Raw genomic sequence first — 114,596 nt, forward strand, 5'->3', positions numbered from 1 at the left:
ACCGAGAGATCACCCGGGTCGGAAACTCCAGCGTGAAGTCGCGCACCAGATCGGCCTTCCCTGTGTCGACGAACTCGTCGATCAACGAGTTGACCACCGGACGTACGATCTGGGGTTCCCACCGCAGCAGCGACTTCGACTTGAACGCCGACGACACGAGATTGCGGTGATCCCAATGTTTCTTGCCCTCCATTGCCAGGATGGTGGGGCCGATGAACAGCCCGACCGTGGAGTCGTAGATGTGTGAGTTGAAAGCCTTGCCGTCGCGGAACACGCGGTTCACCGCTTCGAAGGACACTGCGGCGTACAGATGCTCGGGTCGCAATTCGTCGGGCGCCTTCGTCCAGTCCATGACGCTGCCCCGGAAGACGCCGGTGGTCTCTCGCCGCCTGCGTTCGAAGATGGGGTAGGGGTTGCGGAGAAGGTCGGCCGCTTCGTCGGCCGTGACATCGAGCACCGGCGTATCCACGTAGCGAGCTCCCGCATCTTCCGACGGACTGCGATAGGTACTGTAAAGATTACAGTATCGGTCTCTGAGAAGATATGCCCGCGGTACGCGGTTCAGGTGGCGTCGCTCATCGCCTGCTCACGGGCCCACCGGTAGTCGGCCTTGCCTGCCGGGCTGCGCTCGATCGCCGGCCGGAACACCACAGCTTTGGGCAGTTTGTAGCGGGCGATGACACCGGCGGCGTGGTCGATGAGGTCCTGCGCAGAGGCGGTGGCCCCGTCCGCGAGGGCGACGATCGCGACGACCTCCTGACCCCACCGCTCGCTGGGCCGTCCGGACACCACCACGTCGGCCACCGCCGGATGCGACAGCACCGCGCTCTCGACCTCTTCGGCGAAAATCTTCTCGCCACCGGAATTGATCGTCACCGAGTCACGTCCGAGCAGCTCGATGCCGCCGTCAGCGAGGTGGCGGGCCCGGTCCCCGGGTATCGAGTACCGCACACCATCGATCACGGGAAAAGTCTTGGCGGTCTTGGCCGCATCGCCCTTGTAGCCGAGCGGGACGAATCCCCGCTGCGCCAGCCACCCCATACCGTCATGACCCGGCGGCAAGATTGAGCCGAGGTCCTCGGCGGCGACGCTGGTGTCGGGCCCGGCGTTGAATTTGCCGGTCGACACCGCGCCCGGCGTCGACATGTGGCTCATCTGGATGCCGGTCTCCGACGAGCCGACCCCGTCCATGACGATCAAGCCCGGCTTGACATCGATGAGGCGCTGCTTGGCCGTCGGCGTCAACAAGGCTCCGCCGTTGGCGACGACCGCCAGCGACGACACATCAGCCGTACCCCGCTCGATGGCGTCGGCGATGGGACGGGCCATCGCATCACCAACGACCTGGACCGTGAGAATCTTCTCCTGCTCGATCGTCCGCACCACCTCATCGGCATCGAAATGCCCTTGGGTTGCCGGGAATACGACCGTCTGCCCGGTAGTGAGCGCCGTCATGACGGCCCATTGCGCGGCACCGTGCATGAGCGGCGGAAGCGTGAAGATCTTCGTGCCGGGATTCTCGGCGACCCGCTTGGCGATCTCGTCGTAGGAGCCTGCGACCTCGCCGGTGTACATGTTTCTGCCGCCGAACGACGTCATGAAGATGTCGTGCTGACGCCACAGCACGCCCTTCGGCATCCCGGTGGTCCCGCCGGTGTACAGCACGTAGAGATCGTCGGGTGACGGGTTGACGGGCGGTGGTTCCAAGGCTCCCGAGCCGACGACCGACTCGTAATCGACGGCGCCGTGGATGAGGTCGTTGCCCGAGTCGTCGGCGATCTGAATCAGCACCCGCAGCTTCGGCAGGTCGGGGAGCACCTCGGCGACGCGGCGCGCGAACCTGGCGTGATAGAGCAGCGCGGTGGCGCCGGAATCCGCCAGCAAGTAGGCCAACTCGTTCTTGACGTAGCGGTAGTTGACGTTGAATGGCGCCACCCGGGCCCGCCAGGCACCGAGCATGCCCTCGACATATTCCGGCCCGTTGTACGCGTACAGCCCGAGCAGGTCCTGGCCGACCTCGTGACCGGCCAGCTCCGAGCGCTCGGTGTGGCAACCCAGCCCCCGGGAGTGCAGGTAGGCCGCCAGACGGTTGGACCGCTCGACGATCTGGGCGAAGGTGTAGCGGCGGTCGCCCTGGATGATGTACTCCCGGTCGCCGATGGCTCCCGCGACGGCGTCCGCAGCGGCGGGAACAGTGAATTGCATTGTGGCGGTAGTCTCCGCGGACGTGAGGAGCGGGTCGGACATGAATCCTCTCAGGGCTGGTGCGGCAACAGCGTAACGATCAGGCCGTTCGCTTCGGATAGTACGGTGCTCTGGTCTCGTGGCCGGTTGTCGGTCACCTCCACGCTGCGATCAGATCCTCAGTGGTGGTCACCGTGGCGAGCAACGCCAGGGTGTTGTCGATGATGGCGTTGGCGTAGTCGGCGGGAATGCCTGCGACGGCGTCGCGCGGCAGCACCACACGGTAGCCGGCGTTGACGGCGTCCATCACCAAGTTGGTGATGGCGATGTTGACCGATACGCCGACGGCGACGATCGTCGTCACGCCGAGGTTACGCAGCACCGCGTCGAGGTCGGTTCCGCCCATCGGGCCCACACCGTGCCACCTGTGCAGCACGACATCGGCTGGGGCGGGCCCGAATTCGGGCAGCAGCGTGGCTCCTTCGCTGCCAGGGCTGATGTCGACCTGCTTGCTGCCCAACGCGAATATCGGCGCATTGTGGTTGGCGCCGAGCCCGTCCGGCCTGCGCTGCACGAGGCAGTGCACGATACGCACGCCCGCGCCCCGCGCTACCGGCAGCAGTTGTTCGATGCTGGGCAGCGCCTGCTTGCGGGCGGCTTTGGCGAGCGCGGCCAGGCCGGCGTTGGGGCCGACGACCGCGCCCTGCAGTTCCTGTGTGACGATCGCCGTCCGCCCGGGTGCCGCGATGTCGGCGAGGTCGACGGTCATACCGATGCGGGGACTTCGTAAAACTGCGTCGCCCACTTCCGCATGGCCATATAGGGTTTCGCGTCCACCTTCGACAGCGCAGGATGTTCGACATACTCCTGGTAGCGCCAGATGTTGAGGTCGTCCCACACGGTGCCCATGAATTGGCGCTCGACCTTCTCGCGCACCGAATCGGGCGGCACGTCGGAGGTGTCGCCGGGAAGCCGCGGCCACCAGATCGAATAGAACATGTCCGAATAGCCGTCCTCGACGGGCGTGCACGCGAAGATCAGCCGGTGGTTCGACGACCCCTCGAAAGCGCTGATCGCGAAGCCCAGTCCGGAGAAGTGGCTGTGGATGTAGAGCGCCATCTCGTTCGGGTCGTCGCTGCGGGTGTCGGGCCAGCCGGTGAGGAAACGCCATTCCTCGTCGACGGCCTCCCAGTTGAGGCACACCGGTGTCACGGTGGCGCCGTGCACATAGTGGAAGTGCGCGCTGTCGGGCCCGTTTTCCGCGACGATCTGGGGATGCACCGGCTCATGCTCGGCGCGGCGCGAAAACTCCGGGTAGGGGCGGTAATACGCGTCCGGGTCGGTCGGGAACTGTGGGAACTTGTGAAACAAGTCCGGCATCTCCCACTGCGGGTCCTTGCCGTCGGGTTGGTGCCAGACGAACACGCAGCCGTACTGCTCGCGCACCGGATACACGCGCAGGCGCAGCGCCTTGTTCGGGCGGTCGGGCTGATAGGGGATGTAGCGGTTGGTGCCGTCCGGTCCCCATCGCCAGCCGTGGAACGGGCATTCGACACAGTCGCCGACAACCTTGCCGCCGTGGCCGATGTGCGCGCCGAGATGCCGGCAGTGCCCGGACAGCACGTGCAGTTCACCCGCCTCGTCGCGGTAGGCGACGAGGTCTTCACCGAAGTGCCGCAGCGGGCGCACCTCACCGGTGGCGTATTCGGCCGACCAGCCGATCATGAACCAACCGGTGACCTTCCAGGTGAAGGGCACTTTCACGCGCAGCCTCCTGTGACGCCGAGCCTAGTCAACGGAAGATATTACAGTATAGTTTTCGGCAGTCGCGGGGTGGAGAGGCAGCGCAAGGAGGCGTGGCGATGTCAGGTGATCGCTTCGACGCGATCGTCATCGGTGCCGGATTCTCCGGTCTCTATGCCCTGCACCGGCTGCGCGAACTCGGCCTGCGCACCGTCGCGCTCGAGCGGGCCGACCAGGTCGGCGGCACGTGGCTGTTCAACCGGTATCCCGGTGCCCGCTGCGACATCGAGAGCATCGAGTACTCCTACAGCTTCTCCGAGGAGATCCAGCAGGAGTGGGTGTGGACGGAGACGATGCCGGGCCAGCCGGAGATCGAGGCATACCTGAACTTCGTAGCCGACAAGCTGGAGCTTCGCCGCGACATCCGGTTCGACACCAACGTCGTGTCGATGATCTTTGATGAGCAGGCCGCCGAGTGGACCGTGAAAACCGAAGCCGGACAGGAAATCACGGCGCCGTTCGTAGTCGCCGCCGCCGGCATCCTCTCCGCACCGCTGGATCCCGACATTCCCGGCATGGACACGTTCACCGGCACGTCGCTGTTCACCAGCCGGTGGCCTCGCGAGGACGTCGACCTCTCCGGTAAGCGGGTCGGCGTCATCGGCACCGGATCAACTGGGGTGCAGCTGATCCCGGTGGTGGCCCAGCAGGCCGAACACCTCACCGTATTTCAGCGTTCACCCGCCTACACGCTGCCCTGGCAGGTGCGGGAGTTCGAGCCGGGCGAGCTCGACGAGATGAAAGCCCGCTATGGCGAGATCCGCGCGGCCCAGCGCGAGCATCCGATCGGCGCGGCGCGGTTGTCGGCGTTCTCGGTGATGTTCCAGATGATGGCCAACCCGCCGCTGAAGACGGCCTCGCGGGCCGACCAACTGCGCGCCATCGAAGAGAATGGCGTCATGGGCGCGCTCAGCTGGGGTGACGTGTTCTTCGACATCGAAGCCAGCCGCCTGGCGGCCAAGCTCTACGGCGAGGCGGTGGGAAGGATCGTCCGTGACCCCGAAACCGCCGTGTCGTTGACGCCGACCCATCCCTTCGGCTGTAAGCGGCCGATCATCGATCAGGGCTATTACCGGGCCTTCAACCGCGACAACGTCACCCTTGTCGATTTGCGCAGGGGTCCAATCCGGGCCGTGACACCGTCGGGCATCGACACCGATCAGGGCTCCTATGACCTTGACGTGATCATCTATGCCACCGGGTTCGATGCCATGACTGGTGCGCTCAGCCGCATTGACATCCGCGGTCGTAATGGGTTGTCGCTGAGGGATTTCTGGGCCAGCGAGGGTCCGCTGTGCTATCTCGGTTTGGCGGTCGCCGGGTTTCCCAACCTCTTCGTCGTGCAGGCACCAGGAAGCCCGGCTCCGGCCAGCAATTTCGTCGCCGCACTGGAGCAGCATGTGGAGTGGATCGGGGACTGCATCACGTACCTGCATGCTCACGGTTACCGGACGATCGAGGCCCAGCCCGAGGCGCAGCACGACTGGGTCGAACACACCACGTCGCTGGTGGCGCCGACGGTGCTTGTAGACCCGAGCTGCAACTCCTGGTACAACGGCGGCAACGTGCCAGGAAAGAAACGGATGTACATGGGATACACCGCCGGACTTCCGGAGTACCGAAAGCGGTGCGACGAGGTCGCCATGAATGGCTACGCCGGATTCAAGCTCGCGTAGTCGATGAAGACCTCAGAGCGGGCCTACCGGATCGGCCGAGACTTCGCCGGTGTGTTGCCGCGTGCTCACGCCGCCCTGAAAAGCTCCGGCGACTGGAAGCCGTTGTCGCCCATCGGTGCACGGCAGCTGGGCGAGGTGATGCTCGACGAGCTTGCGCTGTCGGGGATGACGTTGACCGCACCGCCGCCCAAGCTGGAGCGCACCGTGGATTCGTGCCAGGCCGCCGCCGAGGAGCTTTCGGCGCTAGGGGTTGAGCAGGCGCACAGCCCGCCGAATCCGTTGCAGGTGCGCTCACTTCGCCGGCGCCGCTTGGGCCGCCTGACGTATGAGAAGCTGACCTTCGACCACGAACCCGTGCTCCCGCCGTCTCTGACCAGCGTGGGTCTCGGCGGTGCTGCCACCGCGCTCGTCCACCTGTGCCGAACCGGTGACGACGGCAGACCATGGCTGGTGTGGGTGCATGGCGCCGGTCAAGGTCAGCCGATCGACCTGTTGTTCTCACACGCCCGCCGGATTCGGGACGACCTCGGCTTCAACATCGCGCTGCCCGTTCAACCGGGCCACGGCGCGCGTCGCACCGCGTGGCCGCCGTATCCGAACATGGACCCGCTCAACAACATTGCGGGCATGATGCGCGTGGTGTCCGAGGTGCGCGCGCTGGTGCAGTGGCTGCGCCCGCAGTCGGCAGTCATGGCGGTGTCCGGGGTATCGATGGGCAGCCCGATTGCAGCGTTGGTCTCCCATTTCGAGGAGGTCGACGGCGTCGCGGTGTACACGCCCATCACGGGGCTCAACGCCATGATCTCCCAGCATCTGCATCGATGGGGGCCGTCGGTGCACGAGACGATCCGGCTGCTCGGGTCCGACACCGTAGCCGCGCTGGCATCCGTGGTCGACCACACCAAGGTCGATCCGACGCCGCCGCCGCGGGGCCGTCTGATCGTGGGCGCCTGGCACGACCAGATGGCCAGACGCGAGGCCGCCCTGCAACTCCATCAACGGTGGGGCGGAGAACTCGTCTGGCACAAGGGAAGCCATGTCGGACACTTGTTCGCCAAAGGTGTCCAGCGGGCATCGGAGCGGTTCTTGCGTACGCTGACGGCGACGTCCGGAATTGCCGATACAAACTAGGAGTGTGGGCGTGACGGAGCGATTGCTCGACGAGCTCGGCTACTACCTGCTCGCTGGGGCAGGTGGAGACGGCCCTTCGTCGCTTATGGAGGAGGCCCGCCGCGGCGAGGCGGTGGGCTTCGGTACGGCGTTCATCTCCGAACGGTGGAACGTCAAGGAGGCGTCCTCACTCGTCGGCGCCGCGTGCGCCGTCACCAACCGCATGCAGATCGCCACGGCCGCAACGAATCACAATACACGCCATCCATTGATCACCGGTTCGTGGGCCACGACGATGCACCGGTTGTCCGGCGGCCGCTTCACACTGGGAATCGGCCGAGGCATCGGCGCGATTTATGGCGCATTCGGCATCCCGTCGGTCACCACTGCGCAGATGGAGGACTTCGCCCACGTGATGCGGCGGCTGTGGCGCGGCGAGCTGATCTTCAACCACGACGGTCCCATCGGCAAGTATCCGGTGCTGTTTCTCGATCCCGACTTCAATGAGGACATCCGACTGGCGTTGGTGGCATTCGGCCCCAACACGCTCGCGTTGGGCGGCCGTGTCTTCGACGACGTCATTCTCCACACTTACTTCACTCCGGAGACGCTTCAGCGGTGTGTGAAGACCGTGAAGGACGCCGCCGAGCAGGCCGGCCGCGACCCGGCCAGCGTGCGGGTGTGGTCCTGCTTCGCGACCGTCGGCGATCATCTCCCCGAAGAGTTGCGACTGAAGAAGACCGTCGCGCGGCTGGCCACCTATCTGCAGGGTTACGGTGACCTACTGGTCACCACCAATGGCTGGGATCCTGCTGTGCTGCAGCGCTTTCGCGACGACACGGTCGTGCAGTCGATACCCGGTGGCATCGACCACAAGGCCACCGCTGACCAGATCGAACACATCGCGGCGCTGATACCCGACGAATGGCTCGAGCCCGCGGCCACCGGCTCGGCTCAACAGTGTGTCGAGCGGATTCGCAAGGAGTTCGACTACGGCGCTGACGCGTTGATCATGCACGGCGCAACCCCCGACGAACTCGCGCCGATCGTCGACGCCTACCGGGCTTTCGAAATCGCACGAAAGGCTAGGGGGTGATGAGGGTTCGGCTGACGGGTTCTGCCGCCGCCTGCCTGCTGTAGATCGCGCGTCGCAGCGCCGCCAGCAGAGCGTCGCGGGTCTCCTCGGGATGGATCAGGTCGTCGAAACCCAGGTGGCCCGCCGACCGGAACGACGCCTCCACCTCTGCCCTGCGGAGCTTGGCCTCGACGTCCTCGGCGGCATGCGACGCGCGGCTCAGCGCGGCGGCACTCATCGCGCCCATTGTCGCGCCCGGGTAGGCGAACGTCGCGCTTTGATTGTCGAATCCCAACAGCGACATCACCATCGACCCGAACCCGTACGCCTTTCGTAGCGTCACGTGCAGCTTGATCGTCGTTGCGACCGTCTGCGCCGCAAACATGCGCGCGCCGCTGCGCAGCACGCCGCTCTTCTCCGATCGGCTGCCGGGCAGCATGCCGGGATTGTCGGCCAGGAAGACGATCGGTAGGTGGAACGAGTCGGCGACCGTGATGAAATGGCCTGCCTTATCGGCGGCATCGGCGTCGATCGAGCCGGCCAGAACCTTCGGCTGGTTGGCGACCACGGCGACGGGATGGCCGCCGAGATGGGCCAACGCAGTGATGATCGCGGGCCCGAACTTCGGCTGCACCTCGAACCAGTCGGGGCTGTCGAAGACGACGTCGAGCACAGCGCGAATGTCGTACACGCGCCGGTTGCCGCGGGGCACGATGTCGAGCAGCTCCGGTGTGGCCCGCGGCTCGGCGGACTCGTCAGCGGGCAGCTGCGGTGGGTATGACCACGCGCTCGCAGGAAAGTACGACAGGTAGCGCCGAATGTCGTCGAGCACCGCTTCGTCGTCGTCGGCGAGATTGTGGATCACTCCGCTAGCGAGTGCGACCCCGGGACCGCCGAGGTCCTCCTTCGAAATCTCTTCGCCCGTCGACTCTTTCACCACCGGCGGTCCGGCCGTGAAGATCGCGCCCTGACGGCTCATGATCGTGAAGTCGCACACCGGCGCCACCAGCGCACCATGTCCAGCGGACGGCCCGAGCACCCCGGCCACGGTGGGTACCTTGCCCGAGCACTGGGCCTGTGCGAGCAGGTCGGTGGGGGTGCGGCCGTAATGCTCTCCGCTGGGCCGGAACCCAGCGCCCTCGAGGAGCATGACCATGGGAACCCTGTCACGCAGAGCCAACTCGGCCAGCCGATACCGCTTGGCGTTGCCGCCGGGACCGATGCTGCCCGCCAGCGTCGTGAAGTCCTCCGCGCCGACCATCACCGGTGTGCCGCCGATCATTCCAGTTCCGGCCACGATTCCGTCGGCGGCGATTTCACCGCCGACCAACGTGCCAAACTCGCGGAACGTGCCCTTGTCCAGCAGATGATCGAGTCGTGCACGAGCATCGAGCTTCCCCTTGCTCCGGTGCTTTGCCAGCCGATCATCTCCGCCCATGGCGCGCGAGCGCTGACGCCGGAGCTCGAGGTCTTCGAGCGTCTCCTGCCAGCCCTGCTCGTGTGTCATGTGCAATTCCCGTCGTCCCCAGCCGATCGTCGCACCAGCGTGCTCACGTTGACCATACTGAATTGCTTACTGTAGCGTCCCCGCTTATGGGTGACCGCGACGGTCTCAAGGTGGACGGGGCCGTCTCCAGCCAACTGGGCGACGCCGCCGAGGCCGCCACCCGGATGGAACGTCGCGGCTACGACTGCTGCTGGACCGCCGAGATCAACCACGATCCGTTCCTGCCGCTCGTCCTGGCCGCCGAGCACACCTCGACCATCGAACTGGGCACCAGCATTGCGGTCGCCTTCGCGCGGAACCCGATGACCGTCGCCAACATCGGTTGGGATCTGCAGGCGTACTCGCAAGGCCGCTTCATTCTCGGTTTGGGCTCGCAGATCCGGCGCCACATCGAGAACCGATTCAGCATGCCGTGGAGCAGACCCGTGGCACGCATGCGGGAATTCGTCGTTGCGATGCGCGAGATCTGGTCGTGCTGGCAGACCGGCACCACGCTGGCGTTCGAGGGCGACTTCTACACGCACAAATTGATGACGCCCATGTTCACTCCGGAACCGTTGGCCCACAACGCTCCCAAGGTGTTCATCGCCGCGGTCGGTGAAGCCATGACGGAGATGTGCGGCGAGGTCGCCGACGGTCTGCTCGCGCACGCCTTCACGACCAAGCAATACTTCGATGAGGTGACGACGCCCGCCCTGATGCGTGGCATGAAGCGATCCGGCCGCGACCGCAGTGACTTCCAGGTGTCGTGCCCGCTTTTCGTGGTGACGGGCAATGACGACGCCGAGGTCGCCGCGAACGCCGCAGGCACGCGCAAGCAGATCGCCTTCTATGCGTCGACGCCCGCCTACCGCAAAGTGCTCGAGCTGCATGGCTGGGGAGGATTACAGCCGGAGTTGCATCGGCTGTCCCACGCCGGCGAATGGGATGCGATGGGCTCGCTGATCGACGACGCCATCCTCAACGAGTTCGCCGTGGTCGCGCCCGTCGACGAGGTCGCCAAAGCGATCCGCCACCGGTGTGACGGGGTGATCGATCGCGTGCTGGTGGGTTTCCCGCCCTCGATTGACGAGGCCACCGTCACCACCGTGCTGCAGGAGATGAGGAGCCAAACGTGAGTACGCCCATCATGGACGATGCCGCACGGGTATTCGCGACACCGCAGGCGTATACCGACGAGACGGCACTTCATTCGGCGCTGACGCATCTGCGTGCCAATGCGCCGGTGTCCTGGGTCGATGTCCCGTCCTACCAACCGTTTTGGGCGATCACCAAGCATGCCGACGTCATGGACATTGAGCGCGCCAACGAGCTGTTCACCAATTACCCGCGGCCGGTGCTGGTGCGCGCCGAGGACGACGAGCGCCAGGCCGCCATCGGCGTCCGCACGCTTATCCACATGGACGATCCGCAGCACCGTGCCGTGCGGGCAATCGGCGCTGACTGGTTTCGGCCGAAAGCGATGCGGACGTTGAAGAATCGGGCCGACGAGCTCGCGAAGGTCTACGTCGACAAGATGGCCGATATCGGGCCCGAATGTGACTTCGTTCAACAGGTCGCTGTGAACTATCCGCTGTACATGATCATGTCGCTGCTCGGTGTGCCGGAATCGGACTTCCCTCTGATGCTCAAGCTGACCCAGGAACTGTTTGGTAGCGACGACGACGAGTTCAAGCGGGGCACCGACGGCGCTGAACAGATATCCGCGCTGGTGGAAATGTTCGAATATTTCACCGCGTTGACCGCTGAGCGGCGCCAAAACCCAACCGATGACCTGGCTTCGGCGATCGCCAACGCCACGGTCGACGGCGAGCCGCTGTCCGACATCGACACCATCTCCTATTACGCCATCATTGCCGCCGCAGGCCACGACACGACGAGTGCAACCATCTCCGGTGGCATGCTCGCGCTTATCGAGAACCCCGCAGAATTGGCGCGTCTCCACAACGATCTCGGGCTGATGCCGCTGGCGACCGAAGAGATGATTCGGTGGGTCACGCCCGTCAAGGCGTTCATGCGGACGGCGGTCGCGGACACCGCCGTTCGCGGCGTGCCGATCACAGCGGGGGAGTCGGTGCTGTTGTCCTACGCGTCAGGCAACCGTGACGAGGACGTGTTCGACGATCCGTTCCGCTTCGACGTGACGCGGGAACCCAACAAGCACATCGCGTTTGGCTACGGCGTCCACTTCTGCCTCGGCGCTGCACTTGCCCGCATGGAGGTGAACAGCTTCTTCACCGAGCTGTTGCCGCGACTCGAATCCGTGGAATTGGCCGGCGAACCGCAGCACGTGGCGACGACGTTCGTCGGTGGGCTCAAGCACCTCCCCATCCGGTACTCCCTTCGCTGAAGCGTCGACGACCGCCTCGGGGATGAACCGAGGCGGCCGTCGGCAGGAGATTCGTTATATAGGCAGCGGAATCCAGATTCCGAAGAACCAGAAGCCCCACTGGTTATAGCCGGGATCCCAAATCGGCTGCTCTTGGAAACCGAAGTAGTTGATGGGCGGTGGCGGCGGACCCCACGCCGGCGGCAGCGGTCCGTTCCATGCCGGTGGTGGCGGCGGCCCCAAGCCCCACGGCGGTGGCCCGTCGCCCCACGGCGCTCCGCGGAACCGCCCGCGCCAGTCGTTGTCCTGCGGGTTCCACGGCGGTCGCCAATCATGGTCACCCGGGCGGTTGAAATCTCCGGGTGGTGGCCCACCCGGGCCGCCGGGCCCGCGGAAGTCGCCGGGTCCGCCGGGTCCGCGGAAGTCGCCGGGACCACCAGGACCACCGGGGCCACCCGAGCCCCCGCCGGGACCGCGGACATTGCCCGGTGGCGGCCCGCCCGGCCCGCCATGGTCACCTCCGCCAGGGGGGCCACCGGAGCCCCCGCCGGGACCGCATTGCGCGCCAGGCGGACATGGCGGCGCAGCATTGGCAATGCCTGCGCTCAGGCCGATGCCTGCGGCACCGATCGCGCACGTAATCGCCGCTCCCGCGACGACTTGACCGAGTTTCATTCGAGGCCTTTCACGTCGATTGACGTCCCCAACCCGCGGTCGAGGTTAGGAAGGCAAAGTAAGAATCGGCTATGTCGTCGCTTTGAATGTGTTAGAGCGCTTGTTCAGCAGCATCGCGGGTTGGGGTTGCTATCCGTCGCGTCGTGACGCATGCGCCAATATTCGCGTTCGGACAAGACGGGTTCGCCGGGGTGAGTGATCCTGCGGTGTTCCAGGTAGCGGCGGTAATGGTTGTCGCCCATCAATGAACCCCAGTACCAACGGATTTGGCGTGCGACTTCCTTTGTGGCGCTGGCAGCGCGTCCCATTGCTTCTGCACCTCCCGTTCCGGCTTTGTCGGGATGAGTCCGGATGAAGCAAACAGCTGGGAGGGCACCGGTTCGTCTTCGGTGAGCGGGCTGCCGGTACCGCGAACTGCGCGCAGCGCGACGATCACTCCCGCGGCGAAAACAATGAGCACCAGCACAGCGAACAGAATCGACAGCGATCCCTGGATGACCGTGTTGCGCACGATCTTGTCCACGTCGGCCGGGTTCTTGGCTGTCAGACAGGCCTTGCCCGCCTCCTTCGCAGCCTGACAGATGCTGTGCTGCTTCCAATAACCGAGCTTCGGGTCGGCCGAGAAAATCTTCTGCCACGATGCCGTCATCGTGACCGTGAGATCCCAGAACAGCGGAAGTGCCGGTACCCAAGCCCATTTCAGCAGTCCACGTTTGATGACGACGACGGTCACCACCGTCAGCGCGATAGCGGCCAGCAACTGGTTGGCGATGCCGAACAGCGGGAACAACGTGTTGATGCCGCCCATCGGGTCGGTGACGCCCATCAGCAGGATGCTGCCCCATGCCGCGACGACGATGATGCTGCATATCCAGGCGCCCACACGCCAACTCGGATCTTTCAGCTTGCGAAGCGGACCGCCCAGATTGCTCAGCCCGTCAGACAGCATGAAACGCGCCACCCGCGTCCCCGCGTCGACCGTAGTGAGGATGAACAGCGCCTCGAACATGATCGCGAAGTGATACCAGAACGCCTTCAACGCCGTTCCGCCGAACACCTGGTGCAGCACCTCGGAGATGCCGATCGCCAGCGTCGGCGCCCCACCGGTGCGCGAGATGATCGACTTTTCGCCGACGTCGCCGGCGGCCTGAGAGAGTTGTTCGGCTGTTGCCGGGGCACCGGAAAGCCCTAAGCCATTGACATATTCGGCCGCGCTGGCGGCGGTGGTCCCAGTCTGAGCCGTCGGTGCGTTGATCGCGAAATACAGGTGCTGGTTGAGGATAGCCGCCGTGATCAACGCCATGATGCCGACGAACGACTCGGTCAGCATGCCGCCATAGCCGATCAGCCGCATCTGACTTTCCTTCTCGAGCAGTTTGGGGGTGGTGCCCGAGGCGACCAACGCGTGGAAGCCCGACAGGGCCCCGCACGCGATCGTGATGAACAGGAAGGGGAACAGGGAACCCGCGAACACCGGTCCGGTGCCCCTGCCGGCGAACTGGGAGATGGCCGGGGCCTCCATCACGGGGCGGGCCAACAAGATTCCGATCGCCAGCAGGACGATGGTTCCGACTTTCATGAACGTGGACAGATAGTCGCGCGGCGCCAACAGCAACCACACTGGAAGGACCGACGCCGCGAAACCGTAGATCATGATGGCCCACGACAGGGTGACCTTCGACAAGGTGAACCACTCAGTGCCCCAATCGGTGTCAGCCACCCAACCGCCCGCGATCACGGCCAGCAGAAGGAGTGCGACGCCGATCAGCGAGACCTCCGACACCCGGCCGGGCCGCAGGAACCTCAGGTACAACCCCATGAAGATGGCGATGGGAATCGTCATCGCGATCGAGAAGACACCCCACGGACTTTCGGCCAGCGCGCCGACCACCACGAGCGCCAGCACCGCGAGCAGTATCACCATGATGACGAGCACACCCACGATGGCGGCGGCGCCGCCGATGGCTCCGAGCTCGTCGCGCGCCATCTGGCCGAGCGACCGCCCGCGCCTGCGGGTGGAGATCGCCAACACCAGATAGTCCTGAACGCACCCGGCCAGCACCGCGCCGATGATGATCCAGATGGTGCCCGGCAGATACCCCATCTGCATGGCCAGCACCGGGCCGACGAGCGGGCCCGCGCCGGCGATTGCCGCGAAGTGGTGGCCGAACAGCACCCGCCGGTCGGTCGGCATGTAATCGGTGGCATTCTCGAAAAGCTCTGCGGGCGTGGCATCGTCGTCGCGCGGGCGAACGATCTTCATCTCGATCAGCCGGGCGTAGAACCGGAAACCGATGATGTAGGTGCAGATTGCGGCAATGACAAACCACACGGCGTTGACGGTTTCCCCGCGAAAGAACGCGATCACCGCCCAGGCAACCGCGCCGACAATCGCGATGATCCCGAAGATGATCCTGTGTCGCAGCGTGATCGGCGACCGGTCGATGATGGCCACCGGCGGCAGATCCCTGTCGGTACGGATATAGGTGACGTCGCCGTCGGTCTCTTCGAAGCGCTCGGCCGACGCGGTGGTGGGTGTAGCCACAGTGCCCTCCCTCGATCACGGCGGAGTCTGGGTGCCTAGTGATCCTGTCAAAGCCGGTGCCGGGCCTGAAGGGGAATGGGTGAACATGCCCGAAATGGCGGCTATCCGCGCTCGTAGAGCGCTCGGACAGTGTCGATCGTGTCGGCTTCGGCGGGGGTCTTGTCGTCCCGGTAGCGCAGCACGCGGGCGAATCGAAGCGCCATACCGCCGGGGTAGCGTGACGATGTTTGCACGCCATCGAACGCGATCTCCACCACCTGCTCGGGGCGGACTTTGACCACCCAGCCGTCGGTCGGACCGTCGGCCAACTCGGTGAACCGGGCCGTCTGCCAGTCGAGCATGGCGTCGGTCATGCCTTTGAATGTCTTGCCCAGCATGACGAACCCGCCAGTTGCGGGATCGCGGGCGCCGAGGTGGATGTTGGACAGCTTGCCGGTGCGGCGGCCCGAGCCCCACTCGACAGCCAGCACCACCAGGTCGAGAGTGTGGACCGGTTTGACCTTCAGCCAGCCCGCGCCGCGTCGGCCCGCCTCGTAGGGCGCCGACAGAGACTTGGCCATCACCCCTTCGTGCCCCGCGGCCAGCGTGGCATCCAAGAAGCGCTGAGCTGCAACGGAATCGGTGGTGAAGAGCCGATCGACGCGTTGAACCGGAGGCACGATGGCGTCGAGCATCGACAAGCGCTCGCGGGTCGGTTCATCGATCACGTCTGTGCCGTCGACGTGTAGGACGTCGAAGAAGAACACCGACAGCGGCTGCGCCGCACGGGCGGCCGCGATGTCCACACTGCGATCCTTTGCGCCGCGGCCACCGCCACGGCCGAACCGCGACGCGGTGATTTGAAACCGGTGCGGGCGGCCGTCGGGGCGCAAGGCGATTGCCTCGCCGTCGGCGATCAGATTCGTCACTGGAAGCGCGAGCGTCGCCTCGACGACCTCGGGCAGGCGCGCGGTGACGTCGTCGAGGCTTCGGGTGTAGATCGACACGTCGCTGCCCGAGCGGTGGATCTGCACGCGGGCCCCGTCGAGCTTGGCCTCGAATACGGCCTCCCCGCGGAGGCGTTCGAGAGCGTCGTCGACTCCGGTCGCCGTCTGCGCCAGCATCGGGCCGACGGGCTGACCGACGCGAAGCGTGAATCCTGACAGTGCCAGCTCCCCGCCGGTCAATGCGGCCGCCGCGACCCCGGGCAGGTCGCCGCCCAGCATCGCCGCGCGCCGAACGGCGGCAGCGGGCATGCGGGCCGCTTTCGCGACGGCGTCGGCCATGACCCCGGCAAGCGCGCCCTGGCGCAACTCGCCGCTGAGCAGCCGGCGCAGGAATGTCTGCTCGTCGTCGGTCGCAGCCGCGAACAGCTCGGTGACGAGCCCGGCGCGGCGGGCCTGGGAACCCTTGCCTGCGACGGCCCCGATCTCTGTGAACGCCGCGTCGACGACGCCGACCGTCAACGTCGGCTCTCGAGCGGGCTGCGGCAGTGACCGGAGTGCGGCCCAGCCGACGCCAATCTGGCGCTGCGGCAGCTCACCCGACAGCCATGAGACGACGACCGCCACCAGCCTGGCATCGCCGCTTTCGGCGACGGCCGACAGCAGCTCGGCGATCCGGGCAATCTTCGCCAGCCGTGCCGAAGATGCGCCGACTTCCGCCGATGCGGTAGCGACGTCGACCAACAACACGTCTCCACCTTGTCACGAAGGACGGGATCACATGACGGCGAATGTCACCGAGTGCCAGCCGGAGGCGCCGTCGGGCACCGGATCGGCCCGCTGCTCGGTCTGTACCGCGCCGGTGTTGTCGGTGGCTCGCACCGTAATCGTGTGTGAGCCAGGGGCATCGGCATGCCACGGGAATCCCCACAGCCGCCACGTGTCGTTCGAATAAGCGGCTCCGAGTTGGGCCGGCCGCCACGGGCCGTCATCGATGCGCACCTCGACGGCCTTGACACCGCGGTTCTGCGCCCAGGCCACTCCGCCGAAGGTGACCGGGCCGCGGGCGACCTCCTGCCCGTTCTGCGGCACGTCAATGCGCGATGCCGTCTTGATCGGACCGCGCGGTGACCAGCCGAGCTTCGTCCAGTACGCCTGGGCCTTGTCGAACCGGGTGAGTTCGAGGTCGACGACCCACTTCGTCGCCGACACGTACCCGTACAGGCCCGGCACGACAAGCCGTGCGGGATAACCGTGTTCGGTGGGCAGCGGTTGACCGTTCATGGCGATCGCAAGCAGGGCGTCGCGTCCGTCGGTCAGCGCCTCGACCGGCGTACCCGCTGTGAACCCGTCGCTCGAGGTCGACAGCACCATGTCGGCATCGGGCCGAACACCGGCCTCGGCCAACAGGTCTCGCAGCCGGTAGCCCGTCCAGCTCGCGTTCGAGATGAGGTCGCCGCCGACCGGGTTGGACACACAGGTCAGCGTCACGACCTTCTCGACCACCTCGAAGCGCCGCAGATCCTCGAAGGCATAAGTGACTTCGCGATCGACCATGCCATGGATTCTCAGATGCCAGTTGGCGCGGCTGAGCTGCGGCACGGACAGCGCCGTGTCAATCCGGTAGAAGTCGTTGTTGTTGGTGACAAATGATGGCAGCGCAACACCTTTCGGCTGTACCGTCGGTGGGATGGGCGGTGCCGCGACATCGGCGGCGGGCAGTGAGAACGCCTCGCGGTCACCGGCAACCGATGTCCTGGCCCTGGACACCACGACACCGATGACGCCGGTCAGCGCGCCCCCGGCGAGCAGCCCCAGTGTCACCAGCGACAGTCGGCGACCGTGATCGGGAACGTCGGGGTCCTCGGAAGCAGGTTCATCGGTGATCCTGCCCGAGGCCAACAGGCGCAGCACCGCGACGCCGCACAGGGTGCCGATCACGGTGGGCACGATGTGGACAATCGACGCGCCCGTGCGGGACAACACCGCGGCGCAGCCAGCGAGCCCGGCGAGCACGATCGCCGCGCTGCCGATCGGGATGCGGCGCCGCTCCAGTGAGCCGGCGACCGCGGCGATGAGTGCGATCACGGCCAGCACCAGAAGCGATAACGCGAGCTTGTCGGCGGTGCCGAACGTCGTGATCGCCCATTCCTTCACCGGTCCGGGCGTCAGATCGATGACCGTCGACCCGATGGCGGTGCGCGAGTCCGATTGCGGGCCGACGAACGCGGCCATGAGCTGGGTCACCCCGAGCGCGACCGCAGCCGCCGCAATCCCTGCCATCGCACGAACGCCGCTTGACGCCATGCTGGCCAAGGTACCGATCAAGCGACCCGAAAGCCTTACCCGAAAACGGCGTCGGTAGGTTCCTTTACGAATTGAGCACTTTTTGGAAAGGGAGCCAGATGGAGATCGCGGGTAAGAAGGCCGTCATCGTGGGCGGCGCATCCGGGTTCGGCAAGGCGACAGCCGAGGCGTTGGCCCAGCGTGGTGCCAGCGTCGCGATCCTGGACCGGCCGCAGTCGAAGGGTAAAGAGGTCGCCGATGCGATTGGCGGCACCTTCCACGAGGTGGACGTCACCGACTTCGAGGGCACCGAGACGGTCCTGAACGACGCCATCGAGGCGCTCGGGGGCCTGCACATCGCCGTCACGACAGCGGGTGGCGGCAAGGGTGAGCGCACCATCAGCAAGGAGGGTCCGCACAGCCTGGACTCTTTCCGCCAGGGCATCGACCTCAACCTCATCGGCACCTTCAACGTGAGCCGGTTGGCCGCCTGGGCGATGAGCAAGAACGACCCGGTTGATGACGAGGCCGAAGAACGCGGCGTCATCATCAACACCGCATCGATCGCGGCGTTCGAGGGCCAGATCGGACAGGTCGCCTATACCGCTTCCAAGGCCGCCATCGCCGGGATGTGCCTGACGATGGCGCGCGATCTCGGCAGCCTCGGCATCCGGGTGCTGGCCATCGCGCCGAGCCTGTTCGCCACCGGATTGACCGAAGGCATTCCCGACGAGTTCGCCAAGGTGCTGACCAAGGACGCCGCGTTCCCGAAGCGGCTGGGCAAGCCGGAGGAGTACGCGAAGCTGGCGGTCGCCATCGTCGAGAACGCGATGCTCAACGGCCAGTGCCTCCGGTTGGACGGCGGTCAGCGCTTCGCACCCAAGTAGCGGCGGCTTCGGCGTGGCTGGTTGCGGTGACCGCGATCATCCACGCCGAAATCGCAATACTGTGTCGGTCCGGACTAATGTTTGCGCATGCAAATTCACGCGTGGTCCGTGGACTGTCAGGCCGACGCCTACACCAGCACGTACCACATCTCGCCGGGCGACCTCGACGAAGGCATCAAGGCGCTGTTGGTCTTTCGCGGCGAGGGCGACACAGAGCAGCAGGGCGCGGGATTTGTGCGGGTCCGCGCATTCCGCGAAGGCGTCATGAACGGAGCCCAGTCCTGCGTGACCTACCAGGGGTGAATGCGTATGGGTCCGCGGCCTGACACCATGTCACCCATGCCCGCTGACGCGCAGCCCCTGCCGACCCTGAGCGAAACCGACCAGTCCGCGCTGCAGGACTGGCTGCGACGGCACGGGATCGGCGAGATCGTCACCGATGTCGAGCCGCTGACCGGCGGCACCCAGAACATCGTCGTGCGGGTGCACGTCGACGGGCGCCCGATGGTGCTGCGGCGACCGCCCCTGCATCCACGGCCGACCAGCGACAAGACGATGCTGCGTGAAATCGCCGCACTGCGCACGCTGGCGGGCACCGACGTCCCGCACCCCGGTTTCATCGCCGCGTGTGAAGACCTCGACGTGCTCGGTGTCGTGTTCTACCTGATGGAGGAAATCGACGGTTTCAACCCCGGCAGCGACATGGCCGAGGCCTATGTCCGCGACAAGAGCATGCGGCACGACGTGGGGCTGTCCTATGCGGCCAGCCTCGCACAACTGGGCAACGCCCCGTGGGAGGGTAAGCCGCTCGCCGAGCTGAGGCGGCCGGGATCCTTTCTGGCGCGCCAGGTTCCGCAGTTTCTGCGGTTGCTCGAGAGCTACCGGCACGACCGGTACGACCCAGCATCGCTTGCCGTCGGTGATCTCGCGGACTGGTTGCAGACCAACCTTCCGCCCGACAGCGAGCCGGGAATCATGCATGGTGACCCGCACCTGAGCAATGTTCTGCTGCGGCGCGACAGGCCGGAGCTGGCGGCATTCGTCGACTGGGAGATGTGCACGGTCGGCGATCCGCTCCTGGACCTCGGCTGGATGCTGATCTGCTGGCCGCTGGACACAAACGCCATCACCGCCGGCGCAATGCTGGCGGCGCTTGGCGGTCTGGCGACCCGACGGGAGCTGCTGGAGGCGTACTGGGCCGCCGGGGGACGTGAGACGCCGCGGCTGGATTGGTACGTCGCGATGGCCTGTTTCAAGCTGGGCGTGGTCATCGAGGGCACGTGGTCGCGGTACCTGATGGGCAAGGCCAGTCGAGAGGCGGGCGAAGCGCTGCATGCCAACGCGCAGAATCTGATCCACTTGGGGACCCGGGTAGCCAAGGGCGACAGCCCCTTTCAGCTGGACTAGCCGTAGGCGTCGAGCCCCAGCTTGAGGGCCAACGCCAGACCCGCAGCCCCGATCAACACCCGGAGCGGACCTGCGGGCGCATGTCGTACCACCACGGGACCCAGTCGCGAACCCACCAGACAACCCGCTCCGAGCGCGATGACCGCGAGCCAGTGCACGGGTGCACACACCGAGAAGATCAGCGCAGCAACAGAATTGGAGACACCGAGCGCCACATTTTTGCCTGCGTTGGCGACGGCGAGCGTGGTCCGCTCCGCATGCAGAAATAATGCGATCAGCAGAACCCCGGCGGCGGCCCCGAAGTAGCCGCCGTAGATACATATCAGGAAGACGACGACAAACGCCAACCGGTATCGCCGCTGGCTTGATGCACTGTTGGTGGTCCGCGGCAGCAGAATCACCACTGAGGCGAGGCCGAGCAGGATCGGTACCACCCGCTCGAAACCCTCGCTGGGCGTCGACAACAGCAGTACTGCGCCGAGGATTCCCCCGGCGACGGCGGCGGGCACGATGCGCTTGACCCAATCCGACCGGCCGAGGAGTTCGGGATGTGAACCCCACACCGAGCCGATGCCGTTGAACACCACCGCGACAGTGTTCGTGACGTTCGCGGTGACGGGCGGCAGACCAACCATCAGCAGAGCGGGATACGTGGCCACCGACGCCAGTCCAGCGATGCTGCCGGTCAACCCTCCAGCGATGCCGGCGGCAGCGAGGAAGGCAGCTTCCCACCAATTCATTTGAGCGATATCGTGCCTGGCCGCCCGATCCGGCGTCGCAAGCGCCCCGAGCGATCCGCTATCCGGCCACCCGCTGGTGCGCGGTGAGCAGCAACTGGTCGGCTCGCGCTCGGACGTCTGCCGGGATGTTGAGCCGGCCGGTGTAGTCCTCGACGATCTGCCCAACCAGCTTGCGTAGCTTGGTGTTTGTCTCCTGCGAACGCCACACCATGATGTCGAACGCATGCTCGGCCGAGATGCCGTACACGGCCATCAAAATGCCTTTCGCCTGTTCGATCTGTGACCGATGCTTGGTGAAGTCAGCGATAGCGGCATTCATGGTCTCCTCAGTGGCGATATCGCTGAGGTCGACGTAGAAGCCTTGACTGCCCACCACCGCACCATCGTCGCCGCGGAGCTGCTCGGCCACGACCAGCACGCTATGGGTTCGGCCCGCCGTGTCAACGATGCGATGCCGGCTGCTGAACGCGTCGCCCTGCTTTGCCATTGCGTCGATCAGCTGCGCGACCTTGGCGGCGTCGTCAGGATGCTTATGCGACAACACCAGCGCCGTGGTCGGTTCGACCGTCGACGGCGCGTAGCCATGCATGCGCGCGACTGCGTCGGACCACTCCCACCGGTCGTCGTCGCGAAAATAACGGAAAGCGCCGACCCGGTTGGTCGGCCTGATCGCTGTGTTGTCTGCATCAGCGCTGCAACTTCTCAACGCACCCACCCCACCCGTGCCTACCTGCGGTTAAGTGAAGCGAGGATCCCATCTAAAGGACCGGGCAAACAGTGCGCCGAGCGAAGAATCGGCCCTCGCTCCGTCCGAAAAACGAAGTTGGCGGGTTCGCCGGACAGCGGCTAGCATTCGTGACGTGCCGAGACGACTCGTAGTAACAATCCCCAGCGGGGTCTGATTCTGACCGACCCCTCGCTGCGGGTCGTTGCTACACCGTCGGTCGCTTGCTACACCGAGAAAAGACCGGCACATGACATCTCCACCACAATCCGCGACGAGCGCGCCCTCGGCACCGGCCACGGTCGCGGACAATTTGGCCGCACCTCTGCCGCGTGGCCTGCGCAGTGAGGCAGATGCGATGGACTGGACCATGTTCATGACCACGTACGCCCCGACCTCGGGTCCGCTGCGACTCGGGCAATGGGTCTGCACCGACAAAGACTGCCCGCCGACGCGGCTGGGTCCCCAGCCGCGCAATTACCAAGCCACGCTCGCCATCGGGGACCGGATCGCCACGGCGACGGCCTCGGCGTCAGGTCCGGTGGCCGCACTCACCGCCATGCTTCATGAGCAGGGCATCGCCATCGAGATGGTGTCGTTTCACCAGCTCCCTGCCCTCGGCGAAACCGCGACCTTCATACGGGGCGGCAACGGCTACCACACCGAGTGGGCGCTGGGTCTCGACGAAGACCCCACGCTGTCAGCGCTGCGCGCGGTCATCGCCTGCGCCAACAGGCTGTTGTCGACGGGCACCTGACCCGCGAAACGATATTCCTGCACGCGTCCTCTCGCACTTTTGGTGCTGGAATGCCGTTTCGCGGAACTGGAGGCTAACGCAAGGGGCGAAGCACTATGTGCATTCCGTCTTTCGGCACCGGCATGCCCCCGTAGTCCCATTCGGTGGTGTAGTCGGGCCGGGGCAACTCGAGGTGGTACTTGCGCAACAACCGGTGCAGGATTGTCTTGACCTCGAACTGGCCGAACGTCATGCCGATGCACTTGTGGGCCCCTCCGCCGAATGGGCTGAACGCGTAGCGGTGCTTCTTGTGCTCGTTGCGGGGCTCGGTGAAGCGCTCCGGATCGAACTTCATCGGTTCCGGATAGAACTCCTCGAGACGGTGGTTCATGCCGGGGTAGGCGATGACATTCGTGCCCTTCGGCAGGTAGTACCCGAGCAGTTCCGTATCGCGGACGGTCTGCCGCATCGCCCACTGGACCGGTGTGACCAGTCGGATCGACTCATTGAGCACCAGATCGAGCGATTCCAGCTTTTCCAGGGCCTCGATGTCGACAGGACCGTCCCCGAGTCGGTCGGACTCGTCACGGCAGCGCTCCTGCCACTCGGGGTTCCTGGCCAAGTGGTAGATCATCGTGGTCGCCGTCGACGTCGAGGTGTCGTGGGCGGCCATCATCAGGAAGATCATGTGGTTGACGATGTCGGAGTCGGAGAACTTGTTTCCGTCCTCGTCCTCGGTGTGGCACAGCACGGTAAGCAGGTCGGAGCCCTCCTTGCCGCGACGCTCCTTGACCCGCTCCTCGAAGTAGTTCTCCAGCAGCTTGCGGGCCTGTAAGCCGCGCCACCAGGTGAACGGCGGCACTCCGGTGCGGATAATGGCGTTGCCCGCGCGCGTGGTCGTGGTGAACGCCTTGTTGACTTTCGTGACCAATTCCTTGTCTGTTCCGGGCTCGTGGCCCATGAACACCATCGAGGCGATGTCGAGCGTCAGCTCTTTCATGGCCGGATACATCAGGAACCGCGGATCGTTGGGCACCCAGTCGTTTGCGATGACTTGCGACACCACCTTGTCGACCTGTTCCTGGTAGCCGACCAATCGGGTCCGGACGAATGCCTCCTGCATGATCCGCCGGTGGAACATGTGCTCCTCGAAATCGAGAAGCATGAGGCCCCGGTGGAAGAACGGCCCGATCACCGGCACCCACCCCTGCTGAGAGAAGTCTTTGTTGCGGTTGGAGTAGACGGCTTGCGCCGCGTCGGGACCGAGTGCGGCGACCGCGGGTAGCGCGGGGGAGTCGGCGTAATACAGCGGGCCGTATTTGCGGTAGATGTGCAAGAGGTAGTCCGGGCCGCCGCGAAACATCTCGATCATGTGGCCGATGATGGGCAGTCCGGCATCGCCGATGACCGGTTTCAGGTCGCTACCCGGAGGCGGCGTTGCCATCGGCCGCTGAGGGAAGTCGGTGTCGAGCAACTTACGTTCAACCAGGCCCATCCCCGGAAAGTTGTTGAACGACGGCGTCAACCGCCGCTTCGCCTGGTCGAGTAGATAATCCTTGGTGCTGATCGCGGGCATCGATGCTCCTGAAGCAGAAAAGACTGTGGCCGTTGTCACTCTCATTCTCATACTGAATGGCAGACTTGACGCATGTCAAGTTTGGCCGAAGTGAGGCGTGCTGCGAAGGTATATGGACATGACTGCTGAATCGGCGCCGCAGCAGATTCGGCGCAGCCGGGGGGATCGGCAACGTGACGCGATCGTCGAGGCGGTTCGCGAGCTGCTCCACGAGAGGTCGTTCGCCGACCTGTCGGTCAGCACCATCAGCGAGCGGGCGGGTGTCGCCCGGTCAGGCTTCTACTTCTACTTCGACTCCAAATACGCGGTGCTGGCGGTGATTCTGGCCGACGCCAGTGAACTGCTCGATAGCCTCACCCACCATTTCGCGCCGCGGGAGCCCGGGGAGTCTCCCGCGGATTTCGCCAAGCGGATGGTGGGTAGCGCGGCGGCTGTGTACGCCAACGACGATCCCGTATTGAAGGCCTGCGCCGTTGCCCGCAACACCGACGCGCAAATCCGCGAGATGATGGACGACTTCTACGACGCCATCATCGACAAGCTGATCACGCTGCTCGAACAGGACTCCGAGGCGCATCCGATATCCGCCGATCTGCCTGCGCTCGTCCGCACGTTGGCGGCCACCACGACATTGACGCTCACCCACGACAGCGCGTTCGTCGGGCGCGGCACCGATCCCAGCCGCGCCGTCGATGCATTGGAGCGGCTGTGGGTTTCGGCGATCTGGGGCCGCGACGAGCTCGACAAGGCTTGAGTCAAAACGGTCTAGAAAGGTCCAACCATGGGGCAGAACGGCTTTGCGGGCAAGCGTTGTTTTCTGACCGGGGCCGCCAGCGGCATCGGTCGGGCCACGGCGCTGAAGCTGGCCGCCCAGGGGGCACAGCTGTACCTGGCCGACCGTGATGCGCGCGGTCTGGCGACGACGGTGGCGGATGCACGCGCGCTGGGCGCCGATGTGGCCGAGCACCGTGCCCTCGACATCTCCGACTTCGACGAGGTCACCCGCTTCGCCGCCGACATACACGCCAACCATCCCGCGATGGATGTGGTGATGAACATCGCGGGCGTCTCGGCGTGGGGGACGGTCGACCGCCTCACCCACGACCACTGGAAATCGATGATCGACATCAACTTGATGGGCCCCATTCACGTCATCGAGGCATTTGTCCCGCCGATGGTCCACGCGCGTCGCGGCGGCCACCTGGTCAACGTGTCCTCGGCGGCCGGCCTTGTCGCGCTGCCGTGGCATGCCGCCTACAGCGCCAGCAAGTACGGTCTGCGGGGTCTGTCGGAGGTACTGCGCTTCGACCTCGCTCGCCACCGCATCGGTGTGTCCGTCGTGGTGCCCGGAGCCGTGAAAACCCCACTGGTGCAGACGGTTCAGATTGCCGGCGTGGACCGCGACCATCCCGACGTGCAGAAGTGGACCAACCGGTTCACCGGACATGCGGTCTCACCCGAACACGTCGCCGACCGGATCCTGCGTGGTGTGGCCCGCAACAGGTTCCTCATCTACACCTCACCCGACATCCGTGCCCTCTACACGTTCAAGCGGGTGGCGTGGTGGCCGTACAGCGTCGCGATGCGCCAGGCCAACGTCATCTTCAGCCGCGCACTACGCCCGGGCATGACGTAACCGCGCATCAGCGCTTACCCCAGTCCCACGCCGGCGTGCTGAGCATGCCCAGCCCCTCGATACGTGTTTCGCCGAGATCCTTATACAGCGGAATTTCCACCGCGTCCGTCTCATCGTCGGCGTCGGCCACCGGTGTCGTGGACAGGAACTCCAGCATCTTCCGGGAATGAGTGACGACGACGACCTGCGTCAGGCTGGCTGCCGCCGCGATCAGGGACGCCAACGAGTGCAGCAGATCGGGATGTAGCGACGTCTCGGGCTCGTTTAGCACCATCAGCGACGGTGGTTGCGGGCTCAGCAGCGCGGCGGCCCACAACAGGAATCGCAGTGTGCCATCGGACATTTCGGCGGCGCGCAGCGGACGCAGCATGCCCCGCTGGTGTAGCTGCAAATCGAACAGGCCGTCGTGCACGGCGACCGAAACCCAGGCGCCGTCGAAGGCATCGGCGACTGCGCGGGCGAGGTCGTCGAATCCCGCCTCGATGATCGTCTGCACCGCCGCCGCGACGTCGCGCCCGTCGTCGGCGAGCACGGGTGTGCGGGTGCCGACCTGGGGAAGCCGTGACGGCGCTGAGGTGTCGACGCGGAAGCCGTCGTAGAAGCGCCACGTCCGCAGCCGCTGGCGCACCGCGGCCAGTTCCGGATGAGCACCGGGATGGGCATATTCGGTGAGCACGCTGCGATATGGCGGCAGTGAACGGGAAACCTCCTCGAAGCCCCGCCCGGACTCCGCGCTCACCTCGACGTAGTCCCGCGTTCGTCTCACCATCGTCGAGCTGCGCCGCATCACCGATCCGGCGAACACCACTTCGCGCTTGATCTCTGGATCACGGGCGAACAGGGACTTGAAGCCCGCCATCTGCGGCATCCCGAGATCGACGAGGTAGCCGAAGTCCTCTGAGGCGAAGCCGAGTTCAAGTGCCACCGGTCCCGTGCGGGCAGTGCCCTCGACGCGGCCGCTGCGCCGTGCTTGACCGAGGCTTTCCGGTCCGGCCCACAGCACCGAGTCCAGCCCACCTTCGCGGGCGAGCGATCCGATCACTTCACCGCGGCCGCAGTCGGCGAGCAGTCGCAACGCACGGTACAGCGACGACTTGCCGGTGCCGTTGGCGCCGGTGACGACGGTGAGCTGACGAAGTGGCAGCACGACCTCGCGCAGCGAGCGGTATCCGCGGACCGCGACTGTGTGCAACATGGGGTGAGGGTATTGGTTGGGTGTGACGTCAGTAGCCGCTCGGCGGCGGCGCCAGCTCCAACCGCACACCGAGCAGCCGGACCGGACGATCGAGTTCGAACTGGTCGAGCAACTGCAGGGCGATCGCCACGATTACGTCGGCGTCCATGCCGGCCGAGGGCAGTTTGCGGATTTTCGTGCGGGTGAAAAAGGTCTTGGTGCGCACGATCACCGCGACCCGCGTGACGACCCGGCCTTGGCCGGCTACCTCGCTGAGTGTCTTGCGGGCCAAATCGGCTACGGCAGCGTCGATCTCGGCGCGATCGGTCAGGTCCTTGGGGAAGGTGATGACGTGGCTGCGAGATCGCGGCACCCACGGCTGTGCGCTGACGCTGGTGTCGCCTCCGCCCTTGGCCAGCAGCAGGATCCACAGACCGGTGGTGGGTCCGAACGTCGACGTCAGCAACGCAGCGTCGGTTGCAGCCAGATCGGCTACGGTGGTGATGCCAAGCCCGGCAAGCTTTTTGGCGGTCTTGGGCCCGACACCCCACAGCGCGTTGACTGGACGGTCGCCCATAACGGCCATCCAATTGGCTTCGGTGAGCTGATAGATGCCAGGGGTGGGCTTACCGAAGCCGGTGGCCACCTTGGCGCGTTGCTTGTTGTCGCTGATTCCGACCGAACACGTCAGACCGGAGCCTGCGGCGACTACCTCGCGAATCTGTCCCGCCAGCGTGGCGGGGGAGACGGCGTCATCGAGGTCAGCGCCGATGTAGGCCTCGTCCCAGCCCCACACCTCAACCGGGTGACCGAAGTCGCGCAGCAGGCCCATGACTTCCTCGGACGCTTCGTCGTAGGCATTGGTGTCCAAAGGCAGGAACACCGCGTCGGGGCATTTGCGTGCCGCCGTGCGCAGCGGCATCCCGGCGTGCACACCGAATTCGCGCGCCGGGTAGGACGCGCACGTGACGACCTTCCGCGGCTCGGCGGGGTCGCCGTTGCCCCCGACGATGATGGGCAGCCCGCGCAGTTCCGGATGCCGGCGCATTTCGACAGCGGCCTGAAACTGGTCGAGGTCGACGTGCAGGATCCAGCGAGTGCTCACGTGCCACAGAGCTTGCGCGCCAAGCTCTCCCACTTGTCACCGAGGCTGTCCAGCGTCTCGCCACGATCCGTGAGTTGGTGATGCACATAGTCGGCGTCGAGCAGCGCCAGCAGCGCATCGGTCTGGGTGTCCAGGTCCCCGGTGGTTCCCGCGCCCTCGAGCAGCAGCCGCACGTGCGTGTGCTGCACCATGGCGGGTGCGCTGTAGCGCGTCTCGGGGTCGCGATTGGTCGCCGACAGAAGCGCGTAGTGGGTGTGGGCGAACTGCAGGCGTTCCCGGCCGAAGGCCAGCAGACGCTCCAGCGGCGGCGCATCAGGACCTAGCGGGGGAGGCCCGAACAGAAACGCGTGCTGACTGGCCTTCTCGTCTTCGTCGAGAAGCACCATCATCAATCCGGCGCGGCTGCCGAACCGACGGAACACGGTGCCTTTGCCGACGCCCGCGGCCGCCGCGATATCGTCCATCGACACGGCGTCGGCGCCCCGTTCGGCGATGAGGGTGCGCGCGGCATCGAGCAACAGCGCCCGGTTACGTGCGGCGTCGCCCCGCTCCTGTGGGGCGGAGATCGGCAGGCCGCCGAGCTGGGGGACGCTCATTTCTGAACTTTAACGCAGCAGGAATAAAACGGACCATAGTCCGTTTCAATCGTGCGAAGATAACGGCGAAAAGATTGAGGGGAACACATGGGCGAGGTCAAGATCCTGACGCTGGTGGGCAGTCTGCGCGCCGCATCGATCAACCGTCAGCTCGCCGAACTGGCCGCTGAAACAGCGCCGGACGGCGTCACGGTAAATGTCTACGAGGGCCTCGGTGATCTTCCGTTCTATAACGAGGACATCGATAACGAGGACGCGCCGGATTCCGTTGTGGCGCTGCGTAAGGCTGCCGCTGAAGCCGACGCGGCACTGGTCGTTACACCCGAATACAACGGCAGCATTCCCGGCGTGCTGAAAAACGCCATCGATTGGTTGTCTCGACCATTCGGAAACGGTGCACTCATGGGCAAGCCGGCGGCTGTCATCGGCGGGTCATTCGGTCGATACGGCGGCGTGTGGGCGCACGATGAGACCCGCAAGTCATTCGGGCTCGCGGGTCCGCGCATCGTCGAGGATCTGAAATTGTCGGTGCCGTTCAAGTCGCTAGACGGAAAGCACCCGCGCGAAAACGCTGACGTCGCCGCGAAGCTACGCGACATTGTCGGCAAGCTGGCCGCCGAAGTCGCCTGATTGCACTTTCTTTGCATAGCGGGGGCTGAGCGCGGCTAGGTGAATTCGCCCGCCGTAATGGGCGATGACGCGCGGGTCCATGACGCGGCGCCACAGCGGCGGCACCATTGCAATCAGCATCATGGTTGCGTAGCCCGACGGCAGCTGCGGTGCTTCGTCGGCGTGCCGAAGGGTCTGATATCGGCGCAGCGGATGGGCGTGATGATCGGAATGCCGCTGCAAATGGAACAGGCAGAGGTTGGCGACGATCGTGTTGCTGTTCCAGCTGTGTGAAGCGCGCACGCGTTCGTAGCGCCCGTCGGGCAGCTTCTGTCGCCGCAACCCGTAGTGCTCGAGGTAATTGACCGTCTCCAGCATACAGAACCCGATGACGGCCTGTCCGGCGAGCCACGGCACGATCACGACGCCGAACCAGGCCACCAGAACCGCGAACAGGATCACGGTAAGCAGCCAAGCGTTGAGCACGTCGTTGCGCAGGCTCCAGTGCGACGTGCCGATCCGCTCGAAGCGAGCACGTTCCAGTCGCCAGGCCGACCGTATGCCGCCGATCACCGACCGCGGGATGAAGGAGTAGAGGGATTCTCCGAGCCGTGCGCTCGCCGGATCCTCTGGTGTGGCGACGCGCGCGTGGTGTCCGCGGTTGTGCTCGACGACGAAATGGCCGTACCCCGATTGGGCCAGCGCGATCTTGCCCAGCCTGCGCTCGGGCCCGACCCGCCGATGCCCGAGTTCGTGGGCCGTGCTGATCGCCACCCCGCCGATGATCCCGACGGTGACCATCAGCCCGAACCTGTCGACGAGCGTCATGTCGACCCAGCCGCCGCCCGCCCAAATCCAGCACGCGAAGATCAGCGACAGGTATTGGCCGGGCAGATAAAGCACATTGACCCACCGATAGAAGCGGTCGTTCTCCAGCCATGCCAGCGCACTGTCGGGTGGATTCTCGGCGTCAGGGCCGACCCAATGATCGAGCACCGGGATAACCGCGAACGCCAGGATCGGGCCGAGCCACCAAAACAATTCGAATCCTGTCACCTGCACCAGAAACCAGGATTCGGCTACGAGCGACGGAACAAGCGGCGCGAGTAGCCATAGAAGCCGTTTTCGGTCCCGCCAGCTGTATTCGTCCCCGGCCTTCTCACGGGTCTCATCGCGCCCGCATGGCGCGGTCCGCGAAAGCGGTCCCATCGTGAACCCCCGTTTCGTTGCCATAACTACTATCGCAAACTACAAAATGCGGCTAATGTATTCAACCCGTAGCCAAAAAGCAGTGGAAAAGTTGCTGCGAATGCGGCGAGCCCGACGGATGAGGGGAGAATGCCATGACGTCGGCCCAGTGCCCGGAGTGCGGTTACACCTATCGAGAAATTGCAGGTAATCCCCGTGAAGGCTTTCCAGCGGGCACGCCTTGGTCGGCGGTCCCAGTGGATTGGAACTGTCCCGATTGCGGGGTTCGAGACAAGCTCGACTTCGTCGTCTGCGCCGAAGCCGCGGCTCCCGGCGCGCGAAGCTGACCGCATTGGTTAAAGATGAAATATTCGCCAAACCTGCAAGGCACCGACAAGTTACCGATCCTCGACGGCGCGAAGTCGAGGCCCCCGAGGGTGCTCTCTCGACGGCGTTTCCTCGGCGCGACCGCCGGGGTGGCCGTCGGCGCCGCACTCGGGGCGGGATTCCTCGAATTCGAACGACGGCGATCTGACTCCGCGGGGCGAAGCCACTTTCCGGCCATCGTGGTCGGCAGCGGATACGGCGGGGGAGTCTCGTCGCTGCGGCTCGGTCAGGCCGGTATCGAGACTCTGATCCTGGAGAAGGGCCGGTTCTGGAACACCCCGGACGACGACGGCAGACGCTTCACCCGCATGCTGCCCGCCGACACCCGGGCCGGCTGGTTCACCGACGTGCCGCCCAGCCTGGTGCCGTCGTACATGGGCGTGTCCGTCGAGCAGGTGACCAAGAACAACCCGTCCCCGCAGCCGGTACAGGCGGGCATCTGCGACAAGTCCGTGCATGGCGCTCACAGCGTGTTCCGCGGAATCGCCGTCGGCGGGGGATCGATGATCAACGCCGCGATCGCCGCGGTGCCGACGCCGGACCAAGTGCGCGCGGCGTTCCCCGATATCCCCGCCGAGGAGTTTCTCGGCACCTACATCGGCCGCGCCGCCGAGGTGCTGAAGATCAACCACCGCGACATGGACTGGTTCGAGCAGACGCCGTACTTCCAATACGCCCGCGTGGGCCGTCAGTACGCGCAGACCGCCGGGTACGGGGTCGACTACAACGCCAGCGCGTACTCATTTGAATACATGAAACAGGAAGAGGCGGGCCAGGTTCCGCGCTCAGCGTTGGACTTCGAGCAGCAGTACGGCAACAACTTCGGACGGTTCGGCAGCGTCGACCAGACCTATGTAGCTGCGGCGCTGGCCACCGGCAACGTGACGCTGCGCCCGCTGACCGAGGTCACCGCTATCCGCCGTGAACCGTCCGGTGAGTACGTGGTGTCGATCCGCGAGATCGACCGTTGGGGCGGCGAGGTCTCGCGCGACGAGCTCGGCTGCGACCGCCTTTTCGTGAGCGCAGGCGTGCTCGGGACGTCGGAAATTCTGCTGCGGGCCCGCGACACTGGCGCGCTGCCAGATCTGAGCGAGGAGCTCGGCCGCGGATACGGCAACAACGGAGACGTCATGGTTTCTCACATGACCAGCGACTCCGATCCCACCGGCACCCAGCAGTCGCTGATGGGGATGATCAACCTCGACGGCCGCGACGATCCCGACAATCCGGTGTACGCCAGCGTCTTCTCGATTCCTCTGCCCGTCGAGACCCATGCGCTGGGCTACTACGCGATGGTCAGGACCGACGACCGCGCCGATATCCGCTACGACCGGGCCACCGACAGCGTCACCATCGACTGGCCCGACGGACACACCGAACATCTCGTGGCCAGGGCCAGGGCGGTGTTCGACACGGTGGTCGCCGCCAACGACGTCGACTATCGCGACGACATCTTCAACGGTGAGGTCTTCGCACCCCACACCGTGCATCCGCTGGGCGGCGCGGTCCGGGGCAGGGCCACCGACAGCTTCGGGCGGGTCAAGGGCTACGACAACCTGTTCGTCAACGACGCGTCGCTGATCCCGGGCTACATCGGCTGCAATCCGTTCATGTCGATCACCGCCCTTGCCGAGCGCAACATCGAGGGCATCCTGCAGGGCAGGCACGACACCGCCGGCACCGCCCTTCAATAACCGTCCGGAGGCTTTGCTGTTACGTCACCGTGACGATCCGGCCTCAGCGGTTTGTCGGTGCCTCCTGGTAAACCTCTCCCTTACGGGCGACACAGGGGGAATGTGATGTGCGACACGCCGAGGCGGCTGGCGCGCTCGGGCTTACGACCAGGGAATTTCATAAATGTTGTTTCGAAGATGTGGTATCCCTTCTGAATGTCGGACACTAGGTGTAGTGTTTGGCGCACCGACAGACCCCCACAGATTCCACGCTTTGTACGGGTCGGCCGGAGTGCTGAAACCGGCGGAATCGGTGTCCCCGACAAGCCGGCCAAGCAATCCGGACGGCTGGAATTTTGAGGGCCCGTGGGTCGCTGAACCTCAGTGATGAGCAGTTCGAACGAGTTGCCAGTCCGTATTTCGTCCCGTCCGCAGAGGAGCTGTACCGCAGATGACCCGCACATCGATCACCGTGTACACCAAGCCGGCATGCGTGCAGTGCAACGCCACCTACAAGGCGCTCGACAAGCAGGGCATCGCCTACGAGAAGGTGGACATCACCCTCGACTCCGAGGCCCGCGACTATGTCATGGCACTCGGCTACCTGCAGGCACCTGTGGTGGTGGCTGGTAACGACCACTGGTCGGGGTTCCGTCCCGATCGGATCAAGGCGCTGGGCGCGGTCGCGGCGACGGCCTAAGGGGTATCCGGCGGGCATGAGCAATCTCGTCTACTTCTCCAGCGTCTCGGAGAACACTCACCGCTTCGTCGAGAAGCTGGGCATGCCCGCCAGCCGCGTTATTCGAATCCCTCTGCACGGGCGTATCGAGGTCGACGAACCGTACGTGCTGGTGCTGCCCACCTACGGCGGCGGGCGGGCCACGCCCGACATCAACGACGGAGGCTATGTCCCCAAGCAGGTCATCGCCTTCCTCAACAATGAGCACAACCGGTCGCTGATCCGCGGAGTCATCGCAGCCGGCAACAATAATTTCGGTGCGGAGTTCGCCTATGCGGGCAATGTCGTATCCACCAAGTGTGGAGTTCCGTACCTGTACCGCTTCGAACTGATGGGAACCCCCGACGACGTCGACGCCGTCCGTGCGGGCTTGAAAGAATTTTGGAAGGACCAGACGTGCCACCAACCGTCGCAGCTGCAGAGCCTGTAACCACCGGCGCGCACGCGCTCCCGGGAGAGACGGATTACCACGCGCTCAACGCGATGCTGAATCTGTACGACGCCGACGGCAAGATTCAGTTCGACAAAGACCGCGAGGCAGCACATCAGTACTTTCTGCAGCACGTCAACCAGAACACGGTCTTCTTCCACGACGTCGACGAGAAGCTCGACTACCTGATCCAGAAGAACTACTACGAGCGCGAGGTGCTCGACCAGTACTCACGCAACTTCGTCAAGACGCTGCTGGATCGCGCTTATGCCAAGAAGTTTCGGTTCCCGACGTTCCTCGGGGCGTTCAAGTACTACACCTCCTACACGCTGAAGACGTTCGACGGCAAGCGCTACCTCGAGCGCTTCGAGGATCGGGTGGTGATGGTGGCGCTGACGCTGGCCGCCGGTGACACCATGCTTGCCGAGAAGCTGGTCGACGAAATCATCGACGGCCGGTTCCAGCCGGCGACGCCGACATTTCTCAACTCGGGCAAAAAGCAGCGCGGCGAGCCGGTCTCGTGCTTCTTGCTTCGCATCGAGGACAACATGGAGTCCATCGGGCGTTCGATCAACTCTGCGCTGCAGCTGTCTAAGCGTGGTGGCGGAGTTGCCTTGCTGCTGAGCAATATTCGCGAGCACGGCGCGCCGATCAAGAACATCGAGAACCAGAGCAGCGGCGTCATCCCGATCATGAAGCTGCTCGAGGACTCGTTCTCGTATGCCAATCAGCTGGGCGCGCGCCAGGGCGCCGGCGCAGTGTATCTACACGCCCACCACCCCGACATCTACCGGTTCCTCGACACCAAGCGGGAGAACGCCGACGAGAAGATTCGGATCAAGACGCTGTCGCTGGGTGTGGTGATCCCAGACATCACGTTCGAGCTGGCCAAGAAGAACGAGGACATGTACCTGTTCTCACCGTACGACGTCGAGCGGGTGTACGGATTGCCGTTCGCCGACATCTCGGTGACCGAGAAGTACTACGAGATGGTCGACGACGCACGGATCCGCAAGACGAAGATCAAGGCGCGCGAGTTCTTCCAGACGCTGGCCGAGCTGCAGTTCGAATCGGGTTACCCCTACATCATGTTCGAGGACACGGTGAACCGGGCCAACCCGATCGAGGGCAAGATCACCCACTCCAACCTGTGCTCGGAGATCCTGCAGGTGTCCACACCGTCGGTGTTCAACGACGACTTGTCGTATGCCAAAGTCGGTAAGGACATTTCGTGCAACCTCGGCTCGATGAACATCGCCAAGACCATGGACTCGCCGGACTTCGCGCAGTCCATCGAGGTGGCGATCCGGGCGTTGACCGCGGTCAGCGATCAAACGCACATCTACTCGGTGCCGTCGATCGAGCAGGGCAACAACGACTCTCACGCGATCGGCCTCGGCCAGATGAACCTGCACGGTTACCTGGCCCGGGAGCGAATCTTCTACGGGTCAGAAGAGGGTATCGACTTCACCAACATCTACTTCTACTGCGTGCTGTATCACGCGCTGCGGGCGTCGAACCGGATCGCGATCGAGCGCGGTACGCATTTCAAGGGATTCGAGAATTCGAAGTATGCGTCGGGGGAGTTCTTCGACAAGTACACCGAGCAAGTGTGGGAGCCCAAGACCGACAAGGTGCGCCAGCTCTTCGCCGGGGCAGGCATCCGCATTCCCACTCAAGAGGATTGGGTCAAGCTGAAGGAGTCGGTGCAGAAGCACGGCATCTACAACCAGAACCTGCAGGCGGTGCCGCCGACGGGGTCGATCTCCTACATCAATCACTCGACCAGCTCGATCCACCCGGTGGCGAGCAAGATCGAGATCCGCAAGGAAGGCAAGATCGGCCGTGTCTATTACCCGGCGCCGTATCTGACCAACGACAACCTCGAGTACTACCAGGACGCCTACGAGATCGGCTATGAGAAGATCATCGACACCTACGCCGCGGCCACCCAGCACGTGGACCAGGGGCTGAGCCTGACGTTGTTCTTCAAGGACACCGCCACTACGCGCGATGTGAACAAAGCGCAGATCTACGCGTGGCGCAAGGGAATCAAGACGCTGTACTACATCCGGTTGCGCCAGATGGCACTGGAGGGCACTGAGGTCGAAGGCTGCGTCAGCTGCATGCTGTAGCTTCTCGGCTCAACGGCTTGCGTTATCCGAGTTCGGCGACTGGCAAGTGGTCGAACGGCGTCAGCACAGGCCTTTTCGGGGGAACGCTGGGGCCGGGATTGGCCTCTTCCAGCTTCGCCTCGTGGTCGATCCAGCACTCGCCGGTTTTCTCGTCGTAGTCGCCGCCGTAAAAAACGCAGCAGACGCCGATGCCGTCGGTATCCTGGTGGTCGCCGACGCACTCCCAGAAGTCGTCGCTCACCGGGGCCGCGGTGGCGGTCGCGGCGAATCCCATTGCCAGACCTGCCATTAGGCTTGTTATTGCCAGGCCGCGTCGCAGTGCGTGCTCGATGCTCATGAATGAGATTCTCACGATCACCGCATTGACCGGAAACCTCCGGCAAGCCACATTCCACTCGTGGCCGGTGAGGGTTTCCTAGCTGCTGGGTAAGCGCGCGAAGTAGGAGTTATGACACGGGTTTCACGCAAATGCGTGTCATAACCCGTATCTCGCCGCCAATCGCCGCGCTACTTGTAAGTGTGCTGCGGGCCTTGCGCTTTCTTGTACAGCGCCTTGAGCATCCGATCGCGGAACGCAGCGTTGTCGATCAGGTTGATGCCGGCATTTGCGACCTTGGGAAAGCCCAGCAGCTTGTGAAAGTACCGGCCCCGCCGGTACTCGCGGCCCCACGCAGCCTCCATGCGCTGCGCGTAATTGGTGAAGTCGTCAGGACCGCCGTTCTGCAGCGCCGCGATCGCGCACTCGCCGGCGGCCAGCCCTGATTCGAGCGCCTTGGAGATACCCGCACCAGAGGCGGGCTTGCCCGCACCCAGCGAATCGCCGGTGAACAGCACGCCTGGACGCCACGGCGGCCACGCCGTGAAACCCATCGGCAGCCGCCACGCTCGTACGCTCTTGTTCTTCTTCAGCTCCTCGATCGGCGGCAGCTCCCACTCGGATGGGAGCGTGCGGAGGAACTCGCCGAGGAACTGGGTCGCGTTGATCGCCTGCCAGTTCTTGTAGCTGTTGACGTAACCGAGCCCGATGTTGAAGCGGCCGGCCCCCATCGGGAACACCCAGCCGTAGCCCGGCAGCTGGTCTCCCTTGAACACCAGCTTCAGGTAAATGTCCAACGAGTCGGAATCGGGCCGGTTGGCGTGCATCTCCGAGCGAATCGCGATGGCCGAGTAGCCGTTGTATTCCGAGTCGATCTTCAGCGCCCGCTTGATGGGGGAGTAGGCGCCGTCGGCTGCGATGACCGCGTCGCCGTAAACCTTCTCGCCGCTCTTCAGCGTCACGCCGACCACCCGGTCGTTCTCCACGATCGGCCCCGTCACCTCAGCGGACTGGCGCACCTCGGCTCCCGCCGATTCAGCGTGTTTGAGCAGCAGCGTGTCCAACTCCGTCCGGCTGACGGTGTGGCCGTGGTCGGGCATGCCCGGCCGCTTCGGGAACGTGAGCTCCCACTGGCTCGGGCTGAATGCCGTCACTCGGTTGACGCGGTGGAAGGCGGCGACCTCCCTGGCCAGGCCCATCTTCTGCAAGTAGCTGACCGCGCGGGCGGTCAGGCCGTCGCCGCAGGGCTTGTCGCGCGGGAACTGGGCCTTGTCGAGCACCACCACGTTGGCGCCGGTCTGCGCGGCCTGCCACGCGGCGGCCGAACCCGAAGGGCCCCCACCTGCGATGACCAGGTCATATCGCTGTGTCATACGTCTCGTCTCGTCTGATGACTGTCGCCGCGATATTACCCGGGTCTGCCCAGCTCAGCTTCTCCGCCGATGCCAGCGATCGGCTGTTTTCGCGGCGCGTCCGGGCCCGGTTCGGGCAGGTCAGACAGTTTCCGGCAGGTACAGTGGTCCAAATGCGCGGGATGTCGAAATCACGCTCCGGTCGTGAACCGGGCGTCAAAGTCGACGCGCGGAGTGAACGCTGGCGTGAACATCGCAAGAAGGTGCGGGCGGAAATCGTCGACGCAGCCTTCCGCGCCATCGACCGCTTGGGGCCGGAGCTGTCGCTGCGTGAGATCGCCGAAGAGGCGGGTACTGCCAAGCCGAAGATCTACCGTCACTTCACCGACAAGTCAGACCTGTTCCAGGCGATCGGTCAACGCATGCGCGACATGCTGTGGGCAGCGATCATCCCGTCGATCGACGTGGAATCCGACTCCGCGCGCGAGCTCGTCGGCCGCGGCGTCGAGCACTACGTCGACCTGGTCGATCAACACCCCAACGTCGTGCGGTTCCTCCTGCAAGGCAGGTTCGCCGACCAATCCGCGGCGGCGATGGCCACGGTGAACAAGGGTCGTGACATCACGCTCACCATCGCCGAGATGATCAGCGGCGCACTGGAAGAGATGGACCTCAACCCTGCGGCCTTCGAGCTTGCTGCGTTCGCGATATTCGGCACCGCGGCCTCGGCCACCGATTGGTGGCTGGGTGCCGACGAGGAGAGTCCCCGCCGGATGCCGAGCGATGAGTTCATCAGGCACATGACCACGATCATGATGGGTGCGATCAACGGCACCGCGGAGCTGCTAGGTATCGAAATCGATGCCGATAAGCCGATTCAGACCGCGGTTCGCAGGCAACAACCCGTGGCCTGACACGGTTTGTTTCTCGCAAACTTGAGGCAAGCGCCTCATGTGGCGACGTGGGTGCCGAGCCGAACATCGGTGCATGAACACAACACGCACCCCCCTCGACGCCGTGAAGGCCGTCCTCGACAACCCCGTTCTGCCTGACGGGGACGACGAGCGATTCGCCGGCTTCGGCGTCATGGGGCTTCCCTTTGAAAATGGCCATTATCTGGCCCTGCGCCAATTCCCGACGGCATCGTTCGCACCGGCGTATCTGTCGGTGTGGCACCGTGATCCGGCGGGCGACTGGACGTTCTACGCCACCACCCCGGCCGAGCAGAGTTGCGCTCGCTACTTCAGTTCGGCCACCGGCAACGACGCCGTCCAGTGCGATATCGACGTCACGTGGGTGACGCCATGGTGGTTCCGGGTGACGATCCCGGGCCTGCTCGAATGGTCGGTGCACCTGCAATCAACGTTCGTGAGCCGGATGCTGACCAAGGTCGCCGGCCTGCTTCCGGAGTCCGCGTGGACTAACCGCAGCATGCTCGACATCCTCGGCCGCGTTGCGGGAATGACGTTGGGGGCTGGCGATCTTCGGCTCGCCGGCGCGGCGCCCAACGGCCAGCATTTCATGGTCGCGCCGCGGAAAGTGTGGACGGTATGCGCGTCGCGGGCAGTGCTGTGCGGTGAAGACCTCGGCCCGATCGGGCGACTGAAGGAACAGGCGCGGTTGGCCGATTTCCGCCCGCCGCAGACCGGCATCTGCGTGATCGGCACAGGCCATTTCGAGACTTTCGACGAGACCGTCCACATCGCCGCCGGCGAGACCGCGCTGATCGGCTGACGCAGTGGAATCCGACCGGCACAATTCGCAGATGGATTCACGATTGGCCGATCCGACACCTCGGCCCGCTCCCAGCCGGGCCGAGGTGTTGGCGGCACTGTCGGTGGCCATCGATCTCGGACTTGGCCAGCCCGCCGAGCACATGCTGCGTTCAGCGCTGATTGCGACACGCATCGCCGACCGCTTCGGGCTCAGCCGCGAACAAAGGGACTGCACTTACTACGCGACGTTGATCATGTGGATCGGTTGTCACGCCGACTCCCACGAATACGCGCAGTGGTTCGGCGACGACATCGCGGTGCGTCACGACTCCTACCTGATCGACTGGTCGGGGTTGCCCTACCAACGCTTCCTGCTTACCAACATTGCGCGCGGTCAGTCACTGATCCGCAGGCTCAGCGTGACGGCGTCGCTGTTGGCCAACGCCCGCGGCCAGATCAGCCGATTGATCCACTCGCACTGCACATCTGCCGGTCTGCTGGCCGACCGCATCGGGCTCAGCGGCGATGTGCAGAAGGTATTGGCGTTCACGTTCGAGCGATTCGACGGTGGCGGATTACCAACTGGCGCAAGTGGAGACGCGATCCCCATCGAGATGCGGGTGGCCCAACTCGCCGAGATGCTGGAGGTGCATCAGCGGGCCTACGGCATCGACGGCGCGATCGCCATGGCCCGCGGTCGCCGCGGCGGCCAGTTCGACCCGCAGCTGGTCGATCTCGTCACCGCCGATGCGGAACAAATCCTCACCGGTCCGCCCGCAGGCGATGTGTGGGCGGCAGCACTGCGGGAGGCCCCCGACCGCGGCACGCGGCTCGACGAAGAGGGGCTCGACGCGCTGCTGGTCGCGCTCGGCGACTTCGTCGACCTGAAATGCCCCTTTACGCTTGGGCATTCCCGCGCCGTGGCCGCCCTGGCCGCCGATGCCGGCACGGCAGCGGGGCTGGAGGCCGACACCGTAGCGTCGCTCCGGCGTGCCGGACACGTCCACGACCTTGGCCGCATCGGCGTGTCCAACCAGATCTGGTCCAAGCCGGGCCCGTTGAGCGCCGCCGAGTTCGAGCGCATGCGGCTGCATCCCTACATGACCGTGCGGATCCTCAGCCACGTCTCGGGGCTCGAGCTGATCGCTCAGCTCGCCGGCAACCACCACGAATGCCTGGACGGCACCGGCTACCCACGCGGCCTGACCGATGCCGGGCTGCCGATGGCCGACCGGGTGCTCGCCGCGGCCGTCAGCTACCAGTCCGCGCTGGAGCCGAGGCCCTACCGCGAGCCGCAGTCACCCGAGTCGGCGGCCAGGCGGCTGCGAGGCCGGGTCAAGGACGGCGAGCTGGACCCCGCGGCCGTCGAAGCCGTGCTGCGCGCGGCGGGCCATAGGCCCGAACGGCCGAACGTTCGGCCCGGCGGCCTGACGCCTCGCGAAATCGAGGTGCTGTGCCTCGTGGCGCGCGGCGCCTCGAACAAGGAGATCGCCAAGACGCTGGTCATCAGCGAGAAAACCGCCCGAAACCACGTCGAACGCACCTACGCCAAGATCGGCGCCTCCAACCGCATCGGCGCCAGCATGTACGCGCTCAAGCACGGGTTGGTCAACCCCGTCGCATGACTCGAAATACCCGGTACCGTCGTTCCCAGATAGTCGCAACCGGCGGTAGGGTGGGGCCACACTGAAAAGTAGGGGAAAGTTCATGACCGTTGCCGAGCAATCGCCCGCTGGCGCGACACAGAAGGCGGTCCACACCCGCGCGCTCATCATCGGGACCGGCTTCTCCGGAATAGGGATGGCCATCGCGCTGGCAAAGCAGGGGGTGGACTTCCTGCTGCTGGAGAAGGCCGACGACGTCGGCGGCACGTGGCGAGACAATTCGTACCCGGGCTGCGCGTGTGACGTCCCGTCCCACCTGTACTCGTTCTCGTTCGAGCCGAAGGCGACGTGGAGCAAGCTGTTCTCGCCGCAGCCCGAGATCTGGGATTACCTCAAGGGGGTCACCGAGAAGTACGGGTTACGCCGCTACATCACGTTCGGCGCACATGTCGACCGCGCGCACTGGGACGACTCCGAATACCGATGGCACGTATTCACCACCGACGGGCAGGAATACGTCGCGCAGTTCCTGATTTCGGGGGCGGGAGCACTGCACATCCCGCTGATCCCCGATATCGAGGGCAAGGACGAATTTCGCGGCGCCGCTTTTCATTCCGCCGAATGGGACCACAGCGTCGACCTCACCGGCAAACGCGTCGCGGTCATCGGGACCGGCGCCAGCGCCATCCAGATCGTGCCCGAAATCGTCAAGCAAGTCGGCGAACTGCAGCTCTACCAACGCACCCCGCCATGGGTCGTTCCGCGGCCCAACAAGCCGTTCCCCGAGGCGCTCAAGCGAGCGTTCGCGAATGTGCCGGGCCTGAGACTGGCCGTGCGCGGCGGAATCTACTGGTGGCTGGAGGGTTTGGGCTTCGCGATGACGCGACAGCCCGCGCTGCTGCGGGCGGTCGAACTGGTCGGCAAGTGGAACATCCGGCATCACGTCAAGGACAAGGAGCTGCGCCGCAGGTTGACGCCGACGTACCGGGCGGGCTGCAAGCGAATCCTCTACTCGCCCAACTACTATCAGGGCGTCGCGAACCCGAAGTGCCGCCTGATCACCGATCGGATCAGCCGGATCACACCTGACGGGATCGTCACGGCCGACGGCGCCGAGCACAAGGCCGACATCATCGTCTACGCCACCGGATTCCATGTCACCGACTCCTACACGTACGTCGACGTCAAGGGCGCCGGTGGCGAGGATCTGGTGGATCGCTGGAACCGCGAGGGCGTGGTGGCCCACCGCGGGGTCGCAGTGGCCGACGTGCCCAACTTGTTCTTCCTCCTGGGACCCAACACCGGGCTAGGGCACACCTCGGTGGTTTTCATGATCGAGCAGCAGGTCCGTTATGTGGCCCAGGCCATCGCGACGGTCGACCGCCACGACGCGCAGGCGCTGGCGCCCACGCGCAGCGCGCAGGACCGCGACAACGCCGAACTGCAGCAGGAACTCAGCCGCACCGTGTGGAACACCGGCGGGTGCCGTAGCTGGTACCTCGACGAGCACGGCGTCAACCGCGCCCTGTGGAGCGGGATGACCTGGGAGTACTGGCGTGATATGCGCAAGCTCAAGCCGTCGGAGTACACGTTTTTGGGCGTCGGGCAGCGTGCGGAGGTAGCCGCTAAGCGCTAAATCTGGCACGACACACGATGTTGTGTTGAGGGTCGATGTCGGCCCCCAGGGGTAGTGTCGGTCACGTCAGGAGCCGCTTCGGCGGCGACATCAGGCTTGTGACGGCAAACCTAATTGTGCGGCGAAATGGGGTCCAGGTGTCCGAGGGAATGAAGCTCATCGATCGTGTCTCGGCGATCAACTGGAACCGCCTGCAGGATGAGAAAGACGCCGAGGTCTGGGACCGGCTGACCGGCAACTTCTGGTTGCCGGAGAAGGTGCCGGTGTCCAACGACATCCCCTCGTGGGGCACACTGACCGCGCACGAAAAAGAGATGACGATGCGGGTCTTCACGGGCCTGACGCTGCTGGACACCATCCAGGGCACCGTCGGCGCGGTGAGCCTGATCCCCGATGCGCTGACCCCCCACGAAGAGGCGGTCTACACCAACATCGCGTTCATGGAGTCGGTGCACGCCCGCAGCTACAGCAACATCTTCTCGACGCTGTGCTCGACGGCCGAGATCGACGATGCGTTTCGCTGGTCGGAGGAGAACCCCAACCTGCAGCGCAAGGCCGAGATCGTCATGCAGTACTACAAGGGTGACGAGCCGCTGAAGCGCAAGGTGGCCTCCACGCTGCTCGAGAGCTTCCTGTTCTACTCCGGCTTCTATCTGCCGATGTACTGGTCCAGCCGCGCCAAGTTGACCAACACCGCCGATATGATCCGGCTGATCATCCGCGACGAGGCCGTGCACGGCTACTACATCGGCTACAAGTACCAGAAGGGCTTGGCATTGGAGGACACCGCCAAGCAGGCGGAGCTCAAGGACTACACCTACGAGCTGCTGTTCGAGCTTTACGACAACGAGGTCGAGTACACCCAGGATCTGTACGACGAGGTCGGGTTGACCGAGGACGTCAAGAAGTTTCTGCGCTATAACGCCAACAAGGCGTTGATGAACCTGGGCTACGAGGCGCTGTTTCCGCGCGATGAGACCGATGTGAACCCGGCGATCCTGTCCGCGCTGAGCCCCAACGCCGACGAGAATCACGACTTCTTCTCAGGTTCCGGTAGCTCGTATGTCATCGGCAAGGCCGTTAACACCGAAGACGAGGACTGGAACTTTTAAAGCCAAACTCAGATGAGCAGACACCTTTCGACCGGTATAAGTCGGCAAGCGCTACGGCTCTGACAAGGTAGCGACCGAGGCGTTGTGCCCACATTTTGCCCACTCGTGGCGCCGTACGAACCAAGCAGGGCAACCGGCAGACCGATCGGCGCGGATTCACAACCAAGCGTGACGCGCAGCGGTTCGCCAACACCGTCGAAGCTCAGGGTGCTGCGTTGCTCGTGAGCGGTTACCGGATCGCCGCCCACCCGACAGGTTTGACCGGTCTGCACTTGGACGGCTTGCCCTTTCCCACGAAAGCGCTGGCACATCCGGTTCACCCATTTTGCCGGAAGCGAAGGCGATCTTGAGCGGTACCTGCAATATTGCTGGAAGCCGCCTGTGCGGGGCGAGGGTTGGGGACTAGGAAATTGATCATGATGACAATCATTCGGGGGTTCGTTGCCGGCGGGGTGCTTGCTTCCGCTGCACTCGGGTTGGCGGGACCTGCAACAGCCGAAGAAATGACCGGGACGTACGTCTACACAACCCCGAGCGGGGGACACGCTGGACACTGGGATTTCACGCCGTGCGGACCTGACTGCGCCACTGTGCACATGCAGGAGGGTTCGCAGTGGACAGCCAACGCGAACTTCTCCGGGGGGCGCTGGCATCTGATCGTCGACGACCCCCAGGGGATGAATTGCGGCACCCCAATGAATCCCAGGGAGTGGGTCCCTATGAGACGCGAATATTACTGGGACCCCGCCACGCTTCAGGGCACGGACACCATAACCAATCCAACAGGTGGATGCGGCAAGCCAGTCGGAGAGACGAACACCTATCCGTTCTCTCTGGTAAGGGCTTAGAACCTACATCGGGCTGCCGCCGTGCGGTTGGGTGACGTCTAACCGCGTGAGCCAGCCACGGCTCGCAACGTGGCGGCGGCGCGCGGTAGCTGCTCTGGTCGAATTGCTGCGGCGTCGAGCGCGAGAACGTCTAATCCCGGCATGGATCGCATCTGGCAGTGGGCTTGGGATCGATACGGGGCGAGGTATTCGTGGGTGATCTACGCGGTCACCGTTCCCGTGATGCTGTCGATTTACCTTGTTTACTCGTTCGTCGTCGTCGCCTATGAAGAGGCCGATGATTATGGCTACGCAGCCGTTGTCACGTTGGCTGCCGTGCCGCTGCTGGTGTACGCGATGGTTCTTCCTGGCATGGGACGGATTCGTGTAGCTGAGCAGTGGTCAGCTGGCGACGTTGTCGATCCGGCTCGGGCACTCGAAGCCACCTACACGTATGCCCGAACGACGGTACCCCGCGTCGTGGTGAGCGGAACAGTATGGGCTGCCTTATTGACCGTGATCATCGCCGCACTGGCCGGGGCGTCCTGGGCGCGGTTAGTTCAATACGCAATCGTGGGCGCTGCGTTCGGAATGGCCGTTCAGCTGATTGCCGTGCACAGTTTCTTGGAAGGAGCGTTGCGTCCAGCGCGGCTGGCGATGGCCGGTGGCACCGAAGTCGGTGACACCTTGCCTCGATCCCTCCCTACGTTCGCGGCCTGGTCGAAAATCTCGGTACTCGCCGCCGCATTTGGATTTGCGCAATCCGGTGCGTTTCTGGCTGGGGCATTCAGTTGGGCCAGTTCGGCCCCAATAGTCTGCAGCGCTATCGCTTTCACGTTGACGCTGTTCTGGGCGGTGCCGATCACCATCGGCTTCGCGTTCTCGCCGTCCCTGCGCCCCATCCGCGACCTCGCGGCGGGAACTGAACGTGTGGCCGCTGGCGACTACACCCAACGTCTGCCGGTGGTTCAAGACGATGACCTTGGCGCATTGGCGGCATCGTTCAACCGGATGCAGGCGGGTTTGGCTGAGCGCCAACGACTTCAAGCAGCATTCGGCACCTACGTCGACCCCATGCTCGCGACCAAGCTCCTCGAACAAGGCGATGACGTATTCACCGGTGAACGTCGCGAGGTGACGGTGATGTTCGTGGATATCCGCGACTTCACTCCCTTCGCCGAGTCGAACCCTGCCGAGGATGTCGTCGCCCGCCTCAACGCTTTATTCGAGATCGTCGTGCCCGCCGTTGTCGATGCCGGTGGGCACGTGAACAAGTTTCTGGGTGACGGTGCGCTGGCGGTCTTCGGTGCTCCGAACGATCTTGCAATCCATGCTGATGCCGCTCTCGATGCTGCCCTCCTTATCCAGCGCCTCGTCGAAAAGCGCTTCGACGGCGAGCTGCGCGTCGGCATCGGCATCAACACTGGCACAGTGATCGCAGGAACCATCGGAGGTGGCAGCAAGCTGGAGTTCACGTTGATCGGCGACGCCGTCAATGTGGCCGCCCGTGTAGAGCAGCTCACCAAAACCACCGGTGACACGGTTCTTGTCACCGAGCAGACCGCCGATGCGCTGGCGTCGCGTCCAACTGATCTCGTGGATCGCGGATCGCATGCGCTGAAAGGGAAGTCGGCTCCGGTGCAGATCTTCGGCCTTGAGATCGAGGATTCCCGTCGGCTTAATGCATGATCCAACCCGCCGAGACATTGATAGCTTGCCGGTGAACTGTGCGCCAGATGTAAATATTTGCCGCGACAATTAATTTCGCCCGATAGCGCAGGTAAAATAAGATACAAGAAATTGTGCGAAGTTGCCATAAGGCTGCAGCCATGAGCCTACAGTCGGTCCGTCCTAGCCGAACACACAGCAGGAAGGCGGCCATCATGACCATCGTCTCGGCAATAACGATTCACCCAAATCCGGGCAAATGGGACGACCTTCAGAAGCAACTGAAGGAGGGCTGCGACCTATCCCGCAAGCACGGAGCCGAAAACGTCACCGTGCTGGCGACCATGATTGGCGGGGCAGCGACCAATACGATCGTCATCCTCTCCACCGCCTCCGATTGGTCGCGGTACGGCCAGATCCAGCAGGCGATGATGGACGATCTTAAGATGCAGGAGATCATGCTTGAGGCTGGCAAGATCGCCACGTGGGAAACATACGTCAGCCAGACGATCCCCGACATGTAACGAGAACTCTGGCAGCGCGATATGTGACGCCCTGCCGGGTGGCATGCTCCCACCCTGAAGCTGCGACCGTCTTTGGGGTGGGCGTAAGCCTGCTCAGCGCAACGTCCCTGCTTATGACTTTCATTTGTGGGCCCAGGTTCTCTGGGCAATAAATCACCCCGCCCGCAGATACGATTCTGCTCGCGACGTCGAACCAGTATGCGCCTTCGCGCATCAGGTTGATTACGACTCGTGCCCCTCGCATGCCGTCGCGGCTGCGTTGGCATCCGTGCAGCGCCTGCGTCCGCACGAGAGTGCGATCCGTCACGGCGATACCCGTGAGTTCTCGAAAGCGGTTGGGGGCCTGCTGCCGGCGGCACTACCGACCGGTTCGGCGAAGTTATCGATAAGGTACTTCTATGTCGACATCGCCGGGCTTGCGCCCGGAGCGACGGCGTCGTCCGAAAGACCGAAAAGAGCAGATCGCGCGGGTGTCAGCCGATGCGTTCAGCGAGCTCGGCTACCACGGCGTCAGCATGGAGGGGATCGCCGGCCGCGTTGGCGTGACCGCGGCGTCGTTGTACCGCCACTACGCGGGCAAGTACGAATTATTCCAGGCGGCCGTCTTAGCCCTGGGCAGCCAGCTGGTCGGCTGCACGGCTTTTGTCGATGAAGACGACGACACCGACCCTGCGCTTACGTGGGATCGTGCCGTCAGTCAGTTGATCGACACAGCGCTGAAGAACCGAACGAGCGGTGGGCTGTATCGATGGGAGGGTCGTTATCTGCAGCCCGACGACCAGGCAATCCTCAACGGACAAATCAAACTGGTGAACCGGCGGCTGCAGCGCCCGCTGATGCTGCTGCGACCCCAACTCAAGTCGCGCCAACGGTGGACGCTGTCGTCGTCGGTGCTGAGCGTGATCGGCAGCATCACCGACCACCGGGCACACCTGCCGGAGGCACAGATTCACGCCGCGCTCGCGCGCATCACCTCCGACATTCGTGATACCGACTTGCCTGCCGAGGGCTCGACGGGCGACGTGGTCGCCACATTCGAGGTGGGTGCGGCAGCAGGGGAGTACGAGCAGATTCTGCACGAAGCACTGCTGCTGTTCTATGAACGCGGCTACCGTGACACCGGCATGGAGGACATCGCCGCCGAGGTCAACATGCCCACATCGAGCCTCTACAAGTACTTCAGCGGAAAAGGCGCCATTCTGGCCGCGATCTATCGCCGCGCCGCCGACCGCGTCTCCGGCGACGTATCCGCCACGCTTGCTGCAACCACCAATCCCGTTGAGGCGGTTGAAGAATTAGTGGAAACTTTCGTTCGTCGCTCCTTCGCCAATCCCCAGCTTGCCTACGTCTACTACGTCGAGCGCGGCAACGTACCGGAGCAGGATCGCATCGCGATTCACAATATTCAGCGGGCGACCATCGAAGCGTGGGTGCGACAGGTAGTGGCGGCGCGGCCGGACATGAGCGCCGGTGCTGCGCGGTTCGCGGTGCACGCCGCCTTCGCCCTGGTGGTCGACCTCAGTCGTCTCATGCAGTTTGAACGCCAGGAAGGCTCCCGCGCTGTCGTAAGCCATCTGCTGCGCACCACGCTGCTCGGCAACGGCAGTTAGTGGCGACCTCTGCGCGGCACGCGCCGAACGAGGCGCCTGGTCTCCGACCTGGGTAGGAGACCGATGTCGGACCGCAGCATGATGCACGCCGCTGTCGAAGGCCACTACGATGTCACGATGCTGGGTGCAACGGCGCGCTTCTTGCACGACCGGGTCCGACGACGGGCCGACCTCATTCCGCTCGGCTACAACTGGTCGTTCGTCTGGGCAACCGACGCCACCTTGGTCGCGACCGGAATCATTGCGGTGCTGCAGCGGCCGACCGCGGACCTGCCCGTGGCGCTCAGCGCGCTTGCGCTCGTGGTGAGTCCCCTCTTGCTGTTCTTCGTCGCCGGCATCAAGTTCGATCCGCGAATCATGTGGCTGTGCGGGACTGCTTCGGCCACGGTGCTGCTGTTCGCCACGTCGACGCCGATCGCGGCGGATTTCGCTCCGCTGTTGCTGGTGATGACCGTCGGGGTGGTCGGGTCTCTGACGTCGTGGCTGGGCGGATCGCTGGCCGCGTTGTCAGCTTCTGCCGTGCTGATCGCAGCGGCTGTCGCGCATCGGTTGGATGCGGTGGGCTTGTATCTGTGCGTGGTCGGAATCGGCTGGCTGGTCGGCTTTCTGATGTACACGCAACAGCAGTTGATGATCAGACAATTGGAGGCGCAGGACGCGTTGGCCGAGCATGCGGCTGCCGATGAGCGACGGCGAATCGCACGGGAAGTGCACGATGTCATCGCACACTCTTTGAGCGTGACCTTGCTGCACATCACCGGCGCCCGCCGCGGGCTGCAGCACGACCGTGACATCGACGAGGCGATCGAGGCGCTCGAGCAAGCCGAGCGGTTGGGTCGCCAGGCGATGGGTGACATCCGCAGCACTGTCGGACTGCTCGATTGTGCGCCGATGAAGGTGACACCAGAACCCGGTGTCGACGACATCGCCAGTCTCATAGACGATTTCCGCGGCGCCGGCCTGCCGGTCAACTACGACGCCGACCCGGGATCGTTCGGCCGAGTGTCAGCCGCGGTCGGGCTGGCGCTCTACCGCATCACTCAGGAGTCGCTGGCCAACATCGCCAAGCATGCGCCCAATTCGCACTGCGTGGTGCGCCTTGCGATTTCGTGCGGCTCGGTGGCCTTGACTGTTGCCAATCGAATGCCCACCGCTGGTGACGCAACGCCGGTGATGGAAGGCCGTGGAGTCCGCGGCATGCGGCAACGTGTCGGACTACTCGGCGGAACAATCGAAGTCGGCCCGAACGCAGAGGGGTGGCTGGTGAATGCGAAGATTCCGCTTGCCGGCTCCAACGCCAAGCGCCGCGTGGTGTTCTAATGACCGTCCAGGCACCTGACATCACCGTGCTGCTCGTCGACGATCAGGACTTGGTGCGGTCCGGACTGCGCCGTATCCTGCGCCGCAAAGACGGCTTCATCATCGTCGCTGAATGTTCCGATGGCGACGAAGTTCTCGACGCCGTGCGTGTCCATCAACCCGACGTCGTCGTGATGGACCTGCGCATGAAGCGCGTCGACGGTATAGAAGCGACGGCGCTGCTTGCGGACAACGAGGGCCCGCCCGTATTGGCGCTGACGACATTCAACGATGACGAGCTACTGTCGGGAGTTTTGCGCGCCGGAGCCGCGGGCTTTGTCTTGAAAGATTCGTCGGCGGAAGAACTCATCCGGGCCGTTGCTTCGGTGGCGCGGGGAGACTCATATCTGGATCCAGCGGTGACCGCGCGGGTGCTCACCACCTACCGCAGCGCCGCCGAGCCCGTGCGGTCAACCATAGATGCCAACTTGACGTCGCGCGAGCTGGACGTGCTGAGTTTGATGGCCAAGGGTAAATCGAACACCGAAATTGCTGAGATGCTGAGCATTTCGGCGGTTACGGTCAAAAGCCACATCGGTCGGATCTTCGTCAAACTGAACCTTCGCGACCGCGCCGCCGCGATCGTCTATGCCTACGACCACCGGATTGTCATGCCTCGCACTGCCGGATACTGAGGTCGGGGCGACCATCCAACCGAGGTATGAGAGAAAGAGTATCTCGTCGGACGATGTGCGATCGATGGCGACACTTCTAATGTCAAGTCATGACATCGACACCCATCCCCAACCCCTTGAGCGGCAGGGCAATTCAGTATTGGCTCACCGACCTGGCGCACAATCTGACGCAAGCACTACAGACCCTCGGCGCCAGCCCGCCGTCGCGGCCGCGACCAGAACGGCGGCTTCATCCGCCCGAACGCCTGACATTTCTCGAGAACTCCTTGATGGCCCGCGAGATGCGTCGGCTCTGAACCCTCGCGATGCGCTAGGCGGTTGCTTCCTCGGCCCGCTCGTGTGCGTCCTCCATCACCGTGCGGCCGATCTCGGCGTAGACCGCCGGCTTGGCTGACCGCAACCACAGCGCGTAGATGAGGCCGACGACGAACACCACCAGGATGATGTAGGGCTCTGACTTGAATACCAGCGAATTGGCGGCGTAACCGGCGGCGAATGCGCGGTTGTCCCACAGCAGCCACACCACATACAGCATCGCGGCACCGCCGATCAAGGGACACACCAGCGTGGTGATCACGTTGCCGCGGTGGGTTTTTCGCACCCAGAAGTACCAGATGACCGCCGCCGAGCAGATTGCCTGCACCAGCAGGATCGCCGCGGTGCCGATCAACGCGAGCAGACCGTAGACGTTCGTGTACGGCACCAGCGCGGGGGTGTCGACCGGGTTTCCGTTGGCGTCGGGGACCTGCACCGCGGTGAAACCGGCGAACAACAGGATCAGCACCAGCGTGACGGCGCTCTGGATTCCCGATGCAATGTAGGGGGATCCGTGCGTCGGATGTGCGGCCCCTACCGTCTTTGTGACTGCGGCGGAAGGGATTTCGCGTCCCAGCGCGAAGAGATACCGCGATGCGGCGTTGTGGAAGGCGAGTGCACAGGCGAACGACCCGATCACCAGCAGGATCTTGTAGACGTCGAGCAGAACCCCGCCCAGATTGGTCTTCACCAGGCCGAAGAACAGGTCGAGCGGTGACGCGCTGATCGAGGTCTCCACCGCCGTCTTGGCGCCGTTGCCCGCGACCACCATCGCCGAGATGAAGGTGTAGAACAGGCCGAGCCCGATGACCGCGATGAGCGTCGCCCGCGGAATGATTTTCTTCGGATTGCGGGACTCCTCGCCGTAGACGGCCGTTGTTTCGAAGCCGACCCATGACCAGAAGGCGAAGAACAGGCCGATCGCCATCGATCCGGCCGCCGCCGCGGTTCCGAACGCGCCCGCGGGAAGGCTCTCGAATGCGTTGTTCAGCATCACCGTCTGGTTCAGCATGAAACCGTCGGGGCCGCCGCCTTTGACGATCACGCTGAAGGCCAGCGCGAGAAGGACGATCACCTCGGCCACCAGCGTGACGCCCAGGATTGCCGCCGTCAGGCTGATGTGGAAGTGACACAACGCGGCGATGATCAGGATGGCCCCGACGGCGAACACCAGCCACGGGATGTTGACGCCGAGGATCGTGTTGACCGCGTCGTTGGCGAAGTAGGCGCAGCCGCCGATGAGCGAACCCTCGAAAACCACATAGGCGAACGTCGCCAGCAGGCCGCTGGCCATGCCCCACACCTGACCGAGGCCATGGCTGATGAAGCCGTAGAACGCGCCGGTGGTGGTGATGTGCCTGGCCATCGCCACGTAGCCGAGGGCGAACAGCGTCAGGATGATCGTGGCGAACAGGAATCCCGCCGGCGCACCCGGCCCATTACCGAATCCGACTGCGATGGGGGTGTTGCCCGTCATCGCGGTGATGGGCGCCGCGTTGGCGACGGCCATGAAGATGACGGCGACGATGCCGATTGCGCCCTTCTTCAGGCCAGGGCGTGGCTGCTCGAGCTCACCCGCGCTCGGCGTCGCTGCGGATTCAGTTGTCATCGGCCGCCTTCCGTTCGAATCTTAGTGCGTGGAACCCATCGCGTTGCAGTTCCCGAAGTGGATCGTGACACTGCGCGGCCAAACCGACAACTCGAACGGCGAGAAAATAGGCTCCGCCCGGCACACGATTCTGCGGCCAGATCGCGAATTCAGCGGCTAGGGCGCTCTCTCTGCAGAATCGGCGTCGTCGGGCTCGTCGTCGCCGTCGTCTTCGGACGGCTCGCTCTGGTCGGCGCCGTCGTCGCCGTTGTCGACGATGTCGGACGTCGATTCTTCAGCGTCCGAAGGCTCTTCGTCCTCACCGTCGTCGGTGGCCGGTCGGTCTTCCAGCGCGACCGCAGACGTCGCCACCGGCGACTCTGCCGCTGCGGCCGGACGCGACGGATCGTGCACTGGCTTGTGCCATGTCGGCGCGCCGACCACCGTGCCGAACGCCAGCGGCTCGTCCAACTGCTCAGGCGGCGGCTCGGAGGCCTTGCGTTCGTCTTCGAGGGTGATTTCACCGAGGCCGATCCGCTCCTGCAGGCGCTTCATCCATTGCGGTGCCCACCAGCAGTCGTTGCCGAGCAGCTTCATCACCGACGGCACCAGGAACATCCGGACCACGGTCGCGTCGAGCAACAGCGCCGTGATCAGGCCGATCGCCAGGTATTGCATCATCACCAGGTCGGAGAACGCGAACGCCCCGCCGACGACGACCAGCACCAGCGCCGCGGCACTGATGAGCCGGCCGGTGGTGGCGGTGCCGTGGCGGATGGCCTCTTCAGTGGTCATCCCGCGGGCCCGCGCCTCGACCATCCGGGAGACCAGAAAGACCTCGTAATCGGTTGAGAGACCGTAGATCACGGCGATGATCAGCCCGATCACCGGAGCCGTCAATGGGGTCGGCGTGAAATTCAGCGCCGAAGAGAAGTGGCCGTCGACGAAAATCCACGTCAGCACGCCCAGCGTCGAACACAACGTGAGCGCGTTCATCAAAGCGGCCTTGATCGGCAGTACCAGTGAGCCGAACGCCAGGAACATCAAGATGGTCGTCATCGACACCGCGATCAGGATCATCGCGGGCAGCTTCGCCGAAATGGTGCGGACGCTGTCCTGTTCGAGCGCCGGTGTGCCGCCGACCAACAGCTTGAGATCGTGCGGCTTCGGAATCGCCCGCAGCTCATCGACTTTCGCGCGTGCGTTGAGGCGGTTCACCAAACCGTTCTGGATCACCCGGACCGACTTGTCCTTGGAGGCGCCGTCGAGATACGGCCGCTCCTTCCACATGTTGGCCGGGTCGTTGTTCGGCTCGGTGAACCCGGGGATCGCCTGTGCCGCGCTGCGCACCTGGGCGACCTCGGCGTCGGTCACCGGTCTGCCGTTGGTGCTCTGGATCACCAGCGTGATCGGCTCGACGCGGAAGCCGGGGAACGTGCGGTCGAATTCCTCCTGCGCCTGGCGCACGGAGTTGGTCGGCGGAAGATACTTCTCGCTGATGCCGCCCAGCGCCAAATTGCCCAGCGGCAGGATGAGCACGATCAAGATGAGGAGGATGGGGGCGGCGAACATCAGCGGACGTTTCATCACGCGGTCGGCGAGCCTGCCCCAGAACCCGTTCTCCACCTCCGCGGTCGTCTTGGTCTTCTGCAGCCGGTCACCCAGCCAGTCGATGATCCGGTGGGTAGTTGCGTTTTTGCGCAGGAACGGGATCCGCAGAAGCGTGCGCACATTCAACGCGTCGACGTTGGGGCCCAGCATGCCCAGCAGGGCGGGGAGCACCGTGATCGACAGCAGTGCCGCCAGTGTGACCGAGGCGATCATCGCGTAGGTGAGCGATTTGAGAAAGCCCTGGGGGAAGAGCAGCAACCCGCCGACGGAGGCCGAGATCAACACCGAGGAGAATGCGATCGTGCGGCCGGCCGTCACCACGGTGCGGCGCACGGCGGTTTCGGTGTCGTAACCCTCGGCGATCTCTTCGCGGAACCGGCTGACCACGAATAGCCCGTAGTCGATGGCGATGCCGAGCCCGATGAGCGTGACCACCGGTTGCGCGAAGTAGTGGACGGGCACAGACAGTGCCGTCAACCGCATGATGCCCAAGGCGCCAGCGATGGTCAGCCCGCCGATGATGCCCGGCAGGAACGCCGCGACCACACCGCCGAACACAAAGAACAGCAACACCACCACCAGCGGCATCGCGAGCACCTCGGCGCGCTGCTGATCGGTGGCGATGGTTCCTGTTAGTTCATTGGCCAGCGGCAGCAACCCGGCCAATTGAACGTTCAGCGCCGGATCGGACAGGTCATGCTGGACGGCCTTGAAGTTCTTGAGGATGAGGTCGTCGTTGTCGCCTTTGAGCTGAATGGACATGAACGCGTGCTTCTTCGACGCGTCGGCCATGTTCCTCAGCACATCCGGAGTCTTGAAATAGCCGATCGACCGCAGGATCTGGTCGGGGTGGTCTTTCTCGACCCTGGCGAGGTTGTCGAGGACCTTCTTGCGGAAGGCGGGGTCGTCGACCGTTTTGCCGTCGGGAGCGGTGTAGATCGCCACGATGTGGCTGGAGGTGTCTCTGCCGTAGTGCTCGTCGCCAAGGCGCGACGCCTGCGCCGACTCGCTGCCGTCGTCGAAGAAGCCGCTCTGCGTGACGTGCTCGCCCAGGCTGCTTCCGTAGATCCCGCTACCGAGACACAACGCCACCATCACAGCGACCACGACGAACCGGTAGCGGTATACCGTCCGACCCCACCAGGCGAAAACGATTAGCCCCTAACTGCGCGTAGCTCCGTCGAGCGATCACTGCATGTGCATGAGCGAGATTACAAGCAGGCGCGCGCCTGGCGGCCATCGATCGACGCAGAAGCCCTATCGCAGCGACGCCGTGTCGATGACGAAGCGGTACCGCACGTCGCTGGCCAGCACCCGCTCGTAGGCCTCGTTGATGTACTCCGGTTCGATGACCTCGATCTCGGGCCGCACATCGTGCTGGGCGCAGAAGTCGAGCATCTCCTGGGTTTCGGCGATGCCGCCGATCAGCGAGCCGGCGATGCTGCGGCGTCCGAACACCAGCGCCCCGGCCGGGACGGACATCGGATGCGAGGGCATGCCGAGCTCGACGAGCGTGCCGTCCAGCTTCAGCAGTCCCAGATAATCGGCCATGTTCAGGTTCGCCGAGACCGTGTTCAGGATCAGATCGAACTTTCCGGCCAGCTCCTCGAACGTGTCCGGGTCGCTGGTGGCGTAGTACTCGCTGGCGCCGAGTCGCAGCCCGTCCTCCATCTTTTTCAGCGTCTGGCTCAAGACGGTGACCTCCGCGCCGAGCGCGACTGCAAGTTTGACGGCCAGGTGGCCCAGCCCGCCGAGGCCGATGACCGCCACCTTGGTGCCGGGGCCGGCATTCCAGTGCCGCAGCGGGGAATAGGTGGTGATGCCCGCGCACAGCAGCGGTGCGGCGGCGTCGAGCGCGATCTCATCGGGGATGCGCAGCACGTAGTTCTCGTCGACGACGATCGCGCCGCTGTACCCGCCCTGGGTGGGCCCGCCGTCGCGGCCGATGCCGTTGTAGGTCCCGACCATCCCGGGGTTGTTGCAGTACTGCTCTTCGCCGGCGGTGCAGTATTCACATTCGCGGCAGGAGTCGACGAAACAGCCGACACCCACGCGGTCGCCGACCTTGTACTTCGTCACCTCCGAGCCGACCTCTGTCACGACGCCCGCGATCTCGTGCCCCGGCACGAGGGGATAGTTGACCGTCCCCCACTCGGCCTTGACGGTGTGGATGTCGGAGTGACAGATGCCCGCGAAATGGATATCGAAGGCGACGTCGTGCGGTCCGACGTCGCGACGGGTGATCGTTGTCCTGGTGAGCGGTTCGGTGGCCGACGGGGCGGCGTAAGCGGAGACGGCGGTCGTCATGTGATCCCTCTTCAGTGCAAGCGCGAACAATGCGCAAATCGAGCAAAGGAAAGAGCCGCAACAGGCGGCTTCTCTCTGTAACCGGGAAACGCGAAGCGGTAATCCGGGCTGGGGTGTGAGCTATCTCCTACAGCCCCGGCGCGCGGAATGCACCGTTGAACGAGGTCCGCTCGTAGCTGGCGACTCCGGCCCGGGTGTAGGGATCGCGGGCCACCATGGCGTCGACGTCTTCGTCAGCGAGGTCAGCGGTTATGAGTACGCCGCCGGAGCCGTCGGCTTGTCGGCCCGCAAGCAGAAGGCGACCGGCGGCGATCTCGTCTTTGAGGAAATCGAGGTGGGCCGGACGGGTCTGCTCGATGACGTCGGGCGACTGCAGATACGTCGACTTCAAGACGTGAATCACGGTGCCGACGTTAGTTGATCGGTGCGTTGATCCACCGCAGATCGGTGAGCATCCCGCGGGCGGCCACGATGCACTCGCCGGTCTGCCATACCTCGTTGTTGACGATGAACACCCGGTTGTCTTTGTTGGCGGACAGCTCCTTCCACGAATCGCTGCCCAGCACCTCGCCGGCGCGGTCCTTGGCCGTCGGCGATGCGAACGACACGTAGACGACGTCGCCGTCGGCAAAAGAGAGGTCGGGGGAGGCGTCGAGATCCTCCTTGGTGATGCCGACCTCGATATACGGCTTATCGGTAAACCGTTGTGCTGCAGGCCGATCCACGCCGACATCGGCAAGCACGCTGCCGGGGAAGTTGTTGGCACCGAAGACCCGCATGGTGGTGTCGGTGAGCTGCACGACCGACGCCTGAAAGTGCGCGGCGTCGCTGTCGGCGCCGGTCTTCTTGGCCGCGGCGGTGAAGTCGGCAATCAACTCGTTGGCCGCGCCGGCGCGCCAGGTCGCCGCGCCGACGGTGCGCAGGGTGTCCTCCCACGCCGCACCCGGGGCGCCGGTGAACACTGTCGGCGCGATGGCCGACAGCTCGGTGAACAGATCAGGGGTGAGCCCCGCCGACCCGAGGATCAGGTCGGGCTGCGCCCGCTGGATCGCGTTGAGATCGGGCGCGCTGCGTGTGCCGACCGGCGACAATCCGTGGATGACCGTGCCCAGGTAACCGGGCTGGCTGTCGGATCCGTCGGGCAGCGCGGCGGCGACGATGCGCGACTGCAGTCCCAGCGCGCACAGCGCGTCGAGCTGGTCGCCCGCGAGCACCACGATCTTCTGCGGCTCGGCCCGCACCACCGTGCTGCCCGCGGCGTGGCGGACGTCGCGGTCGGCCCCCCCGGGATCGATCGGCGTCGGAGCGGGTGCGCAGGACTCGTCAGGTCTGCGCTGATTGCCCAGCACACCGGCGCCGGCAATCTTGGTGGTGCTGGTGATGACGCTGGTCTGGTTGGCCGCGGGCGGCGGTCCACCGCCCGGCTCGCCGCAGCCTCCGGCCGTGGTCACCACGACGGCGGTGAGGATGGCCGCCGCGGCTGCCAGCGGACCGGGCGCGCGGCGAATCTGCACGGCGCCGACGGTAACATCCGGGCACGTCGCGACTGGTCAACCGGTGAGTCGTGACCGTCGGGGAATCAATTACGACCGTTTGTAGGACCCATGCCGACAGCGAGCGGTTCTCAGAGATAGGATTCGAGTCGGATATTGCGGGCATTACCCGCAGGAGACTTTTGGAGGATCTGTTGGTTGCCGAAGCGCCCCCAATCGGAGAACTCGAGGCACGCCGTCCGTTCCCGGCGAGGCTCGGCCCCAAGGGGAGCCTGGTCTACAAGCTGATCACCACCACCGATCACAAGCTGATCGGCATCATGTACTGCGTCGCCTGCTTCATCTTCTTCTTCATCGGCGGCCTGATGGCGCTGTTCATGCGCACCGAGCTCGCGCTGCCCGGCCTGCAATTCCTTTCCAACGAGCAGTACAACCAGCTGTTCACCATGCACGGCACGGTGATGCTGCTCTTCTACGCGACGCCGATCGTGTTCGGGTTCGCCAACCTGGTGCTGCCACTGCAGATCGGCGCACCCGACGTGGCGTTCCCGCGGCTGAACGCGTTGTCGTTCTGGCTGTTCCTGTTCGGCGCGACGATCGCGATAGCCGGCTTCATCACCCCGGGCGGCGCCGCTGACTTCGGCTGGACCGCCTACACGCCGCTGACCGACGCGATCCACTCACCCGGCGCCGGCGGCGACCTGTGGATCATGGGCCTGGCCGTCGGTGGTCTGGGCACCATCCTCGGTGGCGTCAACATGATCACCACCGTCGTGTGCATGCGCGCCCCAGGCATGACGATGTTCCGGATGCCGATCTTCACCTGGAACATCCTCGTGACGTCGATCCTGGTGCTGCTGGCCTTCCCGCTGCTGACCGCCGCACTGTTCGGCCTGGCCGCCGACCGCCACCTGGGCGCCCACGTCTACGACCCGGCCAACGGTGGTGTGCTGCTGTGGCAGCACCTGTTCTGGTTCTTCGGCCACCCCGAGGTGTACATCATCGCGTTGCCGTTCTTCGGCATCGTCACCGAGATCTTCCCGGTGTTCTCGCGCAAGCCGATCTTCGGCTACACCACGCTGATCTACGCGACGCTGTCCATCGCGGCGCTGTCGGTCGCGGTGTGGGCGCACCACATGTACGCGACGGGTGCGGTGCTGCTGCCGTTCTTCTCGTTCATGACGTTCCTGATCGCCGTGCCCACCGGTATCAAGTTCTTCAACTGGATCGGCACGATGTGGAAGGGACAGTTGACCTTTGAGTCACCGATGCTGTTCTCGGTGGGCTTCCTCGTCACGTTCCTGCTCGGTGGCCTATCAGGTGTGCTGCTGGCCAGCCCGCCCTTGGACTTCCACGTCACCGACAGCTACTTCGTCATCGCGCACTTCCATTACGTGCTCTTCGGCACGATCGTGTTCGCCACCTATGCGGGCATCTACTTCTGGTTCCCGAAGATGACCGGCCGACTGCTCGACGAGCGGTTGGGCAAGCTGCACTTCTGGTTGACGTTCATCGGCTTTCACACCACGTTTCTGGTGCAACACTGGGTCGGCGACGAGGGCATGCCGCGCCGGTACGCCGACTACCTGCCCACCGATGGCTTCACCACGCTCAACGTGGTGTCGACGATCGGCGCGTTCATTCTCGGCATCTCGATGCTCCCGTTCGTGTGGAACGTGTTCAAGAGCTGGCGCTACGGCGAGCCAGTCATCGTCGACGACCCATGGGGCTACGGCAACTCGCTGGAGTGGGCGACCAGTTGCCCGCCGCCGCGGCACAACTTCACCGAGCTGCCCCGGATCCGTTCGGAGCGGCCCGCTTTCGAGCTGCACTATCCGCACATGGTCGACCGGATGCGTGCCGAGGCGCACATCGGCCGCAGCCACGGCCCGGCCAGTGGGGATGTCACGCGTTTGGGTGACGAGAACGTCAGAACCTGATGCTTGTGGGGGACTCAGTCGGGCGTGAATGATCGTACGGTGCCCGCACCCCAAGGCTCTTCGCGTGAGCGCTCGTCGCTGCTGATCACGGTTACCGGTGTTGATCAACCCGGTGTGACTTCTGCGCTGTTCGAGGTGCTTTCGCGGCACAAGGTCGAACTCCTCAACGTTGAGCAGGTCGTGATCCGTGGCCGTCTGACGCTGGGTGTGCTGCTCTCGGCGACACCGGAGGTCGCCGGCGGCCGCGAACTGCGCGACGAGGTCCGCGCCGCTATCCGCGGTGTCGGGCTCGAGGTGACGATTGAGCGCAGCGATCAGATGCCGGTGCTGCGGGAGCCATCCACGCACACGATCGTCGTGCTGGGCAGGCCGATCACCGCCGAGGCGTTCGGCGTGGTGGCCCGTGAACTGGCTGCGCTGGGCGTCAACATCGATTTCATCCGCGGCGTCTCTGACTACCCGGTGACGGGGCTGGAGCTGCGGGTTTCGGTGCCGCCCGGCGACGTCTACACGCAGTTGCAGACCGCGATGGCGCGGGTGGCCGTCGACGAGAACGTGGACATTGCACTCGAAGATTACAGCCTGGTGCGGCGGGCCAAGCGGCTCATCGTGTTTGACGTCGATTCGACGTTGATCCAGGGTGAGGTCATCGAGATGCTGGCCGACCGGGTCGGTGCGCACGCCGCGGTCGCCGAGATTACCGAGGCCGCGATGCGCGGCGAGCTGGATTTCACCGAATCGCTCAACCGCAGGGTCGCCACCCTTGCGGGCCTTCCCGCCGAGGTGCTCGAAGAGGTCGGCGAACAGATCGAGCTGACCCCCGGAGCGCGCACCACGTTGCGGACCTTGCGGCGCTTAGGTTTTCACTGCGGGATGGTGTCCGGCGGGTTCCGTCAGGTCATCGAACCGCTGGCCCACGAGCTGGAGATGGACTACGTGGCCGCCAACCAGCTCGAGATCGTCGACGGCAAGCTGACCGGCCGCGTCGTCGGCAACGTGATCGACCGGGCCGGAAAAGCAAAGGCGCTGAGGGACTTCGCGCAACAGGCGGGCGTGCCGATGGAGCAGACGGTTGCCGTCGGCGACGGCGCCAACGACATCGACATGCTGGCCGCCGCCGGTCTCGGGGTGGCCTTCAACGCCAAGCCCGCGCTGCGTGAGGTGGCCGACGCGTCGCTGAACCACCCCTACCTCGACACCGTGTTATTCATCCTCGGCATCACCCGCAGCGAAATCGAGGCCGCCGACAGCGTCGACGGCACGCTGCGCCGAGTCGAAATCCCCGACTGACGCCTACACCACGACGGTGGTGGGCTCCGGGGCGGTCGAACCGGTGACGCTGTGCCATGCGCGCGCCAACAACTCGATGGCCGCTGACAGTTCGTCCTCCGGCAGAGCATAGGGCACCCGAACGAAGCGTTCCAGGGTGCCGTCGACGCCGAACCGCGGGCCTGCGGGCAGCTCGAGCCCCATCCGGGACGCCGCGGCCGACAGCGCCGTGCTCATCGGAGCGGGCAGCCGGACCCACAGCGACATCCCGCCGACGCCTGGGCCGGGTTCCCAGTCGGGCAAGTGTCGCTCGAGCAGCGACAGCAGATGCGCCCGTCGCGCCCGTAGGATGTCGCGTCGCTCGGGCAGAAGCTCGTCGCAGCGGGCGAGAAGCCTTGCGGCAGTAAACTGTTCGAGCACCGGCGTGCCCATGTCGATCGACGGGCGCAGCGCGGCGATGGTGGCGATCGTCGCCCGCTCGGCCCGGATCCAGCCGATGCGTAAGCCGCCCCAGAATGACTTCGACATCGAACCGACGGTCAGCATCAGATCGCGTCGGGTCGCCATGGCCGCTGCCATGGGCTCGGGTACGGGCTCGTCGAGCCACATGTCGAGGATCGTCTCGTCGATGACGGTGCGCGTCCTGGTGTCGGCGATGATGTCCGCCAAACGCTTTCGGTCGTCGGTCGGCATCGTCAACCCGGTGGGATTCTGGTTGTCGAGAATGAAATAGGCCAGGCTGGGCGAGAGTTGTTGCACCGCAGCCTGTATTGCGTCGAGTTCCCAGCCGTCCTCGGTCATCGCCACCGGGACGGGCCGTGCGCCGACGGTGGTGATCGTGGACAACGCACCGTGATAGGTGGGTTGCTCGACCAGCACCCGGTCGCCCGGCTGGACATAGGTTGCCAGAATCAAACCGATGGCGTGCAGCGCTCCGGTGGTGACCAGGACCTCGTCGGGCTCGGTGGGTAAGCCTCGCCGGCAATATCTTTCGGCGATCGCCTGCCGCAGCACTTCGACCCCGACGAGTTCGTGGCCGACTCGGTGCAGGTAGGGCGTGACGTCGTGGGTGGCGTCGACGAACGCCTCGCTGACGGCGGCGGCCGGGGCGGACAACGCGGCGGCGGCCAGGCTCATCGACGGCGCTGTCGGATCGGCTCGCGGAGCGGGCGCGACGGGTAGCGCTGTGGTGCTGCGGGCGCCTCGGCGGGCGTTGAGGTATCCGTCGTCGCGCAGCTGCGCGTAGGCGGCGGTGACGGTCGTGCGGGAAATCCGCAGCGTCTCGGCCATCGCGCGCTCGCTGGGTAACCGCGCCCCCACCGGTATGCGCCCGTCGACTACCAGCAGCCGGATGGCGTCGGCGAGGCCGTGATAAGCAGGCCCGCTGCGACTGGATGTGCGCCAGTTGCCGAGTTCGCGGGCCAGGAGGTCCACATCGAGCGCTCTGGCATGCAGTTCTACGGTCATTTGGAGGCCAGTATGCGCTGACTGGCTATTGATAAGCAAGCCAGTCACAACGGATGCTGGGGCATGCGTACCACCTGGACATCCCGCCTGACCCGCCCGCTGGGGCGGATTTTCCGTCCCGCCAACCGCATCCCGGCCGAGTTCGTCGACCGCGACGCCGAGCGGATCGCCCACGAGATCGAGTTGATTCGGATTCGCTTCCCGCACCATGCGTAGCGCCGTGCTGAGCGGTGCAGCGCTGTTGGTGGGGCTGACCGGTTATGGCTTCTCGATGGCGTTGATGGTGCGGTCCGACCTCGGGCTCGACCCGTGGGACGTGTTCCACCAGGGGCTGGCGTTGAGGACTGGCATGACGATCGGTCTGGCGTCGGCCGTCGCGGGTGTGGCGGTCTTGCTGGGCTGGATCCCGCTGCGCAACCGGCCCGGCATCGGCACGGTCGCCAACGTCATCGTCATCGCCGTGACCGTCGACGCCTCGCTCGCGCTGTTGCCAACGGCAACAACGTTTCCGGTGCGCATTGCGATGATGCTCGGGGCGGTCGTCCTCAACGCGATCAGCACGGTGCTCTACATCGGTGCCGGTCTGGGCCCGGGTCCACGCGATGGGCTGATGACCGGGTTGGTCGCGCGAACGGGCTTGTCGGTGCGGCTGATCCGGACCTCGATCGAAGGCAGTGTGCTGTTGGTCGGCTGGCTGCTGGGGGGCACCGTGGGAATCGGCACGCTCGTCTACGCGTTCGGGATCGGTCCGCTCGTCCAGTTCTTCCTCGGGATCGCCCCGAAGCGCGTGTCCGGTGATTTGGGCGTGCACAGTCGCGCCAGGCGCAACCAAGCACGCCGAAATCGCTTCACTACGATGGGCGAGTGCCCGAGTCCGGAAGCGACAGCGTCGACCCCGACCTGCTGATCGACTTCGCCAAGGTCACCCTGCGGCGCGGCGGGCAGACGCTCGTCGGCCCCATCACATGGTCAGTGGAGCTCGACGAACGCTGGGTGATCATCGGTCCGAACGGCGCCGGCAAGACCTCCCTGCTGCGGATCGCCGCCGCCACCGAGTACCCGTCGTCAGGCACCGCTTACGTCCTCGGCGAGCGCCTCGGCCGGACGGACATGTCCGAGCTGCGCGCCCGCGTCGGTCTATCCAGCTCGGCGCTGTCGCAACGGGTGCCCGACGGGGAAGTCGTGCGCGACCTCGTCGTCTCGGCGGGCTACGCGGTGCTAGGCCGGTGGCGTGAGCAATACGACGACGTCGACTACACCCAAGCGATCGACATGCTGGAAAGCGTCGGCGCTGAACACCTCGCCGAGCGCACCTACGAGACGCTGTCGGAGGGCGAACGCAAGCGCGTGCTGATCGCTCGCTCGTTGATGACCGACCCGGAGCTGCTGCTACTCGACGAGCCCGCGGCCGGACTCGATCTGGGCGGCCGCGAGGAGCTGGTCGCGCGGCTGGAGGATCTGGCCGCCGACCCCGACGCCCCGGCGATCGTCCTGGTCACCCACCACGTCGAGGAGATCCCTCGCGGCTTCAGTCATGCCCTGATCCTGTCGGAGGGGCGGGCCATCGACGCCGGGCTGCTGAGCGACGTGCTGACCTCGGAGAATCTGTCGAAGGCCTTCGGCCAGTCCATCGCCCTCGAGTACATCGACGGCCGTTACTTCGCCCGGCGCACCAGAAGCCGGGCAGCGCACAGGAGGCGTTGATGACTGAGCCGCTCGTCCCGCGGCCGGCGGCGACCGTGATGCTTATCCGGGATAAGCGCGCGGGCTTCGCCCGGGGAATTGAAGTGTTTCTCATGAGGCGGCACCGCAAGATGGACTTCGTCGGGGGAGTAATGGTGTTCCCCGGCGGCGGGGTCGACGATCGCGACCGCAACGCCGACATCGCCTGGCACGGACCCGACACATTCTGGTGGGGCGAGCGGCTGGGCACCGATCCCGCGCTCGCCGAGGCATTGGTCTGCGCGGCGGCCCGCGAGACATTCGAAGAGTGCGGCGTGCTGTTCGCGGGCGCCGCCGATGATCCCGACCTGCTGGTGGACGACGCCTCGATCTACCGCGAGCAGCGGGCCGCATTGGTCAGCAAGGAGCTGTCCTTCGCCGAGTTCCTTCGCTCGGAGAAGCTGATGCTGCGCTCCGACCTGCTGCGGCCCTGGGCGAACTGGGTGACGCCGAAGGAGGAACGCACCCGGCGCTACGACACCTACTTCTTCGTTGGTGCGCTGCCCGACGGACAACGCGCCGACGGTGACAACACCGAGTCCGACCGTGCCGACTGGGTCACCCCGGAGGCCGCGCTCGACGACTTCGCGGCGCATCGGAGCTTCCTGTTGCCGCCGACGTGGACGCAGCTCGACGCGCTGGCGGGACACACGGTCGCCGAGGTGCTCGCCGTCGAACGCAAGATCGTGCCCATCTCGCCGAACATGAGCATGACCGACGGCAACCTCGAGTTCGAGTTCTTCGACGGCGAGCGCTACAACAAGGCGCTGGGGGGCCGCACCCCGTGAGGGAGTTCGTCAGCGTCCACACTTTCGACGAGCATCCCGGCATCGCCACCCTGCTGCTGTCGCGGCCGCCGACAAACGCGTTGACCCGGCAGATGTATCGCGAAATCATCTCTGCCGCAGGAGAAGTCAGCGCGCGTGACGATATCTCCGCGGTGATCGTCTTCGGTGGGCACGAAATCTTCTCGGCCGGCGACGACGTGTCGGTGCGGGCGACGCTGACCGCACAAGAGGCCGCCCGGGCAGACGAGGTTGGTCGAGAGGCCTGTGACGCGCTTGCTGCGATCAGCAAGCCGACCGTCGCCGCCATCACCGGCTACGCCCTCGGCAGCGGGCTGACCCTGGCGTTGGCCGCGGACTGGCGGGTGGCGGGCGACAACGCCAAGGTCGGCGCGACGGAGATCCTGTCCGGGTTTGCGCCCGGCGAGACGAGCCGGCTGGCCCGCACGGCTGGCGACAGCAAGGCCAAGGACCTCGTATTCTCCGGACGGTTCGTCAACGCCAAGGAGGCCGCGGCCCTCGGCTTAGTCGACGAGCTGGTGGCGCCAGACGACGTCTACGACGCCGCGGTGGCGTGGGTGCAGCGCCTGGTCAGCCATCCGCCGCAGGTTCTCGCTGCCGCCAAGGCGACGTTCGACGGCTCCCGTTAGGCTGCCCTGCATGAGTTTCGAGGAACCCGACGCTGGACTCGATGTCGCCGGCCTGCCGGCTCCGAACCCGCACGCCACGGCGGAGCAGGTGGAGGCGGCCCGCAACGACTCCAAGCTCGCCCAGGTGCTGTACCACGACTGGGAGGCCGAGAGCTACGACGAGAAATGGTCGATCTCCTACGACAAGCGGTGCGTTGACTATGCCCGTGACCTGTTCGACGCCACCGTGCCGTTCTCCGAACAGCGGAAGCTGCCCTACGACCGCGCGCTCGAGCTGGGTTGTGGCAGCGGGTTCTTCCTGTTGAATCTCATCCAGGCGGGCGTGGCGCGGCGTGGTTCGGTCACCGACCTGTCTCCCGGCATGGTCAAGGTCGCCACCCGCAACGGCGAGAATCTCGACCTCGAGATCGACGGACGTGTGGCCGACGCCGAGCGCATTCCCTATGACGACAACACCTTCGACCTGGTCGTGGGTCACGCGGTGCTGCACCACATTCCCGACGTCGAGCTGTCGCTGCGCGAGGTGGTCCGGGTGCTCAAACCGGGCGGCCGGTTCCTGTTCGCCGGTGAGCCCACGAACTCCGGCGAGAACTACGCCCGCCCGCTGTCGACGTTGACGTGGAGGGCGGTGACCAACGTGACCCGGCTGCCCGGACTGTCGGGCTGGCGTCGGCCGCAGGCCGAGCTCGACGAATCGTCGCGCGCGGCAGCGCTCGAGGCGATCGTCGATCTGCACACGTTCTCGCCGCAAGACCTCGAACGCATGGCGCGCAACGCGGGTGCTGTTGATATCTCAACCAGCACAACTGAATTCACCGCCGCGATGCTCGGCTGGCCGATCCGCACGTTCGAAGCGGCGGTGCCGCCCGGCCGATTGGGGTGGGGCTGGGCGAAGTTCGCGTTCACCAGCTGGATGACGCTGAGCTGGGTGGACCACAACCTGTGGCGCCGCGTCGTGCCGAAGGGCTGGTTCTACAACGTCATGGTAACTGGGGTCAAACCGTCGTAGATTTCACACCAGAAGCCGTCGCCTACCTGAGCAGCGAAACCGGAGCGCAAGCGCTGCGCGATGTCGACGGCTTCCGGCTGACCGAGGCGACCCGCGTCTCGGATATCGCCTCGGTACGAAGGCAATTCGGCCACCACGCTCCGGCGCTGGTGGAAACGGTGCTGCTGCGTCGACGCGCAATGGCGAAGTTTGCCGACCCCAGCGGTTGGCTGTTCACCGACGATGCGCTGCAACAGGCCACGGCTCAACCCGTGGCCCACCACCGGGCCCGGCGGCTGGCCGGTGGCACCGTGCATGACGTCACATGTTCGATCGGCACAGAGCTTGCCGCGCTGCGGAACTCGGTCGCACTGCTCATCGGCAGCGACATCGATCCGGTTCGGTTGGCGATGGCCCGCCACAACGCCGGTGGCGTGCCACTGTGCCGGGCCGACGCGTTGCGACCCGTCACCCGCGACGCCGTCGTGCTCGCCGATCCGGCGCGCCGACGATCCGGGCGGCGGCGGTTCGACCCCCGCGATTACACCCCGCCGCTGAACGGCCTGCTCGACATTTATCGTAACCGGCTACTCGTCGTAAAGTGCGCTCCGGGAATCGATTTCGCGCAAGTCGAGAGGCTCGGCTTCACCGGCGAGGTCGAGGTCACCTCGTGGGCCGGCAGCGTGCGCGAGGCCTGCCTGTGGTCGGTGGGCCTGGCAGAAGCGGGGGTGCGGCGCCGCGCGACCTTACTGGACACCGGCGAGCAGATCACCGACGCCGAACCCGACGACTGCCCGGTCGCGCAGGCAGGACGGTGGATCGTCGACCCCGACGGGGCGGTGGTGCGTGCGGGGCTGGTCTGCCACTACGCAGCCAGGCACGGCTTATGGCAACTCGACTCGGATATCGCCTACCTGTCGGGAGACCGATTGCCCGACGGCGTGCGCGGGTTCGAGGTTCTCGACGAGCTGGGCTACCAGGAGAAGCGGCTGCGGCAGGCCCTCTGCGCACACGACGCAGGCGCCGTCGAAATCCTGGTTCGCGGCGTCGACGTCGACCCGGACGCGTTGCGCAGGCGGCTGAAGCTACGCGGTTCCCGACAGGTGTCGATCGTGATCACCCGCATAGGTTCCGGCTCGGCAAGTCGGGCAACGGCATTCATCTGCCGGCCGTCACGCTGATAACCCGGTTTCTTGTCGCCTGTATTGTTGCCTCGGCGGCTACGGGGCCGCTCCTGGACCTTTATGAGGATTACACCCATGCGTATCGCCACGTCGGTTCTCGCTGCCACTACGGCCGTATTCGTCGGTTTCTCCAGCGTCGTCGGCGCATCGCCGGCTTCCGCGGCGCCGCCGAAGTGTTCGGATCTCAAGGGCAACCTTGTCGGGCAGAATTGCGTGATCGAGGAAGCTGATACCGGTTACAACCTGCGCATCACCTACCCGGCCGGCTACCCGGACGTGCAGGCCGTTTTCGACTGGGTCAAGCAGACGCGTGACGGATTCGTCAACGTTGCCAAGTCGCCCGACTCGCGCACCCATCCCTACCAACTGGAAGTCACGTCCACTGAATACAACTCGGCGGTTCCGCCGCGCGGCACGCAGTCGGTGGTTTTCAAGGTCTACCAGGACGTCGGCGGGGCGCGTCCGCAGACGTTCTTCAAGGCGTTCAACTGGGATCAGACGCTGCGCTGGCCGATTGTGCTCGACTCTGGCGGCCGCGAGAAAACACAACCACTTTTCCAGCCCGGCACCAACCCGTGGCCGGTGATCTTCCCGCTCGTGCAGGCCGAGTTGGAGAAGCAGACGGGAACCAAACCCACCATCGCGCCGGAGGTCGGCTTGAACCCGGCGACCTACGAGAACTTCGCTATCCAAAACGACACACTCGTCTTCTTCTTCGCCCAGGGAGCGGTCCTGCCGGATTCGGCGGGCGCGCTCACCGTGCCGATTCCGCGGGCACCCGTCGACCGGATGATCGCCTAGCCGCTAACGGGGCCCGAAGCCGTAGACCTGTCCGACGCTGGTCGTGACGACGACCCGGCGGTCGTGGCCGATCGACACCCCGACCGGATACCCGGCCGCTTCCGGCACCCGATATTTGTTCACGGTGCGACCGTCGCCTGGGTCGAACACCAGCAGAGCCTGGCCGTTCTCACCGTCCTTGACGACGGTGTAGGCGACGTGTGAGCCCGCTTGGCTGGCCGTGGTCAGCGGTGTGATGTCATCGCGCGTCCACACCACGTCGACGTGGTCACCGCGGTCACGGAACGCGGCCAGCTTGGTGGCCGATCCGCCGCCGGCGAGGATCAAGCCGTCAGGCGCCACGGAGGGCGGGGTCGACGACTGGAACGACAGTGGCTTCGACCACTTCGGTTTGCCGTTGGTGGCGTCTAGCGCCCACAACGTTTCGTCGCGGCCGTTGACATAGATGGTCGACCCGTCGGCAGACGCGACCGGGCTCGCGAGTGTTCCCGCCTTGACCGCGTCGCTGGTCCAGGCCACCGCCAGATTCGGGGTGCTCTCGGGTCGGTACTTCAGCCCGACGAGCACGGAGGCCGGCGCGCCGGGCCGCCACACCGGCACCACCACGACGCCGGATCCGTCGGCGAAGGCGGGCGCGGCTGCGACCGGGCACTGCGGCCGTGCCGGCCGGCAATCGGCCAGTCCCCGCTGGGAATCCGTCGGGTCGATGCCTTCGACCAGATCCAGCGGAGTCCCGATCACCGTTCCGCGGTGGGCGTCGAACAGCAGCACCTGTCCTAGATGCGTCACGACCAGAAGATGGTCGGGCGCCAGAATCCTTGCCGTGGTGGGCATCCCGATGACCGGCTGCCGCCACCTGATCCACTGCGTGGGCGGAAACGACAGCATGGCGCCGGGCTGACCGATGTAGAGATTGTCGAATCCGTCCCACAACGGGCTGGACGATCCGCCGCCCTGCCACAGCCGTGTGCACCAGCGCTGGCGGCCGTTGTTGTCGGCCTCCCACACCATCAGCGAGCAGCCCGCCGGGGTCTGCCCGTTGACCGCCAGATACGGCCCCGACCCGAGCACCGCCGCGGCGTCGAGCTCACCCTTCACCGAGCGGCTCCACCGCAGATCCAGCGCTTCGGCGCCGGCCAGACTGGTGTAGCTGCTGTTGGCGGCGTCGGCGTACTGGGCGGGCCAGCCGTCGGACGCATGCGCCTGGACCCAGGAGTCGGTGTTACCGCACCCGGCAAGCGCACCGGTGGTCAGCGCCGTCAATACCGACACGGCCGCCACGATTAATCGCCGGAACACTCGATCCTTCCCGTCGCTGTTGGAGGCATTGAGAGGCATTGATAGGCCCACGTGAGGGTAACCGCTCAGGGCTCAGACGCTCGCGTAGGCTTTCCGGCCATGACGACGATGTGGGGCGCGCCGCTGCACAAGCGGTGGCGGGGATCGCGGCTGCGCGACCCGCGCCAGGCCAAATTCCTCACGATGGCGTCCCTGAAGTGGGTGATCGCCAACCGTGCGTACACCCCCTGGTACCTGGTGCGCTACTGGCGGCTGCTCAAGTTCAAGCTGGCCAACCCGCACATCATCACCCGGGGCATGGTGTTCCTGGGCAAAGGTGTGGAGATCCAGGCCACCCCGGAGCTTTCCACGATGGAGATTGGCCGCTGGGTCCATATCGGCGACAAGAACACGATCCGCTGCCACGAGGGATCGCTGCGTTTCGGCGACAAGGTTGTGCTGGGTCGCGACAACGTCATCAACACCTACCTCGACATCGAGCTCGGTGACTCCGTGCTGATGGCGGATTGGGTGTACGTCTGCGACTTCGATCACAAGATGGACGACATCAACATGCCGATCAAGGACCAGGGCATCCTCAAGGGCCCGGTGCGGATCGGGCCCGATACCTGGATCGCCACCAAGGTGACCATCCTGCGCAACACCACGATCGGCAAGGGATGCGTGCTGGGGGCGCACGCTGTCGTCAAGGGCGATATCCCTGACTTTTCGATCGCGGTGGGCGCGCCGGCCAAGGTTGTGAAGAACCGCAAGCTGGCGTGGGACACCTCGGCCGCCGAGCGCGCCAAGCTGGCCGAGGCGCTGGCCGACATCGAACGGAAGAAGGCCGCCCGCTAGCCGCCATCTCCCCGCGAGCGGGCGTGTTTGTATGCCGACGCCCCGTGCTTCCTGAGCAAAAGCAGCACGCTCGCGCGGTGCGAGAGTCACAGTAATGACGTGACGGCGGGTTTGTCCTGTGAAAACTGCGGTGCCGCGCCGAGAGCGGAGGCGCGATTCTGCGATGCCTGCGGGGCATCGCTTGCCTCCGTCCCCGGCCGCGCAGAGTACAAGCAGGTCACCGTCCTGTTCGCCGACGTCGTGCATTCGATGGACATCGCCGCGGCGGTCGGCGCCGAGCGATTACGCGAGATCATGGCCGAGCTGTTCGCGCTGTCGTCAGCCGTCGTCAAACGCTACGGAGGCACGGTGGACAAGTTCACCGGCGACGGAATCATGGCCGTCTTCGGTGCGCCGATTGCGTTGGAAGACCATGCTTTACGTGCGTGCCTGACGGCTCTGGACATTCAGGCCGAAGCGCAGCGCCTCGCTTTAGAACTGCGGTACCGCGACGGCATTGAGTTGCAGCTGCGTGTCGGTCTGAATTCCGGTGAGGTAATTGCCGGCGAAATCGGTTCGGGCCCTTTGAGTTACACCGCTGTTGGCGAGCAGGTCGGAATGGCGCAGCGGATGGAGGCCGCGGCTCCTGCCGGTGGGGTGATGCTCAGCGAGTCGACGGCGCGTCTGGTCGAGGATTTCGCCGTCCTGGGCGAGCCGGACAAGGTGCAGATCAAGGGCAGCGAGGCGCCGGTGGTCGCTCGCCGCTTGATCGCCACAGCTGCCGAGGACGCCCGCCCGGAACGGCAGCTGGCGACATTGGTCGGCCGGGACTGGGAGATGAGCACGATCACCGGCATTGTCGACCAGTCGGTCGAAGGCAAGGGACGCGTCGTCGGGCTCGTGGGCCCGCCGGGAATCGGCAAGAGCAGGATGGTCAAGGAGGTCACCCGGATCGCGACCGAGCGGGGCGCGGACGTGTATACGACGTATTGCGAATCACATACCACTGATATCCCGTTCCACGTCGTGGCCAGGCTGTTGCGAAATGTCTTCGGCATACGTGATCTTCCCGACGACGTGGCGCGCGCGATAGTCCGGGGCCGCATGCAGGACAACGACCCTGAAGATCTTGTGCTGCTGGACGACCTGCTTGGTATCCGAGCGCCCGATGTCCCCCTGCCGGATGTCGACGCCGATGCGCGCCGACGCAGACTCGCCAGAATGCTGAATACCGCTGCGGCTGCGCGTACCAGGCCCGCGGTGTTCGTGATCGAGGACGCCCACTGGATTGATGTGGTCAGCGAGGCCATGCTTGCCGAGTTCGGCGCGGTGGTCCCGCATACTCCCGCGCTTGTCCTCGTGACTTACCGCCCGGAGTACCGCGGCTCACTTGATCGGCTGCCCAGCTCTCATCGCATTGCGCTCGGCCCGCTCGACGACTCGGGGTCACAGGCATTGGCCGGTGAACTGCTCGGCGTGGATTCATCGTTGGCCGTGCTCGCGATCCAGGTGGCCGAGAGGGCCGGCGGTAATCCGTTTTTCGTTGAGGAGATCATCCGCGATCTGGCCGAACGTGGAGTCATCCAAGGCAGGCAGGGCGAGTACGTGTCGCAGCGTGATACGACGGATGCACACGTTCCTGCTTCTCTGGTTGCGACGATCTCGGCCCGCATCGACAGGCTCGACCCGGTCGCGAAGCGAACCCTGAATGCCGCGGCGGTCATCGGCTTACGGTTCGACGTCGAACTGCTTGCGCTCTTGACCGACGACATGGAGCTGTCGGAGTTGATCGCGGCGGAGCTGGTCGATCAAACATCGTTCGCGCCCCGGGTCGAATATGCGTTCCGGCATCCGCTCATCCGCACGGTTGCCTATGAATCGCAGCTGAAATCGGACCGGTCGCTTCTGCATCGAAACCTGGCCGCGGCGCTCAAACGCACCACGTCGAGCGGTGCCGATGCCGCGTTGATCGCCGAGCACCTCGAGGCCGCAAGCGAACTTCGGGAAGCCTACGACTGGCACATGCAGGCCGGCGAATGGGCGCGCTTCCGCGATTCCAACGCGGCTCACCGTAGTTGGCTGAGGGCACGCGATGTGGCCGACCAGCTTCCGGTGGACGCCCCGCACAGAACTGCGATGCGCATCGCTCCCCGAACCCTCATTTGCGGAACTTCATGGCGCGTGGCCACCGTCGGTACCGATGACGCCGGCTACGAGGAGTTGCGCGCGCTGTGTATGTCGATCGGTGACGACGTCTCGTTGGCCATCGGCATGGGCGGGGTGATGACCACACTGCTGTTCCAACAACGGATCAACGAGGCGGCGCGTGTCGCGTCGGATTGCAGCAGGCTGCTCGAGAAGATGACGGTCGATCCGGCGTTCACGTTCGAGGCGGCCGCGGCCATGAGCAATGTCTTTTATCAGGCCGGCTCGATCGTGGAGGGTATCCGCACGGCTCAGGCGGCGATCGACGCCGGCGGCGGTGATCCTGCGAGGCATCACAGTATTGTCGGCTCGCCCTTGGCCCTCGCATTCGCCGCGCGCGGAGTAAACCGTTTCTGCCTCGGACAGAGCGGCTTTCGTGACGATCTCGACCGTGCGATGGCCATGGTCGACTCGACAGAGGACGCGTCTTCGTATGCCGCCGCGCTGACCTTCAAGTACGCGTGGATCATCGAGAACGGCGCGATGGTGGTCGACGCGGCCGCTGATCGGGAAAGCGCGGAGGCACTGCAACGAGCGGAACGATCCGGTGACGACACCGCGCTGGGCTTGGTCTTGGGCACTCGGGGAATCATTCTGGCCAATCAGGCGCCCCAACGTTCCGCCGGCCTGGAACTGCTCGACCAATATCGCGAAGCCGTGCGGCAGCGGCTTCCAGGAACGAAGTTCGTTCGCTTGGCCGACATCGAAATCGCCAGGCAGAAGGCACGACTCGGCGATCTGGATGGAGCGATTGAGCTCAGCCGAGGAACCCTACAGTTTCTCTTTGACAGCGGCGATATGAGCACCCGCGGTCCGACGCTTGCGGTGTTGGTGGAGTCGTTGCTTCAGAGGGGATCTGACGCCGACTTATCCGAAGCCGAAGCCGCAATCGAGAGACTGGCCGCCGTGCCCACCGACCCCGGATTCGTCTTGCACGAACTGCCGATACGGCGGCTGCGGGCGTTGCTGGCCCGGGCGCGCGGCGACGAAGCGGGGTATCGCCGCTATGCAGACAGCTACCGGCGGATGGCCGATAACCTTAACTTCGAAGGGCATATGGCGCTCGCGGAGGCCATGACGTGACGGCGGATCCGGCCTGTCGCAGCTGCGGTGCCGCGCCGCGAGCGGAGGCACGGTTCTGCGATGCGTGCGGGGCACCGCTTGCTCCGGTCCTGGTTCAGGCCGAGTACAAACAGGTGACGGTGCTGTTCGCCGATGTCGTGCATTCGATGGACATCGCCGCCGCGGTGGGGCCCGAACGGTTGCGGGAGATCATGGCCGATCTGTTCGATCGATCGGGTGCGGTGGTGACCCGTTACGGCGGAACAGTCGACAAATTCACCGGCGACGGGATCATGGCTGTCTTCGGGGCGCCGAGGACCCTCGAGGATCACGCCTTTCGTGCCTGCATCACGGCACTGGAGGTACAGAGGCAGGCCGCCGCGCTTGCTGCTGAGGTGCTCGACCGTGACGGTATCGCCCTGCAGCTGCGAATAGGGCTCAATTCAGGGCAAGTGATCGCCGGCGAAATCGGTTCCCGCGACGTGAGATACACCGCCTTCGGCGAACAGGTCGGGATGGCACAACGGATGGAGTCGGTGGCCCCGCCGGGTGGCGTTATGCTCAGCGACTCGACGGCGCGCCTGGTCGAGAACGCGGTCGCGCTCGGCGACAACGAGATTCACCACGTCAAGGGTGCCGCGAGCCCGGTCACGGCGCGGCGGCTGTTGGCGATCGACAACGAACAACCCCGCATCGGCAGCCAGTCAGTTCTGGTCGGACGGGTGCGAGAGCTGAATTTTCTCACCGGCGTGCTGGATGAGGCTATTGCGGGCGCCGGTTGCGTGGTGAACATCATCGGACCACCCGGAATCGGCAAGAGCCGGTTGGCTCGCGAGACCGCCGCACTCGCGGCGAGTCGAGGAGCTGCGGTGATCACGGCGCATTGCGAATCGCATACCACTGACGTCGCTTTCCGCACGATATCGAGCTTGTTCCGGGCAAGCATGGGGCTCGATCAACTGGATGATGCAGCCGCCAGAGCGCAGATCCGCATGCGGTTCGCCGATGCCGACGCCGAGGACCTGCTTCTGCTGGAGGACCTCTTGGGCGTTGCGGACACCGACACCGCGCCGACTGACGTCGCCGCCGATGCACGACGGAGACGGCTGGCGGCGCTGATCAACGCGGCGGCACTTGCCCAGACAGAACCGGCGGTCTACGTGATCGAGGATGTGCACTGGATCGACGAAACCAGCGAATCGATGCTGGCGCAGATGATGTCGGTAATTCCGCACACTCCGACTTTGGTTCTGATCACGTGTCGACCCGAATACCAAGGGGTGCTGACCCGGGTATCGGGCGCTCAGACGATCGGACTACGTCCGCTGAGCGATGTGCAAAGCTCGACGCTCGTCACCGAATTGCTGGGCACCCACTCGTCGTTGGCCGGTGTGGCCGGCCAAGTCTGCGCTCGTGCTGCAGGCAACCCCTTCTTCGCCGAGGAGATCGTGCGTGACCTCGCCGAGCGGGGGGTGCTCGAGGGAACCCCGGGAGCGTATGTGCTGCGCGGTGATCGGGCAGAACTCGACGTGCCGGCAACGCTCCAGGCGACCATCGGCGCACGCATCGACCGGCTGAGCGCTGCAGCCAAGCACACACTGAGCGCGGCGGCAGTGATCGGGTCGCGATTCGATGCACGCCTGCTGGCAGACGTTGTCGAGGCAGCCGAAGTCGCGCCGCTGATCGCCGCCGAGCTGGTCGAGCAGGTGCAGTTCGGACGGCGAGACGGGTATGCGTTCCGCCACCCGCTGATTCGAACCGTCGCCTACGAATCACAACTGAAATCGGATCGCGCGCAACTGCATCGACGTCTGGCCACCGTCATCGAGGCTCATGACGCCGCGGCAGCCGACGAGAACGCGGCACTGATCGCCGAGCACTTGGAAGCCGCGGGGGAGCTGCATGCGGCGTTCGGTTGGCATCTGCGGGCAGGTACGTGGTTGGCGAATCGTGACTTCGCGGCTGCGCGCAACAGCTGGCGGCGTGCACAACAAATCGCCGACAGGTTGTCCGACACCGACCCGCAACGCGCCTCGATGCGAATTGCCCCGCGAGCGTTGTTATGTGGAAGTGCACACCGGCTCGGCGGTGGCGTGGAGACCGGTTTCGATGAATTGCGCGAGCTGTGCATGGCCACAGGTGATTTGCGCTCATTAGCGATCGGTTACAACGGTCATATGACCGTGAAGCTGTTCGAGGGGCGCAGACGTGAGGCCTCTGAGCTGGCCGATGAAATGATCCAGCTGCTCGAATCGATCGGCGATCCGGCGTTGATGGCCGCCCTGTCGCTGGCCCCCTCGACGATCAAATGCGAGACCCGGGAGATGCGTGAAGTACTCCGGCTGACGCAGCGCGTCATCAGTCTTGCTGAGGACGCGGCGGGCGAGAGTGCGCTGTTCATCGGGTCGCCGGTGGCGCTCGCTCTAGCTTTGCGGGGCCAAGCTCGTGCGTGTCTAGGTCTCGCCGGGTGGAAGGAAGACATGCGCAGGGCTCCGGCGATTGCGCAGAATTCCAACCCGCTGACGCGCCAGGCGGTGGCGTTCTACACCTATGGTTTCGCCATTCCCTACGGCGTATTGCTGCCGGACGACGAGGCCCAGCGCGAGACCGCCGAGACACTGGTGATCGCCGAACACATCGCCGACAACCCCACGTTCTTCGTCGCCCGACTTGCCCGCGCGATGATTCTCGCCCAAGGCCCCGACCGCGAGGCCGGTGTCCAGCTGCTGACAGCGATGTGCGGGGAGGGCGGAATCGATGCGGTACTGACGATGCCCATTGCCGAAACGCACGTCGCGCAGGAGCGCGCCAGGACGGGCGATTTCGACGACGCGATTGCACTGTCTGCGTCGGCGTTGAAGCGCCTGACCGAGTCGGGAGAATCGACCTGGTCCGCACTGGCCAGCATGACTTTGGCGGAGGCTCTCATACAGCGCGGAGATACCGGGGATCTCGAGCGGGCTCAGTCTGTGATGGACCAATTGGCGGCGATCCCAACCGATCCGGGATTCGTCCTGCACGACATCACGTTGCATCGTCTGCGTACGGTGATGGCTCGAGCGCGCGGCGACGATGCCGGGTACCGCGAGTCGCGTGACTGCTACCGCTCCATGGCGGAGAGGCTCGGCTTCGAAGGGCATATGGCGTGGGCGGCTGAACTCTGATCACTGCTGCCAGTCGATACCGAAACCGTCGGCCAGCGCCCTGCATCCCTTGTCGGTCACCGTCACCGCCCGTCCTCGCGGCACCCGCTTCGCCCAGCCCGCCGACAAGAACCGGTCCAGCACCGCCCTGCCCAGCGCGCCGGACAGGTGGTGACGCTGTTCGGTCCAGTCCACGCAGTACCGCACGAGCGGTCTTCTGCCCGTCGGCACTTGGACTCCGATGTCGGTGAGGAAGCCGCGGCCGTCGCCGGTCAGCTCGTACTGAATCTCGTGGCCGGGGCGACTCAACGCGTCGCGGCCGTCACGGCGAGGGTGGTAGCGCCCATCACCGCCGACGAGCGCCTCGCGCTCGAGCAGGTTGCCCATGATCTGTACTCCGAGCCTGCCTGCGAGGTGGTCATAACACGTACGCGCGCTGCGCAACCGGGCCGCGCGGGTGCCCTCACGCAGGGACCGGACCGGCCGCGGAGGCGCGAGGCGGACCAAATGTTCCAAAAGCTCACCGATTTCGGGGCCGGCCAGCCGGTAATAGCGATGCCTGCCGTGCGTCTCAACCGACAGCAGTCCCGCATCGGTCAGTTTGCCGAGGTGGCTGCTGGCCGTGGACCTGCTGATGCCCGCCTCATCAGCGAGCACGCTGGCGGGCAGCGCGCGGCCGTCGTCGAGGGCGAGGAGCACCGCGCATCGCGCCGGATCGGCCAGCAGCGACGCCACCGCGGCGATGTCAGCGTCTCCACTTGTGGGCAGGGCAGCCACATCACGCATGACAGACCTCCTTCGTCGCGCCGGTGTCGGCTCGGGTTCCTCGCCACGCCACCGCGGTGCCGATCAGCTGGACGGTGCCGCCCACCGCCATCGCGGCCTGGACGCCGACGGCCGCCATGGCACTACCCAACACGGCCACACCGACAGTGATACCCACCAGACGGGCCAGATTGACCACGCTGGCGGCCAACCCGGCACGCTGCAGCGGTACGGCTGCCATCGCGAGCCCCACTGCGGGGCCGGTGTTGAGCGCCAGCCCGGCGCCGGCCAGCACGAACGACAGCTCCAGCAGCCAGACGTCGGCGTGTGGTCCCGCAACCGCGTACAGGAGCAGCCCCGCGGCCATCAGGCCCATGCCTGCGGTCATCGGGAGTCGCGGGCCGGTCCGGTGCGCCAACGCGTTGACCAATGGGATGAGCACCAGATACGTCAGAGGCATCGGCAGAAACCAGATGGCGGTCTCCACTGCGCTGACGCCCCGCTGCTGTTGGAAGACAAAGCTGTTCACCAACAGTAGGCCGTAGATGCCGAACGTCATCGCGAACGTCGCGAACAGCGCTGCGTTCAGCCGGCGGCTGCGAAACAGGTCGAGCGGCAGCATCGGTGTGGCGGAGCGGCGCTGGCTGTGGACGAACGCAGCCATCGACGCGACAGCGCACAGCGCCAGCACGGCAACGCCGGAGGCAGACATCGAGCGCCCCTCGACGAGGACGACGGTCAGCGCGGCGAGGCCGACGACGGCCAGCGTCTGGCCGCGCACGTCGATGCGCGACGCCCCGTGGTCGCGGGATTCCGGCAGATAGCGATACGTCATCAGCAGGGCAAGGAAACCCACAGGAATGTTGAGCCAGAAGATGTAGCGCCAGCCGGCGGTGTCGGTCAACACGCCGCCGAGGATGGGACCGATCGCGGTGCTCATCGCAGCTGCGATCGCCCAGGCCGCGGTTGCCCGCCCCCGCTGGATGGAGTCGGGAAAGGCTGCGGCTGCGATGGCCAAGCCTTGCGGCAGCATCAGCGCGGCGCCAATACCCTGCACTGCGCGCGCGGCCAGCAGCACGGGCAGTGAGGGCGTCGTCGCGCAGGCGAGTGAGGCGACGACGAACAACGTCAGCCCCACCCGCAGCAGCCGTCGCCTTCCGAACCGGTCGCCCAGCGATCCCGACGTCAGCAGCAGCGCGGCGAAGGTGACGTTGTAGGCGTCGATCGTCCATTGCGCGCCCGAGATGCCGCCGCCGAGGTCGGTGCGCACGGCGGGCAGCGCGAGGTTGACCGCGTTGGCGTCGACCAGGCCGACGAATAGACCCAGGTAGGCCGCGACCAGGGTCAGTGCCGAATCGAGAGTGATTTTTCTGCTGTCCATACCCGCACGCTAGGTGCGGAATGATTCGACGGCGGTCGAACTATCCGCGGTCGGGCAGGGCGTGCTCGATGATCATCTGACGGGGGTGCGGTTGCCGTTCACCGCGTTTGGCCGCCAGGTAGACCTGCGCCGTTTCGGCGGCCACGGTGTGCCAGTCGAAGTCGGAGGTCAACCGTTCCCGTGCCGCGGTCGCGTGTTCTTGGGCCGCCTGCGAATCGTCGAGCACGGCCCGCACCGCCGCGGCCAGCGCGGCAATGTCGCGCGGCGGGAACGACCGTCCGGTCCTGCCGTCAATCACCGCCTCGCCGAGACCGCCGACGTTCGACGCCACCAACGGTGTGCCCGTTGCCGCCGCTTCCAGCGCGACGATGCCGAACGGCTCGTAGTGGCTGGGCAGGACCGCCGCGTCGGCGCTGTGCAGCAACTGCACCAGGCCGTCGTGATCGACGCGCCCGACAAATGTTACGGCCTTGAGCACCTTGAATTTTCGCGCTTGCTCGACGAGCCACTGGTATTGCGTGCCGTCGCCGGCGACGGTCAGCGTGGTGCCGGGATGGGTGCGCCTGATACGCGGCAGGGCCGCGATCGCATCGTGGATGCCTTTTTCGTACTCGAGCCTGCCGAGGTAGAGCAACTGCGCGGGACCCTTGCGCGGCCGCCGTTCGGCGAACGGCCACAGACCGGCGTCGATTCCGTTGCGGATGACCCTGATTTCGGCGAGGCCAGGTCCGAAGAGTTCGGTGATCTCGTCGCTCATCGATCTAGAACATGTGATGAGCGAATCGGATTCACGCACCAGCCAGGACTCCAGGGCGTGCACTTGACGGCTGATCGGGCCCGATATCCAACCCGAGTGTCGGCCCGCCTCGGTGGCGTGAATCGTGGAAACCAGTGGTACGTCGAAGTATTCAGCCAGGGTGATGGCCGGGTGGGCGACAAGCCAGTCGTGCGCGTGCACGACATCCGGACGCCACGGCCTGCCCGATGCCTTGATCGCCAGACCGGCGCGCGTCATCGAATGACCCATCGCCAGCGTCCACGCCATCATGTCCTTGCCGAAGTCGAATTCGTGCGGGTCGTGGGCGGCGGCGACGACGCGGACGCCCTCGCTGAGCTCGTCGGTCGACGGATGCGTGCTGGGGTCGGTGCCGGACGGGCGGCGGCTGAGGACGACGATCTCGTGGCCGGCGGCGGCCAGCGCCGTCGCCAGCTGGTAGACGTGCCTGCCGAGCCCACCGACCACCACCGGCGGGTACTCCCACGACACCATGAGAATCTTCATGAGCGGGCCAGCCTTCGGGCGTCGAGGGCGCCGAACAGGCCGTCGGCGCGGTTCCAGCCGGCCGCCAGCTGTTCGGCCTGGCCCCGGCGGCCGCTGGCCAGTGCACCGGCGATCTCGCGGGTGGCGTGCGCGTGCAGGTGGGCGCGGTAGCGGGCATAGTCGGCCGCCGAATCCTTGCTGACCATGAACGGCCAGTCGCTGGACACCGTCAGCAACGTCTCCCGCAGGATCTGGTCGGCGACCACGTCGCGGGCCACCGGTGCGCCGACCGACGCGTTCTGCTCGAACGCCTTGTCCACGGTGCTCAGCGCGGTGTCGACGACTTCGGCGTTCAACTGCACCATGTCGGCCACGTTGTCGCCCGACCACACCGACCAGTCCTTGCCGGAACCCCAAGAGCTGGGCGGTAATTCGACTGGGCTGCCGGTGAACCCGTCGGTTTTCGCATCGGCGAGCGTGCCGATTCGGATGCCCGCTGCGGGCAGCGCCCGAAGCACCCGTTCGAGCCAAAGCGGGCCCTCGTACCACCAGTGGCCGAACAGCTCGGTGTCGAACGCCGCGATGACATGCGCGGGCCGACCGATCCGCTCGCTTTCCCCGATGAGCCGTCGGCGCACCACATCAACGAAGTCGTCGACGTGAGCGTCCACCGCACGATCGGCGCGAGCCGGGTCGTAGGACGCCTTGGCATCCGAGGGCACGTTGCGGCCGGTGACGCGGGCCGGCTTCAGCCCAGTGGTGTGGTCATAGGTATGGAAATCGCGGTACGCAGCGTGGCCCGGATAGCCCGACTTCGGCGACCACACCCGGTAGCTGACCTGCAAATCGCGCCCGAAGGCGATGACATCGGAGTCGCCGACCGGCCGGCCCAGCGCCGTGTCTCCGCGCAGTGAGGGGCCGTCGACCATGAAATGGCCGACACCTGCTGCGGCGTAGTCGATTTCCATGCCGGGGGCGTACGCGCATTCGGGCGCCCAAATCCCGGCCGGGGTGTGCGCCAACCTCTGGTGGGTGTCGGCGAGTCCTTCCCGCAGCGCGAACTCGCGCAGCCGAGGATTCAGCAGCGGTTGGAAGGGGTGCGACAACGGGCCGCCGAGCAGCTCGATGCTCTCGGAGTCGATCAGTTCGCGCAGCAGCGGGCTGCCGCCGTGCTGCCACAGGCCGGCGAACTCGTCGAGCTCGCGGTCGGCCTCAGCGACCTCGCGAACACCGAACTCGCGCAACGGGTCCCGTAATGTTGTCGCTTCCACCGCACGCAGCCGCCAGTTGGCCAGCCAGTGGTGCATTCCCGTCAAGCAGTACGGGTCGTCCAGCTGTGCGGTGACAACCGGCGTCATCCCGAGTGTCAGCAGATGGCCGCGGTTCTCGTCGGCCAGCCGGCGCAGCACCCGCATCAACGGCAGGTAGGACGCCGACCAGGACTGGTAGAGCCACTCCTCACCAACCGGCCAGCGACCGTGATGGGCCAGCCACGGCAGATGCGTGTGCAGGACGAGGGTGAATAGCCCCGGCACCGGATCACTCACGGTCGCACCGCGATCGCGACGAGGTCCAGGCTTTCATCGATATCTCGGTCGTCCGCGTCGGTCAGATCAAAATCGTCCACCCCCACCGAGCTGACGTCGGCCAGCAGGTCTGGCGGCCACGGCGCGTCGGCGAGCGCGCGGGCGACCTGAGCCTCGATGAGCGAACCGCCATGCTTGGCGTCCAATTCGGCCAGCGTGGGGCCGTGGAACACACCAAGCATGGATTCGACGGCGAATCCGGCGGATTCCAGCAGCTCGGTCAATTCCGCGGCGTTGAGCTCGCGGGTGTGAAACGGGTTGATCGGCGTATCGCGGCCGGGGGAGAAGGTGATCCTGTTGGGCGTCGACATCAACAGCAGCCCCGAGGGCCGCAGCACGCGCAGGCATTCGGCCACGAACTGTGGCTGATCCCACAGATGCTCGATCACTTGGAAGTTCACCACCACATCGACGCTGCCGTCGGTCAGCGGAAGCTGCGCCAGGTTGCCGTGGCGCATGTCCACCCGGGGGTAGCGCGCGCGGACATGGGCGACGGTGGCGTCGTCGTAATCCAGACCGATCACCCGGCGGGCGACGTCAGCGATCAGGTCGGCGCCGTACCCCTCGCCGCAGCCGGCCTCTAGCACGTCTCGACCTGCGCAACGGTCGCATAACCGCTGGTAGACCACCTCATGGCGGCGAAACCAGTAGTTCTCCTCGGCCAAACCCGGGATTGTGCGCTCCCCGGTCAGAGGCAGAGCACCCTCCGGCCCGGCCGGACCGTCGGTCACAAATGAGCTCATTGCAAAAGGCAGGCTAACGCAGGCGGCGGGGCAATGACTGGTTCGTGGGCCGGTTCGCGCGGGGTTGGCCCGGCTCAGCACCGCTAAGGGGAAGTCAGCGCACAAACTTCGACCAGCTATGGTGTTCGTGCGAACCACCGTAAGTTACTGACGAGTAACATGGTGGCGACTGCTCAAAACGTGGTATCGGGGGCCGACCGCCGGTCTCCTTCGAGGAGGACGAACCAGACTCATGACGAACATCGTGGTCCTGATCAAACAGGTCCCTGACACGTGGTCGGAACGCAAGCTGACCGACGGCGACTTCACCCTTGACCGTGAGGCGGCCGACGCCGTGCTCGACGAAATCAACGAGCGTGCCGTCGAAGAGGCGCTGCTGATCAAGGAGCGAGAGGGCGATTCGGGGGGCACCGTCACCGTTCTGACCGCCGGTCCCGAGCGCGCCACCGAGGCCATCCGCAAGGCGCTGTCGATGGGTGCCGACAAGGCCGTGCACCTCCTCGACGACGGTCTGCACGGCTCCGACATGATCCAGACCGGGTGGGCCCTGGCTCGCGCGCTGGGCACGATCGAGGGCACCGAACTCGTCATCGCCGGAAACGAGGCCACCGACGGCACGGGCGGCGCGGTGCCCGCAATCATCGCCGAGTACCTGGGCCTGCCGCAGCTCACTCACCTGCGCAAGGTCACCGTCGGGGGCGGCAAGGTCACCGGTGAGCGGGAGACCGACGATGGCGTGTTCACCGTCGAGGCGTCGCTGCCCGCGGTCATCAGCGTCACCGAGAAGATCAACGAGCCGCGTTTCCCGTCCTTCAAGGGCATCATGGCCGCCAAGAAGAAGGAAGTCACCACGCTGACGCTCGCCGAGATCGGCGTCGAGGGTGACGAGGTCGGTCTGGCGAACGCGGGTTCGAAGGTCCTGTCGTCGACCCCCAAGCCGCCGAAGACGGCCGGCGAGAAGGTCACCGACGAAGGTGAGGGCGGCACCAAGATCGCCGAGTACCTCGTGGCGCAAAAAATCATCTAGCCCCCGCGACCGAATTCCTTTCCGACACTTAAGGCGAATCAACTCATGGCTGAAGTACTTGTGCTCGTGGAGCACGCCGAAGGTGCCCTCAAGAAGGTCACCTCAGAACTCATCACCGCCGCCCGCGTCGTGGGCGAACCGTCGGCCGTCGTGATTGGCAAGCCCGGCACCGCCGAGCCGCTGATCGACGGCCTGAAGGCCGCAGGAGCGGCCAAGATCTACGTCGCCGAGTCCGATGACGCGGAGAACTACCTCATCACCCCACACGTCGACGTGTTGGCGTCGCTGGTGGAGTCGGCCTCGCCGGCCGCCGTGCTGCTGTCGTCCAACGCCGACGGCAAGGAGATCGCAGGCCGGCTCGCCGCCCGCATCGGCTCCGGAGTGCTCAGCGATGTCGTCGACGTCAAGGACGGCGGCAAGGGCGTCCACTCCATCTTCGGCGGTGCGTTCACCGTCGAGGCAGAGGCCACCGGCGAGGTTCCGGTCATCACCCTGCGCGCCGGCTCGGTGGACGCCGAGCCGTCCGACGGCGCGGGTGAAGTGGTCAACGTCGAGGTTCCGGCGCAGGCCGAGAACGCCACCAAGATCACCAAGCGGGAGCCCGCGGTGGCAGGCGATCGCCCTGAGCTGACCGAGGCCACCGTCGTCGTCTCCGGCGGCCGCGGCGTCGGCAGCGCCGAGAACTTCGGCGTCGTCGAGGAATTGGCGGACGCTCTCGGTGGTGCGGTCGGTGCCTCGCGTGCCGCGGTGGACTCCGGTTACTACCCGGGCCAGTTCCAGGTGGGCCAGACCGGTAAGACCGTCTCGCCGCAGCTGTACATCGCACTGGGCATCTCGGGTGCGATCCAGCACCGTGCCGGTATGCAGACGTCGAAGACGATCATCGCGGTCAATAAGGACGAAGAGGCGCCGATCTTCGAGATCGCCGACCTCGGCATCGTCGGTGATCTGTTCAAGGTCGCCCCGCAGCTGACCGAGGCGGTCAAGGCTCGCAAGGGCTGATTTCATCCGCTGAGCTGTTCGCCGAGCGCTCAGTCTCGTACGCAAATTCCAGGCGAAATCCGCCGATGGCGCGTGCGAGATTGAGCGCTCGGTGTGTTTTTGACATCGCTGCTAGTCACAAATAGTCACTTGGCGTGCACGGACACGTCACCGTGAGGATGCCGTTTCGAGAGGCAGAGACGCGACCGTGCAGTCGTGAGCACTGCTTCCGTTCTGATAGCCGCTGATCAACCGAGCGGTCCGACGACGTCGTCGGCGCCGCGTTACACCCTGCTGCTGTCCACCGACCCCGCGCTCATCGATGCCGCTCAACGACTTCGACACGACGTATTCACCACCGAACCCGGTTTCGCTCTCACAGGTACGACCGATGGCCGAGATGCCGACCGATTCGACGAGTTCTGCGACCATCTGCTCGTCCGTGAGGACAACACCGGCGAGGTGGTGGGCTGCTACCGCATGCTGCCCCCGCCGGGAGCCATCGCCGCCGGAGGGCTCTATACCGCAACCGAATTCGATGTCCGCGGGCTGGACGCGCTGCGGCCCTCGCTGGTCGAAATGGGCCGCGCGGTGGTCCGCGCCGACCACCGCAACGGCGGTGTGGTGCTGTTGATGTGGGCGGGCATCCTGGCCTACCTCGACCGGTGCGGTTACGACTACGTCACCGGTTGCGTGTCTGTGCCCGTTGAGGATTCGGTCACTGCCCTGGGCAGCCAGATCCGCGGAGTCCGAGACTTCGTGCTGCGACGCCATGGCACCCCGGCCGAATACACGGTGTACCCGTACCGGCCTGTGACGATCAACGGCCGGGGACTGGACGACATCGATCCGCCTGCGCGCGTGACCGTTCCACCGCTGATGCGGGGCTACCTGCGGCTCGGCGCCCAGGTGTGCGGCGAGCCGGCCCACGACCCCGACTTCGGTGTCGGCGACTTCCCGGCCCTGCTAGACAAGCGCAAGGCCGACACGCGATACCTCAGACGGCTGCGATCGGTCGCGGCGGCCAACGAGATCGCCTCATGACCGCCACCGCGGAAACCAGTCCCTGGGTTCCCAGGGCCACCTGCGACGCCGGCTGTGTCGCGGCGGGCGCGGCGCCCAGCGGCCGAGCGCTGGTCGTGGCGATGCGAGTGGCAATCCGGGCGTCCCTGGCGATCACACTGCTGACGGCGGTTCCGCTGTTGGCGATCCCGATGCCGGGCCGCTACCACATCCAGCGCGGCTACTGTCGGCTGATGTTGCGCGCGCTGGGCATACGAATCGCCGTGTCGGGCGGCCCAATTCGCAATCTGCGCGGCGTGCTCGTGGTCAGCGGGCACGTGTCCTGGGTCGACATCTTCGCGATCGGTGCGGTGATGCCAGGCTCATTTGTCGCCAAGGCCGAACTGATCAGCTGGGCCGGCCTCGGGATCGCCGCGCGGCTGATGAAGGTGATCCCGATCGAGCGGGCCAGCCTGCGCGGGCTGCCCGACGTCGTCGCCATGGTGGCCACCCGCCTGCGCGCCGGGCAGACGGTGGTCGCGTTCCCCGAGGGCACCACGTGGTGCGGTCTGGCTTACGGCCCGTTCCGACCCGCCATGTTCCAGGCCGCCGTCGATGCGGGACGGCCGGTGCAGCCGCTGCGGCTGGCCTACCACCACCGTGACGGGTCGCCGTCGACTGTGGCCGCCTACGTCGGCGACGACACCTTGATCGCGTCGATCCGCCGCCTGGTCACCGCCCGTCGCACCATCGTCGGCGTCCAGGTTGAGTCGCTGCAGTTGCCCGGCGCCGACCGCCGCGACCTGGCCGCCCGCTGTGAGGCTGCGGTGCGCGGAGACACCGGGCGGCGGGCACACGGTCACGTGCTGGTCGCCTGACCTGCGAGTCCGGGTGTTCGCCGGTCGGCGGCTACCATGGAACGGTTATGACCTCGGACTCTCGGTCGGTCTACCTGGATCACGCCGCCACCACCCCGATGCATCCCGCTGCCATCGAGGCGATGACGGCCGTGCTGTCGACGGTCGGTAACGCGTCGTCGCTGCACGGCACCGGCCGCCTGGCACGCCGCCGCGTCGAGGAGTCACGCGAAACGCTCGCCCATCTGCTGGGCGCGCGGCCTTCCGAGGTGATCTTCACCGCGGGCGGCACCGAAAGCGACAACCTGGCCGTCAAGGGCATCTACTGGGCGCGTCGCGACGGCGAACCCCGTCGTACCCGCATCGTCGCCACCGCCGTCGAGCACCACGCAGTTCTCGACTCCGTCGAGTGGCTCGTCGAACACGAAGGCGCGGAGATCACCTGGCTGCCCACCGAGCCCGACGGTTCGGTCACTCCCGCCGCCCTCCGCGACGCTCTGCAGGCGCACGACGACGTCGCGTTGGTGTCGGTGATGTGGGCGAACAACGAGGTCGGCACGATCATGCCGGTGGCCGAACTCGCTTCGGTGGCGGTCGAATTCGGTGTGCCGATGCACAGCGACGCCGTGCAGGCCGTCCCACAGATACCCGTCGACTTTGCCGTGAGCGGCCTCTCGGCGATGAGCATCGCCGCGCACAAGTTCGGCGGACCCACAGGGGTCGGTGCGCTGCTTCTGCGGCGCGACACCGCCTGCGTGCCGCTCTTGCACGGCGGCGGCCAGGAACGCGACGTCCGTTCGGGGACAGCAGATGTCGCGGGTGTCGTCGCGATGGCCGCTGCCGCCGAGATCACGATCGACGCCATGGAGACCACCAGCGCACGGGTGCAGGCACTGCGTGACCGGCTGGTGGACGGGGTGTTGTCCCGCATCAATGACGTCGTTGTGAACGGCGCGACGGGCGCGCGGCGGCTACCGGGCAACGCGCACTTCACATTCCGCGGCTGTGAGGGTGACTCCTTGCTGATGTTGTTGGACGCCAAGGGGATCGAGTGCTCCACCGGTTCGGCTTGCACGGCAGGTGTCGCCCAGCCGTCGCACGTGCTGACCGCCATGGGCGCCGACCCGGCCAGTGCCCGCGGATCGCTGCGGCTTTCGCTCGGCCACACCAGTGTCGAGGCCGACGTCGACGCCGCACTGGAGGTGCTGCCTGCCGCCGTGGACCGTGCGCGACAGGCAGCGCTGGCGAGTTCGGGAGCGGTTGAGTTGTGATGAGCGCTTGCGCGAAGAACAGACGATGATGCGTGTTCTGGTTGCGATGAGCGGCGGGGTCGACTCGTCGGTCGCCGCCGCGCGGATGGTGGACGCCGGACACGACGTGGTCGGTGTGCATCTCGCCCTGTCTGCCGCGCCGGGAACGTTGCGCACAGGATCGCGCGGATGCTGTTCGAAGGAGGACGCGGGAGATGCCCGTCGCGTCGCCGACATTCTCGGGATCCCGTTCTACGTCTGGGATTTCGCGGACAGGTTCAAAGAAGATGTCATCGACGACTTCGTGTCGGCGTATGCCCGCGGCGAGACCCCCAACCCGTGTGTGCGGTGCAATGAACGAATCAAGTTCTCGGCGTTGTCAGCGAGGGCGCTCGCGCTCGGGTTCGACGCCGTGGCCACGGGCCACTACGCGCGGCTCGCCGACGGGCGACTGCGACGCGCCGTCGACCGTGACAAGGACCAGTCCTACGTGCTCGGCGTGTTGACCGCGCAACAGCTGCGTCACGCTCTCTTCCCGATCGGCGATACGCCCAAGCCGCAGATCCGCGAGGAGGCCGCGCGCCGCGGCTTGGCCGTCGCCGACAAACCCGACAGCCACGACATCTGCTTCATCCCGTCCGGGGACACGAAAGCGTTTCTCGGCAGCCGCATCGGCGTGCGCCGGGGCAGCGTGGTGGATTCGGCCGGTACGGTGCTCGCCGAACACGACGGCGTGCACGGGTTCACGATCGGTCAGCGCAAAGGGCTCGGCATCGCGGGGCCCGGTCCCGACGGGCGACCCCGCTACGTGACGGCCATCGACGCCGACACCGCGACGGTGCACGTCGGCGCCGCCGCCGACCTCGAGGTGTGGACGCTCACCGGCGAGAAACCGGTGTTCACCTCGGGGGCGGCGCCAAGCGGCCCCGTCGAGTGCGCGGTGCAGGTGCGGGCACACGGTGGCATCGCCGACGCCGTGGCCGAACTGCGCGACGGCACGGTGGCGGTCCAGCTGCGCGCGCCCCTGCGCGGGGTGGCACCCGGCCAGACCATGGTCCTCTACCGGCCCGACGCCGACGGCGACGAAGTGCTGGGCAGCGCCACCATCGCGCGCAGCGATTAGTTCGGCACCTTGTTCATGATGTTGGTCATGACGATGTCGGGCACCGACTCGGGAAACGAGCAGAACGACACCTCGGCCAGCACGACGTTCTTGATCCGGTAATCGCGCCCGCATGTCCCCGACGAGCGCATGGTCAGCGTGTCGTGGTCAGCGGTCCACTCGCCGATGAATGTCGATCCGAGTTCTGTTGAGCCGCAATCGTATACGCGCCTGATGAGGTCAGCGAACGCATTCCGGGCGGTTTCGGTATCGCGGTAGGCGGCGGCGCCCTCAGAGATGAGCCCGCCGTCGGGCGGATTCTGATACGTCGTCTTGTGGAACTCCTCGACCTGCGAGCCGAATGTCTGCGTTTCAGCGAAGTACCACTTGCACTCCTGCGGGGTGCCGTTCATCAGGTCGCTGACGTCGACAGGGATCTTGCCGTCCATGCTGGGCACGATCGTCAGGTTGTCGCCGGCGCCGGTGACCGCCCGCATCTGCGCCTGGTCGAGCATCACCGACTCGACGTCGACCGGCGACTGCGATTCGTCATCGATGCCCGGCACGGCGCGAATCGCGGTGCCCTGGATCGACTGCGCACAGCCCGCGGCGAGAAGCGCAGCAGCGCACAGCACCGCCAGTCGAACCGCCACTGAGGACATGGTTGACGACTCCTTCCCCTGTCGCAGACTAACGCGTGTGGCAGGTGTGGCGGATAGTGTTGGCGAAGTGACTCCCTTTGATGGTGCTCCTCGCGTCCGCGGCTCTGATGGTGCTCCTCGCGTCCGCGGCTCCGATGGTGCTCCTCGCGTCCGCGCGTTCGCCACGGGCACCGGCATCGGATCCTGGCCGGGGACGTCGGCCCGCGAGGCCGCCGAGATCGTCGTTGGCGAACTGCACCGTCTGCCGCATCTGGTGGAGTTACCGGCCCGCGGGGTGGGGTCGGACGTCATCGGCCGGGCGGGCGCGCTGCTCGTCGACATCACCCTCGACACGGTGCCGAGGGGATACCGCATCGCCTCGGGCCGCAGCGCGGTGTCCCGTCGCGCCATCAGCCTGCTCGCCGAGGACATCGATGCGCTCGAAGAAGCGTGGGAGAAGGCGGGCCTGCGGGGCAGTGGTCGCACCGTCAAGGTTCAGGCCCCCGGACCGATCACGCTTGCGGCGCAGCTGGAATTGTCCAGCGGCCACCGCGCGATCACCGACAGCGGAGCGGTGCGCGATCTGGCGCGATCGCTGGCCGAAGGCGTCGCTGCACACCGCGCCGAGGTGGCCCGGCGGCTGGACGGCGCGGTCGTCGTTCAGTTCGATGAACCGTCGCTGCCTGCGGCGCTGGCCGGCAGGCTCACCGGGGTCACCAGTTTGACCCCGGTTCATCCCGTCGACGAATCCGTCGCCGCCGCGATCCTCGATGAGTGCATCGCGGTCGTGGGCGGCGAAGTGGCGCTGCACAGCTGCGCCGGCGAGCTGCCGTGGGCCCTGTTGCAGCGCAGTGCCGTTGGCGCGGTGTCCTTCGATGTGTCGACATTGACCGCGGAGGACCTCGACGGCGTCGGTGAGTTCATCGAATCCGGCCGGACGGTGATGCTGGGCGTCGTGCCCGTCACCGGACCCGACCGCCGACCGTCGGCCGAGCAGGTGGCGGGTTCGGTGGTCGACCTAACGGACCGACTGGGCTTCGCCCGGTCGACATTGCCCGGGCGGCTCGGCGTCACGCCGGCTTGCGGCCTGGCCGGGGCAACATCGCAATGGGCCCGCGCAGCCATCGAGCTGGCGCAGAAGGCCGCCGACGACATCGCCGACGACCCTGAAGCGATCGCCAAATAGTGTTTGCCGGGCAAAGTTTTGTGCAACAATGCCGGACGGGTCCTGGGTGGGGTGAGCCCAGCGGGTCAGGGAAGGTACCGTGGCGCTCTCGACTATTCGCATTGCCGTGGGCGCCGGCGTGGTCGCAGCCTCCCTGTTGATCGTCGGGCCCAATCCTTCCCACGCCGTAGCCGACAAGCATGGCTCTGGGATCTCTTCGAACGACGACAGTCGTCAGGGCGGGTCACGTGGGCCCGGCAACGTCGGCCGGGCGGTATCCGACCTCATCAACAACGTCCTGAGGGGCGGCGCAAGGAGGTCGAATCCGAACCCACCCCACATGGACATCGGCGGTGCGGTCAACGACCCCCGAAACCTCACCGTCATCGAAGACGTCGGTCCCGACGGGCCGGCCGCCATGCGCTCGGCGGCGATTGCCGAGCAGCCTGTCGGCGACAACATGGCGGTCGCTGCGCCGCCTGCCCCTGCGGCCTCGGGTGGGGGCGGATCCGGCTACTCGGGGCCGCCTGTTGCGACGTTCGATGCTCCTCGCGTGGTAATCGGCAACGGGCGCACGCCCGGGACTCGGTTGCCGACGCCAGGCCCGCCCGCGGCGGTATCCGCGCCGATCAGCGGGCCGGCACCGCAATTGGCGACCATCGCGCCGGTTCCGGCAGAGGTGCCCGCCGTCGCGCCGCCGGTGCCGCCGGCTGCCGAAATCCACGTCCCGCCGCTGCCACCACCCCTGCCGCCGGTCGAACGCATCGGCCCGGCGGATCTTGTCGTGGCGGAGTTCGGCACCGGAACCACAATCACGGTCACCGACCCGTTGGCCGGAGTCGCCGGGCTGATCCTTATTCCCGCCATCGGGGCCATGCTCGGATACCGCCAGGCGCGCGGGGCCCAGACGCTACGGGAGTCACTCCGCCGTTGAGCTGTCGCGCAGATCCTTGCGCAAAATCTTGCCCGAGGCCGACTTTGGGATCGCGTCGATGAACGCCACCTGCCGCACCTTCTTGTACGGTGCGACTTCCCCGGCGACGAAGTCCATCACCTCGGCCTCGGTCAGCTCCGCCCCGGATTGCTTGACCACGAAGGCCTTTGGCACCTCCTCGCCCGATTCGCGGTCACGCACGCCGACCACTGCGGCGTCGGCGATCGCGGGATGGGCGAGCAGGACGGCCTCCAGTTCGGCGGGCGGCACCTGATAGCCCTTGTACTTGATGAGCTCCTTGAGTCGGTCGACGATGTAGACGCAGCCGGAGGAATCAACGCGCGCCAAGTCCCCGGTGCGCAGCCAACCGTCGTCGTCGATGGTCTCCCGCGTCGCTGCCTCATTGCCGAGATAACCCGCCATCACATTCGGCCCGGTGAACCACAACTCGCCGATGTCGCTGAGACCTCTTGCGGGAGTGTCGATCTCGTAGCCGGTCTCGGGGTCGACCAGCCTTGACTTCGAGTTCGCCACGGTCCAGCCTGCAGCGCCGATGGGTGCGACGGAACCGACGAGGCTCTTGCCGCCGTCGAAGGGCGTGCAATGGCTCACCGGGCTGAGTTCGGTCATGCCGTAGCCCTGCACGACGCGGCACCCGATGCGGTCGGCCACCGCCTGGCCCAGCTCTTCGTCCAGCGGCGCGGCGCCCGACAGCACCACCCGCAGCGACGACAGGTCGTAGCGGTTCACCAGTGGATGCTTGGCGAGGGCCACGGCCACCGGCGGCGCGATGAACGCGACGCTCACCTTGTGGTTGGCGATGGTCGCGAGAAACTGCTCCAGGTCGAAGCTCGACATCATGATCAGGCGTGCCCGCGCCCGCAGAACGGCGTTGAGTAGCACCGTCATTCCGTAGATATGGAAGAACGGCAGAAACGCGATGACGGCGTCGTCGGCGTTAAGGTCTTGAGCCGCACGGATTTGGGCGACGTTGGCGACCAGGTTGCGATGTGTCAGCATCACGCCCTTCGGGTTGCCGGTGGTACCCGAGCTGTAGGGCAATGCGGCCAGATGGCTGGCGGGGTCGAAGCTGACCTCCGGTGGCGTCGCGCCCGCGGCGAGGAGATCGGCGGCGCTGGGGTGTCCGTCGGCGCCGTCGAGCACCACCAGACGATCGTCGGCTATGCCGACCGCCGCGGCGGCCTCCCTGGCTTGCGGCAGCAGCGGACCGACGGTGATCAGCATGGTGGCCTTCGAGTCGGTCAGCTGCTTGACGATGTCTTTGGTGGTGAACAGCACGTTGATGGTGGTCGCCGTCGCCCCGGCGCGCAGGATGCCGTGGAAGGCGATCGCGAATGCGGAGCTGTTCGGGGCCAGGAGCCCGACCACGTCCCCGACGGCGATGCCCCGCTCGGCCAGCGCGCCCGCGAAGGCGTCGATCTGCGCAACGGTGTCGCGATAGCTGGTTTCGTCACCCGACCGTGCGTCCACGAGCGCGACGCGGTCGGTGGAGGCCTCGTCGAGGTCGCCGAACAGGTACTCGTAGACGCTGGCGTCGGGAATTTCCACGTCGGGGTAGGGGCTGGCGAAGCTCACGCTTTCGATCGAACCACGACGGCCGCGGTGGTCGTCAGCCCCCGTCGAGCTGGTGGATGCGTTTCTTGGGTGCGACGATCCGGAACGACGCGTCGATCAGCTCACGCACCTCGGTCCAGTCGACCTTCTTGGTCGCAGAGAAGTCCAGACCCAGCCAGCCCGACGGCCCGAGGTAGGCGGGGTAGAAGAACCGCCGATCCTGTTGCAACGCCCTGCGATCGCTCTCGTCGACCTTCACCACGATCGATCGCGGGTAGGAGATGTAGTCGGCGCCCTTGGTGTCGGGCTTGGCGCTGCCGCCGTACATCGCGAACATCTTCGAGACGAAGAACGCCGGCCTGCCGTGCGAGACCTTCTCGAACGCACCGGGAAAGCGCAAGGCGATCGCACGCACCTTCGCCAGATCGGGATCGTCGTCGCGGAACATGATCGGGTGCGGCATGCCGCCAAACTACCGTTGGCGTGCGGTTTCGCCACTCATCTCCCAAGGCGCCTGCGGCAGCACGTGCCCGGTTTCCAGCAGCGATTTCAGGTTCGACACGACCGCTGCCCAGCCGGCCGCGGCCGTCTCGTAATCCGAATCGGTGGGGATGTCGGTGTGCGTCACCGTCAACCGCACGATGTCGTGGTGCGGTTCGATGTCGAAGCGCACCACCGAGGGTCGGCCCGCCTCATCGGCACCGCCGAAGGTGATGACCAACCGATGTGGCGGCGATGCCTCGATCACCTCGCCGGCGACATCGACAACGCCCGAAGCGTCAGTGCGGACATGTTCCCAACGTGATCCCGGCTGCCAATCCGACACATTGCTGTGGCCCCAGTACTGCGCAGTGAGGTCGGCGTCGGTGAGCGCCTCCCACACTGTGTCGGGGGTGCTGTGGATGTAGGTCACGTACACGAACGAGGGCTTGCCATCCGGTGTCGCCATGTCCGCCTCCTCTGCCTTGTGCTTCAGCGCGCGCAGCGCGTGAAGTCGCGAATATTCGAATTCCTGGATCCAGCGGTACTGAATTTCTTGCAGCGGAACAGGATTCAGATAGTGCAGTTTGAGCCGACCGCGCCGCACTGTGCTGATGAGGTTGGCTTCCTCGAGCACCGAAAGATGCTGACTCACCGACTGCCGCGCGATCTCGAGGTACTCGCACAGCTGCCCGAGCGTTTGACCGTTGTCCTGCCGCAGTCGGTCGAGCAGCAGCCGCCTACCAGGGTCGGCGAGCGCCTTGAACACCTTGTCCATCGGATCCTGCGCCACTCGACCATTATGCAGGTAGTTACCTGCATATAGTCAAATGTGCAGGTCGCACCGCGCGATTGGGCGGGTTTTGTTGTCGGGGGGCTCGGATAGCCTGCGAGGGTGAGCCCGAAGGCAACCGACGCGCAGCAGGCGCTGGCCGAACAGTCCGAAGACGCCCCCGACGCCGATCTGCGACGCCGCTGGCAGGAGCTGGCTGACCAGGTGCGCGAACACCAGTTCCGCTACTACGTCAGGGACGCGCCGATCATCTCCGACGCCGAGTTCGACACGCTGCTGCGGGAGCTTCAAGGCCTCGAAGATGAACACCCGGAACTCCGGACCCCCGATTCGCCGACGCAGCTGGTCGGCGGCGCGGGCTTTGCAACCGACTTCACCTCGGCCGAGCACCTCGAACGCATGCTCAGCCTCGACAACGTGTTCACCCCCGACGAGCTTGCCGCGTGGGCCGGCCGCATCAAAGGTGAGGTCGGTCCCGACGCGCACTATCTGTGCGAGCTGAAGATCGACGGCGTCGCGCTGGCGCTGGTGTACCGCGACGGAAAGCTGACACGCGCAGCCACCCGCGGCGACGGCCGCACCGGCGAGGACGTCACGCTCAACGCACGCACCATCGACGATGTGCCTGAAAAACTCAGCGGGTCAAAGGAATTCCCGATTCCGAAGGTGCTGGAGGTGCGCGGGGAGGTGTTCTTCCGGGTCGCCGACTTCGAGGAGCTCAACGCCGGCCTGGTGGCCGAGGGCAAGGCGCCGTTCGCCAACCCTCGCAACAGCGCGGCCGGCTCGCTGCGGCAGAAGAACCCCGCCGTGACCGCACGGCGCAAGCTGCACATGATCTGCCACGGCTTGGGCCGGGTGGAGGGCTTCACCCCGAAGACGCTGCACGACGCCTACCGTGCGTTGAAAGCGTGGGGGTTGCCGGTCTCCGAGCACACCACCAGGGTGCAGGGTCTGGAAGCGGTCACCGAACGCATCGCCTACTGGGGCGAGCACCGCCACGACGTCGAACACGAAATCGACGGCCTGGTCGTCAAAGTCGACGAGGTTGCGCTGCAGCGTCGGCTCGGGTCCACCTCACGCGCTCCGCGATGGGCGATCGCCTATAAGTACCCGCCGGAGGAGGCGACTACCAAGCTGCTCGACATCAAGGTCAATGTCGGACGTACGGGCCGCGTCACCCCGTTCGCCTTCATGGAACCGGTCAAGGTCGCCGGATCGACGGTGAGCCAGGCGACGTTGCACAACGCCTCGGAGGTCAAGCGCAAGGGTGTGCTCATCGGAGACACGGTCGTGATCCGTAAGGCCGGTGACGTGATTCCCGAGGTGCTGGGTCCTGTCGTCGATCTGCGCGACGGCTCCGAACGCGAATTCGTCATGCCCACAACGTGTCCGGAGTGTGGAACGAAGCTGGCCCCGGCCAAGGAAGGTGACGCCGACATCCGCTGCCCAAACACCCGGTCATGTCCGGCGCAGTTGCGGGAGCGGGTGTTTCACGTAGCCGGCCGCGGCGCGTTCGATATCGAGGGCCTCGGTTACGAAGCGGCCACCGCTTTGCTGCAGGCGGGCGTCATCACCGACGAGGGGGACTTGTTCACCATCGGCAGCAAGGACCTGTTGCGCACCGAGCTGTTCCGAACCAAGGACGGCAACCTGTCGGCCAACGGCAAGCGGCTGTTGGTCAACCTGCACGAGGCGAAGGCACAGCCGCTGTGGCGGGTGCTGGTCGCATTGTCGATCCGCCATGTCGGCCCGACTGCAGCCCGTGCGCTGGCCACCGAGTACGGCAGCCTGGACGCGATCATGTCGGCCTCTGAGCAGGAGTTGTCCGTCGTCGAGGGTGTCGGCCCGACCATCGCTGCCGCGGTCACCGAATGGTTCACCGTCGACTGGCACCGCGCCATCGTCGACAAGTGGCGAGCGGCGGGTGTGCGGATGGCCGACGAACGCGATGCCAGCATCGAACGCACTTTGGAAGGGCTGTCGATCGTCGTGACAGGGTCGCTGACCGGATTCTCGCGCGACGACGCCAAGGAAGCGATCGTCGCCCGCGGCGGCAAGGCGGCGGGTTCGGTGTCGAAGAAGACCGCGTATGTTGTGGCCGGCGATTCGCCGGGATCGAAATACGACAAGGCCGTCGAACTCGGCGTACCGATCCTCGACGAGGACGGCTTCGCCCGGCTGCTGGAACACGGCCCGGACGGTGTCTGACCCGCGCATGGAGTTTGCCGCTCCCATCGGCCGGGAATGCGACCGGGCGAACCGATGTGAGGGGAGACTGCGATGACGATCTGCGCCACCTGCGGCAACGACTACGACAAGGCGTTCACGGTGACCTGGCACGACGGCCGCAGCGAGACGTTCGACAGCATCGAGTGCGCCGCCATGCACCTGGCTCTGGAGTGCCCGCACTGCGGATGCCGGATTCTGGGCCACGGGATCGAGACCGACGACGGCATCTTCTGTTGTGCGCACTGCGCACGCAAGGACAGCAACGCTGACGTCAACGACCGCTACCCGGTGCCCGCCGGCGGCTGAGGCGTCAGCGCAGGATAGTCGCGACGATCCCGGCGAGGTACCCCAACCGCGCCACCTCCGACGGCCGAAACGCCGGACCGCCGGACCTGCCGAGCACGATCGCTGTTGTGTGGTCGCCGAGCGGCGCAGCGGCCGCGGTCGTATCCATGTCGCGCCAAACCTGCGGCATCCAGTCGGCGTCGTCGAGCGCCGTGGCACGCTCGATCGGTAACCAGGGCACCTCGTTGAGATGGGTTTCGGGCGCCCCGGCGCTGCCCACTATGCGGTCGATGCCGGAGTCGGTCAGCCGCACCACCGTGCACCAGCCCACTCGCAGCACGCGCGGCGCCTCGGTGGCGAGGACCTGGAGCTTGGCGTGCCTGTGCGGCGCGGCGGCGATGTGGTCGACGAGCTCGAGTTCCCGATGGGCTTCCAGTAACCCGGTGTGCGGACGGATGCTATCCACCCGAACCCCTTTGAGGTTTTCCGCTGCAGTAATGAGCATGTCGGGCATCGCGCCGGGCGGCAGGTCGACGATCAGATCGTCGATCGCGTATCCCGTCCCGCGCTCCACCACATCGAGGGACAGGATGTCGGCGCCCACCGAACCGAGCGCCACTGCCAGCGAGCCGAGGCTGCCCGGTCGATCCTCCAGCTGGACCCGCAGCATGTACGAAGGCACGCGCAACACTGTTGCACAGGGTCGCGGGCTCGGCATTCCAGCCTCGCTGGCCCGATTAGGCTGTGATGTCGTGTCACAGATCTCCCGAGACGAGGTTGCGCACCTCGCCCGCCTGGCCAGGCTCGCGTTGAGCGACGACGAGCTGAACAGCTTCGCCGGTCAACTCGACGCCATACTCGAGCACGTCAGCCGAATCCAGGCCGTCGACGTCACCGACGTCACGCCCACCGACAACCCGCTGTCGTCGGTCAACGTGACCCGGCGAGACGTTGTCGAGCCTGGCCTCACCCAGCAGGAGGCGCTGGCACAGGCGCCGAAGTCGGCCGAGGGTCGGTTTGCGGTGCCGCGCATCTTGGGGGAGCCCGCATGAGCGATCAAGATCTCACCCGGCTCGACGGCGCGACGCTCGGCGCCAAGATCGCGGCCAAGGAGGTCTCGTCGGTCGAAGTCACGCGGGCCTGCCTGGACCGCATCGCCGAGACCGACGGCCAGTATCAGGCGTTCCTGCATGTCGCCGAGGAGCAGGCGCTGGCGGCGGCCGCCCGCGTGGACGCCGCGGTGGCAGAGGGCGAGCAGTTGCCGTCGTCGCTCGCCGGTGTTCCGCTGGCGCTCAAGGACGTCTTCACCACCACGGACATGCCGACCACCTGCGGCTCGAAGATCCTTGAGGGCTGGACGTCGCCTTACGACTCGACGGTGACGGTGCGGCTGCGCGCCGCGGGCATCCCGATTCTCGGCAAGACGAACATGGACGAGTTCGCGATGGGCTCGTCGACGGAGAATTCGGCCTATGGGCCCACACGCAATCCCTGGGACGTCGACCGGGTGCCCGGCGGATCGGGCGGTGGCAGTGCCGCCGCGTTGGCGGCGTTCCAGGCCCCGTTGGCGATCGGTTCGGATACCGGCGGGTCGATCCGTCAGCCGGCGGCGCTGACCGCGACCGTCGGGGTGAAGCCCACCTATGGCACGGTGTCGCGCTACGGTCTGATCGCCTGTGCATCGTCGTTAGACCAGGGCGGACCGTGTGCACGCACGGTGCTCGACACTGCGATGCTGCATCAGGTGATCGTCGGGCATGACCCGAAGGACTCCACATCGATGGAGGTCGAGGTGCCCGACCTCGTGAGCGCGGCCCGAGCCGGTGCCGACGGCAATCTGCGCGGCGTCAAGGTCGGCGTGGTGCGGCAGCTGCGCGGGGACGGATACCAGGAGGGCGTGCTGGCGTCGTTCAACGCCGCCGTCGAGACCCTGACCGAGCTCGGCGCGGAGGTGTCCGAGGTCGATTGCCCGCACTTCGACTACTCGCTCCCGGCCTACTACCTGATCCTGCCGTCCGAGGTGTCCTCCAACCTGGCCCGGTTCGACGGCATGCGCTACGGGCTGCGGGTCGGCGATGACGGAACGCACAGCGCCGAGGAGGTCATGGCGTTGACCCGCGAGGCCGGCTTTGGTCCAGAAGTCAAGCGCCGCATCATGATTGGTACTTATGCGCTGTCGGCCGGCTATTACGACGCCTACTACAACCAGGCGCAGCGGGTGCGTACGCTGATCGCCCGCGATCTCGACCAGGCATACCAGAAGGTGGATGTACTGGTGTCGCCTGCGACACCGACCACGGCGTTCCCGCTGGGGGAGAAGGTCGACGATCCTCTGGCGATGTACCTGTTCGACCTGTGCACTCTGCCGCTGAACCTGGCCGGCCACTGCGGGATGTCGGTCCCGTCGGGCTTGTCTGCCGACAACAATCTGCCGGTGGGTTTGCAGATCATGGCTCCAGCGCTCGCCGACGACCGGCTGTACCGTGTCGGCGCCGCCTACGAGGCCGCTCGGGGGGCACTGCCAACCGCCGTGTGAAGTGGGCGATCTGCGGGCAAGATGGACGCATGCGGATCGGAGTCTTGACCGGAGGCGGCGACTGTCCTGGCCTGAATGCGGTGATCCGGGCGGTAGTCCGTACCTGCGATGTGCGGTACGGGTCGTCGGTGGTGGGTTTTCTGGACGGCTGGCGCGGGCTGCTCGAAGACCGTCGCGTCCAGCTCCGCAATGACGACCGCAACGACCGGCTGCTCGCCAAGGGCGGCACGATGCTCGGCACCGCGCGGGTGCATCCGGACAAACTCAAGGCGGGCCTCGATCAGATCAAACAGACGCTGGACGACAACGGCATCGACGTGCTCATCCCAATCGGCGGCGAGGGGACGCTTACTGCGGCGCATTGGCTCTCCGAGGAGAATGTGCCCGTGGTCGGCGTACCCAAGACCATCGACAACGACATCGACTGCACCGATGTGACGTTTGGTCACGATACCGCGCTCGGCGTTGCCAGCGAGGCCATCGACCGCCTGCACTCCACTGCCGAGTCGCATCAGCGGGTGATGCTGGTGGAGGTGATGGGCCGCCATGCCGGATGGATCGCCTTGAACGCGGGGCTGGCCTCGGGTGCGCACATGACGCTGATTCCCGAGCAGCCGTTCGACGTCGAGGAAGTGTGCCGGCTGATCAAACAGCGTTTCGTGCGCGGCGATTCGCACTTCATCTGTGTCGTCGCTGAAGGTGCCAAGCCCGCCGAGGGCTCAATGAAGCTGCGCGAGGGCGGAGTTGACGAGTTCGGCCACGAGAGGTTCACCGGTGTCGCCCAGCAGCTGGCGATGGAGGTCGAGAAGCGGATCAACAAGGAGGTGCGGGTCACCGTGCTGGGCCACGTACAGCGCGGCGGTACTCCCACCCCATACGACCGGGTGCTCGCGACGCGGTTCGGGGTCAACGCCGCCGACGCCGCCCATGCGGGCGAGTACGGGATGATGGTGTCGCTGCGCGGCCAGGAGATCGGCCGCGTGCCGCTCGCCGATGCCGTCCGTCAGCTGAAGCTGGTCCCGCAGAGCCGATACGACGACGCCGCCGAGTTCTTCGGCTGAGTTTCGAGCGAACTAGGATCAGGGGCATGTCTGTTGCCCACACCGCTGACCTGGTCGACTACGACGACGTCGTCGCGCGTTACGAGCCGGTCCTGGGCCTCGAGGTGCACGTCGAGTTGTCGACGGCGACCAAGATGTTCTGCGGCTGCGCCAATCGATTCGGCGCCGAGCCCAACACGCAGGTGTGCCCGGTGTGTCTTGGCCTGCCGGGCTCGCTGCCGGTGCTCAACCAGGCCGCCGTCGAATCTGCTATCCGCATCGGGCTGGCGCTGAACTGCGAGATCGTGTCTTGGTGCCGCTTCGCGCGGAAGAACTACTTCTATCCGGACATGCCGAAGAACTACCAGATCTCGCAGTACGACGAGCCGATCGCGATCAACGGCTATCTCGACGTACCCCTCGACGACGACACGACATGGCGGGTCGAGATCGAACGGGCGCACATGGAAGAGGACACGGGCAAGCTCACCCATCTGGGCAGCGAGACGGGGCGCATCGCAGGTGCCACCACTTCGCTGATCGACTACAACCGTGCCGGTGTGCCGCTGATCGAGATCGTCACCAAGCCGATCGAGGGCGCCGGGGCGCGTGCGCCGGAGATCGCCCGCGCCTACGTGACTGCGCTTCGAAACCTGTTGCGTGCCTTGGGTGTTTCCGACGTGCGCATGGACCAGGGCTCCATGCGCTGCGACTCCAACGTCTCGCTCAAGCCCACCGGGGCGACGGAATTCGGCATCCGCACCGAAACCAAGAACGTGAACTCGCTGAAGAGCGTCGAGGTCGCCGTCCGCTATGAAATGCGGAGGCAGGCAGCGGTTCTCGACGCCGGCGGCCGAGTCCACCAGGAGACCAGGCACTTTCACGAGGACGGCTACACATCGCCGGGCCGCAGCAAGGAAACCGCGCAGGACTACCGGTACTTCCCGGAACCCGACCTGGAACCGATCGCGCCCGACGCGGATTACGTCGAGAGGCTGCGCAAAACCATCCCTGAGTATCCCTGGTTGGCGCGCAAGCGAATTCAGCAGGACTGGGGCATTTCCGATGAGGTTATGCGCGACCTCGTCAACGCCGGCGCCGTCGATCTCGTCACCGCCACCGTGGCAGAAGGCGCCTCCAGCGAGCAGGCGCGGGCCTGGTGGGGCAACTTCCTGGTGCAGAAGGCCAATGAGGCCGGTGTCGAACTCGACGCGCTGAACATCACCCCCGCACAGGTCGCCGCTGTGATCGCGTTCGTCGATGAGGGCAAGCTGTCCAACAAGCTGGCCCGTCAAGTCGTTGAGGGCGTGCTCGCAGGCGAGGGCGAACCTGCCGAGGTGATGAAGGCGCGCGGGCTGGAACTGGTCCGCGACGACTCGCTGATCCAGGCGGCAGTGGATGAAGCGTTGGCTGCCAATCCCGATGTGGCCGAAAAGATCCGCGGCGGGAAGGTGCAGGCCGCGGGCGCCATCGTCGGCGCGGTGATGAAAGCGACCAAGGGGCAGGCCGACGCGGCACGGGTGCGCGATCTGGTGCTGGCGGCCTGCACCTAGATGGCAGCGATAGACGTCGAGCTGCTGGCGGCGGTTGAGCGGTCGCCGGCGGCGACCGACGTGCACGACCGGACGGGGTGGATCGGCATCTTCACCCCCCACGGACGCGTCGAAGATCCCTACGGATCGCGCCCCCACGTCGGAGTCGACGAGATCGGCCGGTTCTACGACACCTTTATCGGCCCGCGGCAGATCATCTTTCACCGCGACGTCGATGTTGCGGTCGGCAGCGCGGTGGTGCGCGACCTCATGCTCGAGATCGTGATGGCGGCAGGCGTCACGGTCGACGTCCCGATGCACCTGCGCTACGACCTTAGGCCGGTCGAGGGCGACTGGGCGGTCGAGCGGCTGCGCGCGCATTGGGAGCTGCCGACGATGGTGGCGCAGATGCTGCGCCAGGGCGGCAAGTCTCTGCCCGTGGCGGTGCAGTTGGCCGGTGAGCTGCTGCGCAACCAGGGGATCGGCGGGACGGCCGGCTTCGCGGCGGGGTTCAGGCGGCCGGGCCGACGCGATAAGCGACGTTTCGCAGAATTTCTCGATGCCGCCATCGCCGGTGACCAGTTGGCCGTGCGGCGCGCCATCGGCCGCGGCGCCGACGTCAGCCTCGGTGAGGACCAGCCGATCGCGGTCGGTGACTTCGTTGACAGCCTGCGCGGCGGCCGCTGGTTCAAGATGATCGCCGCCGGCGACACCGTCAGCGCCTCGGTCGCCGCCCCGTCCGGCCGTGGCGTCGTCTTCTGCGAGACCCCGAAGGCGGCGGGAATCAGCCGGGTCCGCTACTTCGGCTGAGCCTTAGGTATTGTCGGCGTTACTACGCGGGAAGCCGCCGCCCGACGGGAACACCGGGAACACCACATCGTCGAGCTTTTCCGGGTCGCCTGCCGTCTTGTTCACCGTGGCCCCCCAGACGTTGCCGTCCGGCGAGGTCTGCAGCGCCCACGCGTGGCCGTGCACATCCTGGCGCACCACCTCGGGTTCGCCGGTCACCGCGCCCGTATCCGCGGCCAGCCGCACCGCGACCGTCTGCTTGGTGTTGATCAGGTTCACCAGCACCGTGCCGTCCATCGCGGCGCATCCGGCCACACCGGGCTTATCGGGCCAGGTCCACACAGTGGAGACCTTCGAGTCCTTGGTGATGCGCTGCAGCCGGTCGGCCGTGGGCGTGCGGTCGGTGATGTAGAGCGAACCGTCGGACGGGTCGACACACAGCCCGCCACCGGATCCCATACCGGTCAACGCCGTGGTCTGCGGAGCCTGATTGACCGTGGTCGGTTGTTCGATGCGCAGCACCTTGCCGGCCGGCGACGCCGGGTCGGCCGCGAGCGCCGGATCACCGGCATCACCGGTCAGCACGACCAGCGTGGTCGGACTCGTGAACTGAAGCGCGCCCATGTTGCCCGTCGCGCCCTTGGGGATGCCCGTGAAAATCGGCTTCGGAATATCACCGTCGGCGATGCGCACCACCCGGTTGTCGGTCGGTGTGCTGACGTAGGCATACATCAGCCGGTCCTGGGAGTAGGTCGGCGACAGCACGATGTCCATCAGCCCCCCGTCACCGCTGCCGTCGACCGGAATCACGGTCTTGACCTTGGGCTCCGCCTTCACCGACACCTCTTTGACGGCGCCGGTGATGCGTTCGGCGACCAACGCCGACTGGCTGTCGGGCAGCATGATCAACCCGCTGGTGCTTTCCAGGCAACCCTGCATCACCCCCGGAGCCGGGCACTGCTTCGGAAAGGGCTTGGGGGGCAGCGGGGGTGGCGGCGGGGGAGTCGAGCTGGGGCCCGGCTGCAGCTCCGGCTCGGTGGTGAACGGCTGCGACTGGGCGTTGTCGAAGCGGGCGCACGAGACGGCGAGCAGCGCAGCGCAGAGCAAAGCGACGGCAGCTCGCAACGGCCCGCGCAGTGTCATGCCCGCCAGGTTACGGATTCATCGGCCGGGCGCGCCACGCGGAGGTTTGACGCGCCGCGCCAATCCAAGGTTCACCGATCATGAGCACTTACCCTGGGCACGTGACCAGTAATCCCCAATGGCAGAGGCCCGACGACCTGGGCCGGCCCGCGTCGGCAAGCCTGGTCGATCCCGAGGACGATCTGCCGTCCTCTGACTATGGCGGCGATTTCGAGACCACCTCGATCCCCAACTACAAAACCGGCTCGCAGCCGGGGTTCGGCCTGATCGGCGAGCCCGAGCCGCTGCCGTACGTGCAGCCAGGCGACAACCAGCCCCTATCGCCCTATGCCCATCCGGCCGACGTCGCTCCGCTGTACGAGGACCGCCGGGCCGACGAGCGGCGCGGCACGCAAGACCTCGGCTTGATGCTGCTGCGGTGGGCCATCGGAGCACTGTTGGTCGTCCATGGGCTGCAGAAGGCGTTCGGCCTGTTCGGCGGCCCCGGCCTGGACGGGTTCGAGGCCCGGCTGGCAGACGTCGGCTACCAGCACGCCGACCTCCTGACCTATGTCGCCACCGGCGCCCAAATCCTCGCGGGTCTGCTGCTGATCCTGGGCCTGTTCACCCCGTTGGCCGCCGCCGGGGCGTTGGCCTATCTGATCAACGGCCTGCTGGTGGAAGCGATGGCCGCTCACAACCAGGCCAGGCTGTCGGATTTCCTGACCGACGGCCATGAGTACAAGGTCGTGCTGGTCGCCGCGGTCGTCGCGGTCATCCTCGCCGGGCCGGGCAGATACGGCCTCGACGCAGGACGCGGCTGGGCCCGTCGCCCATTCGTCGGCTCCTTCGCCGCGCTGGTCGTCGGCATCGGCGGTGGCATCGCCCTGTGGGTGCTGCTCAACGGCGGCAATCCACTGGGCTGACGACCTCAGCCGTACGGGTTGGGCACGCGGCCGCCGCTGACCGCCGTCAACTGTGGCACCGTCGCGAACGACACCGCGGGAAGCCGCAGCTCACGACCGTCCGTCAGGCGGGCCCTGGCCCACGAGCCTTTGGTGAACGCCAGCCCTTCGATGTCCTCCCACCGCACGCTCTCGCTGCCGAGCAGCCCGTGCGCGGTCACCGTCTCGCGATCGGCGACGGTGCGCAGCCGGATGATGCATGCCGACAACGCCACGGGTATGACGAGCAGCACCCACGTCCAGGACGCGCTGAAAATCACCGCCAGCATGCCCAGCACTAGGAAGCCGACGCCGAAGTGCGCCATCGGGGAAATACGCAGTACCACCCGTTCGGCGGGGGCGCGCGACGTTTTCGGGGTCACGCTGCCATCGTCCCACCCGACCGGCGGTGGACGTGAATTTGACCTTTGACCAGTGCGGCGGCTACCGTCATCAGTTGTGCAGAACCTTGGCTTGCTCGTAGTAATTGGGTTGCGCGTTGATACCGCGCTAGCCCGGACTTGGGCATAGTCACAAGTATCAACGCGCAACCCTCGTACAGCGGCATCGCTGGCGGGGGTTTTTTCTTGCCCCAGCAGTGATTTGAGTCCACAACACACAACGACAAATGAGGACATCGTGAGCGCACCAACCACACGACCCCCGGGACGGTCGGCGAACCCGCCGTACGGGGATTTGGCCGAGGCCAACGCCGCGCAATCCGCGGCGAAGGTTGCCGGCCACGGCTCGTCAAGCAAGCCCGAAAAGGTTGCCCCGCAACAACTCACCGGAGCCGAGTCGGTTATTCGGTCGTTGGAGGAGCTCGACGTCGAGGTCATCTTCGGCATTCCCGGTGGGGCCGTGTTGCCGGTGTACGACCCGCTTTTCGACTCGCAGAAGCTGCGTCACGTCCTGGTCCGCCACGAGCAGGGTGCAGGGCATGCGGCCAGTGGTTACGCACACGCGACGGGCAAGGTCGGCGTGTGCATGGCGACATCGGGCCCCGGGGCCACCAACCTCGTGACGCCGCTGGCAGACGCCTACATGGACTCGATTCCGGTGGTGGCAGTCACCGGTCAGGTCGGTCGAGGGCTGATCGGCACCGACGCCTTCCAGGAAGCCGACATCTCGGGCATCACGATGCCGATTACCAAGCACAACTTCCTGGTGCGCGACGGCAACGACATCCCGCGGGTGATGGCCGAGGCGTTCCACATCGCCAGGTCGGGCCGTCCTGGCCCGGTTCTCGTCGATATCCCCAAGGATGTGCTGCAGGGGCAGTACACGTTCAGCTGGCCGCCGCGGTTCGAGCTGCCCGGCTACAAGCCGAATACCAAACCGCACAGCCGCCAGATTCGCGAGGCCGCGAAGCTGATCGCCGCGTCGCGCAAGCCGGTGCTGTACGTCGGCGGCGGCGTGATCCGCGGTGAGGCCACCCGCGAGTTGCTGGATCTGGCCGAGCTGACCGGCATTCCGGTGGTCACCACCCTGATGGCGCGCGGCGCCTTCCCCGACAGCCATCCGCAGAACATGGGCATGCCGGGCATGCACGGCACGGTGACCGCGGTCGCGGCGCTGCAGCGCAGTGACCTGCTGATCGCGTTGGGCACCCGATTCGACGACCGGGTGACGGGCAAGCTGGACTCGTTTGCGCCCGAGGCGAAGGTGATCCACGCCGACATCGACCCGGCGGAGATCGGCAAGAACCGCAACGCCGATGTGCCGATCGTGGGCGACGTGAAGGCCGTCATCAGCGACCTGATCGAGGCGCTCCGCAGGGACGGCACCTCCGCCGACTCCATCACGATGGACAGCTGGTGGGAGTATCTGCGCGACATGCAGTCGACGTACCCGCTGAGCTATGGGCCGCAGAGCGACGGCAGCCTGTCGCCTGAGTACGTGATCGAACAGCTGGGCAAGATGGCCGGCCCCGATGCGGTGTATGTGGCAGGCGTTGGGCAGCACCAGATGTGGGCCGCGCAGTTCATCTCGTACGAGAACCCGAAGACGTGGATCAACTCCGGTGGCCTGGGCACCATGGGCTTCGCTGTCCCCGCTGCAATGGGCGCGAAGTTCGCGCGTCCGGAGGCCGAGGTGTGGGCCATCGACGGCGACGGCTGCTTCCAGATGACCAATCAGGAGCTGGCCACCTGTGCCGTCGAGGGCGCGCCGATCAAGGTTGCGATCATCAACAACGGCAACCTGGGCATGGTGCGCCAATGGCAGACGCTGTTCTACGAAGAGCGGTATAGCCAGACGGACCTGGCCACCCACAGCCATCGCATCCCCGACTTCGTCAAGCTCGCCGAGGCACTGGGCTGCGTCGGATTGCGTTGCGAGCGGGCCGAAGACGTCGAGGCCGTCATCAAGCAGGCGCGCGAGATCAACGACCGACCGGTGGTCATCGACTTTATTGTCGGCGCCGACGCCCAGGTGTGGCCGATGGTGGCGGCAGGCACCAGCAACGACGAGATCATGGCGGCCCGCGGAATCCGGCCGCTGTTCGACGATCCCGAAGAAGGGCACGCGTGATGAGCACTCCCACCCAAACCCTGTCGGTTCTCGTCGAGGACAAACCCGGCGTGCTCGCCCGTGTGGCGTCGCTGTTCTCACGCCGCGGCTACAACATCCAGTCGCTGGCCGTCGGTGCCACTGAGCAGAAGAACCTGTCGCGGATGACCATCGTGGTCAGCGTCGACGAGCATCCTCTCGAGCAGATCACCAAACAGCTGAACAAGCTGGTCAACGTCATCAAGATCGTCGAGCAGGACGAGTCCAATTCGGTGTCTCGCGAACTCGCATTGATCAAGGTGCGCACCGACGCCGCAACCCGTGGCCAGGTGATCGAAGCGGTGAACCTGTTCCGCGCCAAGGTCGTTGACGTGTCGACGGAGTCATTGACGATCGAAGCGACCGGTACGCCGGAGAAGTTGGAGGCGTTCCTGCGAGTGTTGGAGCCCTACGGCATCCGCGAGATCGTGCAATCCGGAGTGGTGTCGTTGTCGCGCGGCCCGCGCGGCATCGTCAAATAAGGCCTATCAAGTAAGACCAACAAGCAAAAGATCGAAGAAGGTAGGGAAATCACAGTGGCAGTAGAGATGTTCTATGACGACGACGCGGACCTGTCGATCATCCAGGGACGCAAGGTCGGCGTCATCGGCTACGGCAGCCAGGGTCATGCGCACTCGCTGAGCCTGCGTGATTCCGGCGTCGAGGTGAAGGTCGGCCTGAAGGAGGGCTCGAAGTCGCGGGCCAAGGTCGAAGAGCAGGGCCTGGCGGTCGACGCACCTGCCGAGGTGGCCAAGTGGGCCGACGTCGTCATGCTGCTGGCGCCCGACACCGCCCAAGCCGAAATCTTCAAAAACGACATCGAGCCGAACCTCGAGGACGGCAACGCGTTGTTCTTCGGGCACGGGCTCAACATCCACTTCGGTCTGATCAAGCCGCCTGGCAACGTCACCGTCGGCATGGTTGCGCCGAAGGGGCCCGGCCATCTGGTGCGTCGCCAGTTCGTCGACGGCAAGGGTGTGCCGTGTCTGGTTGCGGTCGAACAGGATCCCAAGGGCGAGGGCCAGGCTTTGGTGCTGTCCTACGCCAAGGGCATCGGCGGCACCCGCGCCGGCGTCATCAAGACCACCTTCAAGGACGAGACCGAGACCGACCTGTTCGGTGAGCAGGCCGTACTGTGCGGTGGCACTGAGGAACTCGTCAAGACCGGTTTCGACGTGATGGTCGAGGCCGGGTATGCACCTGAGCTCGCGTACTTCGAGGTACTGCACGAGCTGAAGCTGATCGTCGACCTGATGTATGAGGGCGGCATCGCGCGGATGAACTACTCGGTGTCTGACACCGCTGAGTTCGGCGGCTACCTGTCGGGTCCGCGGGTCATCGACGCCGATACCAAGCAGCGGATGAAGCAGATCCTGTCCGAGATCCAGGACGGCACCTTCGTCAAGCGTCTGGTGGCCAACGTCGAGGGCGGCAACAAGGAGCTTGAGGGCCTGCGCAAGCAGAACGCCGAGCACCCGATTGAGGTGACCGGCAAGAAGCTGCGCGAACTGATGAGCTGGGTCGACCGCCCGATCACCGAGACGGCATAGCGGTTCCGTTCAGGGGCGGCGCTCGTGGCCTGCCTGGCCGTGGGTGCGGCGCCGCTCCTTCATCTCGGACTCGAATACGTGGCGGGCGCCGCCTTGCAGTTCGTCGCGAAGGCGGCGTTCGTGGTCGCGGAACACCGTCCAATAGTTGTCGTCGAAGTCTTCCACGATTTGGAAGGTCCACCGGCCGTGGAGGACGTTTCGGCCGACGAGCTCCTTTTCCAGAAGGTCTGCGGCACTCTCATGGCCCGCCTGCCGCAGGTTGTCGCACGCCTCGCCCAGCAGCAGATCGGCGCGCCCCATCAGCTGATGAAACGAATACAGCTCACCGCGCGCCCTTTCCACCCACTCCAACGCTTCCGATACCTTTCCCACGGCATTCACGGTCGCGTCATCGACGCCATCCGGACGCCGGTGGTTTTCTGGTTCAAGCTGAGTCATTGTGAGGTAGTACCCACTTATGAGCCGTATGCTATGAACCGTATGCATCGGTTATGCATCAAAATTCGCGCCGGCGTGGCCGTGCGCTGTGCTGTCGGCGTTGAATACGGCAATGCCGGATAGGGACGACGCCGACGTGCCGCGATACACCGTCAGCGTGGTCGCGGAACGCGTAGGTGTGCCCACGGCGACGCTTCGCAGCTGGAATCAGCGCTACGGGGTCGGCCCCACAGATCACAGTCCGGGACGGCACCGGCTGTACAGCGATAACGACATCGCAATCGTTGAGGAGATGCATGAGCTAATCGCTCAGGGTGCTAGCCCGCGCAGCGCAGCCCGGACCGCACTCGAGTCCATCAAACCGCGGTCAGGTGATCAATACGCGTTGCTTGCAGCCGTGTTCGAGTTGGACGTCGGCACCGTGAGCCGCCTACTCGATCGCCATATCCGCCACTTAGGTGTGGTGGCGACGTGGGAAGACTTCATCCGGCCGGCCTTTGCCGCGATCGAGGCCCGACAGGCCGACGGTGAAGGGTGCATCGACGTGGAACATGCCCTGTCATGGTCGGTTTCGCGATCGTTGCAGGCGGTGCCGCTTGCCAAAGCCGAGGCGTCAGAGTCGATCATCTTGGCCTGCACCTCCGGCGAAGCGCACTGCCTGCCGCTCGAAGCGCTTCGGGCGGCGCTTGCAGAGCGGGGCCAACAAGCCTTGATGCTCGGTCCTGATGTACCCACCGATGCGCTGCTCGACGCGATTTCGCGTCAGCGGAATCCGGTCGCCGTGGTGCTGTGGTCGCAATCGCAGCGGACCGCTGACCTAGCAACGGCCAAGGCGGTCCTAGGAGCGGACGCCCAGCTCGTAGTCGGGGGTTCCGGCTGGGCGTCCGCACGATTGCCGAAGAAGGTCGAGCCCCTCGAGGACCTGCGTACCGCCCTTCACCGGCTGGAAGTATGCTAGCAGCGAATGCATCGTTTATGCATCGATAGATCGGGTATGTAACCCTGGTGGCGGAGGTTGGATTGACTTCTGGTGAGGAACGCGTCGTGTTGCTCGACGAGGAAGGCCGGGATATCGGCAGCGCCGACAAGTCGACCGTGCACCACGCCGCGACGCCTCTGCACCTTGGCTTTTCGTGCTATGTCTTCGATGGGCAGGGGCGCGTGCTCTTGACCCGGCGTGCTCTCAGAAAGCGCACGTGGCCCGGGGTATGGACCAATTCCTTTTGCGGACATCCGTCGCCGGGGGAGCCGGTCACCGATGCCGTTCGCCGCCGCGCCAAAGAGGAACTGGGAATGAGGATCGATTCCCTGACGTGCGTGCTGCCGGAGTTTCGATATCGGGCCGTTGCGGCCGACGGAATCGTGGAAAACGAGATATGTCCAGTGTTTTTCGCCCGTGCCACCGGTCCGGTGCGCCCAGAGCCAGCGGAGGTCATGGATCACCGATGGGTCCCGTGGGAGCAGCTCCGCTCGCCTGCCGACCTGCCGTGGGCCATCAGCCCGTGGGCATTGGAACAGGTGCCGCTGCTGGAAGCGACTACTGCTTACACGGGTCGTGGCCCCAGTTCATCAGCGAGTAACGCCAAGCTGATTCACTGATCTCGCCCGATGGGCGCTGGGCAAGATGTCGGTGCGCATAGCCCACCACCTTGCGCATATGCGCGTAGTCGTCGTCGGTCAATTCGGACTTCTTGGACCGCAACAGCTTCACGATCCGCCGGCCGCTCGCGTGTCCAGTCGACTCGTCGCCGCCGGACTTCTGTCCAACCTTCTTGGAAGCGTCTGTACGAAGCCATTTTTCGAGTTCGCCGGCGGTCATGTTGACGATGTGCTGAAACTCGTCGTAGGTCGAGGGTTCCGCGTCGGCCATGATCAAGGCTTCTTCAACGCGTCGGGTTTGTGCACGGCGTCACGCCCACTCTTGTCGCTGCGCACGCGGTACTGCGGATTGTCTTCGTCGGCGCGGACCGTGCGACCAGCCGCCTCCGTGTCGGAGGTGATAGTCTCCTCGACCGTTCCCGAAACAGTGGTCCCGTGGCTTTTCCACTCGACTTTGTCACCTTTGTGGAGTTTCTTGCTCATGCGGTCGGGATACCCGTAGTAATCGATGCAAAACCGACTCAGTTACCGGGCCCGCACCGCGTAAAGGCGCTCTGCGTATGCAATATCGTCGCGCCACAGCCGGCTTGCCGCCCGTCGCATGACGGGTGTGATGAGCGGTGCGGCGCGCAGCGCGTGCTCGAACCCAGCGCGGTCGGAATGGGCCACCACGGCCTCAAGCACCGCAGTGCGCGGAGAGCCGTCGGACGCCGTTTTGATTGGCGTGGCATGGGTCTCCACCACGCTGCCCGCCCCTTCGCCGTCGACGATGCGCATCACGATGGTGCGAGATTCTGGACAGGTGAACTCGGCGATGACCGGGATTCCTACCCTGCCGATCCGAAACGTCACAGCGACCAGGAAACGATCGAGATCCGTGGGTATGTCGTCATCTGCCGGCGGCGCGCTCAGCACCTCGAGCCGGGTGAAAGAGTACGGGTGAAACCACGACCCGTGCCACGGATCCAATCGGTTGGCGATGATGTCACGCGGTTCACACGTGCCGACCAGACGGGTCACCGCATGAATCTGGGCGCCAATTGGACGTCTCGGAATGATCGGTGCATCGGTGGGCTCCTCACCGCCGGTGCTGTCCAATCGAACCCAAACCAGAACGCCGTCGTCGTGCGACGGGTACGGCCGCCACCCGAAGTGCCGACGGCCGTCCAGCCGCAACCCATGCCACGGGCAAATCAGGGCACCGCAATCCAGCTTCCCCGTCCTCAAATCTGCACCGAGGTGCGGGCATTGGCTCGGACCTACATGCAACGCACCGTGTTCACCGCGCCAGGCGACGATCTCGTGCCCTGCGACGGTAGCGCCGAACGGCTTGGTTCCGACATCCCGGCTACCGGCAAAGGCGTACCAGTTCCCACTGCGCCGTCGCTGTGACCGGCGTAGCGCCGCGGCGATGAGTTGCGGTTCGGCCTCGCGATACGTGGGCTTCTGGTGGGACCATTCCAGCGGAGGAAGGACCTCGAACGGAGAAGACTTGGACAATCGCGACCTCAGCGAGCGAACCACGTTCATGTCAAGACCCGTCTCTCTCGGTTGGCATATCGCCGCAGCAGCGCCGAACGGCCTTCCACGGGTACCGTGTGGATGTCGTGGCCTTGCACACCAAAGCCTTGCAGCAGCTCGTTGGCCGCTGACCAACCCGTTGTCGCTGCGCGTTCCATCAGCGCCACGGGCAGGTCAATTCGGATGCAATCACCGGCGAGCACCAGTCCCGCTTGTGGTGTGGTGATGCCGGGGCGATCGAAGAAGTCGCCCGGGGCAAAGCGCGGACAATCATTGCGGCACAGAACCTTCTCGGAGACGACTCGTGCGTCTTTGGTCTCGGGATAGACCCCGTGCAGTCGGTTGAGCAGTCTGCGGCTGAGGTCGTGCGGGGACGTGACCGCATAGGAGTGCAATTCGACGACGGAGCCACCTGTGGCGGCCGACCAGTCCGCGGCCGCTCGCTCATACCGCTCGATTACACTGACGTTGTCCAGCGGGGGTAGGCCGCCGGTGCCCATGAATGCCGGTCTGTCCGGCCGCACCGCCCGATCCAGCCAAAGCCGTTGCACCACGAATGGTTTCGCAATCTGTAGCCTCGCGACTTGCCGCCGCCATGATGCGGTTCCGAGTTCCGGTGATGCGGCAACGATGTGCTGCAGGCCGGCCACATCGGTGGCCAGGACTATGGCGTCCGCGGCGTAAGAGCCTTGCGCGTCACACTCCACAGAGAACCGCGTGCCTGCGTGGACTGCGCTCACCGACGTGCCGAGATGAAAGCGAACTCCGAGGCCTGACAGATAGTCCCGCAACGGATTCCACATCGCGACATCGAAGTTGTCGTTCGCGACGTCGAACACCAGCCCCTCGCTGGAGCCGAGGAAGTAGATGTGAAACATCGTCGCCAACTCAGCCGCGGACAGGTCGGCCGGCTCGGAGAAAAAGCTTCGGGAGAACACCTCAAACGCTAAATGGCGCGCCGCCCGTGGAAATCTGATCGCTTGCAAAAACGATTCGGCGTCGACGTAGTCGAGTCGGTGATAGATGTCGGGCACTGACACCGCCGCCAGCGGAGCCGCCGCGCGGGCGCTGAGGCGCACCAGATCTCGAAGCCGGAACGTGGGGCTGCGCAGCGCGAACGCCAGCGCGTTCAACGGCGGCGTCTGCGGCAAGCCCCGGAAGGTGTCACGGCGACCCTGGGCGTCGATCAGCGGATAGTCATCGACGGGACGCAACATGTTGAGCGCCGGATCGACGCGCCGCAGCAGGGACCGCAGGTTGTAGTACTGGCGGAAGAACGCGTGGAACCCGCGGTTCATCGCTACCGGCGTTCCATCGAGTAGTGATTCGGTCCAGGCGCCGACTCTGCCGCCGAGATAGATTTCGCGTTCGACGACATCCACGGTCACTCCGCGTTCTGCGAGAGCGGTGGCGGCCGTGAGTCCGGCAATGCCGGCGCCCACGACAACGACATGCGGTGTGTCGGCACCGGAACCAGCGTGCGGAGCCCCCGACTTGCCCTTGTGGGTAACCCGCCGTGGATCGGTCATTGTTTCGCTTCTGCAAGGAAGGTGTGCACGATGTTGCGCTGCCACCCGGGCATAGTGTGACTGCGCACATGTGTAAAGCCGTTGCTGGTCAGCCTGTTCCGGAAGGCCGTCACGCCGTCGAAATCGTTGACGCTGCGGCGGAGGTAGCGGTACAGGGTGGCATCGCCGCTGCGCACCCGACCGCTCGGGATGATGATCGCGGTACTGACGGCGTTCCACACGGCGGTGGCCACCCGCGAGTCCCGCACGGAGTATTCGTGGATCGCCATGGTCGCTCCTGGCCGCAGGAGTGAGCGAAACAGTCGTAATGCAGCATCTGGGTCTGCGAGGTTGCGTACCAGGTAGGCGGCCAGGATGCCGTCGAACGGGCCCTCCACACCGGCCTCGACGAGGTTTTCGACCCGGGTGTGCACGAACTGAACGGCGGCAGGCCAGTTCTTGGCGGTCGCCTGGGCGAGCATGCCCGGCGACCCGTCGACGGCCACGATTTCCGCTTCGGGCGCGACGGCGAGCAGAGCTGCGGTGGACGCG

General features: G+C 65.6%; 106 protein-coding genes (2 of these 106 cut by a window edge). 62 read left to right on the top strand and 44 right to left on the bottom strand.

The window, feature by feature from the left end; all coding sequences use genetic code 11:
• The 4 genes from A5651_RS12995 to A5651_RS13010 form a co-directional block, all read right to left on the bottom strand.
• A protein-coding gene (locus tag A5651_RS12995) for a cytochrome P450 (RefSeq protein WP_066980805.1) crosses the window boundary here: on the bottom strand, window positions 1-469 show its start. It extends 743 nt beyond the left edge of the window; the window shows 469 of its 1,212 coding nt (coding positions 1-469); its start codon is at window positions 467-469; its stop codon lies off the left edge, out of view.
• Window positions 470-561: 92 nt separating this feature from the next.
• Window positions 562-2,247, bottom strand: coding sequence for an acyl-CoA synthetase (locus tag A5651_RS13000; RefSeq protein ID WP_197496609.1), 1,686 nt, complete (start codon window positions 2,245-2,247; stop codon window positions 562-564).
• Between the two features lie 91 nt (window positions 2,248-2,338).
• Window positions 2,339-2,953, bottom strand: a complete 615-nt coding sequence (locus A5651_RS13005; protein ID WP_066980808.1) for a cysteine hydrolase — start codon at window positions 2,951-2,953, stop codon at window positions 2,339-2,341.
• A complete protein-coding gene (locus tag A5651_RS13010) occupies window positions 2,950-3,948 on the bottom strand; it encodes an aromatic ring-hydroxylating dioxygenase subunit alpha (protein WP_066980810.1) in 999 nt (332 codons plus the stop codon). Before A5651_RS13010 ends, A5651_RS13005 begins: the two co-directional genes overlap by 4 nt.
• Window positions 3,949-4,046: 98 nt before the next feature.
• Here A5651_RS13010 and A5651_RS13015 point away from each other — a divergent pair, with 98 nt between their 5' ends.
• The 3 genes from A5651_RS13015 to A5651_RS13025 are packed head-to-tail and all read left to right on the top strand — an operon-like array spanning window position 4,047 to window position 7,869.
• Window positions 4,047-5,663, top strand: coding sequence for an NAD(P)/FAD-dependent oxidoreductase (locus A5651_RS13015; protein ID WP_066981215.1), 1,617 nt, complete (start codon window positions 4,047-4,049; stop codon window positions 5,661-5,663).
• A 3-nt stretch (window positions 5,664-5,666) separates the two neighbouring features.
• Complete coding sequence (locus A5651_RS13020) at window positions 5,667-6,794, top strand: esterase (RefSeq protein WP_066980814.1); 1,128 nt, start codon at window positions 5,667-5,669, stop codon at window positions 6,792-6,794.
• A 10-nt stretch (window positions 6,795-6,804) separates the two neighbouring features.
• On the top strand, window positions 6,805-7,869 hold the full coding sequence (locus A5651_RS13025; protein ID WP_066980816.1) for a TIGR03857 family LLM class F420-dependent oxidoreductase: 1,065 nt from the start codon (window positions 6,805-6,807) through the stop codon (window positions 7,867-7,869).
• Here the strand turns inward: A5651_RS13025 and A5651_RS13030 are convergent.
• A complete protein-coding gene (locus A5651_RS13030) occupies window positions 7,859-9,355 on the bottom strand; it encodes an acyl-CoA carboxylase subunit beta (RefSeq protein ID WP_066980819.1) in 1,497 nt (498 codons plus the stop codon). The genes A5651_RS13025 and A5651_RS13030 overlap by 11 nt on opposite strands.
• Window positions 9,356-9,441: 86 nt before the next feature.
• Between A5651_RS13030 and A5651_RS13035 the strand changes: the two genes are divergently transcribed.
• Window positions 9,442-10,473: an LLM class F420-dependent oxidoreductase gene (locus A5651_RS13035; protein ID WP_066980823.1), complete on the top strand. Its 1,032-nt coding sequence runs from the start codon at window positions 9,442-9,444 to the stop codon at window positions 10,471-10,473.
• 11 nt (window positions 10,474-10,484) lie between these two features.
• Window positions 10,485-11,705, top strand: a complete 1,221-nt coding sequence (locus A5651_RS13040) for a cytochrome P450 (RefSeq protein WP_066981218.1) — start codon at window positions 10,485-10,487, stop codon at window positions 11,703-11,705.
• 54 nt (window positions 11,706-11,759) lie between these two features.
• Here A5651_RS13040 and A5651_RS24930 read toward each other — a convergent pair whose 3' ends face one another.
• From A5651_RS24930 to A5651_RS13055, 5 genes are all read right to left on the bottom strand, one after another.
• Window positions 11,760-12,359, bottom strand: a complete 600-nt coding sequence (locus tag A5651_RS24930) for a hypothetical protein (RefSeq protein WP_082943744.1) — start codon at window positions 12,357-12,359, stop codon at window positions 11,760-11,762.
• A 104-nt stretch (window positions 12,360-12,463) separates the two neighbouring features.
• A complete protein-coding gene (locus A5651_RS24935; RefSeq protein ID WP_082943745.1) occupies window positions 12,464-12,667 on the bottom strand; it encodes a YbdD/YjiX family protein in 204 nt (67 codons plus the stop codon).
• Complete coding sequence (locus tag A5651_RS13045) at window positions 12,601-14,904, bottom strand: carbon starvation CstA family protein (RefSeq protein ID WP_066980826.1); 2,304 nt, start codon at window positions 14,902-14,904, stop codon at window positions 12,601-12,603. Before A5651_RS13045 ends, A5651_RS24935 begins: the two co-directional genes overlap by 67 nt.
• A 101-nt stretch (window positions 14,905-15,005) precedes the next feature.
• Window positions 15,006-16,577, bottom strand: coding sequence for an ATP-dependent DNA ligase (locus A5651_RS13050; RefSeq protein ID WP_066980829.1), 1,572 nt, complete (start codon window positions 16,575-16,577; stop codon window positions 15,006-15,008).
• 27 nt (window positions 16,578-16,604) lie between these two features.
• A complete protein-coding gene (locus tag A5651_RS13055; protein ID WP_066980832.1) occupies window positions 16,605-18,134 on the bottom strand; it encodes a molybdopterin-dependent oxidoreductase in 1,530 nt (509 codons plus the stop codon).
• 98 nt (window positions 18,135-18,232) lie between these two features.
• Here A5651_RS13055 and A5651_RS13060 point away from each other — a divergent pair, with 98 nt between their 5' ends.
• The 3 genes from A5651_RS13060 (at window position 18,233) to A5651_RS13070 (ending at window position 20,407) form a co-directional block, all read left to right on the top strand.
• Window positions 18,233-19,000 (top strand): SDR family NAD(P)-dependent oxidoreductase, encoded by a 768-nt coding sequence (locus A5651_RS13060; RefSeq protein WP_066980835.1) that lies wholly within the window; start codon window positions 18,233-18,235, stop codon window positions 18,998-19,000.
• Window positions 19,001-19,087: 87 nt separating this feature from the next.
• A complete protein-coding gene (locus tag A5651_RS13065) occupies window positions 19,088-19,303 on the top strand; it encodes a hypothetical protein (RefSeq protein WP_066980838.1) in 216 nt (71 codons plus the stop codon).
• Window positions 19,304-19,339: 36 nt separating this feature from the next.
• Window positions 19,340-20,407 carry a phosphotransferase family protein gene (locus A5651_RS13070; protein ID WP_066980841.1) on the top strand — a complete coding sequence of 356 codons (1,068 nt, stop codon included), beginning with the start codon at window positions 19,340-19,342 and terminating at the stop codon, window positions 20,405-20,407.
• On the opposite strand, the gene A5651_RS13075 is transcribed toward A5651_RS13070, so the two are convergent.
• On the bottom strand, window positions 20,404-21,147 hold the full coding sequence (locus tag A5651_RS13075; RefSeq protein WP_066980844.1) for a sulfite exporter TauE/SafE family protein: 744 nt from the start codon (window positions 21,145-21,147) through the stop codon (window positions 20,404-20,406). The genes A5651_RS13070 and A5651_RS13075 overlap by 4 nt on opposite strands.
• Window positions 21,148-21,205: 58 nt before the next feature.
• The gene (locus A5651_RS13080) at window positions 21,206-21,862 is read right to left on the bottom strand and encodes a PAS and ANTAR domain-containing protein (RefSeq protein WP_082943746.1); all 657 of its coding nucleotides are present in this window, start codon (window positions 21,860-21,862) and stop codon (window positions 21,206-21,208) included.
• Between the two features lie 259 nt (window positions 21,863-22,121).
• Between A5651_RS13080 and A5651_RS13085 the strand changes: the two genes are divergently transcribed.
• Window positions 22,122-22,628, top strand: a complete 507-nt coding sequence (locus tag A5651_RS13085; RefSeq protein ID WP_066980847.1) for a homocitrate synthase — start codon at window positions 22,122-22,124, stop codon at window positions 22,626-22,628.
• A 73-nt stretch (window positions 22,629-22,701) separates the two neighbouring features.
• Here A5651_RS13085 and A5651_RS13090 read toward each other — a convergent pair whose 3' ends face one another.
• Complete coding sequence (locus A5651_RS13090) at window positions 22,702-24,183, bottom strand: cytochrome P450 (protein WP_066980850.1); 1,482 nt, start codon at window positions 24,181-24,183, stop codon at window positions 22,702-22,704.
• A 118-nt stretch (window positions 24,184-24,301) separates the two neighbouring features.
• Here A5651_RS13090 and A5651_RS13095 point away from each other — a divergent pair, with 118 nt between their 5' ends.
• The gene (locus tag A5651_RS13095; protein WP_066981225.1) at window positions 24,302-24,937 is read left to right on the top strand and encodes a TetR/AcrR family transcriptional regulator; all 636 of its coding nucleotides are present in this window, start codon (window positions 24,302-24,304) and stop codon (window positions 24,935-24,937) included.
• A gap of 27 nt (window positions 24,938-24,964) precedes the next feature.
• Window positions 24,965-25,819, top strand: a complete 855-nt coding sequence (locus A5651_RS13100) for an SDR family oxidoreductase (RefSeq protein WP_066980852.1) — start codon at window positions 24,965-24,967, stop codon at window positions 25,817-25,819.
• Window positions 25,820-25,826: 7 nt separating this feature from the next.
• Here the strand turns inward: A5651_RS13100 and A5651_RS13105 are convergent, their stop codons facing one another.
• Genes A5651_RS13105 through A5651_RS13115 form a run of 3 tightly spaced genes read right to left on the bottom strand, consistent with a single transcriptional unit; the run spans window position 25,827 to window position 28,694 of the window.
• A complete protein-coding gene (locus A5651_RS13105; RefSeq protein WP_066980856.1) occupies window positions 25,827-27,014 on the bottom strand; it encodes an AAA family ATPase in 1,188 nt (395 codons plus the stop codon).
• A 28-nt stretch (window positions 27,015-27,042) separates the two neighbouring features.
• Complete coding sequence (locus A5651_RS13110) at window positions 27,043-28,098, bottom strand: DNA polymerase IV (RefSeq protein ID WP_066980859.1); 1,056 nt, start codon at window positions 28,096-28,098, stop codon at window positions 27,043-27,045.
• Entirely contained in the window at window positions 28,095-28,694 is a 600-nt protein-coding gene (locus tag A5651_RS13115; protein WP_066980862.1) for a TetR/AcrR family transcriptional regulator, read from the bottom strand. Before A5651_RS13115 ends, A5651_RS13110 begins: the two co-directional genes overlap by 4 nt.
• 87 nt (window positions 28,695-28,781) lie before the next feature.
• Between A5651_RS13115 and A5651_RS13120 the strand changes: the two genes are divergently transcribed.
• Complete coding sequence (locus tag A5651_RS13120) at window positions 28,782-29,324, top strand: NADPH-dependent FMN reductase (RefSeq protein WP_066980865.1); 543 nt, start codon at window positions 28,782-28,784, stop codon at window positions 29,322-29,324.
• On the opposite strand, the gene A5651_RS13125 is transcribed toward A5651_RS13120, so the two are convergent.
• Window positions 29,283-30,512, bottom strand: a complete 1,230-nt coding sequence (locus tag A5651_RS13125) for an alkane 1-monooxygenase (RefSeq protein WP_082943755.1) — start codon at window positions 30,510-30,512, stop codon at window positions 29,283-29,285. The two genes, A5651_RS13120 and A5651_RS13125, sit on opposite strands and share 42 nt — an antisense overlap.
• A 134-nt stretch (window positions 30,513-30,646) precedes the next feature.
• Here A5651_RS13125 and A5651_RS24940 point away from each other — a divergent pair, with 134 nt between their 5' ends.
• The 5 genes from A5651_RS24940 to nrdE all read left to right on the top strand — a co-directional run bounded on the left by A5651_RS24940 (window position 30,647) and on the right by nrdE (window position 35,855).
• Window positions 30,647-30,838 carry a rubredoxin gene (locus A5651_RS24940; protein WP_082943747.1) on the top strand — a complete coding sequence of 64 codons (192 nt, stop codon included), beginning with the start codon at window positions 30,647-30,649 and terminating at the stop codon, window positions 30,836-30,838.
• A 15-nt stretch (window positions 30,839-30,853) separates the two neighbouring features.
• Window positions 30,854-32,572 (top strand): GMC oxidoreductase, encoded by a 1,719-nt coding sequence (locus tag A5651_RS13130; protein ID WP_082943748.1) that lies wholly within the window; start codon window positions 30,854-30,856, stop codon window positions 32,570-32,572.
• A 430-nt stretch (window positions 32,573-33,002) separates the two neighbouring features.
• Window positions 33,003-33,251, top strand: coding sequence for a redoxin NrdH (locus tag A5651_RS13135; protein ID WP_066980868.1), 249 nt, complete (start codon window positions 33,003-33,005; stop codon window positions 33,249-33,251).
• Window positions 33,252-33,267: 16 nt separating this feature from the next.
• On the top strand, window positions 33,268-33,720 hold the full coding sequence (gene nrdI / locus A5651_RS13140) for a class Ib ribonucleoside-diphosphate reductase assembly flavoprotein NrdI (RefSeq protein ID WP_066980872.1): 453 nt from the start codon (window positions 33,268-33,270) through the stop codon (window positions 33,718-33,720).
• Complete coding sequence (gene nrdE / locus A5651_RS13145; protein ID WP_082943749.1) at window positions 33,687-35,855, top strand: class 1b ribonucleoside-diphosphate reductase subunit alpha; 2,169 nt, start codon at window positions 33,687-33,689, stop codon at window positions 35,853-35,855. Before nrdI ends, nrdE begins: the two co-directional genes overlap by 34 nt.
• 22 nt (window positions 35,856-35,877) lie before the next feature.
• On the opposite strand, the gene A5651_RS13150 is transcribed toward nrdE, so the two are convergent.
• Together A5651_RS13150 and A5651_RS13155 are read right to left on the bottom strand one after the other, a co-directional pair.
• Entirely contained in the window at window positions 35,878-36,192 is a 315-nt protein-coding gene (locus tag A5651_RS13150; protein ID WP_156662867.1) for a hypothetical protein, read from the bottom strand.
• Window positions 36,193-36,362: 170 nt separating this feature from the next.
• Entirely contained in the window at window positions 36,363-37,544 is a 1,182-nt protein-coding gene (locus tag A5651_RS13155) for an NAD(P)/FAD-dependent oxidoreductase (protein ID WP_066980883.1), read from the bottom strand.
• A 152-nt stretch (window positions 37,545-37,696) separates the two neighbouring features.
• On the opposite strand from A5651_RS13155, the gene A5651_RS13160 reads away from it, so the two are divergent.
• The 11 genes from A5651_RS13160 to A5651_RS13210 all read left to right on the top strand — a co-directional run bounded on the left by A5651_RS13160 (window position 37,697) and on the right by A5651_RS13210 (window position 50,509).
• Window positions 37,697-38,437, top strand: a complete 741-nt coding sequence (locus A5651_RS13160) for a TetR/AcrR family transcriptional regulator (RefSeq protein ID WP_066981234.1) — start codon at window positions 37,697-37,699, stop codon at window positions 38,435-38,437.
• A gap of 73 nt (window positions 38,438-38,510) precedes the next feature.
• Window positions 38,511-39,257, top strand: a complete 747-nt coding sequence (locus tag A5651_RS13165; RefSeq protein WP_066980886.1) for a hypothetical protein — start codon at window positions 38,511-38,513, stop codon at window positions 39,255-39,257.
• A 31-nt stretch (window positions 39,258-39,288) separates the two neighbouring features.
• A complete protein-coding gene (locus A5651_RS13170; RefSeq protein ID WP_066981237.1) occupies window positions 39,289-40,863 on the top strand; it encodes an HD domain-containing phosphohydrolase in 1,575 nt (524 codons plus the stop codon).
• Window positions 40,864-40,945: 82 nt separating this feature from the next.
• On the top strand, window positions 40,946-42,478 hold the full coding sequence (locus A5651_RS13175) for an NAD(P)/FAD-dependent oxidoreductase (RefSeq protein WP_066980889.1): 1,533 nt from the start codon (window positions 40,946-40,948) through the stop codon (window positions 42,476-42,478).
• 149 nt (window positions 42,479-42,627) lie between these two features.
• Entirely contained in the window at window positions 42,628-43,590 is a 963-nt protein-coding gene (nrdF, locus tag A5651_RS13180) for a class 1b ribonucleoside-diphosphate reductase subunit beta (protein ID WP_066980893.1), read from the top strand.
• Window positions 43,591-44,579: 989 nt separating this feature from the next.
• Window positions 44,580-46,106 carry an adenylate/guanylate cyclase domain-containing protein gene (locus A5651_RS13185; RefSeq protein ID WP_066980896.1) on the top strand — a complete coding sequence of 509 codons (1,527 nt, stop codon included), beginning with the start codon at window positions 44,580-44,582 and terminating at the stop codon, window positions 46,104-46,106.
• Window positions 46,107-46,300: 194 nt separating this feature from the next.
• A complete protein-coding gene (locus A5651_RS13190) occupies window positions 46,301-46,609 on the top strand; it encodes a hypothetical protein (protein WP_066981241.1) in 309 nt (102 codons plus the stop codon).
• A 398-nt stretch (window positions 46,610-47,007) separates the two neighbouring features.
• Window positions 47,008-48,219 carry a TetR/AcrR family transcriptional regulator gene (locus A5651_RS13195; RefSeq protein WP_066980901.1) on the top strand — a complete coding sequence of 404 codons (1,212 nt, stop codon included), beginning with the start codon at window positions 47,008-47,010 and terminating at the stop codon, window positions 48,217-48,219.
• 117 nt (window positions 48,220-48,336) lie between these two features.
• Window positions 48,337-49,539, top strand: a complete 1,203-nt coding sequence (locus A5651_RS13200; RefSeq protein WP_066981246.1) for a sensor histidine kinase — start codon at window positions 48,337-48,339, stop codon at window positions 49,537-49,539.
• On the top strand, window positions 49,539-50,213 hold the full coding sequence (locus tag A5651_RS13205; RefSeq protein ID WP_066980904.1) for a response regulator transcription factor: 675 nt from the start codon (window positions 49,539-49,541) through the stop codon (window positions 50,211-50,213). The genes A5651_RS13200 and A5651_RS13205 overlap by 1 nt, the downstream gene beginning before the upstream one ends.
• An 89-nt stretch (window positions 50,214-50,302) precedes the next feature.
• A complete protein-coding gene (locus A5651_RS13210; RefSeq protein ID WP_066980907.1) occupies window positions 50,303-50,509 on the top strand; it encodes a hypothetical protein in 207 nt (68 codons plus the stop codon).
• Between the two features lie 14 nt (window positions 50,510-50,523).
• Here the strand turns inward: A5651_RS13210 and A5651_RS13215 are convergent, their stop codons facing one another.
• The 5 genes from A5651_RS13215 to A5651_RS13235 all read right to left on the bottom strand — a co-directional run bounded on the left by A5651_RS13215 (window position 50,524) and on the right by A5651_RS13235 (window position 57,548).
• A complete protein-coding gene (locus A5651_RS13215; protein ID WP_066980910.1) occupies window positions 50,524-52,137 on the bottom strand; it encodes an APC family permease in 1,614 nt (537 codons plus the stop codon).
• A gap of 156 nt (window positions 52,138-52,293) precedes the next feature.
• The gene (locus A5651_RS13220) at window positions 52,294-54,834 is read right to left on the bottom strand and encodes an MMPL family transporter (protein ID WP_369803948.1); all 2,541 of its coding nucleotides are present in this window, start codon (window positions 54,832-54,834) and stop codon (window positions 52,294-52,296) included.
• A gap of 150 nt (window positions 54,835-54,984) precedes the next feature.
• Window positions 54,985-56,034, bottom strand: coding sequence for an NAD(P)-dependent alcohol dehydrogenase (locus A5651_RS13225; protein WP_066980913.1), 1,050 nt, complete (start codon window positions 56,032-56,034; stop codon window positions 54,985-54,987).
• A 127-nt stretch (window positions 56,035-56,161) separates the two neighbouring features.
• Window positions 56,162-56,437, bottom strand: a complete 276-nt coding sequence (locus A5651_RS13230; protein ID WP_066980917.1) for a YciI family protein — start codon at window positions 56,435-56,437, stop codon at window positions 56,162-56,164.
• A 10-nt stretch (window positions 56,438-56,447) separates the two neighbouring features.
• On the bottom strand, window positions 56,448-57,548 hold the full coding sequence (locus A5651_RS13235) for an iron-siderophore ABC transporter substrate-binding protein (RefSeq protein WP_066980920.1): 1,101 nt from the start codon (window positions 57,546-57,548) through the stop codon (window positions 56,448-56,450).
• A 173-nt stretch (window positions 57,549-57,721) separates the two neighbouring features.
• Here A5651_RS13235 and ctaD point away from each other — a divergent pair, with 173 nt between their 5' ends.
• Both ctaD and serB read left to right on the top strand, forming a co-directional pair.
• Window positions 57,722-59,467: a cytochrome c oxidase subunit I gene (gene ctaD / locus A5651_RS13240; RefSeq protein ID WP_066981249.1), complete on the top strand. Its 1,746-nt coding sequence runs from the start codon at window positions 57,722-57,724 to the stop codon at window positions 59,465-59,467.
• 39 nt (window positions 59,468-59,506) lie between these two features.
• A complete protein-coding gene (serB, locus tag A5651_RS13245; protein WP_066980923.1) occupies window positions 59,507-60,757 on the top strand; it encodes a phosphoserine phosphatase SerB in 1,251 nt (416 codons plus the stop codon).
• Window positions 60,758-60,760: 3 nt separating this feature from the next.
• Here the strand turns inward: serB and A5651_RS13250 are convergent, their stop codons facing one another.
• Window positions 60,761-62,203: a PLP-dependent aminotransferase family protein gene (locus A5651_RS13250; protein WP_066980926.1), complete on the bottom strand. Its 1,443-nt coding sequence runs from the start codon at window positions 62,201-62,203 to the stop codon at window positions 60,761-60,763.
• A gap of 63 nt (window positions 62,204-62,266) precedes the next feature.
• Here A5651_RS13250 and A5651_RS24945 point away from each other — a divergent pair, with 63 nt between their 5' ends.
• The 8 genes from A5651_RS24945 to A5651_RS13285 all read left to right on the top strand — a co-directional run bounded on the left by A5651_RS24945 (window position 62,267) and on the right by A5651_RS13285 (window position 68,333).
• Window positions 62,267-62,419 carry a hypothetical protein gene (locus A5651_RS24945; protein ID WP_231988679.1) on the top strand — a complete coding sequence of 51 codons (153 nt, stop codon included), beginning with the start codon at window positions 62,267-62,269 and terminating at the stop codon, window positions 62,417-62,419.
• Window positions 62,412-63,110: a YitT family protein gene (locus A5651_RS13255; RefSeq protein WP_066980929.1), complete on the top strand. Its 699-nt coding sequence runs from the start codon at window positions 62,412-62,414 to the stop codon at window positions 63,108-63,110. Before A5651_RS24945 ends, A5651_RS13255 begins: the two co-directional genes overlap by 8 nt.
• Entirely contained in the window at window positions 63,068-63,907 is an 840-nt protein-coding gene (locus A5651_RS13260) for an ABC transporter ATP-binding protein (protein WP_066980932.1), read from the top strand. Before A5651_RS13255 ends, A5651_RS13260 begins: the two co-directional genes overlap by 43 nt.
• The gene (locus A5651_RS13265; protein WP_066980935.1) at window positions 63,907-64,713 is read left to right on the top strand and encodes an NUDIX domain-containing protein; all 807 of its coding nucleotides are present in this window, start codon (window positions 63,907-63,909) and stop codon (window positions 64,711-64,713) included. The genes A5651_RS13260 and A5651_RS13265 overlap by 1 nt, the downstream gene beginning before the upstream one ends.
• The gene (locus tag A5651_RS13270; RefSeq protein ID WP_066980937.1) at window positions 64,710-65,360 is read left to right on the top strand and encodes an enoyl-CoA hydratase; all 651 of its coding nucleotides are present in this window, start codon (window positions 64,710-64,712) and stop codon (window positions 65,358-65,360) included. The genes A5651_RS13265 and A5651_RS13270 overlap by 4 nt, the downstream gene beginning before the upstream one ends.
• Before the next feature lie 10 nt (window positions 65,361-65,370).
• Entirely contained in the window at window positions 65,371-66,369 is a 999-nt protein-coding gene (locus A5651_RS13275; RefSeq protein WP_066980940.1) for a class I SAM-dependent methyltransferase, read from the top strand.
• Window positions 66,303-67,529, top strand: coding sequence for a class I SAM-dependent methyltransferase (locus A5651_RS13280; RefSeq protein WP_197496611.1), 1,227 nt, complete (start codon window positions 66,303-66,305; stop codon window positions 67,527-67,529). Before A5651_RS13275 ends, A5651_RS13280 begins: the two co-directional genes overlap by 67 nt.
• 78 nt (window positions 67,530-67,607) lie before the next feature.
• Window positions 67,608-68,333: an esterase gene (locus A5651_RS13285; RefSeq protein WP_066980944.1), complete on the top strand. Its 726-nt coding sequence runs from the start codon at window positions 67,608-67,610 to the stop codon at window positions 68,331-68,333.
• A gap of 3 nt (window positions 68,334-68,336) precedes the next feature.
• On the opposite strand, the gene A5651_RS13290 is transcribed toward A5651_RS13285, so the two are convergent.
• Complete coding sequence (locus A5651_RS13290; protein WP_066980947.1) at window positions 68,337-69,632, bottom strand: PQQ-binding-like beta-propeller repeat protein; 1,296 nt, start codon at window positions 69,630-69,632, stop codon at window positions 68,337-68,339.
• A gap of 99 nt (window positions 69,633-69,731) precedes the next feature.
• Between A5651_RS13290 and A5651_RS13295 the strand changes: the two genes are divergently transcribed.
• The 3 genes from A5651_RS13295 to A5651_RS13305 all read left to right on the top strand — a co-directional run bounded on the left by A5651_RS13295 (window position 69,732) and on the right by A5651_RS13305 (window position 76,879).
• Window positions 69,732-70,469, top strand: coding sequence for an acyltransferase (locus A5651_RS13295; RefSeq protein WP_066980950.1), 738 nt, complete (start codon window positions 69,732-69,734; stop codon window positions 70,467-70,469).
• Between the two features lie 99 nt (window positions 70,470-70,568).
• The gene (locus tag A5651_RS13300; protein WP_066980953.1) at window positions 70,569-73,736 is read left to right on the top strand and encodes an adenylate/guanylate cyclase domain-containing protein; all 3,168 of its coding nucleotides are present in this window, start codon (window positions 70,569-70,571) and stop codon (window positions 73,734-73,736) included.
• Window positions 73,733-76,879: an adenylate/guanylate cyclase domain-containing protein gene (locus A5651_RS13305; RefSeq protein WP_066980955.1), complete on the top strand. Its 3,147-nt coding sequence runs from the start codon at window positions 73,733-73,735 to the stop codon at window positions 76,877-76,879. The genes A5651_RS13300 and A5651_RS13305 overlap by 4 nt, the downstream gene beginning before the upstream one ends.
• Here A5651_RS13305 and A5651_RS13310 read toward each other — a convergent pair whose 3' ends face one another.
• Genes A5651_RS13310 through A5651_RS13330 form a run of 5 tightly spaced genes read right to left on the bottom strand, consistent with a single transcriptional unit; the run spans window position 76,880 to window position 82,594 of the window.
• Window positions 76,880-77,644, bottom strand: a complete 765-nt coding sequence (locus A5651_RS13310; protein ID WP_066980958.1) for a helix-turn-helix transcriptional regulator — start codon at window positions 77,642-77,644, stop codon at window positions 76,880-76,882.
• Complete coding sequence (locus A5651_RS13315; protein ID WP_066980960.1) at window positions 77,637-79,004, bottom strand: MFS transporter; 1,368 nt, start codon at window positions 79,002-79,004, stop codon at window positions 77,637-77,639. The genes A5651_RS13310 and A5651_RS13315 overlap by 8 nt, the downstream gene beginning before the upstream one ends.
• A gap of 40 nt (window positions 79,005-79,044) precedes the next feature.
• Window positions 79,045-80,286, bottom strand: coding sequence for a glycosyltransferase family 4 protein (locus A5651_RS13320; protein WP_066980963.1), 1,242 nt, complete (start codon window positions 80,284-80,286; stop codon window positions 79,045-79,047).
• A complete protein-coding gene (locus tag A5651_RS13325; RefSeq protein WP_066980968.1) occupies window positions 80,283-81,812 on the bottom strand; it encodes a glycoside hydrolase family 57 protein in 1,530 nt (509 codons plus the stop codon). Before A5651_RS13325 ends, A5651_RS13320 begins: the two co-directional genes overlap by 4 nt.
• Window positions 81,809-82,594: a bifunctional 2-polyprenyl-6-hydroxyphenol methylase/3-demethylubiquinol 3-O-methyltransferase UbiG gene (locus A5651_RS13330; RefSeq protein ID WP_066980971.1), complete on the bottom strand. Its 786-nt coding sequence runs from the start codon at window positions 82,592-82,594 to the stop codon at window positions 81,809-81,811. The genes A5651_RS13325 and A5651_RS13330 overlap by 4 nt, the downstream gene beginning before the upstream one ends.
• 232 nt (window positions 82,595-82,826) lie before the next feature.
• Here A5651_RS13330 and A5651_RS13335 point away from each other — a divergent pair, with 232 nt between their 5' ends.
• From A5651_RS13335 to mnmA, 6 genes are all read left to right on the top strand, one after another.
• Window positions 82,827-83,621, top strand: coding sequence for an electron transfer flavoprotein subunit beta/FixA family protein (locus tag A5651_RS13335; protein WP_066980974.1), 795 nt, complete (start codon window positions 82,827-82,829; stop codon window positions 83,619-83,621).
• A gap of 45 nt (window positions 83,622-83,666) precedes the next feature.
• Window positions 83,667-84,623 (top strand): electron transfer flavoprotein subunit alpha/FixB family protein, encoded by a 957-nt coding sequence (locus A5651_RS13340; protein ID WP_066980977.1) that lies wholly within the window; start codon window positions 83,667-83,669, stop codon window positions 84,621-84,623.
• Window positions 84,624-84,818: 195 nt separating this feature from the next.
• Window positions 84,819-85,646, top strand: a complete 828-nt coding sequence (locus A5651_RS13345; protein WP_066980980.1) for a GNAT family N-acetyltransferase — start codon at window positions 84,819-84,821, stop codon at window positions 85,644-85,646.
• Window positions 85,643-86,482, top strand: coding sequence for a 1-acyl-sn-glycerol-3-phosphate acyltransferase (locus tag A5651_RS13350; RefSeq protein ID WP_066980983.1), 840 nt, complete (start codon window positions 85,643-85,645; stop codon window positions 86,480-86,482). The genes A5651_RS13345 and A5651_RS13350 overlap by 4 nt, the downstream gene beginning before the upstream one ends.
• A 47-nt stretch (window positions 86,483-86,529) precedes the next feature.
• Window positions 86,530-87,732 (top strand): cysteine desulfurase family protein, encoded by a 1,203-nt coding sequence (locus tag A5651_RS13355; RefSeq protein WP_066980986.1) that lies wholly within the window; start codon window positions 86,530-86,532, stop codon window positions 87,730-87,732.
• Window positions 87,733-87,760: 28 nt separating this feature from the next.
• Entirely contained in the window at window positions 87,761-88,834 is a 1,074-nt protein-coding gene (gene mnmA / locus A5651_RS13360; RefSeq protein WP_156662880.1) for a tRNA 2-thiouridine(34) synthase MnmA, read from the top strand.
• On the opposite strand, the gene A5651_RS13365 is transcribed toward mnmA, so the two are convergent.
• Window positions 88,831-89,475, bottom strand: a complete 645-nt coding sequence (locus A5651_RS13365; RefSeq protein WP_066980989.1) for a sensor domain-containing protein — start codon at window positions 89,473-89,475, stop codon at window positions 88,831-88,833. The two genes, mnmA and A5651_RS13365, sit on opposite strands and share 4 nt — an antisense overlap.
• A gap of 67 nt (window positions 89,476-89,542) precedes the next feature.
• On the opposite strand from A5651_RS13365, the gene A5651_RS13370 reads away from it, so the two are divergent.
• Both A5651_RS13370 and A5651_RS13375 read left to right on the top strand, forming a co-directional pair.
• On the top strand, window positions 89,543-90,640 hold the full coding sequence (locus A5651_RS13370) for a methionine synthase (RefSeq protein ID WP_255361809.1): 1,098 nt from the start codon (window positions 89,543-89,545) through the stop codon (window positions 90,638-90,640).
• A gap of 79 nt (window positions 90,641-90,719) precedes the next feature.
• The gene (locus tag A5651_RS13375; protein ID WP_156662869.1) at window positions 90,720-91,553 is read left to right on the top strand and encodes a hypothetical protein; all 834 of its coding nucleotides are present in this window, start codon (window positions 90,720-90,722) and stop codon (window positions 91,551-91,553) included.
• On the opposite strand, the gene A5651_RS13380 is transcribed toward A5651_RS13375, so the two are convergent.
• Genes A5651_RS13380 through A5651_RS13390 form a run of 3 tightly spaced genes read right to left on the bottom strand, consistent with a single transcriptional unit; the run spans window position 91,539 to window position 94,386 of the window.
• Complete coding sequence (locus A5651_RS13380; protein ID WP_066980996.1) at window positions 91,539-93,149, bottom strand: 4-coumarate--CoA ligase family protein; 1,611 nt, start codon at window positions 93,147-93,149, stop codon at window positions 91,539-91,541. The genes A5651_RS13375 and A5651_RS13380 overlap by 15 nt on opposite strands.
• A gap of 34 nt (window positions 93,150-93,183) precedes the next feature.
• Window positions 93,184-93,591, bottom strand: a complete 408-nt coding sequence (locus A5651_RS13385) for an MmcQ/YjbR family DNA-binding protein (protein ID WP_066980999.1) — start codon at window positions 93,589-93,591, stop codon at window positions 93,184-93,186.
• A gap of 9 nt (window positions 93,592-93,600) precedes the next feature.
• Window positions 93,601-94,386 (bottom strand): metalloregulator ArsR/SmtB family transcription factor, encoded by a 786-nt coding sequence (locus tag A5651_RS13390; RefSeq protein ID WP_066981262.1) that lies wholly within the window; start codon window positions 94,384-94,386, stop codon window positions 93,601-93,603.
• Between the two features lie 150 nt (window positions 94,387-94,536).
• Here A5651_RS13390 and ligA point away from each other — a divergent pair, with 150 nt between their 5' ends.
• Both ligA and A5651_RS13400 read left to right on the top strand, forming a co-directional pair.
• Entirely contained in the window at window positions 94,537-96,609 is a 2,073-nt protein-coding gene (gene ligA / locus A5651_RS13395; protein ID WP_197496613.1) for an NAD-dependent DNA ligase LigA, read from the top strand.
• A gap of 72 nt (window positions 96,610-96,681) precedes the next feature.
• Complete coding sequence (locus A5651_RS13400; RefSeq protein WP_066981005.1) at window positions 96,682-96,936, top strand: hypothetical protein; 255 nt, start codon at window positions 96,682-96,684, stop codon at window positions 96,934-96,936.
• A gap of 4 nt (window positions 96,937-96,940) precedes the next feature.
• Here A5651_RS13400 and A5651_RS13405 read toward each other — a convergent pair whose 3' ends face one another.
• Complete coding sequence (locus A5651_RS13405) at window positions 96,941-97,597, bottom strand: amino acid-binding protein (protein WP_066981265.1); 657 nt, start codon at window positions 97,595-97,597, stop codon at window positions 96,941-96,943.
• Between the two features lie 70 nt (window positions 97,598-97,667).
• Between A5651_RS13405 and gatC the strand changes: the two genes are divergently transcribed.
• Genes gatC through A5651_RS13430 form a run of 5 tightly spaced genes read left to right on the top strand, consistent with a single transcriptional unit; the run spans window position 97,668 to window position 102,833 of the window.
• Window positions 97,668-97,967 carry an Asp-tRNA(Asn)/Glu-tRNA(Gln) amidotransferase subunit GatC gene (gene gatC / locus A5651_RS13410; RefSeq protein WP_066981009.1) on the top strand — a complete coding sequence of 100 codons (300 nt, stop codon included), beginning with the start codon at window positions 97,668-97,670 and terminating at the stop codon, window positions 97,965-97,967.
• A complete protein-coding gene (gatA, locus tag A5651_RS13415) occupies window positions 97,964-99,451 on the top strand; it encodes an Asp-tRNA(Asn)/Glu-tRNA(Gln) amidotransferase subunit GatA (protein ID WP_066981012.1) in 1,488 nt (495 codons plus the stop codon). The genes gatC and gatA overlap by 4 nt, the downstream gene beginning before the upstream one ends.
• 29 nt (window positions 99,452-99,480) lie before the next feature.
• The gene (locus A5651_RS13420) at window positions 99,481-100,512 is read left to right on the top strand and encodes an ATP-dependent 6-phosphofructokinase (protein ID WP_066981268.1); all 1,032 of its coding nucleotides are present in this window, start codon (window positions 99,481-99,483) and stop codon (window positions 100,510-100,512) included.
• 26 nt (window positions 100,513-100,538) lie between these two features.
• Window positions 100,539-102,044 carry an Asp-tRNA(Asn)/Glu-tRNA(Gln) amidotransferase subunit GatB gene (gene gatB / locus A5651_RS13425; protein WP_066981015.1) on the top strand — a complete coding sequence of 502 codons (1,506 nt, stop codon included), beginning with the start codon at window positions 100,539-100,541 and terminating at the stop codon, window positions 102,042-102,044.
• Complete coding sequence (locus A5651_RS13430) at window positions 102,045-102,833, top strand: ketosteroid isomerase family protein (protein ID WP_066981018.1); 789 nt, start codon at window positions 102,045-102,047, stop codon at window positions 102,831-102,833.
• 3 nt (window positions 102,834-102,836) lie between these two features.
• Here A5651_RS13430 and A5651_RS13435 read toward each other — a convergent pair whose 3' ends face one another.
• On the bottom strand, window positions 102,837-103,955 hold the full coding sequence (locus A5651_RS13435) for a PQQ-dependent sugar dehydrogenase (RefSeq protein ID WP_066981021.1): 1,119 nt from the start codon (window positions 103,953-103,955) through the stop codon (window positions 102,837-102,839).
• Window positions 103,956-104,056: 101 nt separating this feature from the next.
• Between A5651_RS13435 and A5651_RS13440 the strand changes: the two genes are divergently transcribed.
• Window positions 104,057-104,860, top strand: coding sequence for a DoxX family protein (locus A5651_RS13440; protein WP_066981024.1), 804 nt, complete (start codon window positions 104,057-104,059; stop codon window positions 104,858-104,860).
• Between the two features lie 5 nt (window positions 104,861-104,865).
• Here A5651_RS13440 and A5651_RS13445 read toward each other — a convergent pair whose 3' ends face one another.
• A complete protein-coding gene (locus A5651_RS13445) occupies window positions 104,866-105,204 on the bottom strand; it encodes a PH domain-containing protein (RefSeq protein WP_066981027.1) in 339 nt (112 codons plus the stop codon).
• Window positions 105,205-105,517: 313 nt separating this feature from the next.
• Here A5651_RS13445 and A5651_RS13450 point away from each other — a divergent pair, with 313 nt between their 5' ends.
• From A5651_RS13450 to ilvC, 3 genes are all read left to right on the top strand, one after another.
• A complete protein-coding gene (locus A5651_RS13450) occupies window positions 105,518-107,410 on the top strand; it encodes an acetolactate synthase large subunit (RefSeq protein WP_066981031.1) in 1,893 nt (630 codons plus the stop codon).
• Entirely contained in the window at window positions 107,410-107,910 is a 501-nt protein-coding gene (ilvN, locus tag A5651_RS13455; protein WP_066981034.1) for an acetolactate synthase small subunit, read from the top strand. The genes A5651_RS13450 and ilvN overlap by 1 nt, the downstream gene beginning before the upstream one ends.
• A 66-nt stretch (window positions 107,911-107,976) precedes the next feature.
• Window positions 107,977-108,978, top strand: a complete 1,002-nt coding sequence (ilvC, locus tag A5651_RS13460) for a ketol-acid reductoisomerase (protein WP_197496614.1) — start codon at window positions 107,977-107,979, stop codon at window positions 108,976-108,978.
• Between the two features lie 9 nt (window positions 108,979-108,987).
• On the opposite strand, the gene A5651_RS13465 is transcribed toward ilvC, so the two are convergent.
• Window positions 108,988-109,416, bottom strand: a complete 429-nt coding sequence (locus tag A5651_RS13465) for a hypothetical protein (RefSeq protein WP_066981041.1) — start codon at window positions 109,414-109,416, stop codon at window positions 108,988-108,990.
• A 112-nt stretch (window positions 109,417-109,528) separates the two neighbouring features.
• Here A5651_RS13465 and A5651_RS13470 point away from each other — a divergent pair, with 112 nt between their 5' ends.
• Entirely contained in the window at window positions 109,529-110,374 is an 846-nt protein-coding gene (locus A5651_RS13470) for a MerR family transcriptional regulator (RefSeq protein WP_066981044.1), read from the top strand.
• Between the two features lie 62 nt (window positions 110,375-110,436).
• On the top strand, window positions 110,437-111,015 hold the full coding sequence (gene idi / locus A5651_RS24950; RefSeq protein WP_082943757.1) for an isopentenyl-diphosphate Delta-isomerase: 579 nt from the start codon (window positions 110,437-110,439) through the stop codon (window positions 111,013-111,015).
• On the opposite strand, the gene A5651_RS13475 is transcribed toward idi, so the two are convergent.
• The 5 genes in view from A5651_RS13475 to A5651_RS13495 are tightly spaced (at most 42 nt apart) and all read right to left on the bottom strand, a layout consistent with a single transcriptional unit that may run on beyond the window.
• Window positions 110,954-111,286 (bottom strand): DUF3140 domain-containing protein, encoded by a 333-nt coding sequence (locus tag A5651_RS13475; protein WP_066981048.1) that lies wholly within the window; start codon window positions 111,284-111,286, stop codon window positions 110,954-110,956. The genes idi and A5651_RS13475 overlap by 62 nt on opposite strands.
• Before the next feature lie 2 nt (window positions 111,287-111,288).
• Complete coding sequence (locus A5651_RS13480) at window positions 111,289-111,498, bottom strand: DUF2945 domain-containing protein (protein ID WP_066981051.1); 210 nt, start codon at window positions 111,496-111,498, stop codon at window positions 111,289-111,291.
• Between the two features lie 42 nt (window positions 111,499-111,540).
• The gene (locus A5651_RS13485; RefSeq protein WP_066981055.1) at window positions 111,541-112,545 is read right to left on the bottom strand and encodes a DUF5914 domain-containing protein; all 1,005 of its coding nucleotides are present in this window, start codon (window positions 112,543-112,545) and stop codon (window positions 111,541-111,543) included.
• Entirely contained in the window at window positions 112,542-114,065 is a 1,524-nt protein-coding gene (locus tag A5651_RS13490) for an FAD-dependent oxidoreductase (protein WP_066981058.1), read from the bottom strand. Before A5651_RS13490 ends, A5651_RS13485 begins: the two co-directional genes overlap by 4 nt.
• Window positions 114,062-114,596, bottom strand: the 3' portion of a protein-coding gene (locus A5651_RS13495; RefSeq protein WP_066981061.1) for a class I SAM-dependent methyltransferase. It continues 176 nt past the right edge of the window; 535 of the gene's 711 nt are visible here — the last part of the coding sequence; its start codon lies off the right edge, out of view — the gene reads right to left on this strand; the stop codon is at window positions 114,062-114,064. Before A5651_RS13495 ends, A5651_RS13490 begins: the two co-directional genes overlap by 4 nt.

The organism is Mycobacterium sp. 1274761.0 (assembly GCF_001668615.1).
Classification (GTDB): domain Bacteria; phylum Actinomycetota; class Actinomycetes; order Mycobacteriales; family Mycobacteriaceae; genus Mycobacterium.

Excerpts from the sequence above, each read along its gene's own strand:
- A5651_RS24945 (WP_231988679.1), top strand. The coding sequence starts at position 62,267 with ATGCGTACCACCTGGACATCCCGCCTGACCCGCCCGCTGGGGCGGATT.
- A5651_RS13475 (WP_066981048.1), bottom strand. The coding sequence starts at position 111,286 with ATGGCCGACGCGGAACCCTCGACCTACGACGAGTTTCAGCACATCGTC.
- mnmA (WP_156662880.1), top strand. The coding sequence starts at position 87,761 with ATGCGTGTTCTGGTTGCGATGAGCGGCGGGGTCGACTCGTCGGTCGCC.
- A5651_RS24930 (WP_082943744.1), bottom strand. The coding sequence starts at position 12,359 with ATGAAACTCGGTCAAGTCGTCGCGGGAGCGGCGATTACGTGCGCGATC.
- A5651_RS13225 (WP_066980913.1), bottom strand. The coding sequence starts at position 56,034 with ATGACGACCGCCGTCTCCGCTTACGCCGCCCCGTCGGCCACCGAACCG.
- A5651_RS13065 (WP_066980838.1), top strand. The coding sequence starts at position 19,088 with ATGCAAATTCACGCGTGGTCCGTGGACTGTCAGGCCGACGCCTACACC.
- A5651_RS13100 (WP_066980852.1), top strand. The coding sequence starts at position 24,965 with ATGGGGCAGAACGGCTTTGCGGGCAAGCGTTGTTTTCTGACCGGGGCC.
- A5651_RS13015 (WP_066981215.1), top strand. The coding sequence starts at position 4,047 with ATGTCAGGTGATCGCTTCGACGCGATCGTCATCGGTGCCGGATTCTCC.
- ilvC (WP_197496614.1), top strand. The coding sequence starts at position 107,977 with ATGTTCTATGACGACGACGCGGACCTGTCGATCATCCAGGGACGCAAG.
- A5651_RS13035 (WP_066980823.1), top strand. The coding sequence starts at position 9,442 with ATGGGTGACCGCGACGGTCTCAAGGTGGACGGGGCCGTCTCCAGCCAA.
- A5651_RS13470 (WP_066981044.1), top strand. The coding sequence starts at position 109,529 with ATGCCGGATAGGGACGACGCCGACGTGCCGCGATACACCGTCAGCGTG.
- A5651_RS13420 (WP_066981268.1), top strand. The coding sequence starts at position 99,481 with ATGCGGATCGGAGTCTTGACCGGAGGCGGCGACTGTCCTGGCCTGAAT.
- A5651_RS13070 (WP_066980841.1), top strand. The coding sequence starts at position 19,340 with ATGCCCGCTGACGCGCAGCCCCTGCCGACCCTGAGCGAAACCGACCAG.
- A5651_RS13430 (WP_066981018.1), top strand. The coding sequence starts at position 102,045 with ATGGCAGCGATAGACGTCGAGCTGCTGGCGGCGGTTGAGCGGTCGCCG.
- A5651_RS13170 (WP_066981237.1), top strand. The coding sequence starts at position 39,289 with ATGGATTCACGATTGGCCGATCCGACACCTCGGCCCGCTCCCAGCCGG.
- A5651_RS13075 (WP_066980844.1), bottom strand. The coding sequence starts at position 21,147 with ATGAATTGGTGGGAAGCTGCCTTCCTCGCTGCCGCCGGCATCGCTGGA.
- A5651_RS24935 (WP_082943745.1), bottom strand. The coding sequence starts at position 12,667 with ATGGGACGCGCTGCCAGCGCCACAAAGGAAGTCGCACGCCAAATCCGT.
- A5651_RS13160 (WP_066981234.1), top strand. The coding sequence starts at position 37,697 with ATGCGCGGGATGTCGAAATCACGCTCCGGTCGTGAACCGGGCGTCAAA.
- A5651_RS13120 (WP_066980865.1), top strand. The coding sequence starts at position 28,782 with ATGGGCGAGGTCAAGATCCTGACGCTGGTGGGCAGTCTGCGCGCCGCA.
- A5651_RS13030 (WP_066980819.1), bottom strand. The coding sequence starts at position 9,355 with ATGACACACGAGCAGGGCTGGCAGGAGACGCTCGAAGACCTCGAGCTC.
- A5651_RS13330 (WP_066980971.1), bottom strand. The coding sequence starts at position 82,594 with ATGAGCTCATTTGTGACCGACGGTCCGGCCGGGCCGGAGGGTGCTCTG.
- A5651_RS13215 (WP_066980910.1), bottom strand. The coding sequence starts at position 52,137 with ATGACAACTGAATCCGCAGCGACGCCGAGCGCGGGTGAGCTCGAGCAG.
- A5651_RS13185 (WP_066980896.1), top strand. The coding sequence starts at position 44,580 with ATGGATCGCATCTGGCAGTGGGCTTGGGATCGATACGGGGCGAGGTAT.
- ilvN (WP_066981034.1), top strand. The coding sequence starts at position 107,410 with ATGAGCACTCCCACCCAAACCCTGTCGGTTCTCGTCGAGGACAAACCC.
- A5651_RS13115 (WP_066980862.1), bottom strand. The coding sequence starts at position 28,694 with ATGAGCGTCCCCCAGCTCGGCGGCCTGCCGATCTCCGCCCCACAGGAG.
- A5651_RS13265 (WP_066980935.1), top strand. The coding sequence starts at position 63,907 with ATGACTGAGCCGCTCGTCCCGCGGCCGGCGGCGACCGTGATGCTTATC.
- A5651_RS13190 (WP_066981241.1), top strand. The coding sequence starts at position 46,301 with ATGACCATCGTCTCGGCAATAACGATTCACCCAAATCCGGGCAAATGG.
- A5651_RS13490 (WP_066981058.1), bottom strand. The coding sequence starts at position 114,065 with ATGACCGATCCACGGCGGGTTACCCACAAGGGCAAGTCGGGGGCTCCG.
- A5651_RS13090 (WP_066980850.1), bottom strand. The coding sequence starts at position 24,183 with ATGCCCGCGATCAGCACCAAGGATTATCTACTCGACCAGGCGAAGCGG.
- A5651_RS13085 (WP_066980847.1), top strand. The coding sequence starts at position 22,122 with ATGACATCTCCACCACAATCCGCGACGAGCGCGCCCTCGGCACCGGCC.
- A5651_RS13320 (WP_066980963.1), bottom strand. The coding sequence starts at position 80,286 with ATGAAGATTCTCATGGTGTCGTGGGAGTACCCGCCGGTGGTGGTCGGT.
- nrdF (WP_066980893.1), top strand. The coding sequence starts at position 42,628 with ATGAAGCTCATCGATCGTGTCTCGGCGATCAACTGGAACCGCCTGCAG.
- A5651_RS13005 (WP_066980808.1), bottom strand. The coding sequence starts at position 2,953 with ATGACCGTCGACCTCGCCGACATCGCGGCACCCGGGCGGACGGCGATC.
- A5651_RS13000 (WP_197496609.1), bottom strand. The coding sequence starts at position 2,247 with ATGTCCGACCCGCTCCTCACGTCCGCGGAGACTACCGCCACAATGCAA.
- A5651_RS13310 (WP_066980958.1), bottom strand. The coding sequence starts at position 77,644 with ATGCGTGATGTGGCTGCCCTGCCCACAAGTGGAGACGCTGACATCGCC.
- A5651_RS13445 (WP_066981027.1), bottom strand. The coding sequence starts at position 105,204 with ATGGCGCACTTCGGCGTCGGCTTCCTAGTGCTGGGCATGCTGGCGGTG.
- A5651_RS13055 (WP_066980832.1), bottom strand. The coding sequence starts at position 18,134 with ATGGCGTCAAGCGGCGTTCGTGCGATGGCAGGGATTGCGGCGGCTGCG.
- A5651_RS13335 (WP_066980974.1), top strand. The coding sequence starts at position 82,827 with ATGACGAACATCGTGGTCCTGATCAAACAGGTCCCTGACACGTGGTCG.
- A5651_RS13480 (WP_066981051.1), bottom strand. The coding sequence starts at position 111,498 with ATGAGCAAGAAACTCCACAAAGGTGACAAAGTCGAGTGGAAAAGCCAC.
- A5651_RS13135 (WP_066980868.1), top strand. The coding sequence starts at position 33,003 with ATGACCCGCACATCGATCACCGTGTACACCAAGCCGGCATGCGTGCAG.
- A5651_RS13205 (WP_066980904.1), top strand. The coding sequence starts at position 49,539 with ATGACCGTCCAGGCACCTGACATCACCGTGCTGCTCGTCGACGATCAG.
- gatA (WP_066981012.1), top strand. The coding sequence starts at position 97,964 with ATGAGCGATCAAGATCTCACCCGGCTCGACGGCGCGACGCTCGGCGCC.
- A5651_RS13155 (WP_066980883.1), bottom strand. The coding sequence starts at position 37,544 with ATGACACAGCGATATGACCTGGTCATCGCAGGTGGGGGCCCTTCGGGT.
- A5651_RS13195 (WP_066980901.1), top strand. The coding sequence starts at position 47,008 with ATGTCGACATCGCCGGGCTTGCGCCCGGAGCGACGGCGTCGTCCGAAA.
- A5651_RS13125 (WP_082943755.1), bottom strand. The coding sequence starts at position 30,512 with ATGGGACCGCTTTCGCGGACCGCGCCATGCGGGCGCGATGAGACCCGT.
- A5651_RS13295 (WP_066980950.1), top strand. The coding sequence starts at position 69,732 with ATGACGACGATGTGGGGCGCGCCGCTGCACAAGCGGTGGCGGGGATCG.
- A5651_RS13095 (WP_066981225.1), top strand. The coding sequence starts at position 24,302 with ATGACTGCTGAATCGGCGCCGCAGCAGATTCGGCGCAGCCGGGGGGAT.
- A5651_RS13275 (WP_066980940.1), top strand. The coding sequence starts at position 65,371 with ATGAGTTTCGAGGAACCCGACGCTGGACTCGATGTCGCCGGCCTGCCG.
- A5651_RS13465 (WP_066981041.1), bottom strand. The coding sequence starts at position 109,416 with ATGACTCAGCTTGAACCAGAAAACCACCGGCGTCCGGATGGCGTCGAT.
- A5651_RS13365 (WP_066980989.1), bottom strand. The coding sequence starts at position 89,475 with ATGTCCTCAGTGGCGGTTCGACTGGCGGTGCTGTGCGCTGCTGCGCTT.
- A5651_RS13355 (WP_066980986.1), top strand. The coding sequence starts at position 86,530 with ATGACCTCGGACTCTCGGTCGGTCTACCTGGATCACGCCGCCACCACC.
- A5651_RS13340 (WP_066980977.1), top strand. The coding sequence starts at position 83,667 with ATGGCTGAAGTACTTGTGCTCGTGGAGCACGCCGAAGGTGCCCTCAAG.
- A5651_RS13385 (WP_066980999.1), bottom strand. The coding sequence starts at position 93,591 with ATGCCGCACCCGATCATGTTCCGCGACGACGATCCCGATCTGGCGAAG.
- A5651_RS13150 (WP_156662867.1), bottom strand. The coding sequence starts at position 36,192 with ATGAGCATCGAGCACGCACTGCGACGCGGCCTGGCAATAACAAGCCTA.
- A5651_RS13175 (WP_066980889.1), top strand. The coding sequence starts at position 40,946 with ATGACCGTTGCCGAGCAATCGCCCGCTGGCGCGACACAGAAGGCGGTC.
- A5651_RS13130 (WP_082943748.1), top strand. The coding sequence starts at position 30,854 with ATGAAATATTCGCCAAACCTGCAAGGCACCGACAAGTTACCGATCCTC.
- A5651_RS13105 (WP_066980856.1), bottom strand. The coding sequence starts at position 27,014 with ATGTTGCACACAGTCGCGGTCCGCGGATACCGCTCGCTGCGCGAGGTC.
- A5651_RS13060 (WP_066980835.1), top strand. The coding sequence starts at position 18,233 with ATGGAGATCGCGGGTAAGAAGGCCGTCATCGTGGGCGGCGCATCCGGG.
- A5651_RS13285 (WP_066980944.1), top strand. The coding sequence starts at position 67,608 with ATGCGTATCGCCACGTCGGTTCTCGCTGCCACTACGGCCGTATTCGTC.
- A5651_RS13210 (WP_066980907.1), top strand. The coding sequence starts at position 50,303 with ATGACATCGACACCCATCCCCAACCCCTTGAGCGGCAGGGCAATTCAG.
- A5651_RS13255 (WP_066980929.1), top strand. The coding sequence starts at position 62,412 with ATGCGTAGCGCCGTGCTGAGCGGTGCAGCGCTGTTGGTGGGGCTGACC.
- A5651_RS13435 (WP_066981021.1), bottom strand. The coding sequence starts at position 103,955 with ATGACACTGCGCGGGCCGTTGCGAGCTGCCGTCGCTTTGCTCTGCGCT.
- A5651_RS24940 (WP_082943747.1), top strand. The coding sequence starts at position 30,647 with ATGACGTCGGCCCAGTGCCCGGAGTGCGGTTACACCTATCGAGAAATT.
- A5651_RS13040 (WP_066981218.1), top strand. The coding sequence starts at position 10,485 with ATGGACGATGCCGCACGGGTATTCGCGACACCGCAGGCGTATACCGAC.
- A5651_RS13315 (WP_066980960.1), bottom strand. The coding sequence starts at position 79,004 with ATGGACAGCAGAAAAATCACTCTCGATTCGGCACTGACCCTGGTCGCG.
- A5651_RS13400 (WP_066981005.1), top strand. The coding sequence starts at position 96,682 with ATGACGATCTGCGCCACCTGCGGCAACGACTACGACAAGGCGTTCACG.
- A5651_RS13350 (WP_066980983.1), top strand. The coding sequence starts at position 85,643 with ATGACCGCCACCGCGGAAACCAGTCCCTGGGTTCCCAGGGCCACCTGC.
- gatB (WP_066981015.1), top strand. The coding sequence starts at position 100,539 with ATGTCTGTTGCCCACACCGCTGACCTGGTCGACTACGACGACGTCGTC.
- A5651_RS13020 (WP_066980814.1), top strand. The coding sequence starts at position 5,667 with ATGAAGACCTCAGAGCGGGCCTACCGGATCGGCCGAGACTTCGCCGGT.
- A5651_RS13485 (WP_066981055.1), bottom strand. The coding sequence starts at position 112,545 with ATGAACGTGGTTCGCTCGCTGAGGTCGCGATTGTCCAAGTCTTCTCCG.
- A5651_RS13250 (WP_066980926.1), bottom strand. The coding sequence starts at position 62,203 with ATGACCGTAGAACTGCATGCCAGAGCGCTCGATGTGGACCTCCTGGCC.
- nrdI (WP_066980872.1), top strand. The coding sequence starts at position 33,268 with ATGAGCAATCTCGTCTACTTCTCCAGCGTCTCGGAGAACACTCACCGC.
- A5651_RS13390 (WP_066981262.1), bottom strand. The coding sequence starts at position 94,386 with ATGGACAAGGTGTTCAAGGCGCTCGCCGACCCTGGTAGGCGGCTGCTG.
- A5651_RS13200 (WP_066981246.1), top strand. The coding sequence starts at position 48,337 with ATGCTGGGTGCAACGGCGCGCTTCTTGCACGACCGGGTCCGACGACGG.
- A5651_RS13165 (WP_066980886.1), top strand. The coding sequence starts at position 38,511 with ATGAACACAACACGCACCCCCCTCGACGCCGTGAAGGCCGTCCTCGAC.